The 115343-nt window shown below is 38.1% G+C and carries 109 protein-coding genes and 1 tRNA gene (2 of these 110 running past the window's edge); 50 read left to right on the top strand and 60 right to left on the bottom strand.

Annotation, left to right across the window (positions count from 1 at the left end; genetic code table 11):
• The 3 genes in view from CH364_RS07885 to CH364_RS07875 are tightly spaced (each overlapping or abutting the next) and all read left to right on the top strand, a layout consistent with a single transcriptional unit that may run on beyond the window.
• Positions 1–117: the final stretch of a KamA family radical SAM protein gene (locus tag CH364_RS07885; protein WP_100742988.1), read on the top strand. 1089 nt of this gene lie to the left of the window's left edge; 117 of the gene's 1206 nt are visible here — the last part of the coding sequence; its start codon lies beyond the left edge, outside the window; the stop codon is at positions 115–117.
• Positions 114–1109 (top strand): D-alanine--D-alanine ligase family protein, encoded by a 996-nt coding sequence (locus tag CH364_RS07880; protein ID WP_100742987.1) that lies wholly within the window; start codon positions 114–116, stop codon positions 1107–1109. Before CH364_RS07885 ends, CH364_RS07880 begins: the two co-directional genes overlap by 4 nt.
• Positions 1106–1783, top strand: a complete 678-nt coding sequence (locus CH364_RS07875; protein WP_100742986.1) for an iron-containing redox enzyme family protein — start codon at positions 1106–1108, stop codon at positions 1781–1783. Before CH364_RS07880 ends, CH364_RS07875 begins: the two co-directional genes overlap by 4 nt.
• Here CH364_RS07875 and CH364_RS07870 read toward each other — a convergent pair.
• The 4 genes from CH364_RS07870 to bfr are packed head-to-tail and all read right to left on the bottom strand — an operon-like array spanning position 1770 to position 4882.
• Complete coding sequence (locus tag CH364_RS07870; protein ID WP_100742985.1) at positions 1770–2123, bottom strand: DCC1-like thiol-disulfide oxidoreductase family protein; 354 nt, start codon at positions 2121–2123, stop codon at positions 1770–1772. The two genes, CH364_RS07875 and CH364_RS07870, sit on opposite strands and share 14 nt — an antisense overlap.
• 10 nt (positions 2124–2133) lie before the next feature.
• Positions 2134–3279: an acetylglutamate kinase gene (locus CH364_RS07865; RefSeq protein WP_100742984.1), complete on the bottom strand. Its 1146-nt coding sequence runs from the start codon at positions 3277–3279 to the stop codon at positions 2134–2136.
• Positions 3276–4379 carry a THUMP domain-containing class I SAM-dependent RNA methyltransferase gene (locus tag CH364_RS07860; RefSeq protein WP_423790171.1) on the bottom strand — a complete coding sequence of 368 codons (1104 nt, stop codon included), beginning with the start codon at positions 4377–4379 and terminating at the stop codon, positions 3276–3278. The genes CH364_RS07865 and CH364_RS07860 overlap by 4 nt, the downstream gene beginning before the upstream one ends.
• A 26-nt stretch (positions 4380–4405) precedes the next feature.
• Positions 4406–4882 (bottom strand): bacterioferritin, encoded by a 477-nt coding sequence (gene bfr, locus CH364_RS07855; RefSeq protein WP_004789070.1) that lies wholly within the window; start codon positions 4880–4882, stop codon positions 4406–4408.
• A 78-nt stretch (positions 4883–4960) separates the two neighbouring features.
• Here bfr and CH364_RS07850 point away from each other — a divergent pair, with 78 nt between their 5' ends.
• Genes CH364_RS07850 through CH364_RS07835 form a run of 4 tightly spaced genes read left to right on the top strand, consistent with a single transcriptional unit; the run spans position 4961 to position 8927 of the window.
• Positions 4961–6061 (top strand): thiolase family protein, encoded by a 1101-nt coding sequence (locus CH364_RS07850; protein WP_100742982.1) that lies wholly within the window; start codon positions 4961–4963, stop codon positions 6059–6061.
• Complete coding sequence (gene waaF, locus CH364_RS07845; RefSeq protein ID WP_100742981.1) at positions 6061–7122, top strand: lipopolysaccharide heptosyltransferase II; 1062 nt, start codon at positions 6061–6063, stop codon at positions 7120–7122. Before CH364_RS07850 ends, waaF begins: the two co-directional genes overlap by 1 nt.
• Positions 7119–8438, top strand: coding sequence for an aminopeptidase P N-terminal domain-containing protein (locus CH364_RS07840; RefSeq protein ID WP_100742980.1), 1320 nt, complete (start codon positions 7119–7121; stop codon positions 8436–8438). Before waaF ends, CH364_RS07840 begins: the two co-directional genes overlap by 4 nt.
• Before the next feature lie 30 nt (positions 8439–8468).
• Positions 8469–8927, top strand: coding sequence for a MarR family winged helix-turn-helix transcriptional regulator (locus CH364_RS07835; protein WP_100742979.1), 459 nt, complete (start codon positions 8469–8471; stop codon positions 8925–8927).
• 18 nt (positions 8928–8945) lie between these two features.
• Here the strand turns inward: CH364_RS07835 and CH364_RS07830 are convergent, their stop codons facing one another.
• The 3 genes from CH364_RS07830 to CH364_RS07820 all read right to left on the bottom strand — a co-directional run bounded on the left by CH364_RS07830 (position 8946) and on the right by CH364_RS07820 (position 12516).
• A complete protein-coding gene (locus CH364_RS07830; protein ID WP_100742978.1) occupies positions 8946–9704 on the bottom strand; it encodes an enoyl-CoA hydratase/isomerase family protein in 759 nt (252 codons plus the stop codon).
• 74 nt (positions 9705–9778) lie between these two features.
• Complete coding sequence (locus CH364_RS07825; RefSeq protein WP_100742977.1) at positions 9779–10960, bottom strand: M20 metallopeptidase family protein; 1182 nt, start codon at positions 10958–10960, stop codon at positions 9779–9781.
• Positions 10957–12516: a TolC family protein gene (locus tag CH364_RS07820; RefSeq protein ID WP_100742976.1), complete on the bottom strand. Its 1560-nt coding sequence runs from the start codon at positions 12514–12516 to the stop codon at positions 10957–10959. The genes CH364_RS07825 and CH364_RS07820 overlap by 4 nt, the downstream gene beginning before the upstream one ends.
• Before the next feature lie 241 nt (positions 12517–12757).
• Here CH364_RS07820 and CH364_RS07815 point away from each other — a divergent pair, with 241 nt between their 5' ends.
• Positions 12758–14827 carry a thioredoxin domain-containing protein gene (locus CH364_RS07815; protein ID WP_100742975.1) on the top strand — a complete coding sequence of 690 codons (2070 nt, stop codon included), beginning with the start codon at positions 12758–12760 and terminating at the stop codon, positions 14825–14827.
• Here the strand turns inward: CH364_RS07815 and rsfS are convergent.
• The 10 genes from rsfS to rplU all read right to left on the bottom strand — a co-directional run bounded on the left by rsfS (position 14814) and on the right by rplU (position 21684).
• On the bottom strand, positions 14814–15179 hold the full coding sequence (gene rsfS / locus CH364_RS07810; protein ID WP_100742974.1) for a ribosome silencing factor: 366 nt from the start codon (positions 15177–15179) through the stop codon (positions 14814–14816). The two genes, CH364_RS07815 and rsfS, sit on opposite strands and share 14 nt — an antisense overlap.
• Before the next feature lies 1 nt (position 15180).
• The gene (locus CH364_RS07805) at positions 15181–16338 is read right to left on the bottom strand and encodes a LytR C-terminal domain-containing protein (protein ID WP_100742973.1); all 1158 of its coding nucleotides are present in this window, start codon (positions 16336–16338) and stop codon (positions 15181–15183) included.
• Positions 16339–16950 (bottom strand): bis(5'-nucleosyl)-tetraphosphatase (symmetrical) YqeK, encoded by a 612-nt coding sequence (gene yqeK / locus CH364_RS07800; protein WP_100742972.1) that lies wholly within the window; start codon positions 16948–16950, stop codon positions 16339–16341.
• Complete coding sequence (gene nadD / locus CH364_RS07795) at positions 16947–17558, bottom strand: nicotinate (nicotinamide) nucleotide adenylyltransferase (RefSeq protein WP_100742971.1); 612 nt, start codon at positions 17556–17558, stop codon at positions 16947–16949. Before nadD ends, yqeK begins: the two co-directional genes overlap by 4 nt.
• Positions 17559–17560: 2 nt before the next feature.
• Positions 17561–18826: a glutamate-5-semialdehyde dehydrogenase gene (locus tag CH364_RS07790; RefSeq protein ID WP_100742970.1), complete on the bottom strand. Its 1266-nt coding sequence runs from the start codon at positions 18824–18826 to the stop codon at positions 17561–17563.
• A 3-nt stretch (positions 18827–18829) separates the two neighbouring features.
• The gene (gene proB / locus CH364_RS07785; protein WP_100742969.1) at positions 18830–19696 is read right to left on the bottom strand and encodes a glutamate 5-kinase; all 867 of its coding nucleotides are present in this window, start codon (positions 19694–19696) and stop codon (positions 18830–18832) included.
• Entirely contained in the window at positions 19683–20708 is a 1026-nt protein-coding gene (obgE, locus tag CH364_RS07780) for a GTPase ObgE (protein WP_100742968.1), read from the bottom strand. The genes proB and obgE overlap by 14 nt, the downstream gene beginning before the upstream one ends.
• A gap of 76 nt (positions 20709–20784) precedes the next feature.
• Positions 20785–21042 (bottom strand): 50S ribosomal protein L27, encoded by a 258-nt coding sequence (rpmA, locus tag CH364_RS07775; protein ID WP_100742967.1) that lies wholly within the window; start codon positions 21040–21042, stop codon positions 20785–20787.
• Positions 21043–21045: 3 nt separating this feature from the next.
• Entirely contained in the window at positions 21046–21375 is a 330-nt protein-coding gene (locus tag CH364_RS07770; protein ID WP_100742966.1) for a ribosomal-processing cysteine protease Prp, read from the bottom strand.
• Positions 21376–21684, bottom strand: coding sequence for a 50S ribosomal protein L21 (gene rplU, locus CH364_RS07765; protein ID WP_002974492.1), 309 nt, complete (start codon positions 21682–21684; stop codon positions 21376–21378). It lies immediately after the preceding gene.
• Between the two features lie 118 nt (positions 21685–21802).
• Between rplU and typA the strand changes: the two genes are divergently transcribed.
• Positions 21803–23611 (top strand): translational GTPase TypA, encoded by a 1809-nt coding sequence (gene typA / locus CH364_RS07760; RefSeq protein ID WP_100742965.1) that lies wholly within the window; start codon positions 21803–21805, stop codon positions 23609–23611.
• A gap of 106 nt (positions 23612–23717) precedes the next feature.
• Here typA and CH364_RS07755 read toward each other — a convergent pair whose 3' ends face one another.
• Together CH364_RS07755 and CH364_RS07750 are read right to left on the bottom strand one after the other, a co-directional pair.
• Entirely contained in the window at positions 23718–25166 is a 1449-nt protein-coding gene (locus tag CH364_RS07755) for an AsmA family protein (RefSeq protein ID WP_100742964.1), read from the bottom strand.
• 83 nt (positions 25167–25249) lie between these two features.
• A complete protein-coding gene (locus tag CH364_RS07750; RefSeq protein WP_100742963.1) occupies positions 25250–25678 on the bottom strand; it encodes a hypothetical protein in 429 nt (142 codons plus the stop codon).
• Positions 25679–25725: 47 nt separating this feature from the next.
• Between CH364_RS07750 and CH364_RS07745 the strand changes: the two genes are divergently transcribed.
• The 4 genes from CH364_RS07745 (at position 25726) to CH364_RS07730 (ending at position 30837) form a co-directional block, all read left to right on the top strand.
• The gene (locus CH364_RS07745; protein WP_100742962.1) at positions 25726–26733 is read left to right on the top strand and encodes a hypothetical protein; all 1008 of its coding nucleotides are present in this window, start codon (positions 25726–25728) and stop codon (positions 26731–26733) included.
• Positions 26734–26904: 171 nt separating this feature from the next.
• Positions 26905–28725 (top strand): GAF domain-containing SpoIIE family protein phosphatase, encoded by a 1821-nt coding sequence (locus CH364_RS07740; RefSeq protein ID WP_100742961.1) that lies wholly within the window; start codon positions 26905–26907, stop codon positions 28723–28725.
• Between the two features lie 10 nt (positions 28726–28735).
• Positions 28736–30160: an ammonium transporter gene (locus tag CH364_RS07735; protein WP_100742960.1), complete on the top strand. Its 1425-nt coding sequence runs from the start codon at positions 28736–28738 to the stop codon at positions 30158–30160.
• A gap of 38 nt (positions 30161–30198) precedes the next feature.
• Positions 30199–30837 carry an LIC11874 family lipoprotein gene (locus tag CH364_RS07730; protein ID WP_100742959.1) on the top strand — a complete coding sequence of 213 codons (639 nt, stop codon included), beginning with the start codon at positions 30199–30201 and terminating at the stop codon, positions 30835–30837.
• Here CH364_RS07730 and CH364_RS07725 read toward each other — a convergent pair.
• Entirely contained in the window at positions 30834–31580 is a 747-nt protein-coding gene (locus CH364_RS07725) for a menaquinone biosynthetic enzyme MqnA/MqnD family protein (protein ID WP_100742958.1), read from the bottom strand. The genes CH364_RS07730 and CH364_RS07725 overlap by 4 nt on opposite strands.
• A gap of 71 nt (positions 31581–31651) precedes the next feature.
• Here CH364_RS07725 and CH364_RS07720 point away from each other — a divergent pair, with 71 nt between their 5' ends.
• Complete coding sequence (locus tag CH364_RS07720; RefSeq protein WP_100742957.1) at positions 31652–32509, top strand: CheR family methyltransferase; 858 nt, start codon at positions 31652–31654, stop codon at positions 32507–32509.
• On the opposite strand, the gene CH364_RS07715 is transcribed toward CH364_RS07720, so the two are convergent.
• On the bottom strand, positions 32506–33027 hold the full coding sequence (locus tag CH364_RS07715; RefSeq protein WP_100742956.1) for an HIT family protein: 522 nt from the start codon (positions 33025–33027) through the stop codon (positions 32506–32508). The genes CH364_RS07720 and CH364_RS07715 overlap by 4 nt on opposite strands.
• 72 nt (positions 33028–33099) lie before the next feature.
• Between CH364_RS07715 and rsmH the strand changes: the two genes are divergently transcribed.
• From rsmH to murC, 7 genes are read left to right on the top strand one after another with little or no spacing between them, the layout of a single operon-like run.
• Entirely contained in the window at positions 33100–34044 is a 945-nt protein-coding gene (rsmH, locus tag CH364_RS07710) for a 16S rRNA (cytosine(1402)-N(4))-methyltransferase RsmH (protein WP_100742955.1), read from the top strand.
• The gene (locus CH364_RS07705; protein ID WP_100742954.1) at positions 34032–34385 is read left to right on the top strand and encodes a hypothetical protein; all 354 of its coding nucleotides are present in this window, start codon (positions 34032–34034) and stop codon (positions 34383–34385) included. The genes rsmH and CH364_RS07705 overlap by 13 nt, the downstream gene beginning before the upstream one ends.
• Positions 34385–35911 (top strand): UDP-N-acetylmuramoyl-L-alanyl-D-glutamate--2,6-diaminopimelate ligase, encoded by a 1527-nt coding sequence (locus CH364_RS07700; RefSeq protein WP_100742953.1) that lies wholly within the window; start codon positions 34385–34387, stop codon positions 35909–35911. Before CH364_RS07705 ends, CH364_RS07700 begins: the two co-directional genes overlap by 1 nt.
• A 10-nt stretch (positions 35912–35921) precedes the next feature.
• Positions 35922–37034, top strand: coding sequence for a phospho-N-acetylmuramoyl-pentapeptide-transferase (mraY, locus tag CH364_RS07695; protein ID WP_100742952.1), 1113 nt, complete (start codon positions 35922–35924; stop codon positions 37032–37034).
• A complete protein-coding gene (locus CH364_RS07690; RefSeq protein WP_100742951.1) occupies positions 37034–38182 on the top strand; it encodes an FtsW/RodA/SpoVE family cell cycle protein in 1149 nt (382 codons plus the stop codon). The genes mraY and CH364_RS07690 overlap by 1 nt, the downstream gene beginning before the upstream one ends.
• Positions 38179–39264: a UDP-N-acetylglucosamine--N-acetylmuramyl-(pentapeptide) pyrophosphoryl-undecaprenol N-acetylglucosamine transferase gene (locus tag CH364_RS07685; RefSeq protein ID WP_100742950.1), complete on the top strand. Its 1086-nt coding sequence runs from the start codon at positions 38179–38181 to the stop codon at positions 39262–39264. Before CH364_RS07690 ends, CH364_RS07685 begins: the two co-directional genes overlap by 4 nt.
• A 12-nt stretch (positions 39265–39276) precedes the next feature.
• On the top strand, positions 39277–40698 hold the full coding sequence (gene murC / locus CH364_RS07680) for a UDP-N-acetylmuramate--L-alanine ligase (RefSeq protein ID WP_100742949.1): 1422 nt from the start codon (positions 39277–39279) through the stop codon (positions 40696–40698).
• 1 nt (position 40699) lies between these two features.
• On the opposite strand, the gene CH364_RS07675 is transcribed toward murC, so the two are convergent.
• Genes CH364_RS07675 through CH364_RS07665 form a run of 3 tightly spaced genes read right to left on the bottom strand, consistent with a single transcriptional unit; the run spans position 40700 to position 43720 of the window.
• Positions 40700–41800 carry a 5-(carboxyamino)imidazole ribonucleotide synthase gene (locus CH364_RS07675; RefSeq protein ID WP_100742948.1) on the bottom strand — a complete coding sequence of 367 codons (1101 nt, stop codon included), beginning with the start codon at positions 41798–41800 and terminating at the stop codon, positions 40700–40702.
• 12 nt (positions 41801–41812) lie between these two features.
• Positions 41813–42310 (bottom strand): 5-(carboxyamino)imidazole ribonucleotide mutase, encoded by a 498-nt coding sequence (purE, locus tag CH364_RS07670; RefSeq protein WP_100742947.1) that lies wholly within the window; start codon positions 42308–42310, stop codon positions 41813–41815.
• A gap of 30 nt (positions 42311–42340) precedes the next feature.
• On the bottom strand, positions 42341–43720 hold the full coding sequence (locus CH364_RS07665) for a UDP-N-acetylmuramoyl-tripeptide--D-alanyl-D-alanine ligase (protein WP_100742946.1): 1380 nt from the start codon (positions 43718–43720) through the stop codon (positions 42341–42343).
• A gap of 51 nt (positions 43721–43771) precedes the next feature.
• Between CH364_RS07665 and CH364_RS07660 the strand changes: the two genes are divergently transcribed.
• From CH364_RS07660 to CH364_RS07650, 3 genes are read left to right on the top strand one after another with little or no spacing between them, the layout of a single operon-like run.
• Positions 43772–44812, top strand: a complete 1041-nt coding sequence (locus CH364_RS07660) for a Gfo/Idh/MocA family protein (protein WP_100742945.1) — start codon at positions 43772–43774, stop codon at positions 44810–44812.
• Positions 44809–46443 (top strand): ABC1 kinase family protein, encoded by a 1635-nt coding sequence (locus CH364_RS07655; RefSeq protein ID WP_100742944.1) that lies wholly within the window; start codon positions 44809–44811, stop codon positions 46441–46443. The genes CH364_RS07660 and CH364_RS07655 overlap by 4 nt, the downstream gene beginning before the upstream one ends.
• An 18-nt stretch (positions 46444–46461) precedes the next feature.
• Positions 46462–47022, top strand: coding sequence for a lipoprotein signal peptidase (locus CH364_RS07650; protein ID WP_100742943.1), 561 nt, complete (start codon positions 46462–46464; stop codon positions 47020–47022).
• 64 nt (positions 47023–47086) lie between these two features.
• Here the strand turns inward: CH364_RS07650 and CH364_RS07645 are convergent, their stop codons facing one another.
• Both CH364_RS07645 and CH364_RS07640 read right to left on the bottom strand, forming a co-directional pair.
• On the bottom strand, positions 47087–47797 hold the full coding sequence (locus tag CH364_RS07645; protein WP_100742942.1) for a carbon-nitrogen hydrolase family protein: 711 nt from the start codon (positions 47795–47797) through the stop codon (positions 47087–47089).
• Positions 47797–49707 carry a hypothetical protein gene (locus tag CH364_RS07640; protein ID WP_100742941.1) on the bottom strand — a complete coding sequence of 637 codons (1911 nt, stop codon included), beginning with the start codon at positions 49705–49707 and terminating at the stop codon, positions 47797–47799. The genes CH364_RS07645 and CH364_RS07640 overlap by 1 nt, the downstream gene beginning before the upstream one ends.
• Positions 49708–49817: 110 nt before the next feature.
• Here CH364_RS07640 and CH364_RS07635 point away from each other — a divergent pair, with 110 nt between their 5' ends.
• The 3 genes from CH364_RS07635 (at position 49818) to CH364_RS07625 (ending at position 53218) form a co-directional block, all read left to right on the top strand.
• On the top strand, positions 49818–50606 hold the full coding sequence (locus CH364_RS07635) for an AAA family ATPase (protein ID WP_100743470.1): 789 nt from the start codon (positions 49818–49820) through the stop codon (positions 50604–50606).
• Position 50607: 1 nt separating this feature from the next.
• Entirely contained in the window at positions 50608–51810 is a 1203-nt protein-coding gene (locus tag CH364_RS07630; RefSeq protein WP_100742940.1) for a VWA domain-containing protein, read from the top strand.
• A gap of 61 nt (positions 51811–51871) precedes the next feature.
• Positions 51872–53218 (top strand): PrsW family glutamic-type intramembrane protease, encoded by a 1347-nt coding sequence (locus CH364_RS07625; RefSeq protein WP_100742939.1) that lies wholly within the window; start codon positions 51872–51874, stop codon positions 53216–53218.
• A gap of 10 nt (positions 53219–53228) precedes the next feature.
• Here CH364_RS07625 and CH364_RS07620 read toward each other — a convergent pair whose 3' ends face one another.
• On the bottom strand, positions 53229–54329 hold the full coding sequence (locus CH364_RS07620; protein ID WP_243401287.1) for an LB_137 family protein: 1101 nt from the start codon (positions 54327–54329) through the stop codon (positions 53229–53231).
• Positions 54330–54357: 28 nt separating this feature from the next.
• On the opposite strand from CH364_RS07620, the gene CH364_RS07615 reads away from it, so the two are divergent.
• Positions 54358–55875 (top strand): SpoIIE family protein phosphatase, encoded by a 1518-nt coding sequence (locus tag CH364_RS07615; RefSeq protein ID WP_100742937.1) that lies wholly within the window; start codon positions 54358–54360, stop codon positions 55873–55875.
• Positions 55872–57428: a tetratricopeptide repeat protein gene (locus tag CH364_RS07610; RefSeq protein ID WP_100742936.1), complete on the top strand. Its 1557-nt coding sequence runs from the start codon at positions 55872–55874 to the stop codon at positions 57426–57428. The genes CH364_RS07615 and CH364_RS07610 overlap by 4 nt, the downstream gene beginning before the upstream one ends.
• 24 nt (positions 57429–57452) lie before the next feature.
• On the opposite strand, the gene CH364_RS07605 is transcribed toward CH364_RS07610, so the two are convergent.
• Positions 57453–57776: an STAS domain-containing protein gene (locus CH364_RS07605; RefSeq protein ID WP_020777405.1), complete on the bottom strand. Its 324-nt coding sequence runs from the start codon at positions 57774–57776 to the stop codon at positions 57453–57455.
• Positions 57777–58173: 397 nt separating this feature from the next.
• Here CH364_RS07605 and CH364_RS07595 point away from each other — a divergent pair, with 397 nt between their 5' ends.
• Together CH364_RS07595 and CH364_RS07590 are read left to right on the top strand one after the other, a co-directional pair.
• Positions 58174–60285: an EAL domain-containing protein gene (locus CH364_RS07595; protein WP_100742934.1), complete on the top strand. Its 2112-nt coding sequence runs from the start codon at positions 58174–58176 to the stop codon at positions 60283–60285.
• Positions 60282–61058 (top strand): M48 family metallopeptidase, encoded by a 777-nt coding sequence (locus CH364_RS07590; protein ID WP_100742933.1) that lies wholly within the window; start codon positions 60282–60284, stop codon positions 61056–61058. The genes CH364_RS07595 and CH364_RS07590 overlap by 4 nt, the downstream gene beginning before the upstream one ends.
• Positions 61059–61070: 12 nt before the next feature.
• On the opposite strand, the gene CH364_RS07585 is transcribed toward CH364_RS07590, so the two are convergent.
• The gene (locus CH364_RS07585; RefSeq protein WP_100743469.1) at positions 61071–61610 is read right to left on the bottom strand and encodes an MORN repeat-containing protein; all 540 of its coding nucleotides are present in this window, start codon (positions 61608–61610) and stop codon (positions 61071–61073) included.
• A gap of 47 nt (positions 61611–61657) precedes the next feature.
• Entirely contained in the window at positions 61658–63646 is a 1989-nt protein-coding gene (locus tag CH364_RS07580; RefSeq protein WP_100787841.1) for an ATP-dependent helicase, read from the bottom strand.
• A 79-nt stretch (positions 63647–63725) separates the two neighbouring features.
• On the opposite strand from CH364_RS07580, the gene CH364_RS07575 reads away from it, so the two are divergent.
• Positions 63726–64817 carry a response regulator gene (locus CH364_RS07575; RefSeq protein ID WP_100743468.1) on the top strand — a complete coding sequence of 364 codons (1092 nt, stop codon included), beginning with the start codon at positions 63726–63728 and terminating at the stop codon, positions 64815–64817.
• Between the two features lie 7 nt (positions 64818–64824).
• On the opposite strand, the gene CH364_RS07570 is transcribed toward CH364_RS07575, so the two are convergent.
• Complete coding sequence (locus tag CH364_RS07570; RefSeq protein WP_100742931.1) at positions 64825–65175, bottom strand: hypothetical protein; 351 nt, start codon at positions 65173–65175, stop codon at positions 64825–64827.
• A gap of 224 nt (positions 65176–65399) precedes the next feature.
• Between CH364_RS07570 and CH364_RS07565 the strand changes: the two genes are divergently transcribed.
• Genes CH364_RS07565 through CH364_RS07540 form a run of 6 tightly spaced genes read left to right on the top strand, consistent with a single transcriptional unit; the run spans position 65400 to position 73976 of the window.
• Positions 65400–68306, top strand: a complete 2907-nt coding sequence (locus CH364_RS07565) for an LPS-assembly protein LptD (protein WP_100743467.1) — start codon at positions 65400–65402, stop codon at positions 68304–68306.
• 16 nt (positions 68307–68322) lie between these two features.
• Positions 68323–69723 carry an undecaprenyl-phosphate glucose phosphotransferase gene (locus tag CH364_RS07560; RefSeq protein ID WP_100742930.1) on the top strand — a complete coding sequence of 467 codons (1401 nt, stop codon included), beginning with the start codon at positions 68323–68325 and terminating at the stop codon, positions 69721–69723.
• A gap of 9 nt (positions 69724–69732) precedes the next feature.
• Positions 69733–70017: an Asp-tRNA(Asn)/Glu-tRNA(Gln) amidotransferase subunit GatC gene (gene gatC / locus CH364_RS07555; RefSeq protein WP_100742929.1), complete on the top strand. Its 285-nt coding sequence runs from the start codon at positions 69733–69735 to the stop codon at positions 70015–70017.
• Positions 70014–71480 (top strand): Asp-tRNA(Asn)/Glu-tRNA(Gln) amidotransferase subunit GatA, encoded by a 1467-nt coding sequence (gene gatA / locus CH364_RS07550; RefSeq protein WP_100742928.1) that lies wholly within the window; start codon positions 70014–70016, stop codon positions 71478–71480. Before gatC ends, gatA begins: the two co-directional genes overlap by 4 nt.
• A gap of 1 nt (position 71481) precedes the next feature.
• Positions 71482–72249, top strand: a complete 768-nt coding sequence (gene hisF, locus CH364_RS07545; RefSeq protein ID WP_100742927.1) for an imidazole glycerol phosphate synthase subunit HisF — start codon at positions 71482–71484, stop codon at positions 72247–72249.
• Entirely contained in the window at positions 72246–73976 is a 1731-nt protein-coding gene (locus CH364_RS07540) for a sodium:solute symporter family protein (RefSeq protein WP_100742926.1), read from the top strand. Before hisF ends, CH364_RS07540 begins: the two co-directional genes overlap by 4 nt.
• Positions 73977–73993: 17 nt before the next feature.
• On the opposite strand, the gene CH364_RS07535 is transcribed toward CH364_RS07540, so the two are convergent.
• Genes CH364_RS07535 through folD form a run of 5 tightly spaced genes read right to left on the bottom strand, consistent with a single transcriptional unit; the run spans position 73994 to position 79123 of the window.
• Positions 73994–75097, bottom strand: coding sequence for an esterase/lipase family protein (locus CH364_RS07535; RefSeq protein WP_100742925.1), 1104 nt, complete (start codon positions 75095–75097; stop codon positions 73994–73996).
• Complete coding sequence (gene rlmB, locus CH364_RS07530; RefSeq protein WP_100742924.1) at positions 75084–75857, bottom strand: 23S rRNA (guanosine(2251)-2'-O)-methyltransferase RlmB; 774 nt, start codon at positions 75855–75857, stop codon at positions 75084–75086. The genes CH364_RS07535 and rlmB overlap by 14 nt, the downstream gene beginning before the upstream one ends.
• Positions 75839–77293 (bottom strand): cysteine--tRNA ligase, encoded by a 1455-nt coding sequence (gene cysS / locus CH364_RS07525; RefSeq protein ID WP_207762246.1) that lies wholly within the window; start codon positions 77291–77293, stop codon positions 75839–75841. The genes rlmB and cysS overlap by 19 nt, the downstream gene beginning before the upstream one ends.
• A 2-nt stretch (positions 77294–77295) precedes the next feature.
• A complete protein-coding gene (locus CH364_RS07520; protein ID WP_100742922.1) occupies positions 77296–78264 on the bottom strand; it encodes an acetylxylan esterase in 969 nt (322 codons plus the stop codon).
• Positions 78248–79123 carry a bifunctional methylenetetrahydrofolate dehydrogenase/methenyltetrahydrofolate cyclohydrolase FolD gene (folD, locus tag CH364_RS07515; protein ID WP_100742921.1) on the bottom strand — a complete coding sequence of 292 codons (876 nt, stop codon included), beginning with the start codon at positions 79121–79123 and terminating at the stop codon, positions 78248–78250. Before folD ends, CH364_RS07520 begins: the two co-directional genes overlap by 17 nt.
• Positions 79124–79178: 55 nt before the next feature.
• Between folD and asnS the strand changes: the two genes are divergently transcribed.
• Complete coding sequence (gene asnS, locus CH364_RS07510) at positions 79179–80477, top strand: asparagine--tRNA ligase (protein WP_100742920.1); 1299 nt, start codon at positions 79179–79181, stop codon at positions 80475–80477.
• Between the two features lie 59 nt (positions 80478–80536).
• Entirely contained in the window at positions 80537–81340 is an 804-nt protein-coding gene (locus tag CH364_RS07505) for a hypothetical protein (protein WP_100742919.1), read from the top strand.
• Here the strand turns inward: CH364_RS07505 and CH364_RS07500 are convergent.
• From CH364_RS07500 to CH364_RS07475, 6 genes are all read right to left on the bottom strand, one after another.
• On the bottom strand, positions 81303–82160 hold the full coding sequence (locus CH364_RS07500; protein WP_100742918.1) for a hypothetical protein: 858 nt from the start codon (positions 82158–82160) through the stop codon (positions 81303–81305). The two genes, CH364_RS07505 and CH364_RS07500, sit on opposite strands and share 38 nt — an antisense overlap.
• 2 nt (positions 82161–82162) lie before the next feature.
• Positions 82163–84151, bottom strand: a complete 1989-nt coding sequence (locus CH364_RS07495; RefSeq protein ID WP_100742917.1) for an ATP-dependent DNA helicase — start codon at positions 84149–84151, stop codon at positions 82163–82165.
• Positions 84152–84267: 116 nt separating this feature from the next.
• On the bottom strand, positions 84268–85854 hold the full coding sequence (locus tag CH364_RS07490; RefSeq protein WP_100742916.1) for a sodium:neurotransmitter symporter family protein: 1587 nt from the start codon (positions 85852–85854) through the stop codon (positions 84268–84270).
• A 99-nt stretch (positions 85855–85953) separates the two neighbouring features.
• Positions 85954–86349, bottom strand: a complete 396-nt coding sequence (locus tag CH364_RS07485; protein ID WP_015678327.1) for a helix-turn-helix domain-containing protein — start codon at positions 86347–86349, stop codon at positions 85954–85956.
• A gap of 100 nt (positions 86350–86449) precedes the next feature.
• The gene (locus CH364_RS07480) at positions 86450–87967 is read right to left on the bottom strand and encodes an LIC12015 family putative lipoprotein (RefSeq protein WP_100742915.1); all 1518 of its coding nucleotides are present in this window, start codon (positions 87965–87967) and stop codon (positions 86450–86452) included.
• Between the two features lie 29 nt (positions 87968–87996).
• Complete coding sequence (locus CH364_RS07475) at positions 87997–88296, bottom strand: hypothetical protein (protein ID WP_100742914.1); 300 nt, start codon at positions 88294–88296, stop codon at positions 87997–87999.
• Between the two features lie 73 nt (positions 88297–88369).
• On the opposite strand from CH364_RS07475, the gene CH364_RS07470 reads away from it, so the two are divergent.
• Both CH364_RS07470 and CH364_RS07465 read left to right on the top strand, forming a co-directional pair.
• Positions 88370–88726: an STAS domain-containing protein gene (locus CH364_RS07470; RefSeq protein ID WP_100742913.1), complete on the top strand. Its 357-nt coding sequence runs from the start codon at positions 88370–88372 to the stop codon at positions 88724–88726.
• 3 nt (positions 88727–88729) lie between these two features.
• A complete protein-coding gene (locus tag CH364_RS07465; RefSeq protein ID WP_100742912.1) occupies positions 88730–89479 on the top strand; it encodes a diacylglycerol/polyprenol kinase family protein in 750 nt (249 codons plus the stop codon).
• Between the two features lie 8 nt (positions 89480–89487).
• Here the strand turns inward: CH364_RS07465 and CH364_RS07460 are convergent, their stop codons facing one another.
• The 8 genes from CH364_RS07460 to eno are packed head-to-tail and all read right to left on the bottom strand — an operon-like array spanning position 89488 to position 96861.
• Positions 89488–90171, bottom strand: a complete 684-nt coding sequence (locus tag CH364_RS07460) for a hypothetical protein (protein ID WP_243401285.1) — start codon at positions 90169–90171, stop codon at positions 89488–89490.
• On the bottom strand, positions 90146–90679 hold the full coding sequence (locus tag CH364_RS07455; protein ID WP_100742911.1) for a DUF4416 family protein: 534 nt from the start codon (positions 90677–90679) through the stop codon (positions 90146–90148). Before CH364_RS07455 ends, CH364_RS07460 begins: the two co-directional genes overlap by 26 nt.
• A gap of 2 nt (positions 90680–90681) precedes the next feature.
• Positions 90682–92061: a TldD/PmbA family protein gene (locus tag CH364_RS07450; protein WP_100742910.1), complete on the bottom strand. Its 1380-nt coding sequence runs from the start codon at positions 92059–92061 to the stop codon at positions 90682–90684.
• Positions 92061–93446 (bottom strand): TldD/PmbA family protein, encoded by a 1386-nt coding sequence (locus CH364_RS07445; RefSeq protein ID WP_100742909.1) that lies wholly within the window; start codon positions 93444–93446, stop codon positions 92061–92063. The genes CH364_RS07450 and CH364_RS07445 overlap by 1 nt, the downstream gene beginning before the upstream one ends.
• 34 nt (positions 93447–93480) lie before the next feature.
• Positions 93481–94494 (bottom strand): YheT family hydrolase, encoded by a 1014-nt coding sequence (locus CH364_RS07440; RefSeq protein ID WP_100742908.1) that lies wholly within the window; start codon positions 94492–94494, stop codon positions 93481–93483.
• Positions 94481–95089, bottom strand: a complete 609-nt coding sequence (locus tag CH364_RS07435; protein WP_100742907.1) for a ClpP family protease — start codon at positions 95087–95089, stop codon at positions 94481–94483. Before CH364_RS07435 ends, CH364_RS07440 begins: the two co-directional genes overlap by 14 nt.
• Before the next feature lies 1 nt (position 95090).
• A complete protein-coding gene (locus CH364_RS07430) occupies positions 95091–95558 on the bottom strand; it encodes an FtsB family cell division protein (protein ID WP_100742906.1) in 468 nt (155 codons plus the stop codon).
• A 1-nt stretch (position 95559) separates the two neighbouring features.
• Entirely contained in the window at positions 95560–96861 is a 1302-nt protein-coding gene (eno, locus tag CH364_RS07425; RefSeq protein WP_100742905.1) for a phosphopyruvate hydratase, read from the bottom strand.
• Between the two features lie 122 nt (positions 96862–96983).
• Here eno and lepA point away from each other — a divergent pair, with 122 nt between their 5' ends.
• The 3 genes from lepA (at position 96984) to CH364_RS07410 (ending at position 101024) form a co-directional block, all read left to right on the top strand.
• Entirely contained in the window at positions 96984–98789 is a 1806-nt protein-coding gene (gene lepA, locus CH364_RS07420; RefSeq protein ID WP_100742904.1) for a translation elongation factor 4, read from the top strand.
• Positions 98790–98886: 97 nt separating this feature from the next.
• A complete protein-coding gene (locus CH364_RS07415; protein ID WP_100742903.1) occupies positions 98887–100059 on the top strand; it encodes a hypothetical protein in 1173 nt (390 codons plus the stop codon).
• The gene (locus CH364_RS07410) at positions 100056–101024 is read left to right on the top strand and encodes a glycosyltransferase family 2 protein (RefSeq protein ID WP_100742902.1); all 969 of its coding nucleotides are present in this window, start codon (positions 100056–100058) and stop codon (positions 101022–101024) included. Before CH364_RS07415 ends, CH364_RS07410 begins: the two co-directional genes overlap by 4 nt.
• Positions 101025–101241: 217 nt before the next feature.
• Here CH364_RS07410 and CH364_RS07405 read toward each other — a convergent pair whose 3' ends face one another.
• From CH364_RS07405 to CH364_RS07395, 3 genes are read right to left on the bottom strand one after another with little or no spacing between them, the layout of a single operon-like run.
• On the bottom strand, positions 101242–101973 hold the full coding sequence (locus tag CH364_RS07405) for a succinate dehydrogenase/fumarate reductase iron-sulfur subunit (RefSeq protein WP_100743465.1): 732 nt from the start codon (positions 101971–101973) through the stop codon (positions 101242–101244).
• 8 nt (positions 101974–101981) lie between these two features.
• Positions 101982–103907, bottom strand: a complete 1926-nt coding sequence (locus tag CH364_RS07400; protein WP_100742901.1) for a fumarate reductase/succinate dehydrogenase flavoprotein subunit — start codon at positions 103905–103907, stop codon at positions 101982–101984.
• 18 nt (positions 103908–103925) lie between these two features.
• Positions 103926–104615 carry a succinate dehydrogenase cytochrome b subunit gene (locus CH364_RS07395; protein ID WP_100742900.1) on the bottom strand — a complete coding sequence of 230 codons (690 nt, stop codon included), beginning with the start codon at positions 104613–104615 and terminating at the stop codon, positions 103926–103928.
• A 257-nt stretch (positions 104616–104872) separates the two neighbouring features.
• On the opposite strand from CH364_RS07395, the gene CH364_RS07390 reads away from it, so the two are divergent.
• Both CH364_RS07390 and CH364_RS07385 read left to right on the top strand, forming a co-directional pair.
• Positions 104873–105322, top strand: coding sequence for a hypothetical protein (locus tag CH364_RS07390; protein WP_207762245.1), 450 nt, complete (start codon positions 104873–104875; stop codon positions 105320–105322).
• 106 nt (positions 105323–105428) lie between these two features.
• The gene (locus CH364_RS07385) at positions 105429–107597 is read left to right on the top strand and encodes a SulP family inorganic anion transporter (RefSeq protein WP_100742899.1); all 2169 of its coding nucleotides are present in this window, start codon (positions 105429–105431) and stop codon (positions 107595–107597) included.
• A 100-nt stretch (positions 107598–107697) separates the two neighbouring features.
• Here the strand turns inward: CH364_RS07385 and CH364_RS07380 are convergent, their stop codons facing one another.
• Entirely contained in the window at positions 107698–108081 is a 384-nt protein-coding gene (locus CH364_RS07380) for a DoxX family membrane protein (protein ID WP_100742898.1), read from the bottom strand.
• Positions 108082–108293: 212 nt separating this feature from the next.
• Here CH364_RS07380 and CH364_RS07375 point away from each other — a divergent pair, with 212 nt between their 5' ends.
• On the top strand, positions 108294–108881 hold the full coding sequence (locus tag CH364_RS07375; protein ID WP_100743463.1) for a hypothetical protein: 588 nt from the start codon (positions 108294–108296) through the stop codon (positions 108879–108881).
• Between the two features lie 556 nt (positions 108882–109437).
• Here the strand turns inward: CH364_RS07375 and CH364_RS07365 are convergent.
• From CH364_RS07365 to CH364_RS07355, 3 genes are read right to left on the bottom strand one after another with little or no spacing between them, the layout of a single operon-like run.
• On the bottom strand, positions 109438–110043 hold the full coding sequence (locus CH364_RS07365; protein WP_100742897.1) for an SRPBCC family protein: 606 nt from the start codon (positions 110041–110043) through the stop codon (positions 109438–109440).
• An 11-nt stretch (positions 110044–110054) separates the two neighbouring features.
• Positions 110055–110537, bottom strand: a complete 483-nt coding sequence (locus CH364_RS07360; protein ID WP_100742896.1) for an SRPBCC domain-containing protein — start codon at positions 110535–110537, stop codon at positions 110055–110057.
• Positions 110524–110853 (bottom strand): ArsR/SmtB family transcription factor, encoded by a 330-nt coding sequence (locus CH364_RS07355; protein WP_100742895.1) that lies wholly within the window; start codon positions 110851–110853, stop codon positions 110524–110526. Before CH364_RS07355 ends, CH364_RS07360 begins: the two co-directional genes overlap by 14 nt.
• A 371-nt stretch (positions 110854–111224) precedes the next feature.
• Here CH364_RS07355 and CH364_RS07350 point away from each other — a divergent pair, with 371 nt between their 5' ends.
• A complete protein-coding gene (locus CH364_RS07350; protein ID WP_100742894.1) occupies positions 111225–112697 on the top strand; it encodes a flavin-containing monooxygenase in 1473 nt (490 codons plus the stop codon).
• A 65-nt stretch (positions 112698–112762) separates the two neighbouring features.
• Here the strand turns inward: CH364_RS07350 and CH364_RS07345 are convergent, their stop codons facing one another.
• The 3 genes from CH364_RS07345 to CH364_RS07335 form a co-directional block, all read right to left on the bottom strand.
• Positions 112763–113359, bottom strand: coding sequence for an LBF_2127 family putative lipoprotein (locus CH364_RS07345; protein WP_100742893.1), 597 nt, complete (start codon positions 113357–113359; stop codon positions 112763–112765).
• 35 nt (positions 113360–113394) lie between these two features.
• The gene (locus tag CH364_RS07340) at positions 113395–114132 is read right to left on the bottom strand and encodes a L,D-transpeptidase family protein (protein WP_165779489.1); all 738 of its coding nucleotides are present in this window, start codon (positions 114130–114132) and stop codon (positions 113395–113397) included.
• 20 nt (positions 114133–114152) lie between these two features.
• Positions 114153–114225 (bottom strand) — tRNA-Asn (locus CH364_RS07335).
• Between the two features lie 220 nt (positions 114226–114445).
• Between CH364_RS07335 and CH364_RS07330 the strand changes: the two genes are divergently transcribed.
• A protein-coding gene (locus CH364_RS07330) for a vitamin B12-dependent ribonucleotide reductase (protein ID WP_100742891.1) crosses the window boundary here: on the top strand, positions 114446–115343 show its 5' end (the start). Its footprint extends 2723 nt past the window's final position; 898 of the gene's 3621 nt are visible here — the first part of the coding sequence; it begins with the start codon at positions 114446–114448; the stop codon falls past the right edge of the window.

The raw sequence follows: 115343 nt of genomic DNA, 5'->3' as shown, positions 1-115343 counted from the left end.
GTTTTCCGTTCAGCAGTCACAAAAAAAATCCATTTATCTTTTGAACCTGTAGATTCCAATAAAGAATCCTATTATCCTGTTTTGAGTGATGCGGACTTGGAGAAACTGGGATTATGAAACGCACTGTCATCCTTGCTTGTGATGTGTATGATCCAAACACTCCCGAACTTTCGAAGGAATGGGAATCCGAAGAGACAATCCAAAAAATGGAAACTACCATCCAAGGTTTGGGTTATGACGTAGCTGTTTTATCAAATCCGACTGAGATAACTTCAGTTCTTTGTAACATTCCCGTTGGAGAGAGAAGTCGTTGGATGGTTTGGAATCTTGTGGAAGGATACCAGTCTCCTAACAGAGAGGCTTATATACCAGCGTTATGCGAATATTTGGCAATTCCACATACTGGGAGTTCCGCTGCCGTACAAACTCTCACCTTAGATAAATACAAAACCAAATTGTTTTTAAAATCCTTCGGAATTCCCACCGCAAATTTTTGGCTTGTGGATGACTGGAAACAAAAACCACCAGGACCTTTTCCCATATTTGTCAAACCGAACGGAGAAGGTTCGAGTCTTGGGATTGGAGAAAAAAATTTGATCCAAACAACGTCAGATTGGGAAGAGTTAATACCGAATCTGCTTAATAAATACAATCCACTCCTTGTGGAATCTTATCTTTCAGGAAGGGAACTTACGATCGGTGTAATCGGAAACAAAGGGAGTTACATGGCCACAGTCCCTGCCTTTGTTGATTATCCTGGATTCGTTTATAGTGATTTAGTCAAATCCAAAGAAAGTTTTGTGGAATCCTTAGATTTTTTAGTACCAGTAGAATTATCAAACTCACTCCAAACTTATGCATTACAAATTGCAAACATCCTAGAAAGTTCAGGTTACATTCGCATCGATTTTAAAATGGAAAATGATTTTCCTTTTTTATTAGAAGTCAATGCAACACCTGGTTTTTCATCAATCTATTCCACATTGCCTTTGTTATGGGAAAAAAGTGGAAGGTCTTACTCTGAACTCCTAAACCATTGTTTGGAATTGGGTTTTTTAGAATTCCAACATCATCATCGTTACAAATACGCAAAGGATAGAAACCTATGAATATTGTTGAAACTTTAAAAAAGGATGTAGAAACTCATCCTGTCCTCCGGTCGCAGTGGTTGTTAGAACGAAATGTTTCCATGAGTTTTAATGACTTAATTTTATGGCTAAGCCAAGAATACTTTGTATCCATTGGATTTGTGGATTGGTTTTTGTTAGTGGCAGCAAAAACGAGAGACCAAAATGCAAAGATAGTTCTTGTAGAAAATATTTGGGGAGAACTCGGTGAAGGTAAAATTGCCGACACCCATGTATCCATCTTAATTGAATTTTTAACAAAACTAAATTTTGATTTTGTGAACCATCAGTTATTGCCTGAAACAAAAACTTATTTAGATAAAATGGAATCCATTATTGGAAAAGGATTTTTTTATGGTCTTGGAGCCCTGGGACCTGCAAATGAATATCTATTAAAACTAGAATATTCACAAATTTCCGAGGCATACAAAAAACTAAAAACCGAAATGACATTGCCGGAAGGAAAATTTTTCCAAGTCAATTTGGATGCGGATGAAGGACATAGCCAACGTATGTTTGAACTCATTGAAGAAACAGCAAAGTCCGAAGAATCTAAAAAACAAGTAATAGAGGGCAATTTACTTGCCTTAACGGCTCGTGAAGATTTTTACACGGGACTTTCCCGTTTGGACAAAGAACGCCTTACGAAAGTTTAGTTCTATATCGTTTCAATAAAAACAGAATTCCCATTCCGAAAAACGGGATGAGGGGCAAATACAAAAGGAAACTAAAGTATTTGTATTTGTCCATTTTCCAAATGAGCTGCCTTACCGCAAAAAATCCTGGATAACGAACTCCTGATTCAATGAGTTGGACTTCGCCCGCACACAATTCTTTACTTAGTTGTTTGTGAATTGAGTGAAGCTCACTGTCGGTAAGCTTATGAAAAGATACGATGGCAACCTTGTCTTTTGTTTTTTCGCGAATGGATTTAGCAAGGCGGGTGCAAAACCCACAATTCCCATCGTAAACTAATACTGCATTTTGTGATTGCATCTGACTGGTTTTATTTTGGAAAAAAATCTTCGGGTTGTGATTTTAGGGTTTGGATGGTATCAGGAATGAGGAATTGGGAGAGACCCAGCCAATAATAATACCAACTTTCATCCTTCTCGATTCCTTGTGCCACAGACATATACCATTTGTTGATATTATTATCCGGTTTACTGCGCCAAAAAAGAGGCCTACAATGTTCTAAAATTTGGTCCCAGATATCGCGACCAACACCGGCTCCTCTTGCCACTCCGTTGACAGCAAACTTAGAAAGTAAAAACCCGTGTTCTGTTTTCTGCATCCAAGCGCAGGCCCGATAAGACTCTTCCAAAAACAGAACGTCAAATTTAGTTTTGTAAAATTCCGGTTTTAAAGGTTTTCCAAAAGATTCTTCAATGAGCTGGAAAACTCTCGGCATATCTACTTCTTCTGGGGTGTGACATACTCTAATCTTATTTTTTCGTTTAACAAGAGTTCCACTCCCTTTCACTGTGAAAAGTTCCGTGAGTAGGGTGAATGGGGAAGTAATCACAATACTAAATTTCGGGTCTTCAATTTTTGACAATAGATCTTCAGAAAGTTGGATGAATTCATCCTGTGATCTTGATAAAGCCGTTCCCTCTGGTAAGGTTAACCTAGAATCACTTTGTAAAATAGATTTTACCTTGTTTGTATTTGGATCTTTGAGTGGCCCATCAATAGATACATAAATGACTTTTGAAGAATGTAGGATAGAACGACATCTATCAATCAGAGCTGAAAGTTTTTCCGATTCATCCTCCCAAAGTAAAATGGGAATTTTTTTTTGACGAATGATATTTGTGACTTCTTCTTTGAGTGGAAGATTACGATCTACGACTTGGTAAGAAAAACCAAGACTTCTTTCTCCTTCGATATTCGTTTGTTCGAGTGGGAAAAAAACTTTTAAATATTGAAAACTGTCTACTTCTAAAATAACAAAAGGAAAAAGATCCAGTTGGTAGAGAAGTTTTAAGTCTGAAAACAAGGCTTCCGAACTATTAAAAATAGTTTCTGAGTCTGCGTAAAGGATCGCAAACGACTCAGGAGAAAGCGATTGGAATTCCTTTAAGAAAAGAAGCCCATCTCTTGGATCTCTAGTGATTTCAAAGACTCGGCTGAGTACGTCTTTGGAATTCATTTCCCCCCACGGATTTCGTAATCCACAATCTTTGCCTTGAGGTTTGCATGTTTCAAACTTAAATGTGCATTTTCTTTCAGACCAAATTTTCCAAGAAGGGAAAAATCACCGCTAAGGACTGTAAACTTCCAACCACCAAATTCATTTTTGATGACCTTTCCAAATTGAAAGTACATTTCTTTTAGATCTTCCATTGGTTTTCCAATCCGATCCCCATACGGTGGATTTGTGACCAAATGGCCTTGGGTTCCGAAATTGTTTTTTAGTTCTAAACAGTTTCCCACTGCAAACGTTACAAAGTCTTCGACACCTGCTTCATAAGCATTTTCTTTTGCGATCCGAACTGCTTCAGGATCCACATCAAATCCAAAAAGGTGAGGGGCGTTTGGTTTTTCCATCTTCCTTTCAGAAAATACATAGGTAGGAAATAAAATTTGGAAGACGGGAGATTCTGCAAATAGAAATCGATTGATTTCTCCATACAATCGTTCCCGGAGTGCCGCTTCAATGAGGATGGTACCTGAGCCACACATAGGATCTACTAAAGTATTTCCTTCTTTCCAACCAGATATTTCTAACATGGCTTGTGCAATGGGTTCTCTAACTGGAGCGTTTCCTGCAAAAAGTCTATACCCACGTCTTCCCACCGGATCTCCTGAGAGAGAAAGTTCAATGCTAAACTTATCGGTATGGGAGCGAACCACTATGGTGATGTCCGCCATCCGTTTTTCAATTTCAGGAAGAGGTATTTTTTTACTTCGTAAACGATCGAGGACTGCATCTTTCATTCGATGCATTGTGAATTCTGAGTTTTTTAATTTGTCTTTTGTTTCTGCATCAATTCGAAAACTAACATCTGGGCCAATGTATTTTTCCCAAGGAAGTTCGTTTGCTTTGGTGTAGAACTCATCGTACGTTTCCGCATTTTCATGTAATAACTGTAAGTTGATTCGAGAAGCAAATTTAGTATGAATGGCAAACTGAATCACATCTTCTTTTTTTCCAGAGAAAAAAACTCCACCTCGATTCGAACTGTTTATTTTGAGATGGTGTGACTTTAATTCAGATTCCAAAAGCGAAGAAAGACCTTCTCCGCAAATGGCATGGTAAGTGGGGTGAGTAGGTTTTATTCCGAGTCTCCTAATTTTTGTGCCAAGTAGTTAGGAAGGCTGATGGAATCAATGATGGATTTTTGTGTTTCAATCCAATCGATATGTTCTTCTTCGGAAACTAAGATTTTTTCAAAGAGTTCGCGAGTTCCGTTGTCTTTTGCGGCCACACAAATATCGATTCCGCGGTTGAGACGTTCGACAGCGTTGTATTCTAGTTGTAAATCATGGTCCAACATCTCAGGTACTGTTTGGCCTACATTGATTTTTAGATATTTTTGCAAGTCTGGAGTTCCATCAAAAAAGAGAATTCTTTCAATGATTTCATCTGCATGTTTCATTTCTTCAATGGACTCTTTTCTGAGGTATTCCGCAAGTTCCAAATACCCCCAGTTTTTACAGACTTTTGCATGAATAAAATACTGATTGATGGCTGTGAGTTCAGCCGCTAGAACTTCCGCTAAAATGTCGATTACTTCTTTTTTTCCCTTCATATGGGTAGCCTCATTTTCTCTCTTCAATTGGAAAGATAATTGGTTTTCATAGAATAGGCAAGCCTAAACTATATTCTAATGAAGAAAGTTTACATTCACAATCCATCATTGAGTGTATTCGGCAAACACAAAGGATCACAACTTGAATTATCCTTTGCGACCGCAAAACAATCTGTACATGAGTTTCAATCTCACAAAATTCAGTTCATCATTTACGCTAGTTTTTCGCCTGATTCTTATAATAAAGAATACCACCTCTCCGCTAAACTTCCAAGTTTACTTGGAATTAGAGATGTGTATTCCGTAAGGATGGAAACGGCATCTTCTTCTGGTGCCTCTGCTTTCCAATTGGGAGTAAATTTAATTCAAAGTGGAAGATTTGATCACGGACTTGTTGTTGCAACCGAACTAATGAGTCAACTCAACAGGGAAGAAAGTAATCTTTTGTTAGGTTCTGTACTTTCTAATACACAAAAGGCACTCGGAATGTCGATGGCCCAAGGTGGTGCCATGATAACAAGGAAGTACTTAAATGATTATGGATACAAAGAAGAAGATCTTTTTGCCATTTCAAAAAAATTACATGATAACGGACTTAAAAATCCAAAAGCTCATATTCAAAAAAACTTAACCTTTGAAGAATATCAAAACCAAACGAAGATCGCAAGTCCATTAGGTTTGTATGATATTTCACCTTTGTCGGATGGATCGGCAGCCCTCATTCTTTCCAAAAACCCAAGTGCCATTGCAGTGAAAGGAATGGGTTTTGGAACTGCCCCATTTCTCTCATCCGCGGATCCCAGCTTTTTTGCCAATCGGATCGCCTTTGAAAAAGCGTATGCCGAAGCAGGTGTTGGTCCAGGTGATATCGATTTTGCAGAATTACATGATGCGTTCACACCTTTTGAACTGGTAGGAGCAGAAGATGCTGGCTTTTTCAAACGGGGAGAAGCACTATTTCAAGTAAAGGCTGGTCTGACCCATCCAAAAGGAAAAATCCCGATTAATTCATCAGGGGGACTCAAATCAAGAGGGCATCCTGTGGGAGCATCGGGCCTTGCACAAATTGTCGAACTATGCCGGTTCTTTGAGGAATGGCCGGAAAAGCGGTTGGCAGTAGCGCAAAGTATAGGTGGACTTGCTACAAACAACTTTGTGTCGATACTAGAAAGAGACTGATGCCCGAAAAAATATTAATCATCCAAACTGCCTTTTTAGGTGACCTGATCCTATCCACTTCGTTTTTCCATGCAGTAAAAACGGAACACCCAGGAGCAGAAATCCATGTGCTTGTGAATGCAGGTACAGAGTCTGTTTTAGAGAATAATCCTGATATAACTAAAGTTTGGTCACTAAACAAAAAGAGGATCAAAAAAAATCCATTCGCATTTTGGCATTTTTCTGGTTTGTTAAAAAAAGAATCGTTTCACAAAGTTTATTCGGCTCATTTTTCCTTTCGCTCAAGTTTGCTTTCTTATCTCACACGGGCACCTATACGTATTGGTTATAAAGAATCTGGTTTTTCATTTTTACATACAAAAGTTGTGCAAAGGCCCAAACAGGGTCCGCATGAAGTTGAAAAACTTTTTTCCCTTTTATTTGATGAATATGATTTTCCTAAAGGAAGAGAAAGACGACCATATTTATTTCCGGGACAACCAGAAGAAGATTCTTTTTTTACCAAAAAGAAAGAGATTCTTTCTAATGACGAAGGTTATATTTTAATTGCCCCTTCATCCCTTTGGGAAACAAAGCGGATGCCTGAAGAAAAATTTGTCAGTGTCATCACTCAGATCCTCCGCAAAAGAAAAGAAACAGTAATTTTAATTGGAAGTAAGGCTGATTTAGAAATTGAAAATACAATAGTAAGGTTAATGAAAACAGAACCACTTGAACTGCGAGAAAGGGATCGATTGCTTTCTCTAGTAGGGAAAACTAATTTAAAAGAATTAATGGTTTGGATCCAAAATGCCAGTGCCATTATCTCCAACGATTCCAGTCCCATTCATTTTGCTTCTGCATTCAATACTCCCACTGTGATGCTTTATGGAGCAACCATCCCCGCTTTTGGTTATGGAAGTCTTTCGGATCGACATAAAATTATGGAAGTTCAGGGTCTAAATTGTAGGCCTTGCGGAATCCATGGCGGAAGGATTTGCCCAGAAGGACATTTCCGTTGTATGATGGACCAAAATCCTGTCCGCATCTTTGAGGCACTTGAGGAAATCATTAAAGTATGAAATTACCAAATCAAAAAACAAGAGAATACAATTCTAAGTTATACCGAAGTCGGATCACGAACATTCAGAAAAAATTAAAGTTAGGTGAAATCTTTTTACTTTTTGCAGCAAACCATAAAATTAGAAACCGCGATGTAGAATATAAGTTTCGTCAAAACTCTGACTTCTATTATCTCACAGGAATTACGGAAGAAGATTCTATCTTAGTGATTACGAAAGAGGCAACAGGAATGTTTTGTTTGCCCAAAGATAAAGAAAAAGAAATTTGGACCGGAATCCGACTCGGAAAAGAAAAAATTAAATCTATGTTAGGTTTGGATTTTTCTTATGACCTAGGTGACTGGGAAAAAGAAAGGCCAGCCATTCTCATTGGAAATCATACCTTGTATTATTTTTTCGGAGAAAATCCTGACCGAGATCGAGAGCTCATCACTGAATGTAGAAATCTTTCTGAGAGAGCACGAGAAGGAAAATTTGGACCTCATCGCATTGAACATCCCAATTTTTTACATGAGGAAAGACTCATAAAATCAAAAGAAGAAATATCAATTTTAAAAAATGCAGCGGAAGTTACAAAACTAGGCCATATGCGAATTATGCGAGAAAGTCGTCCAGGTATGTATGAATACGAATTGGAAGCTTTACTCGATCATGAGTATTTAAAGTACGGATCCATTGGCGGAGGTTATGGTCATATTGTTGCTTCCGGAAAAAATGCCTGTATCCTTCACTATGTCAGTAATGATGATGTATTAAAAGATGGTGATTTGGTTCTTGTGGATTCAGGCGCAGAGTGGAACTATTATACTGCAGATGTCACACGTGTGTTCCCTGTTGGCAAAAAATTCACAGAAGCTCAAAAAACTATTTATGAAATTGTTTTGTATGCACAAAAAAATGCCATCCGAAATTCTATTTCAGGAACTCCTTTCAATGAAGTACATGAAAAAACAGTAAAATTCCTAAGCGATTGTCTACGAGAAATGGGATTTTTAAAGGGAAGTTTAGAAGAGATCATAGAGAAGGGAACATACCGCAAATTTTACATGCACCGAACAGGCCATTATCTTGGGATGGATGTTCATGATGTAGGAAGGTATTTTTTGGATGGAAAGTCACGACCACTTAAAGATGGTCAGGTGGTGACAGTTGAACCTGGACTCTATTTTGATCCAACGGATGAATCCATTCCGAAGGAATTTCGGGGGATTGGAATTCGTATCGAGGATGATATTCTTATTAAAGGAAAAAATCCAATCAATTTAACCGAATCCATTCCCAAAGAAATTTCTGAAATTGAGGCTTTAAAGGCCTAATGAGTTTCACTTTAAGTTTATCGACATTTCATGAGTAGAGAACTTCCTAAACGATTTCGTTCCGTAAGATATTTCGATCGAATCAGTTCAGAAATTGCAGAAATTGTCAGGTTGGAAATGGAAAAGTTAGGTTATCCGGGTCTTACCACTTCTCATTTTGAAATACTAACCTTTCTTTTGCGAAGTACCGTCCCAATCAATATGACACAAATTGCCAAAACTATCGAAAAAACGAAACCCACTTGTACGGTTCTTGTAAACAGATTGGTCAAAGAAGGACTTGTGGAACGAAATCCTTCCCCGAGTGATGGAAGGGAGTGGGCTCTCCTCTTATCAAAGGATGGAAAAAAAATACGAAAGAAAATTGTGACTATCTCTGCTAAACTTCTTTCGTTACAAACATGGGGAATTTCAAAAGAAAACGAGGATATTTTGTATCCTATCCTCGAGGTGATTTACAAACACATTCGGAAAAAAAGAGAAACTTAAAACAATTTTCGTTTCCGATTAAGAAGTAAAAACAGGTCTTCTCACTTGAACGGAAGCTGAAATTCCTTCTTGTGCATCTTTAGATTGGATGCTTTGGATGGTAGCTTCGATGTCGCTTTCAATCAGTGCTAAAATGTTTCTTTGTACATTCAAAATTCCTAATTTCGTATCCTTCATTGCCGACAAAGAATTTTTCTTTAATTTTGTTTGGAGAGATTTGGATTTTTTCTTTAAATCTTCTTCTGTTCCAGCAATTTCTTCAAATAAATTTGGCATTTCTTTTGCTTTAAAAGCATCTCCAAGAAGGACATGGCGTTTTGCAGCATCATACCCCACAGCTTCCCCAAGTAGGGCATAAATAAAGGAAGGAACTTGGATTCCAATTTTAACTTCAGGCAATCCAAATCGAATGTCTTCCGTAGCATAACGGTAATCACAAACAAGTGCTAACATTGCACCGTAACCCAAAGCATGTCCTGAAATTTCCGCAATGGTAGGAACAGGAAGTGTAAATAGATTCTTTAAGTTGTCATAGAACAAATTTAAGAAGGGTGCCAAATCTTTAGTAAGATCCATTGTACTGACAGTAGTCAGGTCTAAACCCAGTGAAAAACTTCCTGCTGATTCACTCTTTAATACAATGGCTTTGGAATTGGATTCCTTTGCGGTTTGGATCACTTTTTTTAATTCCAAAAACGATTCACTAGAAAAACTGTTCTTGTCGTTGATACTTAATCGGATAAAACCGATTCCGTCTATTTGTTCAAATGAAATCATATAATTCCTCTAGAAAAATGGTTAGATGTCTAACTAATGGAATGGGCGTAAAAACAGGCAAGATTTATTTTAATTTAATCAGAATTTAAAAGGTAGGTTTTGATGACTTCTTTCATTACGGAAAGACCTATAGGTAGGGCATCTTCGTCGAAATCAAAAAATGAACTGTGGTGGGAATGAACAAAACCTTTTGCTTCGTTACGGGATCCAATAAAAAAGTAACAACCTGGTCGTTCCATAAGGAAAGCCGAAAAATCTTCCCCTCCCATGGTTCTTGTGTTTTCTTCTGTGAGACAGTCTTCTCCGAGAACTTTTTTTGCTGCCACTCTCACTATGTCTGCCATCGCAGGATCATTGATAGTCGGTTTGTCAATACGGTTGTATTCAAATTCAATTGTGGCACCAAAACCAGATGCCACTTGGTTCACGAGAGATTCCATACGTTTCGGAATCATTTCATAAACTGATTTGGAATAAGTTCTTACGGTTCCGTGTAGGGTTGCAGTTTCAGGGATGACATTAAATGCATTTCCCGAATGGAAGGACCCTACCGTCACTACACAAGGTTCCAAAGGATCCACGTTTCTAGACACTAAGGTCTGCAATGCAGTGACCAGATGAGAACCCACAACAATCGGATCCACAGTGTGTTGAGGAATTGCACCGTGTCCGGAAGTTCCTTTGACAGTGATTTTAAATTCATCTACAGATGCCATCATGGTTCCATTGACAACACCCACGGATCCAAGATCAATATGGTTCCAAACATGAAGGGCAAAAACAGAATCTACTTTATACCGGTCTAAAATTCCTGACGCAATCATTCGGTCTGCACCAGAACCACCTTCTTCTGCTGGTTGGAAACAAAGAAGAACCCGACCTTTGGGAACAAATGCAGAGAAATTAGATTTTAGCTCAGAGGAAAGAGCCATAAGAATGCTTGTATGCCCATCATGACCACAAGCATGCATCTTACCGGGATTTTTACTTTTGTATTCGTGGTGATTTTCTTCGTAGATAGGAAGGGCATCCATATCGGCTCTGACAAGAATGGTTTTTCCAGGAATCCCTGAATCAAATAATGCCACAAGCCCTGTTTCTGCAATTTCTGATTCGACTTGGAACCCTAGGGATTCCAAATGTGCCTTCACAAAAGAAGCAGTTTCTTTTTCTTCATATTTAAGCTCTGGGAATTGGTGAAAGGTTCGCCTATAACGAACCATTTCTTCTTTTCTCTCTGAAGGGAAAACTTTCATAATTTGTCAGTTTCTAGTTTGGCTCTTTTTTCGACTTCCTCTAAGATAGAGTAGAGATCGAGTCCATATTTCTCAAATAAAGAATTTTTGGCCAACTCGTAACGTACCAAATTGATATTAAAATTAATCTTTGCCTGTGTCACAGCTAGTTCCACATTTGCTAAACTATCCAAGGCATTTTTGACGTTCACTGCGGTATAACGTCCTTGGCGAAATCGTTCAATCAATCCATTATAAAAGATTTCTGTTTCCTTTCTGGATTTTATTAAATCTTTTAGAAGTGCATGGCTCGATACTACTGCTTCGTAACGATTGTCAATTTCTTGTGAAATTTCCTGTTCCAGATTTTGGATCTTCATTTCGTTGACTTTCAGATTTGTCTCTGCATCTCGAATCCCTGCTTTGATACCTAAATCCCAAAGTGGATAAGACATTTTTAATTCAGCAAGGATCTGTGGGTGATTGAACGAAGTGATTCCTCTTTGGCGTGCAATGAAATTTTCCTGAGGAGAAATGAAATTCTGTCCAATCGAACTATAAGAAAAAGTAGCAAGTAAAGACGGGTCATCTTCTGCAAGTGCTGTATTTAATGCAAGTTTTGCTATTTCTCTTTCTCGCTTTAAAATAAGATAATCTGTCCTTCTAGAAAGAGCATATTCTTTATCAGCTTTCAGATTGATCCCTGTTGGTAATGTTTCACTTAAATCAGTTACCCCTTCGATCGATGATCCAGTGTCTACGTTTAGAATTCGAACTAAGTTTCTTTCCGCTTCAATTCGGTCTACTTTTGCTTTTTCTAAAAGGGATTGTGTTCTTAAAAAAGCTTGGTTCCACTGGTTGACTTCGAAACCTTCTGAAAGACCAAGTCCAGTTTTTCGTAAAGTAAGGCGTCTGATTTCTTCTGTGTTCTTGGAAACTTTTTCGTACGTGGCGATTCGAGAATCCACGATGCTCAGTGACCAATAATCCACTAGAATCTTTACTACTAGTTGGGTTAAAATATTGATATAGTTTTCGCGAACAAGTAAGGTTTGATTTTTTAGAAGTTTTGTTTTATCTTCTTCATTTTTACCAAATCCGTATTTGAGTAACTCTTGAGACAAAGTTACAGAAAGAGCACCTGTATACATTGGTGGTGCAGCTAATAAACTTCCAAATCCACTTTGTGAGTTTGGATCTTCAAAAGCGTTTACGTCATAACGAATGGTGCTGATTTCCGTTTTGAAATAGGTCCCTGTTTTGAATTGTTTTTCAATTCCTGCAGAGATTTTATCCTGAGAACGTATTGTTCCCGCGAAGATGTTGTTTCTGTTACTCGGGAAGAGTTGTTTGGAAGACTGGATACTCGCCAGTGCTTTCCACGAGTATTTGGAATCATTTTTCCATTCGGGACTGTCTGCTTTGACAATTTCCAACTTGGCATTTTGAACAATCGTATTGTTCTCAATAACCTGTTCGATGGCTTGGGAAATACTGAGTCGTAGTTTTTTGGGACCATTTCCTGATTGGAGTGATTCAGGAATGGTATTGCCGTTTTCCCACTGGGAAAGCTGCATACGTTTTACGTCCTCTTCAAAGTCTGATTCCGCAAAAATGGGGAAACTCAGAAGACTAAAAGATATTAACCAGCTGGTCAACTTTCGAGGACTTACAAAAAAATACGGGGTAGAAATATTGTGACTTTTCAATGGAAACTTCTTAAACCCCTTACAGAAACAAGATGAAAAAATCAATCTTGTCAAGCAACCTAAAATGTAAAAAGCTACGTGAAGAAACCTTAGTTTCTGGGAGAACATTGTGGCAAATCTGTCGAAAAAACCGAATCGTTTGGTTCATGAAAAAAGTCCTTATCTGTTACAACATGCACACAATCCCGTAGATTGGTTTCCCTGGGGAACAGAAGCCTTCGAAAAGGCTAAAAAAGAAGATAAAATCATTCTTTTGTCCATTGGGTATTCGACTTGTCACTGGTGCCATGTAATGGAACGGGAATCCTTTGAAGATGATTCCACAGCGGAAGTTTTAAACCGTGATTTTGTATGCATCAAGTTAGACAGGGAAGAACGTCCAGACATTGATAAAATTTATATGGATGCTTTGCACGCCATGGGAACCCAAGGTGGCTGGCCCTTAAATATGTTTCTTACCCCTACAAAGGAACCGATCCTTGGAGGAACATACTTTCCTCCCGAAAATCGCTACGGAAAACGCAGTTTCAAAGAAGTTCTCCGTTTGGTATCCGAGGCATGGAAGAACCAAAGAGAGGAACTCGTCACAGCTGCTTCGGATTTGACACAGTATTTACGTGATAACGAAACAAGACCTAATGAAGGAACAGTTCCAGCAAAAGACATCATCGATAAAAACTTTGAACGTTACCTCCAAGTGTACGATAAAGTATTTTTTGGATTCAAAACAAATTCAGTTAATAAATTTCCTCCGAGTATGGCACTTAGTTTCCTTACGGAATTTTATTTACTCAAAAAAGACCCTCGGGCCTTAGAAATGGCCTTTAACACCGCCTTTGCTATGAAGTTCGGTGGGATTTATGACCAAGTCGGTGGTGGGATTTGCCGTTATGCGACAGACCACGAATGGCTTGTTCCTCATTTTGAAAAAATGTTGTATGATAATTCTCTTTATGTCGAAGCGCTTTCTTTATTGTATAAAGCCACTGGGGAACCATTCTTTTTGGAAGTAATCAGGGAAATTGTCAATTATATCAGGCGTGATATGACCTTAGAATCTGGTGGAATTGCTAGTGCCGAAGATGCGGATTCCGAAGGAGAAGAGGGAAAATTTTACATATGGAACCAAACCGAATTTTTATCTCTGGTGGCGTCAGAAGAAATCCAAGGATTTTGGAATGTTACCGAAGAGGGAAATTTTGAACATCAGAACATCTTAAATGTGTATTGGAAGGGAAAAAATCCTTATGCAGAAGGAATCCAATTCAAACCTGATTTTTTGAAACAACTCTCTGAAGCAAAAGACAAATTACTCATCCAAAGAAACAAAAGAATTCGTCCACTTCGGGATGACAAGGTACTTACTTCATGGAATTGTCTATGGATCCGAGCTCTATTGTCAGCATATGAAGTGTCAGGCGAACCTGAGTTTTTAACTGATGCTAAAAGAATCTATCAGTTTATCATAGAAAGATTAGTGAGTGAAGATGGATCCGTCCGTAGAAGGTTTCGGGATACCGAAGCCAAATACTTTGGAACCTTACCCGATTACACAGAATTCATTTGGGTTTCTTTCAAACTCTTTCAATTGGATGAAGATATGTTTGCTTACGAAAAAGGAAAAAAATCTTTGGAATATGTTTTTTCCAATTTTGAATCCAAAGTAGGTCCTTTTTACGAATCCTATCACGGGAACGAAGATTTGATCGTCAGAACCATTGAAGGTTATGATGGAGTAGAACCTTCAGGTAATTCTACCATCTTACATTTGTTTTATCTTTTGCATTCTTTTGGATATAGAGGAAATCATTTAGAAACGAAGGCAAATGCTATTTTTTCTTATTTTCTTCCTGAACTCTCACAAAATTCACTTAGTTATCCATCAATGATTTCTGCCTTTCAAAAATTCCAATATCCGTCAAAGGAAGTCCTTGTGGTTTATAAAGATAAGGAGCCTACAGAAGTGGAGACAATTCGCAAAAAATTAGCATCCTTAAAAATTCCTAATTTAGTTTGGCTTGTCATTGAAGAATCGAAGGCAAAGTCTCTTGCTCCAGAATTGGAACTCCTGAAAGGAAGAGGGGCTGGGTCTGGAATTTTATTCTATGTCTGTCGGAATTTTTCTTGTGAATTGCCTAAGGACAATCTGGAAGAAGCTCTGATTCTTATACAACAATAGGAGTGGCATCACCCCAAAGACGATCTAACGAATAATAGGTTCTCATTTCGTCTGTCATGATATGAACACAGATTTCGCCGTAATCCAAAAGAATCCAACCCGTCGCATCTTTTGGAAGATCGGCGAGGTTTTGTCTTTTGACGGCGAGTTTTAATGGTTTCATGTATTTATCGATGTCTTTTGCACAAGACCGACCTTGGGTTTCGGTTTTGACGGTGGCGAGTACGAATAAGGATAAATAACTATGGACATCTTTAAGATCCAAAAATTGGATATTTTCACATTTTTTGTCAATTAACGTCTGTTTGATTTTTTTGAGATGTTCTAATGTCTCGGCGCTGATATTCGGCATTTTAGTCCTTGGAATTTTGAAAATCTTCTCCGAGGATCACAGTGGCATCAAGTCCCAAATCTTTTCTTAGTGCGAAGTAAACCCTTCGACCTTGGAAGGTATCGGAGATGAGATCAGTGTACTGTGTGTTTCCGGAGCGGTTTAAGATGATACTGGATTTAAAACTAGAATCCCAGGCATTGTCAACGGAGAGAACTTTCAGACCCTTATCATTCAGAAGCACCTTCCCGTATCTGGCAAGCCCATTTTTTGGGGTTCCATTTAAGACTTCGATCCTTGCTCTTTCTCCTTCGCTAAATGATAGGGATTTGAGTTCACCTGCAAATTTATGAAAGGCAACTTTAACCGTTTCTTCATTTGCTTTTAGGATTTCATCTTTCTGTTTCGGTCGAGCAATCGGTTCTCCCGGAACTTCAGAAACTCCAAAATGAATTTTTTCTTTTTTCAGAAAATCCATCAAAGTTTCCCATTCTTTGGCAGAAAGATTCGTTGTCATCTGGCTATGTAAGTAAGTGACTCTTTGTTTTCCTAATAAGTCCTTTTTTTCATGTATGGCTTCAAGGATTGTTAAAATGATTGTTTCTTGGATCTCCAGTCTACGGATATACGATATCATTGATTCATCGGCAAGAGAACTCATCCAATCAAAACAATCCTCCCCATCTAGAACATAAGTCTGTTTGTTTCTTGCATAGTTTTTGGTTATATGAAGTGATTTTGGTTCAAAAAATAAATTGAGGCCACCAAGTAAATTGATCCAATTTTGAAATTGTTGTTTTGTCCAAACGATTTTAAATGGAATGTTTGAATCTAAAGTATCTTCTAAAACAGATTCCACATAAGAAGGTGCAGAACTCCCTCTTTCTTTGAGTGATTTATCTCCATCATCAAAACTGGTTTTTGGATTTACAAAGAAAAGTGCAGCTTTTTTTTCACTTGGATAAAATTCCGCATAAAGTGAAAATAAATATTCATCTTTTTCCCCTAATACCGAAAAGAGGATGGGGAGCCGTTTGCTTTGGGAAAACTTTTGATCTAAAGAAAATCCACCTTTGGACCTGAAAACTAAAAATAGTAGGGCAATCAAAAAGAAAGAACCTGCAGCAATGAGAAGAGTTTTTGCTGGGATTGGTTGTTTTTTGGGAGCTTCACGTAACATCTATTTGGTTTCCTTAATCAAATTTGCCGATTGGTTGTAAGTCTGAAACGTAAAAGGATGGATGACTTCCTTTTTTTCCATAAGAAAGGAAATGGTTTGTGAGGCTTTCATAAAAACACCGTAATTCAGATTTTCCTCAGTTTTCTCCACCCAGAGCGGCAGTTCATCCCTGCGGAAAGCATAGTCAGATCCTAAAAAATCTGCCGCATACAGAATATTGTCCAATAGGGTTGGAGAAGAATTTCCTAAGGTATGGGAAGAAATTGCAGCGGAAATCTCAGGATCCGAAAATCCATATTCTTTTTTTAACCATAAAGGTGCTGAATAGGCGTGAAGAGCCTGGGTCGGAATTCCGCCCACCTCCAAAGAATATTCAGTAAAGAGTGCCAAATGGATATCCATTTTTTTCTGTTTGGTGATGTCATGACAAAGTCCAGCGATGTATGCTTTTTTTGGATTTGGATGTCCATGGATTTTTGCCAGTGATTCTGCATAGTTGGCTACACGTAAAATATGTTCAAACCGAGTTTCCGTTACATGATTCGGAACTTCTTCTCTAAAAAATAGAATCCAATCATCGAAAGAAACATTAACTTTTGGGTTTTGATTCATAGAGAACCACCCTTATTAGTTGTGGTTAGATACTTCAAAACTAATTCCTTTGTTTTTGGTAGAAGGTATTCTGTGTTGAAGTTCCCTTGAATGATCTGTCGAATTTCAGTACTGCTGATCGGCAAAACTGGATTTGATAAAACTTTTACTTTTGAAGGTGGAAAAACAATGGGGATGGGAACATCTTTTGGGTAGGGAGTATTACGCCTCACGACTATGATTTTTTCCGTGATGGATAAAATTTCTAAATAGGATTTCCATTTGTCAAAGGAACCTAAATTGTCTTCACCGATAACAAGAGAAATTTTCGAATGCGGATAAAGTGTCTGAAGCGTTTTTAAACTATCTATTGTGTAACTTGTGTTTTGTTTTTTGATTTCCTCATCCCAAAGAATCACATTCTTTGAAAGTAAACCTTCGAATTCCGTAATACAAAGTTTCCAAATAACTTCTGCACTAAATTCCTTTCCATCTTCTTTGAGTGGCGAAACAAAATTGGGACAAATATATAGGAGGGCCTTAGGATAGGATTTGGAAATCGTTTCAATGACATGACGATGTCCCAAATGCGGGGGATTGAAACTTCCTCCAAAAAACAAAACTTCCATGTTTAGCCGCGGACTTGTCCACTTCCTGTTACATACGTTGTCGTTGTTGTTAGGTGGATGAGACCCATAGGCCCACGCACATGGAGTTTTCCTGTGGATATTCCCACCTCGGCTCCAAGTCCATACTCACCACCATCATGAAACCGAGTGGAACAGTTGACAAAAATGGCAGCACTATCTAGTTCTTTTTGGAAGGTTTGGATTTCTGTAATATCTTCGGATAAAATACATTCCGTATGACCAGAACTGTATTTTCGAATGTTTTCCATTGCTTCCGATACGGAGGATACAACCCGAACGCTAAGCCTAGTATCTAAAAACTCTGTAAAAAAGTCTTCCTCTGACGCCAGTTTGGCGGAAGGGAAAAGATTGGTAATAGATTCATCTCCAAGAATTTGGACACCATTTGATTCCAAATTTTCCAATAAATCCTTTATATTCGGATAATCTTTGTGGATGAATAGGTTTTCCAAAGCATTACAAACCCCAGGACGTTGTACTTTTGAATTGATCAGAATCGGTAGCACTATCTCCGTATTTGCTTGGTCTGATAGGTATAAATTTGTTACACCTTTGTCATGTTTGATGACAGGAATTTTACTATTTTCCGAAACAAAACGAATGAGGGCCTCTCCACCGCGAGGGACAACCACATCAATGAGATCATCCAATTGGAAAAAAGGAAGCATCGCCTCTCTATTTGTATTCTCTACAAAAGTCACAGCGTCTTTTGTCACACCTGGTAGTTTTTTTTCTTCAATTGCTTGGTGGAATAATGAGGAGAGAATTAAATTGGAGTGAAAGGCTTCTGAACCACCACGAAGGATACATGCATTCCCTGATTTGAAAGATAACGAAGCAATATCAATGATCACATTGGGCCTTGATTCAAAAATTGTCATCACCACGCCAATCGGAACACGTTTTGTGAGAAGCTCCAATCCATTAGGCAGAATGGTGCCACGAACCACTTCACCCACTGGATCTGGTAAATTTCGAATTTCCTCAATACTTTTTGCCATGTTTCGAATTCGTTTGGAATCAAGGAGAAGGCGGTCCATCATCGCAGAGGACAGATCTTTCTCTTTTCCATTCTGCATATCTAGTTTATTTTTCTCGATGATAGCGGATTCATTTTCTAAAAGTAGTTCTTCCACCCGCCGCAATACCGAGTTTTTCTCTATAGTGGTAAGACCTTTCAAAGCTCTACTTGCTAACTTTGCTTTGGTGGCCAAGGTTTTTGCATAAATTACATTTTCATCTGCCATAGTTCACTCCGAAGGTAAGGAAAAAAAATGAGTTTGGATTTCGGACGCATTGGGAACTCGGTGTGATAAGGAGGAGTCAGCAATCAAAGTACCAAAGTTTTCTAATTCAAAAAACTTAGCGATCGCATGTTTTTTTTCACCGTTCACAATTCCTGTTTTGATACCATATGGTAACAAAAGTTTGGCGGCGTTAATTTTAGTAAACATTCCGCCTGTTCCAGGTCCAGAAGGACCCGTTGCCAATTTTTCTGTTTCCTTTGTGATTTCAGTGAATAAATCAATCTTAGATTGGTCTTTTAAGAATCCATCCACACCAGTGAGAATAAGAAGTAGGTCAGCCCCTACAATGGAGGCAACAATCGCTGACAGAATATCGTTATCACCTAAATTGATTTCTTCTGTGGAGACAGAATCGTTTTCATTTACGATGGGTAAAATTCCCCAATCGAGTAGTTGGCGAAAGGTTTGTTTTAAATTGGTAAAACTTTTTTCTTCATTCAAATCCTTTCTTCCAAAAAGAATTTGGGCAATTGGGATATTGACTCGACTAAAAAAACTTTCGTAAAGATTGAGAAGTTTGTTTTGGCCCATAGCAGCAAACGCCTGTTTTTCTGCCAATGTGGTTTTTCCGTTAGGCAAAGAGATAGGCCCACTTTGGTCAACCAGCAGTTTTTTCCCTTGGGCTATGGCACCAGAGGAAACAAGAATCACTTCCTTTCCTTGGTCACGGAGTGTTCGGATGTCACCGACTAAATCGTACAAAAAATCATTAATTTTAGATTCTTCACCGGAAACACGAGCACTTCCGATTTTGATCACAATCAGTTTGGCTTTTTTTATGGAATCTAAAAAATCCTTACGTGTTTTCATAAACTAACTTTGCTTTGTCTTCAAAAAATACTTTGTCGATTCGTTCCAGTAAGTAATCTAAATTGGATTCTTTATCAGCAGAAATACAAATGATTTCCCCTAAGCTCGAATAATTCTTTTTGATCTCTTCGGTAAAGGTAGGATCGTTATCCCAAATATCCATTTTGTTAATGACAATTAAGAATTTTTTATTCAGAAGAGACTGGTTGTAGTTCCCAAGTTCACTTCTTAACATTTCTAATTCTTCCTCGAGTTGTAAATTTCCACCATCGAATAAAAATAGAATCCCCTGCACTCGTTCGATGTGTTTTAAAAAACTAATCCCAAGGCCTACACCTTTGGACGCACCTTCAATGATTCCGGGAATATCCGCTACAGTGTAACGAAATAAATCTTCGTGTCTATGCACCACACCAAGATTAGGTGACAGAGTGGTAAAAGCATATCCTGCAATTTTTGGATGGGCATGTGTGATTTTGGCGAGTAGGGTCGACTTACCAGCATTAGGTAAACCAACAATTCCTATATCTGCGAGTAACTTTAATTCTAAAATTAGAGAAAATTCACCACCTTCTTCCCCTGGTTGGCTGTATCTAGGTGCTTGTTGGACTGACGTTTTAAAAAATGTATTTCCTTTTCCACCACGTCCGCCGGTCGCTATGGTAAAACTTTCCCCGTCGTAGTTGAAATCGTAAATGAGTTCCATGGTCACAGAATCAATGATTTGCGTTCCTACTGGAACTTTAAGAATCAAATCTTCGCCATTTTTTCCATTTCGGTTTTGACCAAGTCCAGGTTCTCCGTTTTGGGCTGCATACATACGGTCGGGGAGGTAGTTTTCTAAAGTCATCATCCTACCTTCGGCAAGGAAAATGACATCCCCACCTTTGCCTCCGTCACCACCATCCGGTCCTCCAAACTCGACAAATTTCTCTTTATGGAAATGGACAGAACCTGCCCCTCCGTGTCCGGCTCGAATTTGAATGGGTACTTCGTCGATAAATCCGCTCATAATTTCCTTTGGTCAAAAAAAAACCCGTTTAAGGGAGATCCTAAAACGGGTTTTGCCTCTCAAATGTATGAGAGGATTACACTTTCGGGTAAACGGAGATTTGTTGTCTTTCTCTAGTTACATGTTCGAAAGTCACAACACCGTCAACAAGTGCGTAAAGAGTATGGTCACGACCAATTCCTACGTTTTTCCCCGGTTTGTATTCAGTTCCTCTTTGGCGCACAATGATATTACCAGCAATGGCAAATTGTCCACCGTAAACTTTAACACCAAGTCTTTTCGATACCGAATCACGACCGTTCTTTGTGGATCCACCACCTTTCTTTGTAGCCATTGTTTACCCCTTTATTATTTCGTCTTGGATGGAAATCGCTTGGGAATGAGAGTGTTCTAAAGATTTTAATCCAAACTCGACCATGGAAAGTAAGCTTTGGTAGCCATCTCTATGGATCGGTTTTACTAAAAACCTTAAGTATCCGTCTCGTTTTTCTTCCGATTCCAAACTGTCTTGTGATGCCAAATACGAGTGAGCACTCTGAACCAGAGTGGAGACTCCTGCACACAAAAGGTTTTCGCCTTTCGAACCTAAGTCCTTGGGAGAATGTCCTTCCAGTTGGATTCCTGCGATTTTCCCTCCTAAATCTTTAAAAATCTTACTATAAATCAATTATCCGTTGATGGAAACTACTTGGAGTTTTTGGAGTTGTTGTCTATGACCCCAAGACTTCTTATAGTTTTTTCTTTTTTTGTATTTAAAACCGTGGATTTTTTCACCCTTACAGTCTTCTAATACTTTCAAAGTGACTTTAGCTCCAGACAATGCTGGGGAACCAATGTTCACTTTGTTGTTATCGGAAAGGAGTAGGACTTTCGTTTCTACTGTGCTTCCAACCGAGTTTCCTGTTTTTTCTGCGACGAATACCTGGTCAGGAGACACTTTAAATTGTTTGGCTCCAAGTTCAATGATGGCGAACATATAACTATCCTAATCTCTTTCTCGAATGTAGTTCTTACCAGGATTTCTGATAGGCACCTCTTGTCAAACTGAAATCCCCATTTACAGCCTAACTGGATTAGAATTTCTGGTAAAAACAATGGAAATTCGCAACATCGCCATCATCGCACACGTCGACCACGGTAAGACGACACTAACAGATTGTATCCTTCGCCATACGGGCGCCGTAACCGCAAAAGAAGACCGAGAAAGAATCATGGATTCCAACACTTTGGAACAGGAAAAAGGGATTACGATCCTTGCCAAGAACACTTCGGTAAAATACAAAGGCACTCGCATTAATATCGTAGACACTCCAGGTCACGCTGACTTCGGAGGAGAGGTGGAACGAGTTCTGTCCATGACAGACTGTACGCTTTTACTTGTGGATGCATTTGACGGTCCCATGCCACAAACTCGGTTTGTTCTTGGGAAATCACTCCAACTTGGTCACAAACCAATTGTTGTTGTGAACAAAGTGGATCGTGAAGGGGCAAGACCAGGATTTTCAGTAGACAAAGTATTTGATTTGTTTAGTGACCTCGGTGCCACCGAAGAACAGTTAGACTTTCCTATCATCTATGCGTCTGCAAAACAAGGTTGGGCAGTAAACCAACTGTCAGAAGTTCCTGGATCAAACATTGAACCACTTCTGGATAAAGTTTTGGAACATGTGGCTGCTGTAAAAAACGAAAGTGATAAAGCTCTCCAATTCCAAGTCACTGCACTTGATTACAATGAATACGTTGGTCGTATTGCCATTGGTAAAATCTACCAAGGAACCATGAGAAAAGGTGCGGATGTAACACTCGCAAAAACTAATGGAACCACTGCAAATTATAAAATCACAAAGCTTTATGGCTATGAAGGTCTTACTCGTTACGAAATCGATGAAGCGGGATCCGGTGATATCGTAGCTATGGCTGGAATTCCAGATGTGTTCATCGGGGATACAGTTTGTGATTTTGGAAATCCACTTCCTCTTCCTGCGATCCAAGTAGAAGAGCCAACAGTTTCCATGTTCTTTATGGTCAACAACTCGCCGTTTGCTGGAAAAGAAGGTAAATTTGTTACTACTCGTAACTTAAGAGAACGTCTAGACCGCGAACTAGAAACAAACGTAGCACTTCGTTTGGAAGAAACAGAAGACAAAGACCGTTTTAAAATTCTAGGACGTGGAGAACTCCACTTATCCATCCTCATTGAAAACATGAGACGAGAAGGATACGAACTCCAAGTATCACGCCCAGAAGTAATCATCAAACAAAACGAACTTGGGGAAAAAATTGAACCTTACGAAACACTCGTAATGGACTTACCTGACCAATACTCGGGAGCTTGTATCCAAGAACTAAACCGCCGTAAAGGGGAGCTCACTGGAATGGATGCTCATACTTCAGGAATCACTCGTGTGGAATACACCATTCCGACAAGAGGTCTCATTGGATTTAGAGGACATTTTATTTCTGAAACTCGTGGTGAAGGGGTGATGTCTAGCCGTTTCCTACGTTTTGATAAATACAAAGGTGAAATTCCTGGCCGTAAAAACGGAGCCCTTATTTCTATGGACTCAGGGGAATCAACGGCTTATGCTCTATGGAAAGTGCAAGAACGTGGGGATCTTTTCATTGAACCACAAGTAGCAGTTTACCCAGGTATGATCCTTGGAATGAATAGCAGGGATTCTGACTTAGAAGTGAACCCAGTGCGTGAGAAAAAACTCACAAACGTTCGTGCTTCTGGATCGGATGAAGCGATTCGCCTCGTTCCACCAAAGAAACTCACTTTGGAACAATCCATTGAATTTTTAGATGATGATGAACTTTTGGAAGTGACTCCACAAAGTTTACGTCTTCGTAAAAAAGTTTTGGATGCAAGTATGAGAAAAAGATCTGGTAGTGGAAGATAAGTAGAATTTAAACATTCACTTAATTGCCAAAATCAATTAAAAAGGGACTAAATGTTTAGTCCCTTTTTTTTATGTTCGAATCAAAAATGTGGTAAAAGAATTTTTCCTAAAAACCTAAACCCTTGAGTGCATTTCCTGCACCTGGAATTTTTTTCAATGCTTCACTCGCTTTCCCTTTGATTACTTCTTTGACTGCTCCTCCAATGAGATCAGTAAGGGTTCCTAAACCCACTCCTAGTTCTACATTTGGATTTCGGATGTCTCCATAGGTTCGAAACGGAATAAAAAGTCTTTCGTCTTTGATCAGGTTTCCAACAATTTTATTTCGCAAAACTTTTGGATCTCCTTGGCCTTTGGTTGCTTGTTTGATTTTTTCATCTACCGATGCCAAGGATTTTTTGGATTCATCTTCATCGTAAAGCATTCCCATTTTCATTTCATGGTAATTTGTTGTGGTGACGATGTAGGATCCTTTGGTGATTTGTAAGTCATAGTTTTTTGTTGGAAAAGTGGGTTCGTCGAGAAATGTTACTTTTCCATTGCTGTATTCAACATGAAAGGAAACATCTTTCTTTAGTTCTGCTTTCTCTTTAAGTTTGTCTAATTTTAACCCTGCTTGGTTTAGTGCTGGTAATTCCCCTGCAATGGCATCAAAAGCAGCAAATCCAGAAATAAATGAGTCTTCTTTCATTGTGACTTCATAATTAACTTTCGGATTCACAAGGCCAGATTTAACAACAAAAGGTATCACTTTTCCACCTGTTTCTAACAGGAACTTCGCTGCTTCTTTTTTATTTCTACCAATGATCGTAACATCAGCATCAAAGTTCACATCAATACTGTTATGTGAATTTAAATCTCCGCCATCAATATCAATATCCATTAATTCCAAATCCAATTTTTGTATGAGAATTTGTTGTCCGGTTTTTCGCATATTGACTTGGATATTCCCTTCTTGGATCCCTACAAGGCCCATCTTGATTGCAACCGGAATGTCTTTTATAGAAAAAGGTCCTGAGGCTGGGGCACTGGCTTTTTCTTTTGCTTCTTCCTCTGCTTCCTTTTTCTTTTCAGCAATGGCTTCTGAAGAGAGTGCTGGATTTTTTTCACCATTTACTATCTTAGGTGTTTTAAAAAGAGAGGTGAGATTGTTTCCTCCATCTTCATTCATCGTAAGAGAAATTTTAGGTTGTTTGAGGAGGATTTTGTTTACTTTTAAAGTTTTTGTCAGAAGTGCTAAAAAGGAAATTTTAACATCTGCTTTACCAAGTTGGATGAGGCCTTTTGGTTTGGATTTTCTTTCGTCAAGCGGTGTGCCTTTGTTTGCCACTTCATCTCTTGGAGCAAGGATGATTCCTTCTATTTCAATTCCAGACAAAACATTAAATAGACTGATGTTGACTGATTCGACATGAGCCCTTACATTGATGGATGATTCGATCTGTTTGACTAAAAAACTGGGAGTAATCAAACTCCCTGCAAAAACTAACGCGATGATTACGATGAGGAGAATCGATACAATGACAGCTCCGATTCCGTACCCTATTTTTTTCATATGGTCTCCTAATTCCGACACTAACAAGTGGGATAGAGACTAGGCTAAATTTAGTTTCTGTAAAGTAAAAAAGGGGAAAGAAATTAATTCAGAAACCGAACCGAGCTAATAATGTTAGTTAACATTTGAAAAAGTTCTTCACCCACTTCTTCGTCACTGTTATAAGTAATAAGAAGCATTCTAGATTGATTGGCAATCATATACACCATCCAAACTCTTTCTTCTTTTAAAAATTCGCAGGCACGAATAGAGGAACCTTCGTTGTTTTCAAAAACAGCCACGTTTTCTGCGTCATAATCAATTTCGTGAATTTTTAAGTAGTTCTCCAACTCTTGGTCCACATTAAAATCTTCCAATTTGGATTCGAAGGCATACACTTGCAAGGCACCACCGCCGTCAGGATGGAAAAATGCAGGAATTTCTTCGACTACCATATGTTCCCAAGCAGCAGGGAATAAAAAAGAATACCAACCTTGAGGGGATCGAAATTGTTTGTAGAGTGGTTTTGTCATCAGAAATCCCTTTTCTTTCCAATAAATCTTTGGAGTAATGGCAGTAAATGATTTTCAAAAGAAAATGGTATTTCCCTGTCATTGGTCTTTATCTCTCTACTAGTTTTTTGGGAACACTATCGGCTCAGGTATCTGGTTATGAATCTGCTTATCCTTCTGCCTATTTGTTAGGATTGTCATCTTCCGGGGTAGTTAGCCCAAATTCCATGGGAACCGTTTATGGAAATTCGGCCTTTCTAACTTTTCAAAACAAACATCTTGTGGACGGAGGCGTAAACGTAAGTTATGCGAATCCGAAAACTTCCCCTTTATACCTTTCAGGAGCCACATATTTCTCTTTTTCAGAATCAATAGGCTTTGGGGTTCGTGCCAAACCTGTTTTTTTAAGATCGTTTCCTGTAGACGAAAGATATTCGAATTATGCTTTCCAAGGGTTTGTTACTTGGAAGTGGAATGATTACTTGTCTTTTGCACTCCATTTAGGTCCTGGTGTTTCCGGAAGAATAGGAGGGTATAGTTCTTATTCATGGAATGTATCTGCATCTAGTGCGTTCCAATATGGAAACTTTCGTTTGGGATTAATTTTAGAATCTCCAGGAACATATAGATTTGATAAATATTTAGAGACAGAAAAACTAAAGGAACGTCTCCCTGAACGTTTGTTAGCGGGAATCGGTTACCGATGGAACGATTGGATTGATATCCAACTGGAAGTAAATCGAACTTTTTTCGAAAAAGGATCTTCTTCACTCAATGGTGGGAAAAATTCTCTCCAGTTTCCCGTTCATACTATGTATGCTGGTAACGTTAGTTTGGCGGTTGGAAAAATAGATACTCTTCAATTGATTTCAGGACTTGGTAGAGAGTTTCGTGTTGAATCAAGTTTGCGAGGATTTTATACAGCCTCATTAGGAATTGCTGGTTCCATCTTTCCGCAGGAACTGGGACCAGGGTATCTATATGCCATATCATTCCAAAGATCTGGTCTTGGTGTACCGGAACGAGACGGAGCCGAGACCCGTGCCTCAGCACAAATCCAAATCCAGTTCCAATGAAGAACACCATTTGCTTAATTTTCGAGCATATTGGATGGTTTCCATAAACAGCGAACCTTCTATTTGCTGTGATTGCATACAAATTGTAGAGAATTATAGGATAATCTGACTTCTTTAGGCGAGATGCACTGTCGGTACGATACTTGCATCTAAATGAGAAAGGTATCCTATATGGTTGATTTCAAAGTTTCCAAACGAATGCTCGTCAACTTCCGCGGACAAAACAAGGTCGTGGGGGGTTTAACAGATAAAGATAAAATTGCAATCCTTCTCTACATTTCCAAAGAATTTGCTAATTTAGATAGAGAAGACCAACTCTTTTCCAAGGTCATCCTGATTTGCCAGGAAATCTTCGAATCGGACAACACGACGCTCCGGCTCTGGGATGGAGAGTTTCTCGTTCCTGTCAAATTTGTCAAAGAAACAGAACCTCCTCGCAGAAATCTTGTGATGGGAGAAGGTTATTCCGGTGCAGTATTTGAAACCAAAGAACCCGTTCTTGTAAACGACCTCACTCGTTCTGCGCATTTTTTTGATGAAGGTGAAACTACAAAATCAGTGATGTGTGTTCCGATCATGCAAAAAGAAGAAATTCTCGGAACACTCGCAGTAGAAAGTGAACGTGAAAATTTTTATATCACCGATGATTTAGAAATTTTAGAAGCGTTAACTTCGCAGTTGGCTCTTGCTCTATATGGAGTAAGACTGATCGAAGGACTTGTGACGGCAAGGGCTAGAGAAGCTGCCGTTCTAAATCAGTTAGAGTGGGATTTAAAAATGGGACGAAATGTCCAAAGCCAAATCCTTCCGCAAGACTTAAGTGCTTGGAATGGAATCTATTTTGCAAGTCATTACGAACCAATGGCAGAGGTGAGTGGAGACCTAGTTGATATCGTAAGGCAAGGACATTCACTTACGGCGATTAACATTGATGTGTCGGGCCATGGAATTCCTGCAGCTCTTGTGACCATGGCCATCCACCACCAGTTCCGAAGATCGGTGATGGCGGGACTTGGACTCACCGAAATTATGGAAGAACTTGGTGAAAAACTAAGAGAACAACTTCCGGAATCCACATATTTTACTGCCTTTATGGTTCGGATTTTTAGTGACTATACATTTGGTTATGTGAATGCAGGCCACCAACGGATGTTACATTACAAAGCGGCTGATGATACGTTTATTCAGTATGATACAAAAGGGGTTCCACTGGGGATTCTTCCTGTAAGAAAGATAGATTACGAAGAAAAACAAGGCCGTTTGGAGCCGGGAGATTTTTTACTTCTGATTTCAGATGGATTCAGTGAACAAAGAAATCATTTAAAAGATGAGGTGGGTGTCGAAAGAATCCAATCCTGGTTACATGATGAAAGAGAAAAACTCGTAATGGAAGGACGAGGTAAAGTTGATCTTAAAAAATTATCAGCAGCTTTTGTTGAACGGTTTAGAGCCTACCAAGGTGACGTTCCCAATGGTGATGATTTAAGCTTTTTATTTCTCTATTGTGGCGATTCTATCCCTGAAGCTTCGCATTACATACAATTGGCGAAACAATCCAATTCTAAAATGAAAATGGAAGAAGCATATGCACAGGCACTAAAGGCGTTTAGTATTGATTCTTCACTAAAAGAAATCTTGGTGTTTTTAGGGAAAATGTATTATCGGGATGGGAAATACAAAGAAGCCATTCGGTATTTGGAAGAATATTTGCGTACTTCCGGAGACAATACAGCAGCCTCCCATTTTATGATGGGACGTGCCTATTACAAGGCAGGAATGATTTCAGAAGCAAAACGAGCGTTAAAGATGGCACTTTCTAGTGATCATAGTTTTGCGAAAGCAAGTATCTTACTTGCGCAATGTTATTTGAAAGAAAATGCGAAACCAAAAGCAATCAAAGTATTGCAACAAGGCGTAAAGAACACACCACAAAGTTTGGAATTAAAAACCTCACTTTTAAGGTTAGAATCACACTCGCAAAAAGTCGGTTAAGGAAAGTTTTATGAAACAAGTTAGCGTAATTTTATTTTTAACGGTAATTCTATTTGGCTCAAATCTTGGAGCTGAAGAGATTACAACCAACACAGAGAGTCTAGAAACATTGGCAAAAGAAATGGCAAGTATTAAGTCTTCCCTAGCGGAAACAAAACTTGCCTTAGAAACGACAAAACAAGAAGCGAATTGGGTTTGGACCTGTATTGCAGCCTTCCTTGTATTTTTTATGCAGGCAGGTTTTGCTTATGTGGAAGCAGGATTCACAAGGGCAAAAAACGCAGTGAACATTCTTATGAAAAACTTCTCTGATTTAACAGTGGGAGCGATCGCTTATTGGATTGTTGGTTTTTCGATCATGTTTGGCCCTCAAGTCCTTACGGGATTTGGAGTGGGAGTTCCTTCTTTTGCAGAAAGTTTAATCAATGCGGAAGATGGAAGTATGGATCCCGCCAAATATACTTTTTTTATCTTTCAAATTGTGTTTGCGGCAACTGCTGCCACCATCGTTTCGGGAGCCATGGCAGAGCGGACAAAATTCTCAGCATACTTGGTTTTTTCCATCATCATCACAGCTTTCATTTATCCGATCTTTGGGTCTTTTGCTTGGGGGAGTCTTCTCGGAATCTCTACAGGATTTTTAGAATCCCTTGGATTAGGTGGAGGCGAAGGAGTGGGTTTTCATGACTTTGCCGGATCTACAGTGGTCCATAGTGTCGGTGCCTGGGCGGGACTTGCTGGTGCAATTGTAGTCGGTCCTCGGATGGGAAAATTCCAAACAGATGGAAGAATCTATCCCATCTTAGGTCATAATATGTCCATGGCAGCCCTTGGAGTATTTATTCTTTGGTTTGGTTGGTTTGGATTTAACCCAGGTTCAACTACCTCTATCGAAGGCGGTAGTTTTGCAAGGATTGCGGTTGTCACCCATATGGCTGCTTGTGCTGGTGCGATTGCAGCTATGGTTCTCACTTGGATTCTTTTCAAAAAACCAGAAATTGGTCTAACCTTAAATGGAGGACTAGCTGGTCTTGTGGCCATCACAGCCCCTTGTGATGTAGTGAGTATCTCTGGTGCCATTTGTATTGGTGCCGTGGCAGGAGTTCTTGTGATTGTCTCAGTTCTTTTCTTGGATAAAATCAAAATAGATGATCCAGTGGGTGCGGTTTCTGTTCATGGAGTTTGTGGCGCTTGGGGGACACTGGCAGTTGGATTATTTAGCTTGGACACCGGATTGTTTTCCGGCGCAGGATTTGCACAGTTTGCAGCACAGGCAATTGGCGTGGCGACAGCCTTTCTCTGGGCCTTCCCAACAAGTTTTCTCATGTTTTATATAATCAAAAAAACCATTGGACTCCGGGTTTCAGAAGAAGAGGAGTTATTGGGATTGGATATTTTAGAACACGGAAACGAGGCTTACCCCGTTTCTAAATAGTCCTTGACCCTAGGCTTTCTAAATGGGAAGCCTAGGGTGTGTTTCGTTTTCCTCTTCTCCTCATTTTATTCTTTGTCGGTTGTTTCGAATATGAAGAGACCATTCTCTTTCGAAAACTCAGTTCTGGTACAGTAGAAATCGCTTATACCGTTCCTCTAAAAAGGGATTCCAACGATTCCCTGATTAAATTTTTACCAACCTCCAAAGAAGAAATCATCAATTCTGTCAAAAAAAAATCGAATAACAACCTTCAGGTGAGAGATTTTACCTTCCGAGAACTAGAAAAATCAGAAACAAGTGATATGTATTTCAAACGGAAGGGAAAGGTTTCCTACAAACTTGATTTTGAAGACCCTTTACATTTAGAAGGTGTTTTAATTGGAACATTTTCCATTAAATCAAAACCAAAATCAATTACTGTGAAACGAGACTTTCCTAACCTAACAGACAACGCAATTCTTGAGACGAGTGCCGGCGAAAAAAAGATTATTTCCGAAACTTCCAGACTCTTGAAAGAAGGAAAAATTCAATTCAAAGTTTTATTTCCAAAAGATTCTGAATGTAGTTCGAACAGAGGTTTTATTGGTCTAGGAAATTTAACTTATCAAATCCCTTTACAAGAAACTTTGGAAAATCCTGAATCAAAAACTTGGGAATATAAAATTCGATTTTTTTAGACTAACTTTAGTTCTTTTGCAGTTTTGATAAATAAATCAAAACCATCCAAATTTTTTTGTTCAGGTATATAGTGTAACTCTTGTTTGAGATAACGATCGGTCACCGCAATTGGCAATCGTTTCTCTTCTTTAATGATGGAATCTAATTCTTTAAGGCCATATTCCAATGCCGTTAAAAAAAGTCGGTCATCCCAAACTTTTCCCTTAGGAAAGGCCCAAAAGGCAAAACAAAAATATAGTCCAGTAGATTGATTCCACCATTCTGCGAGGTCCACAACTTGGTAACCGGGCACTGGTGTCTGTAACAAAGCATGGTCACCAAATAATAGATGAGACCCTTTCCCGTCTAACATCATTTGAGAAATTTCAGCAGCAGGTGTGGGAATCACTTCTACTAGTTTACCGAATTCACGAAAAAGTAAACATTGTAACAGAGCGACACTCGACCGAGAACCCTTATCCGTATAAACAACCTTGGGCATTCCGGCGTCTTTTTCGTGTCGAAAGAATAAAACGGAACGAACTACATCCCTTGCACAGACACCCACCACTTTTGTGTAATCTAGAGTTTCGTGGTTTCTTTCGCATTCGATCGAAGAGACAAGAGCACAGTCTAATTCCCCTTGTTTTAAGAGTTCAATGAGGACACTGGGGTTTTCATAAACTGGTAGATATCCGGAAGTTCTCTCGAAATAGAGGGTTAGGGGGCGGGCATTCAGGTGTTTTACGATGCCAATTTTCATTATCTAATTTCCCTTCTAAAAAACAACTTGTCAGAACGAGAAAAACGTGTCGAATCACTTACGAGGGCAAATTGGACTTTCGAACATCTTTAAACACAATCGGTGATACAGAATTTGAATTCATTAAAAATTTAGTGTACAAACAGGCTGGGATTTTTTTAGCACCACATAAAAAAATCATGGTCCAGTCCAGACTCAACGCAAGACTCCGAACCCTAGGAATCACAAGTTTTGAGAACTACGTTGCCAAATTAAAACTTGATCCAAAGTTTGCGATGGAGGAAATGCAGGAACTCATCAATCGCATTACAACTAACAAAACTGATTTTTTCCGCGAAAACCATCATTTTGAATTTTTAAAAAACCAATACTTTCCTGCTTTGGAACAAGCGGTCGCCACTGGGGGATCAAAATCTCTTCGTATTTGGTGCTCTGCATCTTCTACAGGTGAGGAACCATATTCCATTGCTATCACTGTTTATGACTACTTTCATACAAAACCTGGTTGGAATTGCAAAATTTACGCATCAGATATTGATACTCAAGTTATTGCTACAGCCAAAAAAGGTTTGTATAGAGATGATCGTTTAGAGCCGGTTTCAGATGCAGTCAAAGCAAAACATTTTAACAAAACGATTGAAAAAGATCATGTTTATTATGAAGCAAAACCACATTTAAAAGCTTTGATCGACTTTAAACAAATCAATCTTTTGCATTTTCCATTTCCTATCACTGAAAAACTGGATTTAATCTTTTGTAGAAACGTAGTCATTTATTTTGACAAACCAACTCAAAAAACATTGTTTCAAAACTTTGAGGCCAGTTTGAAACCGAAAGGTTATTTGATTTTAGGTCACTCAGAAACTATGTTTGGGATTTCTGATAGTTTTAAGTTTTTGGGACATACCATCTACCAAAAGAAAGATTAGATTGTTTCTGATTCATTAGCCCAGATTTTTTTTAGATCATCCCACATTTGGTAAGGCTCATAGATGACTATCCTAGTATTGGAAAGTACATCTAAAAAACCCGCCTCGTTGGGAAATCTGGGAACTATGTGTTCATGAATATGGGGGATGGATCCACCACTATTTTTTCCCAAATTATAACCAATATTAAACCCTTGCACCTTCCATTGTTTTTCCAGAATTCTCATTGTTTTTTGAGTCAACTTGTGGATGTCCAAGGCTTCTTCTTCAGTAAGTTCCAAGTAATGGATGATATGACGTTTGGGAAAAATAATGATATGCCCCGGATTGTAGGGAAAAAGATTCACTGAAACGATTGAAAGTTCAGTTTCGGCAATGGTCAAATTAGGAACAATTTCGTCTTTATCTCGAACCCCACAAAGGATGCAGTCGACATTGGGTCTGTCCCCTTTGGCATAACCCAGTTTTCCTATGCTGAACAGGTTTTTTCTGAGAGAATGTTCTTCATAGGAACTCATTTGTACTTTCAATCTCCCCGAAGGATTAAAGGATTGCAAGGATTTTGACAAGTATACAGTAAGAAAGTAACAGTGTCAGAATCGCCTCATATTCCCGTACTTCCTAGAGAAGTCATTGATTTGCTACAAAAATCAGAAGTCACCGAACCCCAATGGTTCCTAGATGGGACGGCTGGTGAAGGTGGTCATTCCAAACTCATTTTACAAACATTCCCCAAGGCAAAGCTCATTCTCATCGATCGTGATGCCGTGATGCTTGAGCGAGCAAAAAAGGAAATCCAATCGGTAATTGGTTCCCTCGATCGAGTATTTGCCTTTCAAATGAATTTCTCTGAAGTAGATAAAGATTTCTTGGATTCTTTAGATTGCCCTGGCCTTGACGGAGCCTTGGTTGATTTAGGAGTCTCTCTCTTTCATTTTCTCCATTCAGGTCGTGGATTTACCTTTAAAAACGAAGAACCTTTGGATATGCGTCTCGAACCACAAGTCGGACAAAAAACGGCAGCGGATGTTGTGAATTATAGTACTGTTTTACATTTAAAAAAAGTGTTTTGGGAATATGGAGAAGAACGTTGGGCTTTGAAAGTAGCCAATAACATCGTACAGTCGAGGCATAAAAAAAAATTCGAAACCAATACAGACTTAGTGAAACTTGTAGAAGCATCCATCCCAAGAAAATTTTGGCCTAAGGAATCACATCCTGCAACAAAGATATTTCAAGCCTTGAGGATTGAGGTAAATGAAGAACTGTTACACGCTGAAAAGGGCATTCGTTCCCTTTCTGAATGTTTAAAAGTTGGCGGTGTCCTTGCCTGTATATCATTTCACTCTTTAGAAGACAGAATTGTCAAATGGACTTTCCGCGATCTCAAAACAACCGATCATTTTGAAATTTTAACAAAAAAACCAATTCTACCTACTGATTCTGAAATCAAAGAAAATAGAGCATCGAGGTCAGCAAAATTAAGAGGTCTTCAAAAGATAAATCCGATATTAAATAAGAGATGGGAACGATGACAGGAAAATTTAAAAATATTTCAGAACTGTTTGTCGATTTTGTTTCGCCTCTGAAAGCCTTGGTGGTTCTTTTGCCGTTTCTTTTATTTTTTTATTCAAATGTTTGGCAAGGATTGGAAAAAGCAAGACTCACCAGGCAAATCCATGATCGAACATCCACGAAAGAAGAATTAAAACGTAAAAACGATGAATTGAAAATTGGAATTGTTTCCTATACCTCTGCAGAACGTATTGAAACACTTTACCGAAGGACTTACCAGTTTCTTCCTATCAGTTTAGGCAATCGTACAGTGACCATAGAACTTCCGCCTATTCCTGACAAAGCAACCACCCAAAAATAATGAAAGTATCAGAAATTATCAAACGAATCCCTGAATTAAAACTCATCAAAGGGGATAATTCTACGGAAGTAGATTATATTTGGGCAGATAGTCGCAAGCTAAAATCCCGCGATATTTTTGTCTTACCCGAAGATAATGCCGAAAAACAAGAATCCTTCTTAAAGATGGCTCGCGAACTTGGATCTGAAGTTGTCGTTGTTTCCAAACGCCATTTAAAGTTAAAAACATTAGATTCTTTTCCCGTCATCCTTGAGACCGAAGAGCCAGTTGGGGAAGCTCATGGGAAAACTGCATGTTTACTTGCCGGGAACCCAGCAAAAAAAATGAAACTTGTGGCAATTACAGGAACGAACGGGAAAACTTCCTTAACCTTTATTCTTTTTCACCTTGCGAGAAAGATAGGAAAAAATGCCGCCCTCATTGGTACAGTCCAAATCCAAATTATGGATCGTATTTTAGAATCGGGATACACAACGCCAGATGCATCATCCTTGAATCTTCTTCTCAAACAGATGTTAGAAGAAGGTATTGAATATGTCTTTATGGAAATGAGTAGCCATGGATTAAAGCTAGGACGTGTGGCGGGCCTTGAGATCACTTGCGCTGGCTTTACAAATTTAACACAAGACCATTTAGATTTTCATACATCAATGGAAGATTATTTTGAGAGTAAATTTAAAATCTTTCAACTTTTGGAGCAGTCCTCAGTAAAAAACAAATTTGGACTTGTGGCTTCAGATGTTTCTTTTGGTCAGGCAATGGTAAAAAGAATTTCCGAAGCAAAATTAAAATCTCCAATTTATTTACTCGGAAAAGCTGGTGAGTTTAATTACTCAAACACAAAACTTTCGTTACTTGGTAGCGAGTACCGCTTTCATAAAAAAGCGAAAAACCTTCCATTCATTGAAGTTCGTAAAATAAGAACAAACCTACTTGGTAATTTTAACGTTTTTAACACTTCTTTTGCATTGGCCATTGCTTATGAGTTGGGTTTTCCTTGGGATGAGGTGATCTCTTGTTTGGAAAAAATTCCAACAGTTCCTGGGCGATTCCATGTTGTTCCTTTTCCAGATCGTTCCCGAATTGCAGTTGTGGATTATGCTCATACTCCGGATGCCCTAGAAAATATTCTGAAAAGCTGCGTAGAAATTGCTCCAAAACAAATTATTTGTTTGTTTGGATGTGGTGGAGACAGAGACCGGACCAAACGTCCGCAAATGGCAAAAATTGCAGAGAACCTTGCGGACCTAGTCATTCTTACTTCTGATAACCCAAGAACAGAATCGCCAGAAGTCATTTTAGATGAAATTGAATCTGGTTTTTCTAGGGGTTTTCAAAGGTATGAAAAAATAACTGATCGAAGAATGGCAATCAAACGCGCAGTGAGTTTACTCGAACGGGATGGAATTTTGGTTGTGGCTGGAAAAGGTCATGAAACTTACCAAATCATCGGAAAAGAAAAAACGAAATTTATCGATTTTGAAGAGATAGAGAATGCTTTTCAAAACTTAGAATTAGGTCGATAGGGGAAATAGAATGTTCCAGTGGATTTATGAATCGTTTGGAAACGATTATGGTTTCCTTAGAGTTTTTAGTTATGTAACCCTTCGCGCGATGATGGCAGGTCTTACATCCATGTTTATTACCTTTCTGTTTGGGAAAGCACTGATTTCTTTCCTTCTTTCTTTGAAATTTCGAGAATCAGTTCGAAACGATGGGCCACAATCACATGCAGCGAAATCGGGAACTCCTACAATGGGAGGTCTTATTATGATTTTATCTCTGACCATCTCTACTCTGTTATGGGGGAATCTTTCCAATCATAACGTTTTGTTACTTCTTGTGTCTGCCATTTTATTTGCCGGACTTGGATTTACTGATGATTATATGAAGTCTGTAAAAAAAATCAAAGGGGGAATGCGAGCAAGAACCAAATTTTTAGTTACCATCTTCTTTGCTGTATCCATCACAACTCTCTATTTTTATTTTACAGGCAAATCCAACACAGTACCTACCAAAGGAATTGTATTTACGATTACTGATTTATTTTTGCCTTTTGTGAAAGGACCTGTCTGGAATTTAGGATTTTTAGCAGTGCCATTTGCGATCATCGTACTCATTGGAAGTTCTCATGCTGTAAATTTAACAGATGGTTTAGATGGCCTTGCCTCAGGAACGGTTGTCATTGCTACTGCAACTTTCGCCTTGATTTCCTATGTATCGGGAACACCTTCCGCTGCCAATTACCTTCACATACCTTATTTGCCTGGATCACATGAATACTCTGTGTTTCTTGCTGGACTATCGGGTGCTCTTCTTGGTTTTTTATGGTTCAATTGTCATCCGGCCCAAGTGTTTATGGGTGACACCGGATCTTTATTTTTAGGTTCCACACTTGGTCTTGTTGCCATTATGCTTAAAAAAGAAATCCTACTTGTGATCCTCGGAGGAATTTTTGTTGCGGAAGCAGTGAGTGTGATTTTGCAAGTAGCTTCCTTTAAACTCACGGGAAAAAGAATCTTTAAGATGGCACCCTTACACCATCATTTTGAATTGTCTGGATGGTCAGAAGAAAAAGTGGTGATTCGGTTTTGGATCATAGGGATCATACTTGCGATCATCACTTTGTCCACACTTAAAATCCAATAATGCAAATCTTCCGGTCATTACAAAACCTCTTTCGCTTTGGAACTTCGAGGTTTGATGGTCCGGTATTGTATGGAATTTTCATTCTATTTGGTACAGGAATTGTCATTATGTACAGCGCTTCGGTCATACCTGCTGAACGTGAATTTTCTGATCCAAATTATTACCTGAACAAACAATTACTTTGGGGAACCCTTGGGATTTTTTCATTTTTAGTTTTTAGTCAGATACCATATCAATTTCTCGTTAGGTGGTCTTTTTTATTTTCAGTTTTAAGTTTGTTACTTCTGATTTCTGTTTTTATTCCTGGAATCGGGAAATCTGTTGGAACAAGTTATGGACGAAGTTTCAATCGTTGGATTCAATTTGGAGGAATCCAAATCCAACCTTCTGAGTTTTCAAAAATCAGTATTTTACTTTTTTCTTCTTATTTCTTTTATAATTTTGATTTTAAAAAAGTAAAATGGGACCGTAAAAAAATTACATCGGTCTTTTTGATTTTTGTTACATTGGTTCTCATTGTCATTGAACCAGCATTTGGAACCACAGTTGAATTACTTCTTGTATTGTTTTTTTTCGTTTTGCTCGCTGGTTTTCCAATGAAACGACTTTTTATTTTAGGTGCTTCCATTTTACCGCTATTAGTTGTTCTCGTAACTCAAGTTGGTTACCGAAAAAAACGTTTAGAAATTTGGCTCGATCCTTATAAATTTCGGTTTGATGAAGGCCACCAACTTGTCACTAGTTTTCGTGCATTTTTTGATGGTGGAAGTTTGGGTAGGCCTGTTGGTTCGGGTTACGCACATCGCTATTTGGCTTATAGCCATACGGACTTTGTGATGGCATCCTTTGTGGAAGATTTTGGATTTCTAGGATTTATACTTTTTCTTTCGACTGTAATTTTTCTACTTGTACGGATCTATTTTTTACTCCAAAGGACAAAAGACAAACTCGGATTCTTTCTGGGATCAGGAATTTTGATCCTATTCGGATTCCAAACCATTTTGAATCTTTTTGTTGTGACAGGGATTGTTCCTGTCACGGGAATCTCTCTTCCTTTTTTAAGTTATGGAGGATCATCGCTCATTACAATATTTATCTTATTCGGAATTCTTGCCAACATCACGAGTAAAGAGAATTTGGTATTATGAGTGGATCTGTTCTAATTGCAGCCGGCGGAACCGGTGGTCATATATCTCCAGGTGTGGCATTGGCTGAAGTTTTGTCTGAAAAACTTTCCATTTTTGGTTTTGATGCAGTGTATTTGCACTCCCTTGTCCGCAACAAAGACAATCCTGATTTACTCAATCCTCCTTGTGAAGTTCTTTGGCACAATGTTCCGCAGTTAGGCGGTTTAAGGACGATTGTTTATCCTCTTTTATTTATAATTCCTTTTATAAAAACAATTTTTTTATTCAATCGTTTACAAGTCAGTGCGGTGATTGGAATGGGTGGTTATTCAAGTCTTCCTTCGATCCTTTATGCCATCCTCTTCCGTAAACAATTGTATTTATGTGAACAAAATTGTGTGCCAGGTAAAATCACTCGGATTTTTGCAAAGTTTTCCAGAAAAATAGCTTTTAGTTTTCCACTAGCAGCAGGTTATGCAATTCAAGGAAAAACAATTGGCAATCCAGTCAGACGAAGAGTTATTCCCGAACATCTTAATATCAGACAAAATGAAAACCTTCATGAAGGAAAAAAGAATACGGTGAATGTTCTCGTTCTTGGTGGATCACAAGGGGCAAGACAACTCAACCAAATGATTTTGAAAACGATGGAGAATCAGGAAATTTCTTCTAAATATAAATTCAGATTACTTACCGGAACTTCTCTTTATGAAGAAACAAAATCGAAATCAGTGGGTGATGCCGAAATCATTTCTTATGCCAATGATATGAAACCAAATTATGAATGGGCAAACATTGTTGTAGCAAGATCCGGTGCTGGAGTTCTTGCAGAATGTTTGGTTTTCGGATTGCCTATGATTCTCATTCCTTATCCCTTTGCAGCAGACAACCACCAAAAAGAAAATGCAAATTATATAGAATCCCAAGGGGCTGGTGTGACCATTCATTCTACTTCAGATGACCCAACTAGACTTGTTCAAATTTTACTAGAGTGGAAAAACCATTCGGAAACCCTTCGAGAGATGGGCCATGTATCTTTAGCACTTTCCAACGTGAATGCAGCCTACCAAACCGTTTCTTATTTTTTTACAGATCATAACTAAAGTATCTCACATATGAAAGGTCCGATTTTATTTTTAGGAATTGGTGGGAGTGGGATGTCGAGTCTTGCTCATATGGCTCTCGATTTAAATCTTCCTGTCTTCGGATATGATCAGAAAAAAACAGACACCACTGCTTATTTAGAAGAGCGAGGTGCATCCATTCAAAATGATATTTCTAATATTCCGCTAGATGGAATAGAAATGGTGGTTTATAGTTCAGCAATCAACGAAAAACATAAACAAGTGTTTGATGAAATAAAACAAAAAAAAATCGCCCTCAAACATAGATCTGAATTTATGCACTTACTCGTTTCTGGTCAGAAATCTATATCGGTAGCTGGCAGTCACGGTAAAACTTCAACCACGACAATGGTCTCACAAATCCTCTCTGAACAAGGAATGGATCCTACTATTATGATTGGAGGAGATACGAGCCTTCTCGAAAGAAGAGGGGGAAAAATCGGGAAAGGTGTTTTTGCAGTTTATGAATCAGATGAATCGGATGGTAGTTTCTTAAAACACAAAGCATCCATTCGCCTTTTAACAAATATTGACAATGACCACTTAGATTATTACAAAACTAGAAATCGGTTAGAAGAAGCATTTTTTGAATATATGGCATTTAATACAGCAGGCGACCTTGTGTTATTTGCGGATGATCCAGGGATACGCGAAGTTCTGTTACATAAAACAAAGGAAAATTCGTTTCATCCTAATTTTTCGCTCTATCTTTGTTTGGGTTCTAATGAAATTCAATCTGAATGGTACCGGGCGCTCGAATCAAAACTTGGAAACCAATTAGTGCCTGTGACTTATGAAATCAGAGATAATGTTTTAGAATTTCAATTTCCAAATTTAGAAACATGCTTTTTAGAACTTCCATTTCCTGGGGTTCACTATCTTACAAATGGTCTTGTAGCCTTAACTGCTGCCTTTGTAGCAGGGGTTTCACCAAAGACTTCCGCAGAAATACTTTCGAGATACATTGGAGTCAAACGAAGGCAAGAAACATTGGGAACTTGGAACGATGTTACAATTATGGATGACTATGGCCACCATCCAACAGAAATTGAAATGGTAATTCGTTCTTTAAAAAATCAATTAAAATCAAATGGTCGGCTTGTGGTTCTTTTTCAACCGCATCGTTATACTAGAACCCAGTTGCTGCTAGAAGATTTAGCCAAATCACTGTCAGGCTCAGAAATTCTTTTTATACTTCCTATTTATCCAGCTGGTGAATTGGCGATTCCTGGAATAACTCACCAATCATTTTTACCACTTTTAGAACCTGAAAAAACAAAATTCCTAAGTGGAGAAATCGAACCCGATTTAGTATGGATCAAACAAAAATTACATAAAGGAGATATTTTACTTTGTTTAGGTGCAGGAAACGTTCGAGATTGGGGACTTACCTTACTAAAACAAAAACTCTAATTTATAAATCATGAAATAGTGGGTTTACTTCCTCTAAATTTCCTTTGAAATTCAAATGACCCATTTTTCTTCCAATTTTGGCATCCTTTTTTCCATAAAGGTGCAATTGGTATCTATCATCTTTTAAAAGTGTACGAACAATTCTAAGACTTTCCTCATATTCATTTCCTAAAATATTTTTCATTAGTGTAGGTTTTGGTCTAACGTCCGTTGGAGGAAGGTTTCCTGTAATTGCCGATACATGTAAATGGAATTGAGAAAAACTTTGGCAATCTTGTGTAAAGTGACCTGTGTTATGCGGTCTAGGTGCAAATTCATTTAAATATAATTGGTTGTCTTTCAAAAAGAATTCCACACCCAAGGTACCAATGTAACCAAGGGATTCAGCCAATTTAGATGCCATTTGAATCGCTTCTAAATTCAATCCAGTAGGAATTCTTGCAGGATATATCGACAGGTCTAAAATATGATTTTTGTGTTCATTTTCAACAGCACCATAACAAACAATTTCACCATTTTGAAATCGAGTCAGAATGATACTTATTTCCTTTTGGAAGGGAATCACTTCTTCAATTAAATATTCTTCATTCCCGCTTGGAAATGCGGTCTCTAAAAACTTTTTGTATTGGATTAGATCCTGAACTTTAACCTGTCCTTTTCCATCATATCCAAAACGTAGGGTTTTGATAATCCAAGGAAAACTTATTTTAATTTCTAAATTGGAACTTTCTCTGGTTAAATGAAAAAACTCGGCAGTTCGGAATCCTAGTTTTCTAAAATGAGATTTTTCTAAGTACCGATCTTGGGCGATCATAAGAGCTTTTGGAGGTGGAAAAATTAACGTTCGTTTTGCTTCCGATTCCAGAAATTCCAAAGTCGATTTCGGTATGTTTTCAAATTCAAAACTAAGAACATTTATATGAGATAAAAATTCTTTTAAGTCAGTAAGCGATTCATAAGAAGCAACGGTAGACAGGGCTCCCACACGTTCACAAGGAGATTCTTTGTCAGGAGAATAACAAAAAAAATCATAACCAAGAGGAAGTGCTTCTAAACACATCATTTGGCCCAATTGTCCTGATCCCAAAACACCAATTTTCATATTTGATTCTCTTTAGATAAGTTGGTCATTTTTCGAAAGCGCAGTTTTGCGATTCGTTTCCGCATAGGATTCTAACTTTGAATTTAAGGTTTGATCGATAAGAGAAAGGATCCTTACTGCAAGTATACCTGCATTCGCAGCTCCACTGGTACCGATGGCAAGAGTACCAACAGGAACACCTTTGGGCATCTGCACAATTGACAAAAGACTATCCATTCCGTTCAAAGCTTTTGATTGAATTGGAACACCTAATACTGGTAAAGTGGTTAAAGAGGCTGTCATTCCTGGCAAATGCGCAGCTCCTCCCGCACCAGCGATAATCACACCGAACCCATTTTGTTTAGCTGATTTAGCAAATTCTACCATCCGTTCTGGAGAACGGTGAGCGGAAACAATTTCCTTTTCATAAGGAATTCCAAACTCAGACAAAATATCGCAAGCTTCTTTCATGGTTTCCCAATCGGAATGAGACCCCATAATCACAGCTACTTTAGGTAGATTTGTAGGCATACGTGTAATCTAGGAAAAGCCAATTCTGTATCAACCCTTAAATGTTTCTAAGGCCATGACAATTCGTTCCATTTTCATCGATCTGGAACCTTTCACTAGTAAAACAGATTTTTTAGGGACATTCGATTTTACAAACTGAATGAGCTCCTCAATATCAACAAAACACAGAGATCCAGGAACTTTTTTAACCATTGGTTTTGTTTCCTCACCAAACCCAAGTAAGATTCCCTTGCCAATTCTATGAATTTCTTTTCCTACTTCCTCATGGTAGTATTTTGAAAACTTTCCAAGTTCTTTCATTGATCCGAGGATCCAAACAATGTTTTTATTCTCTGCAAACTGGTTGGCTGCACCAATGCTAGATAACATTGATTCCGGATTTGCATTATAACAATCATCGATGATCGTATAATAACCTCGATTGATATTCAACCGTTTGTCTGGACTTTTGTAGTTTCGGATCGTTTTTATGATTTGGTCTGGGTCAATTTGAAAATGTGTTCCGACTTCCACCATTCCGCGAACATTACTTAGTAGTTTTTCACCAGGCAGTTTCCATTCTGCTTGTTTTCCTTTCCATTCCAAGGTAAATCCATTTGGTTTTACTTGTATGATTTTTAAGTTTGGATTGGATTGGTGCTTCCAAATAATAAGTTTGGTTTTCCCATTCTTCGTCCTTTGTTTAGCACGATTTAAAAAATTCAAATCATCCGGGACAAATAATATCGAATTGGGACGCATCCCCTGAATGATATCAATCTTTTCTTCTGCTATAGTTTCCCTCAATTTTAGATTTTGAATATGAGCGGATCCTATATTGGTTATAAGTGCATGTGTTGGTTCTGCAATTTTGGAAAGTCTGGCAATTTCTCCTCTATGGTTCATTCCAAGCTCACAAATGACCATTCGCGTTTTTTCTGTAATACGAAATAAAGTAAATGGTAACCCAATTTCGTTATTATAATTTTTTTCCGTAACTACCAGAGTTTTTAGTTTTAAAAAACCAAATAGACCACCTAACAAATCCTTTGTAGTCGTTTTTCCTGAGGAACCCGTGACTGCAAGAACAATAGTTTGGAATCGATTTCTATGATAATTGGCCAGTTTCCCCAGAGCCGCTAAACAATCTGGAACGAGAATGGCTCTTGATTTGTCTGCCAAAGAAAGGGTATTTAGAATGGGATGATTTTTTTCACAGAGGAAAGCCGATGCTCCCTTGGCTAAGGCATCAGGGATGAAATCATGCCCATCTCTTGTGCCTCGCAAAGGAACAAATAAAGTTCTTTTTTTTGATTCAGCAGAAGAGGTGGTGATCCATTGAAAAGTAGGATTTTCTGTTCGGTCCCAATGTAAGTCTTTGGAAAACAAACTTAGAATAGTTGACAGGGAATATTCAAATGGTGCGATCATAGCTTCTACGCCAGTTTCTTTCAGAAAGAAAGATTTGGAAGAAAAAGATAAATGAAACGATCCAAAATCAAAACCATCCTGATCGGTCTAGGACGGATTTGTTCCGGTTTGGAAAGGGATCCTTTTCGTAAAAAACCTTGCACCCATATGGGTGTCCTACAATCGGATTGGGGAAGAGACCGATTTGAATTTCTCCAAGGATACGATTCTGATCCAAAAAGATGCCAAATTTTCCAATCCCAATGGAATGCGGATGCAATGTTAGTTGCAAGGGACCCACAAAAAACTTCCCTCCCTAGCCCTATCGAATTGGCTGTAATCTCTACGCCGAGTGCCTATCACGAAGAATGGGCCATCCACTGCATCCAATCGGGAATTCCTAATTTACTCATTGAAAAACCCGTGGCACTTTCCGAAGAAGGCGCAAAGAGGATTCAAAAATACGCAAAAAAACACAAAACGAGAATTTGGATCAATCACGAAAGGCGTTACCATCCTAGTTACCAGTTTGTGAAAAACCAACTAACAAAAGGAGTTTTTGGAAACCTAAAATCCATTCGAGCATCGGTTTTTACTTCTGCAAAAAACCCTGGGCTTGCCTTTTCGAAGTTAGGTGGCGGCCCGTTACTTCACGACGGAACACATGCAGTTGATCTTATCCATTGGTTGGTTGAGAATCCAAAATTAATCCATTCCAAGTTAGAAAAACCAAAAAAAAATACAGTGGAATCTCGAGCCCTTGCATGGTTTCAAAACCAGTCCGGAGTGGAAGTGTTTTTAGATGTTTCTGGCGAACGAGATTACTTCCAGTTTGAGTTAGACATTCATACAGATACAAATCGAATCATTTGTTCAAACGATGGATTTTCTTTTTACCAATCGGAACCTTCCAAGTTATACCAAGACTTTCGTAGTTTGGTTCCATTTGTTCCCAAACATTTCCCCAAACCAGAAACATCGAATGCGTTTATTGGAATTTATGATGAAATTTTCCGAGTGATTCAAGGCAGAAAACAAACAATGGAAGGTACACTTTCGGATAATATCGAGATTTTACACTTGATAGAATCAATTTATAGGCGAAAACCATGAACACAAAAAAAAATCGGTCTGCTTCTATTTATCTATTTGTGATCAAAACTTGGTTACAGTATCTCATTTTAGCCAAAATCAAAAAAAAATTTACATCACAAAGTAAATACGAATCCATTCGAATTCAGTTTCTTAGAAGAAAGGGAAAGGAAACAAAAAATTTATTTTTCCAAATGGGAGGAGTTTACATTAAAATTGGGCAATTTATCAGTAATTTATTTCATGTTTTACCGGAAGAATTTTTATGGGAACTCCAAGATTTGCAGGACAAAATTCCGCCCCGAGAATTTCAAGAGATCAATAAGCGCTGGTTAAGCGATTATGGAAAATCCATGGAGGAAATTTTTACCGATTTGGATAAAACTTCTTATGCAAGTGCCTCCACAGCCCAAGTTCATATAGGTTATTATAACGATAAAAAAGTTGCCATCAAAACTCTTTACCCTAAAATCGAAGAAGATGCCATTCGTGACTTAAAAACGATTTCTCGGATCATTTGGCTCATTGATCGGTTTGTATTTAAAGTTTCAGCAAAAGAAGTAAACGAACAATTAAACACAATGATTCGTTCTGAACTTGACCTTCGGAGTGAACTTAAAAACCTAAAATATACAAAACAATTGTTTGCGTTGGAAAAAGATTTTTATTTTCCAAATCCAATTGATGAACTATGTAATAAACATACACTAGTAACCGAGTTTGTAGAGGGGAAAAAAATCTATGAACTAAATCCATTCGAACCTCATACAAAAAAGAATCCGAATTTAGAAAAACTAGTTCGTGCGTATATCTTAATGATATTTGAATATCGTTTTTTTCACGCCGATCCACATCCAGGGAATTTAATTTTTATGGAATCAGGTGAACTTTGTTTTATCGACTTCGGCGCAGTACAATCCATTTCCGAAGAGGAAACACGAATTTTAGAAAGAATTTTAATTGGGGCTATGCGAAAAGACTATCACTTAATCACCGAATCCTTATTCGAATTAGGTGCTGTTACAGAATCATTATCAAAAGAAGAATTAATTCAGATTGTTAAATATTCCCTAGAGAAACTCAATCGCATTTTAGAATCCACAGATCATTTTAGAAATATTGGGCTGGATACACTAAGGCCAGCCGAAGACCTTCGTTTTTTAAAAGAAATTCAGGTGAGTTTAAAACGTCTACTTTCCAGTCTCAAATTACCACCAAATTTCCTTAGCCTGCACCGGGTCCTTGCTCTGTTGCTTGGAAATTCATCCTACCTTGACCCAACTCGCTCAATGATTGACTATGCTGAAAAACCATTTTCTCAAATTGTTCTCAAGGGAAGTTCCTTAAAAAAACTTTGGAAAGACGAAGGAGAAGAATTCATCACAAGCCTATTTTCTTTACCCAAAGAATTAAATGATTTTTTATACAAATGGAATCGGGGAGAATTTCAAACCCCTGATTCTACAAGAAAAGAGGAGCTTAGACTAAAAGAAATATTCACCTTTGGTGCTTTGGGTTCGATATTTTTCTTTTTCGGAATGTATTATTCGGAAAAATTCTGGAAAGAACCAAGCATATTATTTTATATACTATCAGGACTGAGTTTTTGGTCTTTAGCCAAATCAAGTCTAAGTTATTGGAAACAAAAATAAACGGACCTTCTCTAATTTATGAATCTACCTAAAACCCCATTTTTTTCCGTATTTAAACCTGGATACTTGGCCTTTGTTCTAGTTGGCCTTTTTTTAGATCTACTATCTAAATATATCATTATAACAAAAATGGTAGCACATGAAAGTATTCCCGTGTTAGGTGATTTTTTCAGATTGTCTTTAACATTCAATACGGGTTTTGTATTTGGCCTTTTTCAGGACAATGCACTTCCATCTTTATTTGCGACAGGCTTTGCGATTGTATTTCTTATCTTTTACCGTTGGCAAAATGCTGATTTGGGAAATGCCTGGGGATGGAATTTTGTGATGGCGGGTGCCTTTGGAAACTTTTTGGATAAATTCTTCGTAAAAATTCCAGGTGTTGGATTTCGATTTGGATTCACTCCTGAAAAACCAGGTATTGAATTCATTGGTGTAGTAGACTTTTTAGACTTTGAGTGGCCAAATTTTCTACTCTTCGATCGTTGGCCTGCATTTAATGTGGCAGACTCTTGTGTCTCTATTGGAATTGTGATCCTTCTTTTTACGATGGACTGGAAAGAATTAGATAAAAAATAAAGAATCATTTAGATAACAAAAGAAATTGGGACAGAGTGTTTTTCCATTTGTCCCAATAGATAATTTATAACAAATAACTCCTCATTACGTTTACAGATAAAGTTTTTAATACATCTTTATCTTCTTCGATTTTTCCAACTTTCCAATTGATTCCAGACGGTGATGCATATAAACTTCTTGCAGGTTTTCCTTCTGATGGACCACAAACACGAATGATATGAACTGATTTTTCTTTTGCAAGAGATTCAAAAAAAGTTAAATCTTCTTCGTAAGATCGTTTTTGATCTGCAGACGAAAGATAAAATATAATTTCAATATCTTCTTTTTTAAATTCATCCCAAATGGATTTATTTTCTAAATCTTCACCGACAAGAAGTCCAAAACGAAGGCCACCCATTATAAAAATTGATTCCGTTTTTCCCGGAGTCACACCGGGTTCGTTCAACGAAGAGGGAGATTTTTTTTCATAAAAGTCAACTAGAACTAAGGATTGGACAATAGGTAATACGGAAACCAATTGTCCTTGTTCATTTTTACGATAATGGCTTCCGCCAAGGATCACACCAGGAAAACTTTCAGAAATTTCCAACAGATGGTCTTGGTATTCCTTTTCGTGTTTGGTGGCACTCTCAGGTGATTCACTTTGAAAAAAATGAGGAAAACCTTCGGGTAAAATTAAAAAGTGAGCCTTTGATTGTTGGATTTTGGAAATTTCCTCTGGGCTAATACGTTTGTGTAAGTTCTTTTGATAAATTGCGATTTTGATGACTGCCATTAAAATGGATTCCCCGATGGTAATATGTCATCATCTAAAGGATCGTCAGAACTGTCATTTTCTTCATCTGAAGAAGTTTCGTCAGCATCCGTACTTTCCGTCTCAGTTCCAGTTTTACTCGAAGTAACAATTTCATTTGTTTCCTTTTCCAAATCAGCAAGTTCTGTTCCACTGGATTCAACATTGCCTGTTCCCATGTCCACACCAAAAGATGCTTTCATTTGTTCTGGAGTGAGTTCGACAAGTCCACCAAACAAGTCTCCAGTTTCTAATCTGTCATACAAGGCCATCAGATAACAATAGGATTCCATGATACATTGTTTGACCGGTTTTTTATTAAGTCGTTTGCGAGACTCCATTGAATCTAAAGTCAAAACGTCATTCATATTCGCCACAATTTCCTTTTTGCCTTTCATATCTTTAATGAGCACAAGTAGGGAATCTCTGGATTTTAAACTAAATTCTTTAATGGCCAAACGTACCGTTCTTGATTGTCCAGTACGTTTTTGTTCAATTCCTGTTAATTTCTTTGATGCTTCAATATAATTGGCGCCAGGGTTTGCTTTGTGTTTTTCTAATTCTCTTAGAATGTCATTATAAATTCGAAATTGATCAATGATGGTTCTTGTACCTTCATAAATGTCCAACATTTTCTGTCGATAATCCACCTTCACTCCGTTAATCGAGCCAGGTTTAATATCGATCTTTTTTGTGGTCATCACAAAGGAATATTCATCATCGAATTCATAAAAGTAAAATAAAGCAAGCAGTGCTTTGTCAGAATCAGGTATGTTGGAATATTCATTTTTAGGATCAAATTTTTTCCGAAGTTTAGGAATAGAATACATTTGCATTAAACGTAGTCCATACGCCTGTTCTTTGGAAAGAGGGACTTCATCCTCTTTTTTATCCTCATCCTTGGAGTCTTCGTCTTTTTTGTCTTCTTTAGTTTCTAATTCTTTACCACCAGGTACATTTTCTCCTGATTTTCTTTGTCCAGGTCGATCTTCTGGATTAATACCTAGAAGATTTTCCATATAACGGGAAATAAGTGGTATATTTTTGTTTTCAGCTCGTAAGATTACAAGATAAAGTCTGTCAAAAAATCCTTCGAAGAGATTATCAATTTCTTGCGTAACTTTTCGTTTTTTGTTCGCATAAATTAGGGAAGGTTTTCCTTCCAATTTTTGCAACTCATCAAATGCTTGCACAAAAGATTTTTTCAAAGTCTCTTGGTATGGATAAAGTATGTACATTCTTTTAAAAAGTGCATAAATTGGATTTTTGACACGTTCGATGGCAACAGGTGATTCTGGCGCAACCATGATCGGATCTGTAATGTCTGTTAACTCTGGGCCATTATATAACTTTTGACCCATTGCAAGCAATTCTACAAGTAGGGGATTAATTTTATCGAGTGCCTTACTCAGTTGTGGAGAGTATTGTTGATTGGCTAAAAGTTCGTTCCCGCTATACTGAAGTTCAATTAATGCTTGTTTAGCGCGTATGCTAAAATCATGCATAAACTTGGGAGTTAGATCACTCGATCCAAAAGAAGTGACCCGTGCAAGCCAGCACTTCAGTTTGATTCCAAACCGAGCGGAGAAACTACTGATTTCTCTTTCGTATTGTGCTTTGGAATCTGCTTGGGAGCGAGAATTTCCAGAATCAGATTTGTTTTGGTTGTTTCCACGACTTCCCGAACGGCTATCATCTCCTCCGCGAGAAACTGTACTTTGGCGCACCTTTGGTTCGGGACGATTTTTTTTTGTTTCGTCTTCTTTCGGCGGTTGTTTTTCTTTTATGATCTCCCCGCCGGCACTGACAAACTTATTGAACATATCCTTTCTTGCAGAATCATCCAGTTTCCCTACGCCAATTGCCCTTTTCGTATTATCAAAATCGCCCATAATTAACTATCGTTCCAATTCCTCAATATGGGAATTCAATTTCTTACAAAAAGCAATTTTTAGTGGATTCCCCTGTTTTTCGAAAAAGATTGGAGTCCAAAAGGTATACCATGGCTGATTACATCCTGTCTGAAGATCTGAAAGAAGCGGTCCAAGTTGCGGAAATTACAAAACGACCACTCCTCCTAAAAGGAGAACCAGGGACTGGAAAGACACTGCTTGCAAGTTTCCTTGCCGAGACCAAAAAAGTTCCATTCTACCGATGGCATATCAAATCCACAAGTCTTGCGAAAGAGGGTCTTTATTTTTACGATGCTGTTTCAAGACTAAATGATTCCCGGTTTCCTGAAGAGGAAGCCATGCTGCGTGTGCGCGATGTGAAAAACTATATCCGACTTGGCGCCTTGGGTGAAGCTTTTTCTCAAACCCACAAAGCTGTGGTTCTCATTGATGAAATTGATAAAGCGGACATCGAATTTCCAAATGATTTACTATTAGAATTGGATAAAATGGAATTTTTTATTCCGGAAACCAAAGAACATATCATCGCCAAAGAAAGGCCAATTGTCATCATCACTTCGAATAATGAAAAAGAACTGCCTGATGCGTTTTTAAGGCGTTGTATTTTTCATTATATAGAATTTCCCAAACGCGAAGCAATGAAGGAAATCATCAAAGCTCATTACCCTTCCATTGAAACAGAGTTTATGGAAAAAGCATTGGCGATGTTTTATTCGATTAGAAAAATTGAAAGCCTTCGAAAAAAACCGTCAACAAGCGAACTTTTAGATTGGATTCAGGTTCTACTTGTTTCCGGAGAAACCTTAGATTCGAGTAAAATTCCTTTTGCTGGGACTTTATTTAAGTCGGAAGAGGATTACCGAGTCTATTTGAACTAAAATGTTTTTAGATTTTTTTTACAATCTACGCAGAGAATCTGTTCCTTGTTCAACGGGAGAACTTATAGCTTTCCTCGCCACCCTAAGGAAATTAACAGATCCGTCTGGTTATATGAATTTGGACCAGCTCTACAGAGTGGGCCGGCTCAATTTTGTAAAAGATCTAAAATACTATGATAGTTATGACTTAGCTTTTTCCAAAACATTTGGTTCATGGAAAGAAGAAAGAATTCAATTCCGAGATACCTTATTTGAATGGTTAGAAAATAATATTCCCAAACACTTAACAGATGCTGAGAAGTTGAATGCTCCTCATATGAGTATGGAAGAAGTCATTGAAGAGCTTAAAAAGCGATTGGCTGAACAAAAAGAACGTCATGACGGCGGAAATAAATGGGTAGGAACTTCCGGCACTTCTCCTTTTGGAAACTCAGGATTCAATCCCAATGGAATATCAATAGGAGGAAATACGGAAGGGGAGGGAAATCGTTCGGGGGTGAGTTCGTGGAATGAAAGAAAATACAAAGCTTACCGGGAAGATGAAATTTTAGATACAAGATCCATCCAACTTGCTTTAAAAGAGTTACGCTTTCTAAAAAAAGAAGGAAGGAGAGAACTCCATGTAGAGAAGACCATCGATAAAACCTGCGAAAATGGCGGTGAGATTGAACTGGTCGAAGAAAGAGAACGCAAAAACTCACTCCGACTTGTGCTCATTATGGACATAGGCGGGAGTATGACCCCTCATTCAGAACGAGTGAGTAAACTTTTTAGTGCTAGCCTGGGACTATATCATTTCAAAGAAGTTCATAATTATTTTTTCCATAATATTTTCCACGAATACTTGTATGAGAACCATGAGTTCCAGTCCAGAATCTCTCTCAAACATTTTGAAGAAAAATTTCGAAAAAATACAAAATTGATTTTTGTAGGCGATGCATACATGGCTCCATACGAATTAACTGGAACACCTTACAATCCTTATGCGTATCATTCGGCAAGTTCTGATGAAAAACAAAGAAAGGCAAAAAGTGGACTTGAATCTTTGAAAGAATTAGTTGGTTTTTTCCCTGAATCTGTTTGGCTCAACCCCGAACCAAAACGTTTTTGGGGAGCTCCCACCATCGAAGCCATCGAAGATGTTGTTCCTATGTTTCCCCTAACCATTGAAGGTTTACGAAAGGCAGTAAAAAGATTAGTTTAGTGCTAATTTCTTTAGCATTTCTCATTGATTTTCAGGGTTTTTCTGCCGTTAATCATACCAAATGATCAGTCAAATTTCGATACCTAGTTTGATCATTTGTCTTATCAATCTTCTGACCCTAGGGTTTTATTATTCATTTTATCGATTTCATTTTTATAGGTATACAGAATCCTTTTTACAATACACTGCTTTTGCATTTTCAATTTTTAGTGCAGGGGTAGCCATTGCTATACAAGCGGCACTTTCAAATTGGTTACCTGATGGTGGACCATACTGGAATGCATTTATCCTTTCTTCCTTTGTAGAAGAATTTGCAAAACTTCTTGGGATCTACTTATTTTTTAGAAAAAATCAGGATGAATTCACAGTTACTGACGGAATCTTCTATGGCCTTGTGTTAGGTGGTGGATTTGGGTTGGTTGAAAATATTTTGTATTTTATCAACACCGGTCTATGGTCACAAGTACTTCGTTCAATTACCGCACTCCCGATCCATATGATGAATGGGGGACTTGTTGGTGCATACCTTATGATGTTTTTATTTCATAAAAATCCAATTTTTAAATGGGGCAAACTTGGGTTTGGATTTTTTATATGTGTTGGAATTCATGGACTGTATAATCTTTCCATATTTCAAGAAATTGATTTACTTTTTGTTCTTCCTTTTTGTATTCTTTCTCTATTTTTTTTCCTGGAATTAACAATCGCAAAATCAAGAATTCTCGTCCCTGGACATATTCTAAAATTAATGAATATGAGTATGGAAGAATATGAAATACTAAGTCGACACAATCGACATGAAGGATGGATACAAAATGTCCAAAAACATATTTCCACCTCAGGGATAAAACTGTTACAATTCCCGAGTTTACGTCACTCGATCCTGACTGCATTTTTTATCATTCCAGGAATTTTATCAGTTTATTTATTAACTGAATCGCCAGAATGGATTTCATTTAAATTTCCTGATCTTGCGTTACAAGATTACTTCGCATTATTTGTGATGTATCCGGTTATACTATCGCTAATGTTTTTCTTTGCTGGAATTCTAAATCCATATTTTTTTCGGGATAGGATGCTTGCTGTTCCTCTTTTTAGTTCCGTTGATTTACACTTAAATAACATTGAAGAAAACTCAGCAATCTTCCATATTCAGGCAAATATGTTTTATCTCCCCACCTCACAGATGTTTACAGAAAACACGAAAGTCAAATTTGATCTTTGGATTGGTTTGGATTGTTTTGTGGGACTTTCAGGAACCATCCTTTGGTGCAGAGAAAACGAAGAGGGGAATTGTGGGGCGATGTGCCAGTTAGATAAAATTCCTTTTCCATTTCTGATTAAATGGCATTTTCTTCGGTTGAAACAAAATTTCAAAAATTTGTTTTTAAGAAAATCATTCGTTTAGTCAAAGTATACTAAAACTTAGATTCAAAACTAAATCCATAAAACAAACTGTCATTTGGTTTCCATTGATTCCCAGCTCCTAATAAATTTGAACTGACATTCGGTTTCATATCTAACAATGGTTTTAAATAAACACCATTGGCATTTTCATTTTTGGATTCCATTCGACCCAAATAAAAACTATCTATTAAACTATAAGATATAATAGAAGTAAATACAACTGAGTAGATTAAAAAACGTTGCCTGTGGAAATCATAATTGTTTGTGCTAAGAGTATTTGCAAATATCAAAACTCTTCCATCACTTGTAGGAAAATATTCAATATCTTTATTGATAGCATTGACTGAAGCATTGTATTCATATAACATTCCTAAGCCGGAGAGGAATGCCCCTCCGAAAATAATCGCAGCTTTACCATACCTTTTTTCTGCGATCGGAGAATAACCAGGAATCACTTTGGGTGTTTCTTCTTTAATGACTTTTACAATCACTGATTTATTTTGAATTTCAAAGGACTGGAAATCAAGAATATCTACCGATTCCAAAGTTTTGGATTCGGTTTCAATGATGATTCTACCTCTTTCTAAGGTTTTGAAATTTCCGATGATTTCTTTTTCGCCAAATACCCATTTACCTTTTGCCCCAGGTTCAATGTAACGTTCCATGGGAAGTCCCGATTCAAAACTCACTTTCAAAGAAGAGATTTTTTTTAACGGAACGACCTCTAATTCCAAAGGGCTACTTTTTTTGGAAAAACTAGCATTGGATTTGGTCAATTTGGTGAGGATCAAATCACAATCTTCCACTCCAAATGTTTTATAATCAGCACAAGCGGGGAGCCCGTCATAACCCACATCGATCCCCAAAACTTCTGAATTTAGAAACTTATAACGTTTTCCTTGGTCTTGCCATTCCACGTGGGAAGTCGTGACATTCACAACCTTTCCATTCAGTATTTCTCCTGATTTCAATCGAATCTTATCGGCGAAGAGACTAGAGATACCAAAAAACAGTAGAATGGTTAGGATGATTGCCCGAAAGGAGCGTAAGAAGAATATGTGGATGCCTAAAACCAATGGGAAAATCTCAATTTTGTGATAGATTTCTATCACTTAATTATCGACAATACAAGTAATTGCCGTGAACAAAAGCAAAATCAAAACGACGAATTCCTTACGCTTTAAGATTGGACTCTTTTATTCCCTTCTTGCCTTACTCAATATCATCTTTTTTACGGTGATGATTTTTGAAAATCAATCGGATTTACTCCTTAAGAACTTCCAATTTCAGTCAGAAAACCTTGCCAACACCATTCTTGCTGACATCCAAGCCATTGGTCTTTCCGGTGAAAAAGACGAAAGTTTTGAAGTTTTTCGCAAAACCTTAAAATTGTATGAAATCACAAAATTTTCCATCTTTGATGCGGAAGGAAAAATCATCCTTTCCGAACCCGATTCTGGACCTGGAATCAAAGAAATCACAGATGCAGTTTTGAAAAAAACCAAAGAGGTCTCCTCAGATAAAGAAGGGAATCTCTTCAAGGCAAGGTATAGTTTAGATCTGAATGAATCAGATTTTACAGTGGATTTTTTATTACCGATCCGACTCTCCGATGCAAAAGAAGTTTTTCTTTTCACACATTTTAATATTTCCTCCATCCAAGACCGATTAAAACAACTCTACATCCAAGTGGGTTATGCAGTTCTTTGGGGAATTGTATTTCATATCATTTTTGCCATACTTGTTTACAGAGCTATTTTCAAACGAGTTGGCTCCTTAGAAGTTGCATCTAAACAAATGGCTACTGGAAATTTAGAATCCAGGGTCACATGGAATTTTAAAAGTAATGATGAATTGGATAGTTTAGGAAAATCGTTTAACTTAATGGCAGAAGAAATTCAAAATAAAGTAACTACCATTACACGATTAAATGAAGAAATCAATCAAGAACTTCAAATTGGTAAAGAAGTACAAGAACTATTTTTGCCTTCTGTGAAAAAATTCAAAAAATTCAACATTGGTAAATTATACCGACCCATGCGAGAAGTTTCTGGAGATTTATACCAATACTTTCAATTTCCTGAAAATAATTATTATGGCTTTTTTTTAGCAGACGCATCTGGGCATGGTGTCTCGGCAGCTTTAGTAACAGTTGTTATGGCGATGTCTCTCCAAGCCATTATGAAAGAAAACCATTCTGCAATCCAAGCAATCAATCAATTAGGTGAAGTGATCGCCAATCGACTTCAGGCATCTTTTTTTGCAACCGGTGTATTTGTAGTATTTGAAGAACCGGGAGTCGTGAAATTTGTGAATGCTGGCCACAATGCCCCTTTCATCATTCGACCTTCCACAAAAGAAATCACTTATGTTGATAGTTCTGGTCCACCACTTGGCATGGGAGATGACATCCAATACTCATTAGAATCCTTTCCTGTTCTTCCGGGTGATAAAATCATTCTGTATACCGATGGAGTCGTAGAAACTCCGATCAAAGAAGGTGGACTTTTTGGTTTAGAGAGATTCACCGAGGTAGTATTAGAAAACATTCATTTGCCTAATGCAGAAATTGTAGAAAAGGCGATGGCACTTCTAGAAGAAAAACACGAGGAATATAAGGATGATGTCACTATGATTGTCCTTGATGTACCGGAATGAAAAAGTTTTTCTTTTTCTCTCTTTTTTTTGTTTTGTTTTTCTTTTTTGCTTTGGCTTCACAGTCCATTGTCAGTGTCAAATTACAAGAATTACGATTTGGAATTCTTCGTGACCAATTAATGAATTACGAACTCTCTTCACAAACCTTACGTGAAAGATTAAAACAAATGTTTCTCTCTAAAGATGATTATATGACTGAAGTCAAAGTTAATATCTTAGAATCAGGAATTATGAATTCGGAGACAGAAGGATTAGATTTAAAAATGAGTTGGCAAGATCGATTTGGTCTTTATGTCATTAACTCTGTACGTTTTTTAAATTTTAAACCAGCATTAGAGTTAGAGGAACAACAAAAAACAATCATTCGTTTGCAGTTTGCTTTCTATATGGAAAGGACAAGAAAGTATCCAATTGCTTCTAAAAAATACCAAGAATTGGAAGATTCAGTAACATCTTCTTTGTCGGATGAAATGGCATTCACTCTCCTTCACCATGGTTACTGTTTGGTGATGATGGGTGAAAGAGAAAAAGCCTTTGTGAAACTCACCAAAACTATTGATTTATTTGCTGGAACCCACTATGCAGAAAATGCGAGTCTTCTCATAAGTTTTTTAGAAGAGGGTGAAAAGAAAAAGTTAGAACTCAAAAACAAAAAAAAATCACCTGAAGAGCTGGCTTACTCGCTTTTCCAAAGTGGCGATTATGAAGAAACTTTAAAAACATTAGAAACTTTGCCTGTTTTAACAAAAGACCAATCCTATGTCAAAGCTCGGGCAATGGAAGAATTAGGAAAAACCTCGAATGCGGTCAAAGAATACATCCAACTCGTAAAACAAAAAGAAAACAAGGAAGTGGCCATTCGGGCAAACAGACGTTTGTTGCTGATTGGAAATTTTTATCAAGAAAATAAATCTCTCGTGGCTTTTTCGAAAGAAGAAGCTACAAAACTTGGAGATACAAAAGCTGCAGAAAATATTGAAGAAGGGAAAAGTTTAGTCCTAAAACCCGTAATCATTGAAAAAGTTCTAAAAGCAGAAACTGCATCCAATCTCTCAGAAGAAGAATCAAAAGAACTCAATCAAATTAAAGAGAACATTCGTGAATCTCTAGAAGTATCTAAAAGCGAAACAACCAAACTAGCTGCGGTTGTTTCAGAAGAAAAGATTCCTCTTGTTCCAGAAATAGATGAAACTAAACTGAAGGTGCCAGAAGTCACACAAAACCTGACACAGGTGAAAAAAAACAGTCCACAGACCCCATTAAAACTCAAAGTAAAGTTACGAGATGGGCGTGAAGTCATTTGTGAAGAAGTAAAAATCGAAGGGAATCTTGCTACCCTCCAACTAGGATCGTTTGGATTAAACCTCCCTTACGAACTGGTTGTGTCAGTACAAGTATCTGCTGAACGAGGCATTCCGATAAAGGTAGTGACTGATTCCGGAGTCAAAGGAGAATCCAACCGATGGATCCAGAATGATTCGGGAGATTGGACAAAACCAAAATCGAAGGAAGAGCCAGTGGTTAGAGGAGAGGTGAAGTTTTTCCGGCTCTAAAAAATGACAGAGGAGCGAAAGCGGTTATGGAAGTTCCGCTTCGCCACCTAAAATTGTAAAAAACTTATCTAAACTCGAAAGTTTCAAAATTACCATTACATCTTGGCTGACATTCAGTAGGAAAAATTGTCCTTCTTCCGACTTTAGCTTCTTTTGGAGGTTGGCAAGAAGAGCAATCCCAGAGGAATCCAAAAGTTTGATGTTGACCATGTCAATTGCTACAGACTCGGCCCCGTCATCGATGATTTTATGGAGTTCTTTTTTTAATGCGGGTGCAGAATAAATGTCGAGGGAACCCTCTAGAGTAACAACTGTATGATTTTTAACTTGTTTTGTTGTGAAATTCATTGAACTTCCTACTGGCACGTATACTATCTGTTTACTTGCCAATTTTGTAAAGAATTTTTGTGGAAACTTGTTTCACTTGTATCTTTCGTCATTTTGATTAGAAAAAACCCTAGGTTTGTAGCCTTTTTAAAACTAAGGTAATTGCTTGGTTAAAACCATCGTAACCACCCTTGTCATAATCGGTCAGTCCTTTATAATCCAAATCACTCATATCCAAGAGCAATTTCCTTAGTTCATGCTCTAAATATTCTTTTTTAATATAATTAGTTTCAAAAGTTTTCGGATGCACTTACGGTATACGACGAAAAAACCTTGTTTTTCTGAATCTTTTTTAGGTTGAGATTTTAGGAAAAATACGAATTCTTAGTGGGAGAGATAAGCCATACCGGCAACAACAATGGGCAGTCCAATCAGCGTTCTAATACTCGAAAACGATTCTAATAGTGTATTTGATCTTGTGCGAGAGATGAAAGCCAATGGCCTCAGTCCTCTCTATCGCGTGGTCGAAACATTCCAGGCATGGGAGGCTACAGTCCACGAAGAAGATTGGGATGCAATTATTTGTAGCACAAGAGAACCATTCCATTCCGAAATTCCTGTTTATTTGCAGTATTTAAATGATAAAAAAATCGATATCCCAGTCATTCTCCTCAGTGATTCGGAAGAATTCTCGAAAAACCTTAGTTATATGAAATCTGGGGTCAACGATTTGATTGACCGGAAAAACTTACTTCGCTTAACAGAAGTTTTGGAACGAGAAAGAAGAGAACTTGTTTATAGAAAGGAAAAAAACACAACCGAAACGTTTTTATACCAATCACTGCAGGAAATCCAACTTCAAAAATTTGCCCTTGACCAAGCCAATATCGTATCCATTACCGATGCCAACGGTATCATCACTTATGTAAACGAAGCCTTTTCGAAAGTCACAGGATATGGAAAAGCGGAGCTCATTGGCCAAAATCATAGGATCATGAAATCCACAGATAAAACAAAAGAAGATTGGGCAAAAATTTGGGAAAACATTCAAAAAGGAAATGTATGGCGAGGAGAAATTCGTAATATCAGAAAAGATGGAAGTGATTATTGGGCAGACACAACCATAGTACCATTTACAAGACAAGATGGATCGATATTTCAATACATTGCCATCCACCACGATATCTCTGATAGAAAACTCGCAGAACAACAATTAACCCACGATGCTTTTTATGATAGCTTAACGGGACTTCCAAACAGAGCATTATTTCTCGCAAGGATTGAACAAAAAATCTTTGCTTATAATACAAAAAATACAGGTTATCCGATTTTATTTTGTATCAATATAGATAATTTTAAACGAATCAATCACTCCCTTGGAAATGAAGCAGGGGACCAAATTCTAAAAATTTTTTCTGAAAGACTAAGACAGTTTTCTGATACGGAAGCCATTATCACAAGACTTGGTGCTGATAATTTTTCTATTTTAATCACACATCTTCTCGCAATTGATGAAGGTATCAATTATGCTGTAAGATTGCTCGAACGATTGGGTGATCCGATACCCCTTGGCGGATACGAAATTTATCTGACCGCATCTTGTGGAATTTCTGCTTTTGGGTTAGGTGGAAAAGATGCTGATGTACTTTTACGAAATGCAGAAATTGCTATGTTTCATGCTAAATCACAGAAGGTAGGAACTGTATCGGTTTTTAACCAAGCGATGCAGGAAAAAATCCATTTCCAGTTGGAAATCCAAAATGATTTAAAAAAGGCTCTGACTCATAATGAAATTTTTGTATTTTACCAACCAATCTTAGATATCAAGGAAAATAGAATCGGTCATTGGGAAGCCCTTGTTCGTTGGCGGCATCCGCAAAGGGGAATGGTTTCCCCGGCAGAATTTATTCCATTGGCAGAAGATTCAGGCCTCATTGTTCCCATTACAAAATTTGTGTTGGAACAGGCTGCCAATGTCATTGAAGAAGTACAACTCAAACAAGGTCTTCCTATTTCTATTGCTGTAAATCTAAGCCCACAGGTATTTTTTGATCAAAATATTTTTCATTGGATTGTAGATTTACACAATCGACGAGGAATTCCTTATACTTCTTTGCAGGTAGAAATTACAGAAAGTTTGGCGATGAAAAACCTTTCGGAAACTGTACCGATTCTATCAAATCTCATTGATATTGGAGTTAAAGTTGCCTTGGATGATTTTGGAACTGGTTTTTCTTCCTTATCCTATTTAGAAAAACTTCCGCTTTCCATTGTCAAAATTGATAAATCCTTTTTGAGTAATGTGGAAGAAGGATCCAAAGAAAGTTTTTTACTAATTTCTATCATCAATATGGCACATGACCTTGGTTATTCGGTAGTTGCGGAAGGTGTTGAGGAGATTGAACAACTTGAGTTATTAAAATCTTACGAATGCGATAAGATCCAAGGATATTGGCTTTCCAAACCAATTGGAAACGAAGAGGTAGTCCCTTTTATTCATCAATTCTATTCAAAACAGGAAAATAAATGATTCGAATTATAAATTTAATTTTAACTCTGACAATCCTCATTCACTGCAGCACATCTCCCACAGGAAGAAGACAAATTTTGTTAGTAAAAGATGCTGAAATGAATGAAATGGGCGCAACTTCATTTGGAGAAATGAAAACAAAAACTCCAATCGATACGACTCTTAAGGCTAATGTTTATGTCAATTGTATTGTATCAGCAGAATTAGCAGTGACTATGGATACAACCGGAGTAGATTCGTGGGAAGTAATTGTATTCAAAGACAATACACCCAATGCCTTTGCATTGCCAGGAGGAAAAATAGGTGTACATACTGGGATGTTTTCTGTTGCAAAAAACAAAGACCAGTTAGCAGCCGTAATAGGGCATGAAATTGGTCATGTGATTGCTCGCCATGGAAATGAACGTGTATCACAAAACCAATTAGCAGGTGGGTCTGTAAAAATTTTAGAAAGTCTTGGGAAACCTACAGTGGCTGGTGCACTTGGGCTTGGAGCAAAATATGGAATTATATTGCCTTTTTCAAGAGAACATGAATCGGAAGCAGATTTACTTGGATTGGAATTGATGGCAAAATCAGGATTTGACCCGAGACAAAGTGTCGAACTTTGGAAAAACATGAGTGCACTTGGTGGGAGTAAACCCAATGAATTGTTGTCAACACATCCATCAGATGCAACACGTATGAAACATTTAAATGCAGCAATGCCAAATGCTTTGGTTTTATGGGAAAAAGCGAAAGCAGAAGGGAAAGGTCCCAACTGCCAGATATAAGTTAACTAACAATTATTCGCAGAGAAGTTTTCTTCCTGCGATTTTACAATTCCTCGCCTTACCTTCGTCAGTAAGAACTCCAATCCCTTCTTGACCGTCAGAAGTAAAGTCACCAGATACGGATTTACCATCTTTGAAACTATAGGTGCCCTTGCCATTGATTTGCCCGTTTTGGAATTCGCCGACGTATTTATCACCATTTTTGAAATTATATTCGCCTGGGCCTTGTTTTTTATCTTCTATGTACGTTCCGCTAAACTTTTCACCATCAGTGTATAGAAAACTTCCAGCACCTTCCCGTAAGTCGTTTTTAAATGAGCCAGTATAAACATCGCCGTTATCATATACATATTTACCTATGCCGTTGACACAATTCCCTTCGATACAGCCAACTTTCTTTCCACCCTTTTCTGGATCTTCAATATTTGCATTCCTTGCAGTCGATTTCGGTTCTTGGTTTGTACCGTCATCCTTTGAGTCAGGAGAAGCACAGGCCAATAAAATTGGCAAAAGGAATAAACAACAAACATAACGACGAAAGGATAAATTCATACGTCCCCCAAATATCAAACCCATGGTAGAGGAGGATTTTATAGAAATCAATTCAAAAAGTATTTTTGAATGTCCTGAAAGCGGTCCTTTTCCAAATTGAGTTCCGTCGCTTCCTTTGTAATTTCAAGAGCGATTGGATTCATTTCTTCTACTAATTCGGACAAATTGGGTAAATCTACCAAAAATCGACTGATGGTTGTTAACCTATTTTTATCGGTAAACACTGGTGATGTTAATGACAAGCCATGTTTTGCTCGGGTGATTGCCACATAAAATAAACGCCTTTCTTCTTCCAATTCTTGTGTAGTTTTGATTCGAGAACTAGGTAAACTTCCTTCTACCACTTGCATAACAAAGACATACTTCCACTCTAATCCTTTTGCCGAATGAATGGTAGATAAGGTTAAAAAATCATCCTCATTGGAATCAAGAGGACTGGTATCCATTCTTTCTGTTGGATCCAAAGTCAAATTTGCCAAATAGTCAGAAAGATTAGGGGAAGATTTACTTAAAACTTTAAAAGACTCTAAATCTAATTTCCGTTTATCAAAATCATCATATTCATCTTCCAAAATTGGAAAATAATGCGTTAAAACAGCCTCGACTAGAGCCATACTATTTCCTAAATTCATCATTTGAGAGCGAAACATATTGATTAAATTTTGAAAGGAGCGTTTCGCCTGGTCTGGAATCCCCAAAAAAAACGTAGGTGAATCGAAAACGAGATCCCAACTAAAGTCATTTGATTCTAAATTTTTATAAAGAACTTGTGCATACTTTTTACCGATCTGTTTTTCTAATAGTAAAACCCGATTCCAAGAAAGTATATCCTTGGGATTGTCAATGATACGTAAGTAAGCAAGTAAATCCTTAACATGCGCTAAATCCAAAAATCTTTTTCCACCGTATTTACGAAATGGAATTTGTTTTGATGTGAGTTTTACTTCTAAAAGGTTGGAGATATAACCTGCACGAAACAAAACTGCAATCTCTGAAAGTGGAATATTTTTTTCGTACAACTCTAAGATTTGGTCAACAATCCAATTTGATTCTTCTTCGGATGACTCCAATTTCGAAAGGATTGGTTTAGACGAGGGAGTCTGTTTGTGTGAAATTAGATGTTTTTTATAATTTTCTTTGCTTTGGTCTAATACCGAATTTGCTAGATCTAAAATTGGTTGGTTACTTCGATAATTTTCAGTTAGGTGAATTGTTTTTGTATTTGGAAAAATTTTTGGAAAATCCAACATGTTATTTACATTGGCACCACGAAATCCATAAATACACTGTGCGTCATCACCAACAACAAGTATGTTTTGGTGTTTGCTTGCTAATAAACAGGCAATATGTGCTTGGATTCGATTGGTATCTTGGTATTCATCTACTAAAATATATTTATACTGTAGTCCCACTCGTTCGCGAATGGACTCTTCTTCCATCAATATCTTTCGTGTAAAGTCTAGTAAATCATCAAAATCTAGTGAATTGTGTTTTAGTTTGAGATCCGCATACTTTGATTTTACCTCTTGGATTTCTTTGGTTAAACCAAGAAACATAGGATATTCTTTTTGAAGTAATTTTTCCAAAGAAATTTGTAAGTTGAAGCAACTAGAAAAAATCTCAGCAAGTGTTTCTTTTTTGGGAAAACGAACTTGTTTGGTGACAACCTGGTCCCTTGCCATACCCACAAGACTTGTGGCATCATCTTCATCTAAAATAGTAAAGTTAGAATTGAGGGAAACAACTAAGGAATACTTCCTAAGAAAATGGTGGCAAAAAGAATGAAAAGTACCACCTTGTACAGACATCATTCTTGAATCGAGTTTACTCGTCGCACGATGTAACATCTCTTTGGCTGCCCGTCTTGTGAAAGTTAACAGCAATAGGGAACTTGGGTCAAATCCATTCTGAACAAGAGAAGCCAATTTATTGACAAGAGTGTTAGTTTTTCCTGTACCGGCTCCTGCCACGACTAGGATGGGACCTGGGGGGGATAAAATGACTGAATTTTGAGCCTCGTTTAAATCCTCATTCACAATACAGAGATTGGTTGTATGGATTCTGTTGACAAACTCTAATTATTGTATTTGATAGATGAATCCGGTTTTAGATAATATGACAGCAGTTGTGGGAACAGAAAAAGAAACAGACGTTAAGAGAATCCTCGTTGTAGAGGATGAAAGAATCATTGCCATTAATATTTGTTCTACTTTAAAACAATATGGATACCATGCAACATACGTTTCTGATGCCAATGATGCAATTGAACATATTGAAAACGAACATTTTGATTTAGTGTTAATGGATATCATGTTAAACGGTCCCATGGATGGGATCGAAATTGCAACGATCATCAAAAAAACGAAAGAAATCCCAGTGATTTATTTAACTGCATATTCTGACGAGGCAACCATCAACCGAGCAAAAGCAACGGAACCATTCGGCTATTTAATCAAACCATTTAACAGTCGTGATTTGTATATTTCTGTAGAGATGGCCATTTACAAATCTCAAGTCCAAAAACACATTCGAAATGTTGAAAGTCGGCTTGCGGAAAATCAAAAATGGGAAACCATTGCTCTTGTTGCTTCTGGAATTTCCCATGAAGTCAACAATCCACTCACTTCTATTTTGAATTTGGCTGATTTGATTTCTTTGGAAGCAAAAAAAATAGGAAATGTTTCCTTAGAAGAAAAAGCTTCAAAAATTGCAGATGAATCGGATCGAATTGCAAAAATCATCAAAAACTTAGTTTCTTACTCTCAATCCACATCTTCGCAGTGGACTTATTCTAATTTGGGAAGTATTCTGAATGACACTCGTTCTTTCCTACACCAGTATTTTTTAAAAGAAGGAATCCAATGTGAGATTGAATTGGGGGATGTGCCACTTGCATATTGCCAACCACAAAAAATCAAACAGGTTCTTCTCAATTTGATGCAGGATGCACGTGTTCGTGTCAATACAAGGGAAGATTCAATTGGTAGAAAGATCTTGGTGATACTCAAACAAATGGAAGAAGATGGAACAAGCCATATCCTCATTCAAATCAAAGACAATGGTGCTGAAGATTTAATGAAAGGAATCGCACAATTCAATTCCTTAGAAGTATCCAAAAATATCGTAACCGAACACAAAGGAAAAATGTATAGAGACGAAGAAGAATCTTCTTGGTATTTCACTCTACCAATCGTAAAACCACTATAACAGTCGTTTATCGCTTTTGCAAAACTAGTGACTTGGAAATTTGAGGAGTTTCTTCTAATAATTTAAAAAATAGTTGGATCCGGCTGGAATGTAACATCCAATTGTCCTCTAAAAACAAACCCGCTAAGAAAAAATTAAAGTCTTTATAATACAAAAATGAAGTCTGTGGATTTTTTGTGAAATCGAGCAGGATGGCGAGCGCCAATCGATTGGCACTTTCATCTGGACCAAAACCCTCCATAGGGATTTGGATGGTAGGCTCAGGAACCATAAAACAATGTTCCGTACTTCCTTCTCTGACTTTGAGATTGTACCGCAAAGTACCAGGAATACGCTCTCCAGAGTAGGTTTTTGCCATTCAAAACTCCCGGATGCCCAAGGATTGAGCCTTTTGATTATGTCCATTACATGAATTGTTCTGCAACCTCTTTTTCCGATAAAATACGGGAGCGGAGTCCGAAATTCTGCCTGGTTTTCCATTGATTTTTTCGACCGGTGTAAAACTCTCGTTCTATACTTTCAAAGCCCGCTGTGCAAAAATCCATTCGTTTCCTCATATTATTTAATGTTTTTCTCTTCGGAATGGAAATTCTGGCTCAGGATATCAACGGGTTAAAACTTCTATTTCCTGACCAAGCAGCGCCTACTAAAAGTGCACAAGAAGAAGAAAGAAAACAAACCACAGCTCAAGTCCAACGAGGTCTTGTTAGAAAATCTGTTGATTCCATGTCCGATCGTGAAGTGGAAGACAACCTTCGCAACTTAGGACTGAATCCATCTGGAACCATTTATACAAAAAGAGAGAGACTACGCGAAGCACTGGTTCCAGAAGAAGAACAAAATTTAACTCCCGAATCCCTTCTTAGTTCTCAAACAAAAAAAGGCCCTCCAATCCAAATTCAAAACGCGGCGGAAGGACAACTTTTGAATATTGATAAAACAAAAGGTGGGGTATTTGTCCTTCGTGGAAAAGTTCGATTAAAAATTAAATCTGGTGAACTTGTTGCCGACTCTGTTTCGATTGATGCCAATCGGCAAGAAATTTACGCAGAAGGCGGAGTGGAATACAAAGATGGTAGTGCCAAAGTCAATGGCGACCGAATGATCTACGACTTAAAAATCAACCAAGGCGTAGTTTATAATTCCAAGTTGAGTATGTTTCCCTCACACTTCATTGGCCAAAAAATAAAACGTTTAGATGAAAAACGTTACCTTTTAGAAATGGGTTACTTTACCGCTTGTAATGCGGAACTCCCACATGAATCTTTCCAAGCAAAGAAAATCTTTATCCATGATGATAGATCCGTTGTAGCTTATAGTGTTTCCTATAAAGTAGGAGGAACATCCCTATTTTGGCTTCCTGTATTGTATAACTCCGAATCTGGAAATGGAGTCACTACACAAATTGGTAAAAACAATACCCAAGGTTGGTTTTGGCAGAACTCATACCAATGGTCTGATTCTTATCCAAACAGTATTTTCCTCGCTAATGGTTATAAATTCAGATTTGATATGTATGAAAAGACGGGACAAGCTGCCCAGCTAGAGATGTGGAAACTATCTCCCTTTTTAAATTACAATATCAATCTTGGTTATGCCAATTATAAAAATACGGCTATCACACCTGTATATGAGGATCGATTTAAAAACGGAGGCGTGGGTAACGTAGCGGTAACAAATAACGTAGATCGAGGGGAAATGTTTCCTAACACTGGTTTACCATACCGCAATACAGGCGTTAACTATGATCCTTGGTGGAAAACTGACATTCGATTGAACGCAAAGTTCAACGACTTTTCCCGCGACTACACAAGAAACGTTCAATTACAATACGAAAATTATAGCAATCGTCAGTTCGACTATGAATTTGGAAATAGATACCAACCTTCGAATTCTTTACAGTCTTTATATACGTATAGAGATGTTCGATTGGGACTCATTCGCAACTTACTCAATTGGAACTTAAATTATACTGAGAACCGCGGTGATTTAAGCGTTGGTATTTCCATGAGTCGAACTCTTGTGTATCAAATCCAAGCAAATCAGTATTTTGCTGCACAAGATACTTTGCCAGCGGTGACCATTCGAAATTCAAGTAACATTGGCTTGGTGCCAGGAACAACAAGTCCCATTTATTGGGATATGTTATTCCAAACCAATATCAATCGTATATATGGAGTCCCGCAACAAAAAACAAATCCGACGACTGGTGTAGTTGATCCGCGTAGCCAATACCAAGATTTTGTTTTGCGATCACAAACAAATGTTATAGGAGAGACAGGATTTCGTTCTCCCATAGCGATGGGCGCTTATATGTCATTCACTCCTTCAGTTTATATGGGAGCCACAAAACAAACAGTCGAATTCCCTGGTTCTGGTAACGATTTGAATAGTCCTGACCGTGACGTGAACAAGGCATATGCTACTCTTTTAAAACAACAATCCTATCAATATGTACGCCAATCGCATACAGTCAGAATGGGAATTCCAGAAATCTTCTTATCAACCACTTACCGTCGTTTGGATGCAGATAAAGCAGAAGCAAAAGATCCTATCCTAGGAAATTTGAGACAACATGAAGCCGAGTTTTCCTTAGAAAGTTATGCCCTCAACGATTGGGATATTTCTGTAAGAACCATCCGAGACTTACGTCAATTTTCCTCAGCTTACAATCCTGGACTTACAAATATGCAACGCTGGTATTACACTGTTGTAAGAATTGGTGGTTTTTTTGATTTTGTGGATGGATTTACAACACGTAGACCAAGCCTTTTGGAAAGAAAACGTAATTTTTATTCTGGAGTGTTTATTAACAATGATTACGTGCATCATACTCCCCAAAATAGATCTTTATCAAATAACTTAACTGTATCGTATAAAATGGGTGGGTTTTCTTGGCCCATCATTCGTGCCTTTAGAAGTTTAGAAATTGGATCTACTTGGTATCATGTTTATAAAGATAGTTATTTAGACAGTTATCGATTTTTCTTCAAAACTGATGTCAAAGTTACAAGGTATTCTGGAATCGAATTAGAACTTGATTCACGAGTAACAGAACCTTGGCGTTTAACTGCCCTTGCACAAGGACAGTTTTATGCTATGAACACCAGTCCTGAATTGTATACCTCACAAACTGGGACCAACTATGACCAAACAACCATTTGGGAAGATTTAGCTGCAGGAACAGGTGCCCAAGGCCAAACACAAAGACAAAAAACTGTTTTTAATATCAACCGGTTCATGATGACTTTAAAGTTAGATTTACACAACTGGGAATACCGTTTAGGTTACAGCATGAACTTAAGAGCACTACCGGGAGGTCTTGCAATGAACAACCAATTGACTTTTTATGACCAATCTGTATACTTTTCTGTTAACCTAACCAACTTCAGTTTTGGAGATTCATCATCGGCACAAGCGACTCGTGTTCGTTTGTATAGATTCCGCAAACGTCCACTTGATGGAACGACAACAGATTTAACGGAATAAATTTTTCGAGTTTCAAATGTTAAAAGAAAGAAGCCAATCCTTCAAACTACTATTTATCGTAACAGATTTTTTTATTGCACTCACTAGTTTTATCTGTGCTTATGTGATACGATATTATCTTTCTCCTGACTCAAGTTTTCAAATTCAAACCATTGATCCTTTTAATTATTTAATTTTAGGAGTCGTACTTGGTTTTTCTCAAGTTTTATCTTTCCTTTCGATAGATTTGTATCACCCAAGAAGAGGATTATCATTTTCTGATGAACTTTTTGCCATCATTGCAGGCGTGATCTTAAACTTACTTGTTGTTCTTTCCCTTTTGTTTTTCTTTCGAGGAGAAAGTTTCTCTAGATTGGTTATTGGTTATTTCGCCATTTGTACAACCATACTCACTTCTTTTTCACATTTTGTATTGCGGACCTTTATGCAATACCTACGAAGCAAAGGTTTCAATTTAAAATCTGTTCTGATTATTGGAACAGGAAGATCTGCAATTAATTTTTCAGAAACCATTAAAAAACATTCCATTTATGGATATATGGTGAAGGGATTTGTAGCAGGAAAAAAAAACTTAGCTCCTAAAAAACTACATACAGTAACTACAACACAGAAAATAGAATCATATGTAGAAGAAAACAATGTTGATTTGATTGTTTACGCTTTGTCACACGAAGAAGGGGATTCTCTTAAGGAAATCATAGACATTGCTGATTTTCACGGTATTGATCTAAAAGTCATTCCCAGTTATGAAGAAATTGTAACTGCAAAAGGAAGAGTTGAAGTTCTCGACGGAATTCCCATTATATCAATTCGAAATATACCCTTGCGTTTAGGTTACAATTTAGTTTTAAAACGTATTTTTGATATTCTCTTCTCATTATTTTTTATTTTGTTATTTAGCCCATTTTATTTAGCCATTGCCTTACTTATCAAACTAACAAGTAAGGGACCGGTGTTTTACAAACAAGAACGAGTTGGTCTTGATAATAAAGTTTTTGGAATGATCAAATTTCGATCTATGGTAGTGCAAGCCAAAGAAAAATCTGATACCTTATGGACAGTCAAGGATGATCCGCGGGTCACACCGGTGGGTGCAGTTCTTCGGAAATTGTCTTTAGATGAAACTCCTCAATTCTTTAATGTTTTACTCGGTGATATGTCGGTTGTCGGACCAAGACCAGAACGCCCTTTCTATGTTGAAAAATTCAGAAATGAACATTTACAGTATATGAGGCGTCATGCGGCAAAAGCTGGGATTACAGGTTGGGCACAAGTACAAGGATTTCGTGGTGATACTTCCATTGAAAAACGGATTGAAGCGGATATTTTTTACATTGAAAACTGGTCTTTATTACTAGATATCAAAATCATTTTACTCACACCACTTAAAGCAATTATTGATAGGAATGCATACTGAGGAAAATTTATGGATGAAAAAGAATTAAAAAACATTGCCAACTTGGCAAAACTTAACATTGATGATTCGGAAGTAGCTTCCATGTTAGGTGACTTTTCTCGGATTGTACAATACGTCGACGAAATCAAAAACCTAGACACATCAAGTGTTGGTGATGATGAAATCTACGAGCAAATCTTTTATGAATTAAGAAAGGATTTAGCTGAAAATGGTTTAAAAAGAGACGATTTGGCAAAAATTGCTCCAGCTTATGAAAATGGATATGTTGTTGTTCCTAAGGTAATTGAAACATGAAAGATTTAATTTTTCTTACTTATTCAGAAATCAAAACTAAACTAAATGATGGAAGTTTAAAATCCAAAGAATTAGTATCTGCTTATATCAAACGAATTGAAGATACTGATACAAAGGTCAAAGCCTTTTTGGAATTCAACAAAACCTCTATTTTAAACCAAGCGGAAGAAAGTGACAATCGACGGAAAGCCGGCAAGTTACTTTCGGAATTTGATGGAATTCCAATTGGTATCAAAGATAATATCTGTATCACTGGTGAAATCACCTCTTGCTCTTCACATATTTTAGAAAACTTTCGTTCTCCATATGATGCGTCTGTCATTCAAAAATTAAAAGACAAAGGGTTTGTTTTATTCCCTAGGCTCAATATGGACGAATTTGCCATGGGTTCCTCAACGGAAAATAGTGCTTTCCAAACCACAAGAAATCCATTTGATATAAATCGAATTCCTGGAGGATCTAGCGGTGGTTCGGCGGCGGCAGTGGCAGCATCGATGTTACCGGTTTCTCTCGGCTCAGATACAGGTGGTTCCATTCGCCAACCAGCAGCCCTCTGTGGAATCTGGGGACTAAAACCAACGTATGGTCGTGTTTCACGATATGGACTTGTTGCTTATGCATCAAGTCTTGATCAAATTGGCCCTTTTTCCAATGATTTACAAGGGATCTCTGACCTATTAGAAATTATTTCAGGATTGGACCACAAAGACCAAACCACTGCTAAAGTAAATACCTTTGAAGCTAATTCAGTTTCTTCGATCGATTGGAAAGGGAAACGAATCGGAGTGATGAAAACAGAAGACTTCAACTTTTCTCCTGATGTGAACAAACGTTACACGGATATCTTAAAAGAATTGGAATCGAAAGGAGCAACTCTGGTTCCTCTGGATTTTTCCCTATTAAAGTATGCTATCCCAGTTTATTATTTAATCGCTACTGCTGAATGTTCATCCAACTTAAGTCGTTTTGATGGGATACGTTATGGATTAAGGAAAGAGGGTGCCGGTAAGTTGGATGACTTGTATTCTGAATCTAGAACCCAAGGTTTTGGTTCAGAAGTAAAACGCCGAATTTTACTTGGTACATTTTCTTTAAGTTCTGGTTATTACGATGCTTATTATGGGAAAGCCCAAAAGGCAAGGGTTCTCATTCGCAAACAATACGCAGAATTCTTTAAGTCGGTTGATATTATTTTTCAGCCAACTTCACCTACAACTGCTTTTAAAGTTGGAGAAAAAACAAAAGATCCAATTCAAATGTACCAAGCGGATATCCTTACTACATCTGTCAATTTAGCCGGAGTCCCTGCTATCAGCTGCCCAGCTGGATTGGATTCAGGAAAACTTCCCATCGGTTTACAAATTACATCTCCACATTTTGAAGAAACAAAACTTTTAAGTTATGCAAAATCTGTTTCTGAGTTAGAAATTTGCAAACTTCCACTACCAATCGAGATCAGCTAACATGGACGAACTTACCAAAAGAGTCATTCCTTGTTTGGATATCAAAGGAGGAAGAGTAGTCAAAGGTGTCCAATTTGTAAACTTAATTGATGCAGGTGATCCTGTCTCTTGTGCTGTAGCTTACGAAGAAAACAAAGCTGATGAACTTTGTTTTTTGGATATCACTGCCTCCTCTGACAAACGAGATATTCTTCTCCATTTAGTGGAGCAGGTGGCCAATCGACTCTTTATTCCTTTCACCGTTGGTGGAGGAATCCGCACCATCGAAGATGTAAAAGCTGTGTTAAACAAAGGAGCTGACAAAGTTTCTATCAACACAAGTGCCTTTCAAAATCCCAAACTGCTCAAAGACTCTAGTGAAATTTACGGATCACAGTGTATTGTTTGTGCCATTGATGTAAAATTTCATCCGGAACGAAAACGATACGAAGTGTACCTCAATGGAGGACGTTTAGAAACTGGTAGAGAAGCGTTGGATTGGGGAAAGGAAGCCTATGAAATGGGAGCAGGCGAAATTTTACTTACGTCTATGGACAAAGATGGTACTAAGGATGGTTTTGATATCACTCTAATGAAATCATTTACATCGAATCTTTCCATACCGATCATTGCTTCTGGTGGAGCAGGCAATCCAGAACATATGGCAGAAGTCATTTTACGTGGCGGTGCTGATGCTGTTCTTGCTGCATCAATTTTTCATTTTGGGGAATTCTCGATTCAAGAAACAAAACAAACAATGAAAGAGATGGGAATCAAAGTGAGATTATGATTTCCTTCCATACACTTGATTTTCTTTTTTTTCTTTTTCCCTTCTTCATCATAATCTTACTTCTTTTTCGTTTTCGATCCAAACAAAATTCCACTAAAGAATATTTTCAAGCAGAAGGAAGTTTATCTTGGTTTGTTGCAGGAACTGCAATGGTTGCCACAACTTTTGCAGCAGACACTCCTCTTGCTGTAACAGAGATCATCCGGGCACAGGGAATTTCAGGAAATTGGATTTGGTGGTATATGGCTGTTGGTGGATTTATCACAGTATTCTTTTTTTCTAAACTTTGGAAACGATCTGGGGCCTCTACAGATTTGGAACTTATAGGGCTTCGTTATAGTGGGAAAGAAGCTGAATTTTTAAGAGGTTTTAAAGCATTTGTGATTGGTTTTTTACTCAACTTAGTCATACTCGGTTGGGTTAATTTAGCGATGCTAAAAATCATTCCTGTTTTTTTTCCCAATTTGACTTCATCCTATATACTTATATATCTTCTGTTATTTGGAGTATTTTATACTTCAATTGCAGGTCTTAGAGGAATTTCCTACATCGATGTTTTTCAGTTTTTTTTAGCTTGGTTTGGTTGTATTCTTTTTGCCTATTATGCAGTAAATTTACCAATGATTGGTGGACTGGAAGGATTAAAATCGAAACTAAGTGGAAACAAAATTCATTTTTTCCCTAACGGATCGGAGGGCGGACTGCCCTGGGATCATTTTTTAATCCTTCTAACGGTTCTTTGGTGGTCAAGTTGGTATCCAGGTTCGGAACCAGGTGGGGGAGGTTACATTGCTCAGAGAATTTTAGCCACAAAAAATGAGAACGCTGCCTTAAAAGGTTCCCTTTGGTTTGTCGTTGCCCATTATTTTGTCCGTCCTTGGCCTTGGATTCTCGTAGCTTTAGTCTCGATTGTTTTATATCCAAATCTATCGGAAGTCGAAAGTGGGAAAGGGTTTCTGATGGTCTTACAAGAAGGAATGCCGAATGGAATGATGGGACTGATGCTGAGTGCCTTCCTTGCAGCCTACTTATCCACACTTGCTACTCATTTGAATTGGGGAGCTTCTTATCTTGTCAATGACCTTTGGAAACCAATTTTACAGAAGGGAAAATCTGATTCGTATTATCTTAAAATATCATATACAATTCAAATTTTAACAGCTGTTTGTTCTTATATTCTAGCAGTTTACGGAATGGAAACCATCAAAGGAGCTTGGGTATTTTTGTTGGAGGCTTCTTCGGGAATTGGGTTTATATTAATTGCGCGCTGGTTTTTTTGGCGTATATCCGCTTGGACAGAAATTTTAGCATTTATTCTTTCTCCCATATTTTATTTGGTTTTTTCTGTGTATTTGGAAATTGGTTTCCCTTACTCAATTCTTTTTACGGCAATATCTTCAGCAATTTTACTCATCCTATCTACCTTTGTTTTACCACAGACAGATCGAAATATTTTATTTCAGTTTTATAATAGAACCAAACCTCCTTATTTTTTTTGGAAGGGGCTTTATAAAAATGAAACCAACCAAAAACAAACCATTTATCATAATAAATTATTAGTTTCATTTTTCGGAACTTTCTCAGGTCTCTTTTTTGTTTTTGGAGGTCTTTACACAGTTCAGTGTTTATTATGGAGCGAGGGATTGTTGTTCTTAGGAATGCCGATTTTTCTTTTCGGACTAGCTGGTTTGTATTTTTCAATCCAATCCCTAGAAGAGAAGGACTAACAATAAAACTTGAACCCTCAGTAAGGTGAATTTCGGATCTCTGTAATTACTTGTGTAAAAAGATTACGACTCTTTGTATCATCAGGGTTAATGGTTTGAAAAGCCATCATTGAATGATCACAATCTGCTACATCAATTTGTTTGTAGGTTAAATTTCCTAACCTTGCACTATTGCGGGGAACAATTCCATCAGATTGTGTAAAACCAGCATTATTTAATATCGTACAACCTGTGTTATAATAGAATGTTTCACCAACAGTACAATTACTCATAACACCTGCGAAACTTACAAACCTTCCATTCAAACTAGAATTTAAATACGATTGGTTGATAACATCAAGAACCAAATTTTCAGCTCCATTCAAATTGGGTTGACCAGTTCCTTTGTTAGTATAGCCCAATTCAGATCCACCTTGGGTTCCAACAAGATAATTTCCAAGATCATTTAAAAACGGATTGTTGCCTAGAAAACTAGGAGTGGCAAAAGGGGAACCAAACTGTGGGCTAGCCAAAGTGACAACCAATCGAACAAAAGGAAGGTATCCTGTTTCCGTTGCCAAAGCAACTCGAGTCACAAGTCCTCCCATCGAATGGGCTACAATATAAACTTGGTCAGAATCTAAAAAGTTAGAACGTAATGTTCCGTAAAATTGTTTTCCATTGATCAGAATGCTATTGGAAGTGCGGTAGGTATACAAATAAAGATCAAATTCACTATTTGCGGAAGCTCTCCCTTCTTGAAAATGAACAAGACCGTTCGAAAAAGTATTCTTAATATTTTGTATTTTTTTCTGATCGTTGGTAACGGGATCGGAATCTCTCTCAGCTGGATTCCAACCGTGAACAAAAACTATCTTCTTTTTACCAGATTTTGGAAAAAACTCAGAAGATAAAAATTGGGAGTCTGATAGATTCCTTGAAAAACCTGGTAAAAAGCCGTATAACTTTTGATTTGGATTTGGTAATAGCCCTAATAAAGCAAGTAACAGAGCTTCGTCATTTTTTTTCTCTTCCGATACAAATTCCTTTCGATAAAAGTCATAAATACAAGAAGGAAATACAGAAATGCCAACCAAAAAATAGAATAGAAAAAATATACACTTCCGCCTAACGCGAAACATTTTGTATACGATCCAAGGTAATTCCACAAGCCACCACAACATTTAAAGAAGTTACTGAACCAAATAGGGGAATTCTCGCCACATAATCCGCCTCTTCCAGTAACAGTCGTTTTACACCTTCCCCTTCATTCCCCATAATCACCGCCATTTGAGATGCATCTGGTAAAGTTTCCCAAATGGATTCTTCACCTTCTTCATCAGTAGCAAGAATCCAATATTCATTTTTTTTGAGAAATTCCATTCCATGCATCAAGTTGGCAACTCGATAGATTTGTAAATGATGAACTGCACCCGCTGATACTTTTTCCACGACAGGAGTGATCGGGGATGTATCTCTATCAGACATTAACACGTGTTTTACGCCCATACATTCAGCAGTTCGCAGAATATTTCCCAAATTTCCAGGATCTTGGATTCGATCCAAAATGAGTATTGGACCTGCACCTGCTTCTACATTTTGTTTGAACTGTTCAAATCCCAATGATGAAAATGATTTTTGTTTGGTACGAATGATTACATAACCTTGGTGGTTTTTATCAGAAGCAATGCGGTCTAGTTCTCTTGTGGAAACAGTTGTAAATTTTACAGAATTTGGAATATAACCTCTAATTCTTTGTTTTTCTTCGTTTCCCATCGAATCTTTTATTATGACTTCTCGAATGGTTTTGACTCCACGTTCCGGAGCCATTTGTTCCAAGGATTCCAAAAATTCATAAAAATTCCGTTTTCCGAAAAGTATTTCTACTGGGCTTTTTTCCATGTGGTATTTCCTTCTTTTGTGTCTGCGAGAAGGATTCCTTTTTCTTCCAACTCTTTACGAATTTTGTCAGCAGTAGAGAAATCTTTGTTTTGCTTTGCGATTTTTCTCGCTTCAATCTGCGCCAAGATCCACTCTTCAGAAATCCCATCCAACGATAGAATTTGTTTTTCAAAGGAAAAAACAGCAAAGAGTTTATTCATTTTATAAAACAATTGTAGAGATTCTTTTAAAAAATCTGAATCGGCGGAATCTTTTGCGCTCGAATCCAAAAATTGGTTCACAATACGAACGAGTTCAAAAACGGAAGCAAGTGCTTTCGGAACATTCAAATCATCTGCCAAAGCATTTATAAATTCCAAGTTTATTTTTTGTAAGTCAGGAATTGAATCATCAAAACTTTCTTCTATTTTGGAAACTTTGTCCCAAAGATTACCAACCTCTAACACCCGATAAATGGTGTTCTGAACTCTTTCCATTGCAGTTTTTGATTCTTCAAGTTTGCTCAGAGAAAAATTCAACTTACTTCTATAATGCGCTGAAATCAGATGATAGCGAATAACGTTAGGGTCGTATCCTTTCTCTAGAATGTCTCTTAAGGTAAAAAAGTTTCCTTTACTTTTAGACATCTTTTCACCATCCACAAGAAGGTGTTCACAATGAAGCCAGGTTCCAACAAATTCTTCATTCGGATAGGCACCAATACTTTGTGCTGCCTCATTTTCATGGTGAGGGAAGAGAAGGTCAATCCCACCGGTATGGATATCCACGCCGGAACCATACACCTTTCGAATCATCGCAGAACATTCTAAATGCCAGCCAGGGCGTCCGGTTCCAATTTTAGTATGCCAACATTTTTCTTCTTCTGTCTTTTGGTTTTTCCAAAGAACAAAATCTCGGACATCGTCCTTTTCATATTCATCAGCATCATACCGAACTCCCGACTTCATCCCAGAAACATCAATTTTGGAAAGTTCACCATACCGACTAAACTTTTGAATGGAAAAATATAAATTCCCATCTTTTTCATAAACTAGGCCATTGGATTTTAATGTTTCCACAAGATGAACCATATCATCAATGGATTCAGTTGCTTTAGGGTAATGTTCCAGTTTTTGAACATGAAGAGTTTCTAAATCTTTAAAAAAGGCCTCTGTCCAAGGTTTTGTAAACTCTTCTACACTTATTTTTCTTTTGATGGATTCGTTGATAATTTTGTCATCAATGTCAGTAATATTCATTGATTGGTTGAGTTTATATCCACCGAGCAGTAGAGAGCGACGAAGTACATCAACAAATAAAAAAGAACGAATATTTCCAATATGTGCAAAATTATAAACTGTTGGCCCACAAGAATATATACTTACATTCAACGGATCCTTTGGTACAAAAGTTTCTTTTTTTCCCGATTTAGAATTTTGAAATACAAAGGGAACTATTGTCATAATGCAAAAATTTCTTTTACAAATTCCAAGTTGGCTTGTGGCTGTTTGTCTTTGCCAGCTTCATTTCCTTCAGTGGGATACAACTGCATACGTTTATCACAATTCATATGATTAAAGAGTGCAAAAGTTGATTTTGGATGAGAGATGACATCTTCCATTCCACAAGAGAATAAGGCGGGAATTTTAATTTTTTTAGCAAAATTCAACGCATCAAAATAAGAAAGTTCCTTTTTATAATCAATTTTTTTAGTAGCTCTTTTCTCCAAAAATGGAGTGAGTTCTCGTATCCAGGGATTTCCTTTTAATGAAATCTGATCTTTGTCAATATAACAGAAGGAAGGTGTTTCTAGAATTAAACCTTTGATTCGGTCAGAATAGGCAGCACCAAAGACTGAAAGTGCGGAACCAATTGATTTTCCATGTAAAATAATTTGGTCACCATCAATCCCATCAGTCAGACGTAAAAACTCAATTGTACGAATTACATCTAAATAAAGTTTGCGCATATAAAACTCTTCTTTTTGGTCGAGTCCATGTGCAAAGTAATTGGGAGTCCAACCAATTGGCGCCTTTCCTGTGGTTGGATCAATAGGCGCATGAACCATTTCTTCACCATGTCCGCGTAAGGTGATATGGAGCTGTGCAACACCCAAATCAGAATACCCTTTTTGGATTTCTTCCGGAACTGCCAAATAATCATGGAAATAAACAACAACAGGGCGGTTTCCTCTTTTCCGGGGTATCGCAAGTTTTCCATATAACACATGATTGTCGATACTTTGAAAACTAATGTCGTTAAGTGATTCCCAAATAAATGATCCTTTTAAGACAGTTTTATAAGTCGCCTTGATTGGAACTTTTTTTAAGTCAGCAATTCCTGCTTTCCAAAAACTATCCAAGTCCGAAGGGGGATCTAGTTTTGGAACCGTCTGAAAACATTCATCAAAACTAACGGTTTGAGGCATGGGAATCCAACTTAGGAGAAAATTGATTTAAAAAACTATACATAGTTTGTAATAAAAGTACAGAAATGGTCATAGGACCAACTCCGCCAGGAACTGGTGTATAATAGGAGGCTTTGTCTTTTACTTTTGAGATTTCAATGTCACCGACGTTACCAACATTATAACCAGCATCCAATACTACGGCGCCTTCTTTGATCCAATCTGCTTTAATGAATTCTGGTTTTCCAACAGCCCCTACCACAATGTCCGCTTGTTTCACAAGCTCTGGTAGGTTTTTAGTTTTAGAATGACATAAGGTAACAGTGGCATTTAAATTTGTAAGCATGATGGCCATTGGTTTGCCAAGAATGGGGGACCTTCCCACAACGACTGCATGTTTCCCTGAAACCTCGATTCCATATTCTTGAAGTAGCAGAACCATTCCGTACGGTGTGCATGGGAAATATGCTTCGCTGTTCATTGAAAGTTTTCCAAAGGAAATAGTAGTAACTCCATCCACGTCTTTTTCGAGAGCGATTTCATCAAAACACAAACGTTCATCAATTTGGTGTGGAACCGGATGTTGCAAAAGAATTCCATTTACTGATGCATCCGCATTAAGTTTTCTAATTTCCGCTAACAACTCTTCGGTGGTTGTTTCCTCTTTCATACGAACGTATCGAGAACCCATTCCCACTTTTTCGCAGGCCTTCACTTTCATGTTGACATAGGTTTCCGATGCAGGGTTATCCCCAACAAGGATGGTGGCAAGAGTCGGAACTCCTTTGCCTTCTGATTTAGCTTTTGCTAGTGTTTCTGCGATTCGATTTCGAATTTTTTCGGAAATCGCTTTACCGTCTAATAGGATGCTAGATTTCATTCTGTAAGTTCAAAATTTCAGAGAAAATTGAACTGGCAAACAGAAAAAACCATCCATGATTCCAAGTTTAGATCCATCACAATCCAATTCTTCCGCTTCCAATGTTCGTTTCCAAGGTTGGGTCCAAGGACTCCGAGGAAACAACCATGTCCAATTCCTCCAACTTCGTATGGATGGTAGGATTTTCCAGGTTGTGGCCGAAAAAGAATTTCTTGGTGAGGAAATTTTTAAAGAAATCAAAACTCTACCCCAAGAAACATCCCTCATTGTCAGTGGGGTTTTACAAGAAAATGCCAAGGCTCCAGGTGGCAATGAACTGTTTCTACATTCCTTCTCCATTGTAGGAGAATCTCACCAATACCCAATCACACCCAAAGAACATGGTCCGGATTTTTTACACAACCATCGACACTTATGGTTACGCTCCAAAAGGCAACTCGCCATTCAAAGAGTTCGCTCCGAATTGTCCTTCGCCATTCGTGAATTCTTTCGTAACGATGGCTACACCCTCATTGATACTCCTATCCTTACTGGTTCGATTGGAGAATCAGCAGGTACTTTATTTTCGACAGAATACTTTGACCTAGGGCAGGCATACCTTGCCCAAACTGGACAACTCTATTTAGAAACCGCTGCATTTGCCCATTCCAAAGTGTATTGTTTTGGACCCACCTTCCGAGCCGAAAAAAGCAAAACCAGAAGGCACTTAACCGAGTTCTGGATGCTTGAAGCAGAAACTGCCTTCCTTGGTCAGGATGGGAATTTGGATCTACAAGAACGGTTTGTCAAATCAGTGTTACAAACCACAATCGAACGAACTTTAGAAGACCTAAAAGCTTTGGACCGAGATCCGGCTCCTCTGTTAGAACAACTTAGCAAACCTTTTCCCCGAGTGGATTATGGGGAAGCGATCCAAGTTTTACAAACTGCCGGGGAAGACATTACCTGGGGTGAAGACATCAACTCAGAAAGAGAACAAATCCTAACAAACCATTTCGGAACAGCAATCTTCATCCAAAATTTTCCACGGGCCATCAAAGCCTTTTACATGAAACAAAATCCGGCAGACCCAAAGACGGTCCTATCTGCCGACCTAATTGCACCTGATGGAATTGGAGAGATCATTGGTGGTTCTGAAAGGGAAGAGTCCTACGAAAAAATCGTAGAACGCTTACAAGAGGAAGGTCTCCCTCCTGAGGATTATTCTTGGTATTTGGACCTGCGAAAATATGGCTCAGTTCCCCATGCTGGGTTTGGGATGGGATTGGAACGTGTGATTGCCTGGATTTGTGGTTTGTCCCATATTCGAGAATGTATCCCTTTCCCAAGGATGATTTACAGACTAAGTCCATAATTTTTCTTAAAGGAAATTTTGTGCACAAACCGATCTTTTTATAGAAAGAGAGGAACCTTATGGCACAACAAGCAACCCAAGTTTTAAACACATCGATAGAGAAGGAAGCTTGGGATCTATATGAGGTAGGATCAAACGAAGATGTCGTTGTTCTTGCAAAACGTCATCCAGAGAACTTTTATATCCAACATCTTGGTTATTTGGCTTTGTATGAACTGACAGGAAGAGTGACCATCGCAGCACCAAAAGGAATATCAAACCTTGCTCCTCTTGTTGATGCAATCCAAAACCATGAACTTGGTAAAACTACTGAAGCATGTAATAATCTAAACCTATATTTTGCAACACAGACCAACGCACTTTGTTTTTCAATCATTCAAACTGCAATTAAAATCTACTTCAGAGCAGAAGCTTATGAAGACGCAAAATCCATCATAGGAAGATATAAAAAACAATGGAACGACAACTCATTTGTCAAAGAAGAACTAATCTCAACATATTATTTGAAAAGATATGATGAAGTGATCAAAGTTTTTCGCGACAATATGAAATTGTTAAATGATTCTGATATCCATAAACTTGTGGGTATGGCACTTCTCTTTTTGGATCGTCACAAAGAAGCAAATCTGATTTTTGATAACATTCCAGGAAAATTGAATCTACCAAGTTTTGAAGAAAAACGTAAAATGTATGATTCAGTATATAAAAAAATTGGAGAGTTAGAAGCCAAAACTAGTTCTTTGCCACATAAAGATTTAGAAGATATGGGTTTTGCTTATCTCTTCCATGGTGATTATGTAAAAGCAGAAAAAATGTTTTTATCACTTACTGAGAAACTAAAATCAAAACTCTGCAACGTGTAAGATTTTTCCTAGCTTCGGGGTGGCTTAGTAACTTGGCCGCCTCATCCGTTGGGATCACTAAATCAGTTTGGTTTTTTCCTGCGGTGGCAAGCGCCAAAACAAAATAAGGATTTTTCCCTACCTTAGCTTCGATTCCTTTCCCTGATTGTTCTTCTTTATACACAATGTAACCAGTTTCTATTGCATACGCCTCTTTTACATAGAGAGGAGAATAAATGTCTAGACCTCGGTCTGTCTGAATTTTTGGGAATAGGGCACGTTTTAAATTGAGATGGCGTGCATCGACCACAAGACCAGAGAATTCAACTGGTACAACTTCTTCACTAAATTCTGGAACAGATTCTGTTCCATATTCAAAAGGTATATGGGCAAGGATCCCATCCTTACCTTTCAGTGGTAAACTGGCCTTTGCTTCTAAAACATTTTTTACAAATTGAAAATCGTATTCTTCTTTTTCTGAACCGATATAGGAATTGAGTCGAAGTCTTGCTTGTTGGTTCACTTGGGTATATTCATACACAGTATAATCTGCGTTAAATAACATTGACTCTAATCGTTGGCTGAGACGAACTCGAAGTTTTTCCCTGGCTTTTTTCCGTGCCATGGAGTGGGCTTTGCCTTGGCTTGTGGCTGTATTTTTTCCCGAAAACTCAGGATCTTCTTCTTCAAATACAATTTTGGGAATGGTCTCCTTAACTGAAGAACTAACAACAAGGTCTGACCAATTGACAACAGATGAATAAATATCCTTATCTTCAATGGGTTTTGATCCAAGTGAAAAACAGACTAAAAAGATCAAAAAAAGGTAGATTCGTTTCATAATTAAGACTTCGGCAAAAGTTGGAATTTTCTTTCCAATTCGTTAAATTCCGTTATGAGAGGAACTCCCTTTGGAAGACTTTGCAAGACGTTTTTTCCATACGATTTTGTATGAACACGAGGGTCGAGAATACTCACCATTCCCGTATCCGACTGGGAGCGGATGAGTCTTCCAAATCCTTGTCGTAGTAACAAACAAGTTTTTGGAACCTGCATTTCCCAAAATGGACTTTTTCCTTTGCGTTCCATATCTTCCATCTTTGCTTGTAAGACCGGCTCTGTAGGTACTTGGAAAGGAAGTTTTGTCACTATCACATTTCTAAGTTTATCACCTTTAATATCCACACCTTGCCAAAAACTAGACACTCCAAAAAGAACACTCTTTTCATTAGCAAGAAACTCTCGTTTGGCGGCAATCGGGCCAATTTCTGTTTGGGAGAAAATAGGATAGGGAACCTGATGCCTTAACTCTTCATAAAGTTCTGACAAAAGTTTGTTGGAAGTAAAGAGGACAAATGCGTCTCCTTCGGAAAGTTTGAGAAGCCTTGTGATCCAATAAGAAAGATCAGATTTATTTCGTCTGGGATCCTGAACCGGATCTGCCACTTGTTTTGGTACAAAGAGTAGGGAATGTGTGTTGTATGCAAATGGGGAAGCCAATGTTTTGGTTTTGACCTCCGTTGTTCCCACTTCTTTTAAAAAGTACTGAAAATTCCCTGCTGTTGGAGAGAGTGTGGCTGAGGTCATCACCACTGAATCCATATTAGGAAAAAGTGTAGTTGCTAGAATTTCGTCGGTATTTTTCGGTTGGGAGAATAAATAATAAAAAGGATCCTTTGCCGACTGTGGCGGTGGTTCAATCCAAAACACTAAATTGGGATTGGTTTTCAATCGAAAGTCATTTAAGAAAGAAGAGGCCTTTTTTAGGTTTCCGGAAACCATCTCTAAGCCAAGGGCAATTTCCTTCTCCTCCAAATCCTCGCTGTCTTTTTTGTATTTAGATAACAATCCTTCCAGTTGTGAAGCTAAATCAGATAGGGTGTCTTCCAATGCCCCATTATCGAGTTTAATTCGTTCGGTATGACGTGTAGAAAACTGATTGAATTGGAGAGGAATGGCTGAAAGTAAGATACGAAAAAAATCATTCGCATAACCAATGGAAGCCTCGACCGACTTCATGATTTTTTCCCCGTTTTTCAGTTTTAAAACTAACCCCGTCCTTTTTTCAGGAAAATAAAGATAATGGAGAAGATTCATCAGTAAATCATAACGAATCTCTGATCCAAATGCCTTTCCTACAATTTCAGGAAAAGCATGGGCTTCATCAATGACGAGCTGAGAAAACGGGGGAAGGAGTTTGAAATCTCCTGCCAAATGACTTGCCAGTAAGTGATGGTTGACAATTAGGATATTTGCTTTCTTCCATTTTTCCTTTTCCAAAAAATAATAAGAAGAACTAAAGTTTGGACAATTTCTCCCCAAACAGTTGTCAGACTCACGGGACACAGAATTCCAAAATGCATTTGATAAATAACCGTCATATTCTGCTCGGATTCCTGTAGCGGTTTGTTTTTCCCAATTCACAAAGTAAGGAAGGGAGGTTTCCATTTCTGGGCCAAAATCTCCCCTTTCCATCACTCGACCGTATTTCCGTTTACAAAGATAGTTACTTGCCCCAAGGGCAACCATAGCATTCACAGGAACACCCAGTGCCTCCGAAACTAGAGGGATGTCTTTATACAGTAATTGGTCTTGTAAAGCTTTTGTCTCCGTTGAAACCACAACCGTACATTCATTTTCTAAAGAGAATAGGGCACTGGGAATTAAATAAGCTAGGGACTTTCCAACTCCCGTTCCAGCTTCAATCACCCAATTGGATCCGGTGTTAAATGCAGATTCAATGGACGTGGACATATCCATTTGTTCTTTTCTAACTTCATAATCCTTCCAAAGTTTTGGAAGTTTGGTTGTAAAAACAGATTGTACGTCCAAACGTTAATGCCTATTGCGAAAAAGAAGAATAATACAAAGAACAGTCAAACTGATTACAGAAACAAGAGAGACGGTCATTATCAGGATTCCTTGCCAATTAAGTTCTCCAGATGGACTCATGTGATCACCTTTTCCTTTTTGTGATCTAATGCTTTTGATACTAAAAAATAAATAAAACCATAAATCAAAATAAGTCCAATTACTACTGACCGAGCCACAATGGCTTTTGTTTTTGCATCTTCTACACTTTCCCCTTTAATTTCAGCAAGTGAACCCATCACCTCCGGATTCATTTTGTCTAAATATTCAGGTAAGTTCATATAACAAAAAGAAACAAAGATAAAAAGCAAAAACCACGGGGTGATGTATTTCAATACAAACTGAATTGATTTAGGGAAGGGAATAAGACTACCTTCACTCGCATCTTTAACACCGTTTTCCACTCCAATTTTAAAAACAAAAATAAAAATTTGAATGGATGCCAGAATATATATCATGATGGTTCCGATATAAAAATCGGCGATATCAAGAGCCGCAAAATCTTTATTAAAGTATATGATAGGAAGGCAAAGACAAAAAGTAAAAAGAAATAAAATTAAAGAAGATTTTCTACGACTAACATGAAAACCTTCCTCTAAAAATAAAATACCCGGTTGTAACATGGTAACAGATGAAGTAATCGCAGCAAGGAATAAGACCAAAAACCACAAGCCACCAAAAAATGCTCCTCCTGGCATCATTCCAAATACAGAAGGTAAAGCGATAAACCCCATCCCAAAGGTACCAAAAGAAGTGGCCTGCATTCCCAAAAATAAAAACGCAACGGGAATGGTAATCATCCCACCAAACACTACTTCTGCGAATTCATTTAAGGATGCAGAAGAAAGGCTAGATAAAACCACATCGTCTTTTTTCTTTAAAAAACTAGAAAACACTAGGGCAATTCCAAAACCAGTGGATAAGGAAAAGAAAATCTGTCCTGCGGCACTGATCCATACTTTAGGTTGGGTCAGTTTAGACCAATCAGGGTTCCACATAACAGCAAGACCCGATTCAATTCCGGGAATTGTTAATACACGAACAAGAATGATCGTAGCACAAATTCCCATTAGTGGCATGGCAATTTTAGCAAAAGCTTCAAGGCCTTTGGAAAGGCCACGATAGACTAGTAAAAAGTTAAACAAAACACAGAGTAAAAAAAATACAATGATCGGAGATTGGAAACTGGCCCCATTGCCCTCGGCACCAGTTAGATGCAAAAAGAAAGTAGAGGCTTGTTTTGTCATTTCATCCTGAGTGGAACCTGTGAGCGACATTTGGCCTGTAAGAAAGTAATAAGCATACGCTAAACACCAGGATTCAATAAAAACATAATACACATAAATCATGACAGGAATCATCACGCCAATGGTTCCTGAAAGTTTCAGTGGGAATCCTTTTAAATATTCTCGAAAGATAAATGGTGTGCTATGTCCATGTTTGCCACCCATCCGACCCATGGTCCATTCCGCCAAACAAACAGGAATTCCAAGAATCAGGAAACTTGTGATATAAGGAACCATAAAGGCACCGCCACCATTTTGTACAGCTTGCCCAGGAAATCGCAAAAAATTTCCAAGACCAATGGCACCACTTGCCACAGCCAAAATCAAACCGATACGACTGGCCCAGCCATCTTGATGTTCCACTTGTCTCTCTTTCATCAGAGACTATTGAATGTATAAGGAATTATGTGACAAAATCTTTTTGTAGAAGATTGAGAAAAAGCAAGGCTTTGACACCTTGCTTTGGTGATTTTCAAATTAGCCGAGAAATAGCTCGTTTTTTTCCATTTTTAGAACTTTGGAGACCAGATTCTTAAAATCTTCAGGTGGTTCCAAAAGTCCCAGTTCTACTTTTGACAAAAACGGAGTGGAAACTTTCAATTTCTTTGCGAAATCGTATTGTTTGATTCCTAACTCACGTCTGACTGCCCAAAGTTTGTTTTTCAATCCATTGGAAAACTCAGGGTAGATGTCTTCCACAGCGCTTTCGTTGAAAAGCTTATCAACAGAGGTTTTGAGATATTTTGCACAAGATGACTTAAATTTTTCAGTCGGATCTTGGGCTCCAGTCTCAATTTTGGATAGGTAACTTGGAGAAACTCCCAGCGCCCTTGCCATATCGTACTGTTTGATACCTCTCTTCTTTCGAAGCATGTAAATGTGATTGTTCATTTATCCCCCCTAACAGTCAAAATATGTCAAATATGGCAAAATTCAATAAAAAAATTTTGCCATATTCCAAATCTTACAAGGACTATAATGTAACTTCTTTTAAACGATCAGCAGCAATGACTAGGTTGTAGGTAGTCTTTAACCCAGAAACTTTCTGTTCAATAAATGCATTCCTTTGTGCACCTTCCATTTCTGATTTGATTCGTTCACGAACCGCAGGATAAGGCTTAGGAATGCGATTCTGAGGATTTTTAGGATCTGGATCTGCATAAGCGTACATTTTTCCTGCTTCATAAGCATCTCTCATTTGCGCTTCGGTCACAGTAACAGGAATGGCTTTGATTTCATCTTGTAGCGATTTTAATGCCAACGAAACTTTCATTTTATCCATTTGCATGATGTATCCAATTTCGGAACCCACATCTTGCACTTGGTCAGAAGTCTCAGCTATTTTTCCTTGGAGGATCGTCGATTGAAATAAATTCAACATATCCCAAGTTTTAGATTTTTCATCTTTGTATTCTTGTTTCAAAACATTAGGAATGGCTTCAAAGTCAGCAGTCAAATCTTTCCAAGTGTAGTTTTTTCCATCACGTGCGGAATACAATGAATAATCAGGAGTAAACATTTTAGGATCAATGTCATTTGGACCAGAAAAACGAGGGAGGTTCGCAACAGTAATGCCACTTTCTTCCGTAATGCGTTTTAGTTCTTTTTGATACAATCCTTGTTCATATTCCTTCATTGTATGTGAGGCAAACTGGTTTGCTTTATCGGCAGATTCACCTTCTGTAAAATAAGCAACTGAAGTTTTTGTTTCTGCATCTTCGTGAGTTTTTCCGTATTCAGTGGCTTCGGTTTTAAAATCATCAAAAATCGATGTAAAATATTTTTTTAGTCTTTCAGGATGAACTTTTTCTGTTCCGGTAGAACGAACTACATAAGCAATCCTTCCTTCACCAGCTTTTGCATAAGAAATAAAAGTTCCCTTTTTTGCTTTTTTTACTTCAGCGAGAATGTCTTCTAAAGGAGTTTCTGCACAGTTTGTGCAGAAAGGTTCTAACTTTCCAGCAATTGGTTTTCTTGTAATATCTTCTGTGACTTTAGAAATTTCTTCTGCAATTTCTTTATTTGAAAGTGAGTTGAGTTTTGCGGCCAAAGCTTCTGCATTTTTTAAATTAGTAGCTTCATCTTCTCCACGAACCAGTGCTAGTTGTAAATTTACAAATTCTAATGGTTTTTCTTTTAAACCGTTTTTAACGTATTCACGCATATATACGTTTAGTTTCAAAAATTGGTTCACAAGTGATTCAATTTTTTGAACATCTGCTTCCGCTACTTTTTTGGAAGCAATCGCATCTTTGAGTAAAATTTTCTCTAAAGCGATACTCTCTAAAATTTTTGCTTGGATATCGGCACTTATTGGTTGCGGTTCAGTATTGCCTCGTTTCGAAGCCTCAATCACAAAGTTCATTTCTTTGCGAGTTACTGTGCCACCATCGAACGTCGCCAGGATTTCAGAATCCTTCGAGCAATTCAAAATTGGTATGAGTATCAAACCGAGTGTAACACCCAGAGTGAGATATTTTTTTAGATTCATTGGATTTCCTTGTCTATTTTCAGTATTGTTTAGTATTTGCGAACGGGTTTTTCCGGTTTTTTAAGTTCCGGAGTGGGGATAGGAGTGGGAGTTTTGCTTTCAGAAGTGACTGTTGTTTTTTTGGCAACGGGCTGGCTACTCGAAATATTCAATTTGAGGATTTCCGATTTTTGGTCCTCTAATTTATTCATCTCCGATAAAAACGTTTCTTTGAGGATGGGAGAATATTCCCTGTCCGAGGCAAGTCGATCGGTTAATTTTTTAAGTTCCACGACATCCCGGTCCAGTTCTTCTAGTTTTTTGTATAAATGGGCAACAGTTACCTTCAAACACCACTCCTTCCAAAAGTTTTATTTACTTGCAATAGAGTGCAAGAATGAAATAAGAAAAATAGCAATTTTTATGAGCCTAGACGACTTAGTAGTTTCCACGGAAAAAATAGACACAGTGTATGTGACCAAATTGCAGGGAAACCTAAACAACTTCACTTCTGAGAAATGTATCAAATCAGTACTCAATTCCTTAAAACATGGATCCGTCATTTTAGATCTAGAGGAGTTGAATATGGTGACCACACAAGGGATCATTGCTTTCAAAACTCTCAGTGAAGAAGCATTTCTCCACAAACACAAAATCATCTTAATCAATCTTCCGTTAAGTGTTAGACAAGCATTTTTAATGGCGGGTGTCCGTAATTTATTTCCCATAGCAAACAATGAAGAGGCAGCATTTAAAATGGCCTCGAGACCCAGTAGGTAAACAGTGAATTCAGGATTTAATTTTTTTCGTAAAATTTGGCATGTGCTCGGACTCATCATCCCCGTGACTCTATTTTTTGATCCCTTCAAAGATGCCTTCGGACTTGTGTACGCCACCCGGGCAATCCTTGTAACCTTACTTGCTCTTTTCCTTTTCGGATTGTTTATTTTAGAGTTAGTGCGTTTAAACCATAGTGGCTTTGAAAACTTCTTTTATAAATACTTTGGGTTCTTAATGAAAGAATCGGAAAGAAAAAGATTCAATGGAACGGTTCCATACTTTTTTGCCAACTTCCTTGTAGTTTTGTTTTTTCCTGCCGAAGTTGCCATCCTTGCGATTTTGTTTTTGGTAATAGGGGACCCGTTTGCCGCCTTTGTTGGAAGTAAGTATGGGAAACACAGATTTTATAATGGGAAGTCGCTCGAAGGAATTATTGGATTTTTAGTTCCCGCTTTTTTATTTTCCATCCTTGCTCTCTTTCTTATCACAAAATCTGAACCAGGAAGTTTTCTTGCCATCTTTGATAACCAAGGAACATTTCTTTCCACACCGATTTATCTTGTGTTCTTTTCAGTCATTGCTGCTTGTGTGACTGAATTTTTTGCAAACACAACAGCCAAAGGACTTGTGGATGATAACCTTCTCATCCCGATTGTGGGTGCGGTTGTTTTATCGGTTTTGTCTTTACTCTATTTGGATTATACACCTATGGATTTTTTCTTCGATCCTAAGGCCTTATACATTCAAAAATAAAAAACTCGTTATTTCCAACGAAGTTCTACGATTCTATGTTTGGTGATTGGTTCCATTCCAGGAACTATCACCCGATATTCCAAACGAACCAGTCCCAAATCTTCAATGCGAAAAGGGGACTTCTCGATTCCTTTATGGCGAAACTCCTCTTTCAATAGGGCACCTAAGTAGTGAAAGGAAACTACCACGCTATTTTGGAATAAATTACCCTCCATTCGTTCCGAAGAATTCCCATACTGAAGGTAAGCCGCATAACCAGAACGAAAGGCCTCTTTTCCTAACCCATTATAAGGTTGGGAAAGCACCAATCGAAACCCTGGAGTTTCTCTTGCCGTAAAATATAAAAAATTTCCAAAATCTTCGTAAGTAGGATTTTCTTTTTTTAATAATTTTTGATCCAGATACACTACATCATTTTCAGTTTTAGGTTCTGTACAATCTAAAGGTTCATTGAAATTATCGCAGAATTGAAACTTATTAGTGGCTACACGGTCACAACTTAAAACAAGGAAAGAGAAGATTAGAATGAAAAGATTAGAAAGAAAAGACAGAATCATCTGTTTTCGATTTAATAAAACTCCCAAAATACAAGTAACAGATTTGGTCTGACCGATTTGAATCATTCTTTTTTTGGTACTGGTAAAAATTTGAGAATCTGGTTTTGTATCAAGATTTGAATTTATTGAACTCATAGGATTCCCTTAAGGTGTTAAAAAAATAACTCACTTCTCTTTCTCTGAAGTAGTTTTGTGCCGATTCAGCCACCACGAGTTGGCTTCTGGAAAAAAAATAAACCGTTTCTCCGTAAACCCCTTGGAACAAATAAGTGCGGTGAAAATCATCCTTAGATTTCGCAATCACAATGTTATGCGAAGTTACGTATCCTGGGATAAGAAGAACACTCTGGTCTTTTTTTTGTAGAAGTGATTGAAATTCCAAACACTCTTTCTTTTTTTCTACCAGTTCTTCTCTATGAATTCTTTGTTTGAAAGAAAGAACTTTTGTAAACCGTCCCGGATAAGCAAATTCCTTTTCTGTTTCATCAGGTATCCATTTAGGAAGTAAAACAGATTCATAGAGAATTTTAGAAAAACGTTTTTCCGCTATTGCCTTCAGCTCAAAAAGAATTCCTTCCTCTTGGTAGGAAAGAATGACAAAAAACGAAGCTCCCGGTGGTCTTTCTAAAATCTCTTGAGGCATAGTTATTCTTCTGTTACCCCTGTGATGGTAAATCCATCTAGTAACATATACGGAACAAAAGACGATTCTCCCAAAAGTTCTCCTTCTTTGGAAATTGCTTCAATTTGGCCTAGTGCCTCGAAGGCGTTCCCGACAATCTGGACTTCCCGGACTGGGATCTTTTCTCCATTTTCTAAAAGGTATCCACCTTTGATCACTCCCGAAAAATCACCAGAAGCTCCATCTTTAGTTCCCGAAATTCGGTTCACAAATAGAGTTTTTCCTGGAAGTTTAAAAAATTCATCTTTTGCGGATGTACCTGGGGCAATTTGTAATTGTTTGGGGCCACATCCCGGAAGGCTTTGGGCACCGCCTGTGGCAGATCCATTGGATTTTTTAAGACCCGCTTTTTTTGCCTCATAGGTATTATAAAAATAGGTTTCTAAAACTCCCGCTGTCAGCACTGATTTTTTAGAGGTAGGAAGACCTTCGCGGTCAAACCCAGTGGAACCCATGAAACTACTGTTTGTTGGATCATCCCAAATGGATAAAAGAGGGGAGGCCACTTTTTCGCCTAACTTACCCGCCATTTTGGATTTACCTTTTCTTAGGCTTGTCCCATTTAAAGATCCAATGAAGAGACCAAGAAAAAAGGAATACACGGCTTCGGGAGGAAGTAAAACTTTTCCTTGAAATCCAGAGATCGGTTTTGCATACAACGCCCCCATACATTTGTCTCCAAAATTCATAAAAGCTTTTTTCCATAGAGTTTGGAACTGGTTTTTATCAAACCCACTGGCAGAATCATAATCAAAACTTCCGACGAGGTCCCCGTCCACACCCATTCCCATCACAGAGGCAGAAAGTTCTGCACCGAGTTCATGGGCCATCACACCCTTGGAAGAAACAATGAGTTTATAACCTTTGCTAAGCGAAAAATCGCCTGAGTCAATATTGACCTTGGGATAGAGATCATTTCTCCAGCCGAGAGCTTCTTTGGCAGAATTCACCAAATCTTCAATTCCCATAGTATCTAAGGAAACATCATATTGGTTGAAATGATTTTGGATGGATTCTGGTTCAGGTAGGTCCAAATCAAAATCAGGAGTGGATTGGCTTTTAGCCAAACTATAGGCTTCCTCAATGGACTCGTAAAGGCTAGGAATATGGTTGGAGATGATAAAACCTTGGTTTCCCTCATGAATCACACGGATTCCAAACATATTTTCTTCAGTGGCCGTGCAGTTATTTAAGTCATTTTTTTCTAAACTAACATCTTCTGAGTAACCGTAACTGGAATAAATCTCCACCTGGTCGATCCCATTGGTTTTGGCTTTTTTGACTAAATTAGAAAGTAAATCCTTTTGGTCGTTCAAACGTTTTTCAATCGAAATACGATCCATTATTTACCACCTAATAATACTTTTGTGCGAACATAGGGTCCACCGGCATCTACTTTAGCTGGTTGTCCTTTGCCACAGTGCCCCGAACCCAAATCCCATTTGAATTCTTTGGAAACCATATCTACATTTTGTAATACATCAAAGGCAAGTCCAGATACTGTCACACCTTTCAAAAGTTCTGTGATTTTTCCATTTTGGATGCGGTAGGCTTTTTGAACGGCAAACATAAATTCACCCGTCGCATCCGCTTGGCCATTTTTGGCACCATCCAAATAGTATCCGTCTTTTGTGTTTGCGATCATTTCTTCCAAACTGGATTCCCCTGGCACAAGAAATGTATTTCGCATACGAATGAGCGGAACATCACCATATTCCCAAGCCCTGGCAGAACCCGTAGGTGCCACACCAAATCGTTCTGCAGTTTCTCGGTTATGGAGGTAAGAGGATAAAATTCCATTTTTAATGATCACAGTATTTGTAGGAATCACTCCTTCATCATCCACGGGAATTGATCCGCCGGCTCCTTCGTAATATTCTGAATATCCTGAGTCGCATAACGTAACTAAGTCGGAACCAACCCTATGTCCAATTTTTCCTTGGGCCACAGAACCAGAGAGAACGAAGTCTGCCTCTACGGTATGACCAATGGCTTCGTGAACCAGTAATCCCACAATCGATGGGGATAAAATCACAGTGGAAAGCCCCCCGTCAGGGAGAGAACTGGAAAGTAAATCCACAGCTGTTTTACAGGCTTCGTCAGAAATCTCTGTGGGAGACTGGGAACGAAAAAGACAGTCCCAACCACCGGTCACTCCAATCGAATGGGAACCGGATTCCATTTTTCCATCTTCTTTGGCTACAGCAGAGACTCGAAATTCGGGCCTTACCATACTAAAAAAACTATCAGCTCCATCTGTAGTCACAATGGCTTTTTCTTCATAAATTTCAGAATACCCACAACCTACGGATTGGAGTTTTGTGGATTGTTTGGCTGCCGCATTTTGGATGTCGAGGACAAGTTTTAATTTTTCTTCAACTGTGCGGTTACGGAAGTCCTCAATTCCTTTTCCAATAAAATCACCAATAGCAAAATTGGCCTTTGGCAAATGGGGAATTTTATCTTTTCGCAAAGCAGAGGATAGGCGAGCAGCTTTTTTTGCTACTTGGATGGCATTTTGAATGGATGATTTGGAAATTTCGCTTGTGGAAGCAAAACCCCAAGTTCCCGCTTCTAAAACACGAACACCCACACCGGTTCTTTTTCGTAAGGCAGTGGATTCCACTCTGCCTCTTTCTGCATGAAAGGAACGACTTTCTTTATGATGGTATCTTAGTTCGACAAATCCGGACTCTTCGGCCAAACATTCTTTTAATAGGTTCCGCATACGTACCTGCCTTATATTTCAATTACTATGATGATTACGATTTAATTTGAGAATCAAAAAAATCGAGGAGGATTCGGGGAAGCCATCTTCCTTCTGGATTGTCTGGAGAGGGATCACTGATAAAACCTACATGTCCCCCTTTTTCCGTAAGAACGGTTTGTAAAAGTGGGTAAGTCTTCCAGCGAATTTCATGCCACACTTCGGAAGGAACCACAGGATCATCCTCCGCATGTACAATCAGGCCAGGAACTTTGATACCACCTAAGTATTTTACACTCGAACAAATATTATAGTATTCCAATACATTCGCATAACCAGAAATTGGTGCAGTAAAGAAATCATCAAAATCAAAAAAAGATTTACTGCGTAAAACTCTCTCTTTCATTTTATCTGAGATTTCATAAACCCCTGAGGTTACCTTTTCTTTCATGGTATCCAAAAAATGATCCCGGTAAAAATTTCCAGCGCGGGAATCAATAAAGTCACAACTTCGTTTTAAATCCAAAGGAGGGGATGTTGCCGAAAAGGCTTTTGAATAATGTTCCCTTTTTTCTCCAAAAAATTTAATCACCATATTGGCGGACAATGAAAATCCAGAAACAAATATAGATCTTGTAAAATGTTTATATATGTACTTTAAGACAGCATCCAAGTCTTCCGATTGGCCGGCATTGTAAGGTTTTTTAGCGATCCCAAGGCCACGGCCACAGTTACGTAAATTCATTCGAATTACCCCATAACCACGGTTTAGTGCTTCTTGACCAACACTTACCATATAATGTGATTCCGAACTGCCTTCCATTCCGTGAATGAGGAGTAAATAATGTCCGTTCCACTTAGAGGCATTTTTTCGAACTTGGGAGAGAGGGGGATTGTGTTCTAACCAAAGGAGATCCCCAGACCCATCGTTTGTGGGAATGAGGATACTCTCTGAATAATACTCATCCTCTAGAGTATTGTCTGGAGGAAAAAGTACGTTGTAGACAGTTTGTAAATGCCTACCTTCTAAAAATCTTCTAGGTTTGAATTCTCTGTTAGACGACGTCAATTGTGTTTACGATCTTATCTACAATCCCGTAAGCCAAAGCTTGGTCGGCATCCATATAATAATCGCGATCAGTGTCTTCCACCAATTGTTCGTAGGTTTTGCCACAAGCCTCAGCTAACATTTGATTGAGTTTTTCTTTAGTTTTGACAATGTCTTGCGCATGGATGAGTAAATCTGTAGCAGGAGCTTGGATTTGTCCTCCAATCGAAGGTTGGTGGATCATCACACGACCGTTAGGCCAGATGTAACGATTCCCTTTTTTTCCTCCAATGAGAAGGATGGAACCCATAGAAGCTGCCATCCCCATACACACTGTATGAACAGGTGAGGAAATCATCTGCATGGTGTCATAAACGACTAGTCCAGAGGTGACAACACCACCGGGGCTATTGATATAAAACGTAATTGGTTTTCCAGGATCTACCATTTCCAAATACATAAGTTTGGCTGTGAGTTCCTTAGAGGATTCGTCAGTGACAGGACCCCAGAGAAAGATTTTCCGTTTTTCCAGGAATTTCTTACCCATGTTTTTGTCGCTAATGAGATCTTGGATGGTTTCGGTGATTTCTTTTTCTGGTGTTTCTTCTTCTGGCATATTAATTCAGTCTTTTGTGATTAGACATAGGTTGCAAGCGTTTCAGCTTGAAGTAAACGCCTAGAATCAGGAAAACACTGAAAGAAATAAAAAAGAAACGTAATAAAAAGAGGGGTGGTTCTTTCCATTCCCCACTGAGTCCCGCAGTACGTAATGTCGCAGCAGGAATCACCTTTGGTTTTTCTGGTGATTGCGAGATTGATTCTTCAAATTTCAATACATGTGCCGTTTCAGAAAGTAGGTAATACTTCCTTGCTTCCTGTTCCAAGGCATAAGCATCATTTTTTAGGCGGCGTTCTTTCTCTTCCAACCCTTGGTTTTCGACCACAAGCCTCTCTACTTCCGCATTGAGATTTTGTAACTCTTTCTCGAGGCGCATACGTTCGGCAATCCCTGAATCGGACAAAAGTCCAAGGTAGAGACCAGCGCAAATATACATTACGAGTAGGGAGGCTTTGGTTGGTGTCATATTACCTTAGGTTGTAAAAAGTATTTACTCCGCTATAAGTGGCATTTTTACCGAGTTCTTCTTCGATACGAAGGAGTTCGTTGTATTTTGCAATTCGGTCAGTTCTGCTGAGTGATCCTGTTTTGATCTGGCCGGAGTTGGTTGCTACAGCGATATGGGAAATAGTAGAATCTTCTGTTTCCCCAGACCTGTGAGACACAACTGCAGTGTACTGAGCTTTTTTTGCCATTTCAATGGCACTGAGGGTTTCTGTGAGAGTTCCAATTTGGTTCACTTTGATGAGAATGGAGTTACCAATCCCTTTTTCGATCCCTTGTGCGAGTTTTTTGATATTGGTTACGAACAAATCATCCCCCACAAGTTGGATCTTTTTCCCCAGTTTTTCGGAAAGTTTTTTCCAGCCTGTCCAATCGTTTTCATCCAGACCGTCTTCCATGGTAATGATCGGATACTTCGACACTAAATTTGAGTAGTATTCTACGAGTTCTTCGGCAGTCTTTTCTGGTTTTTTCTCGGCTTTTAGAACATACTTCTTTTTTTTCTCATCGTAGAACTCAGAGGCTGCGCAGTCCAAACCGATTTTGATGTCCAGGTCTGGTTTGTATCCAGCCTTTTCAATGGCAGTGAGGATCACCTCAATGGCTTCGCTATTGCTAGTTAGGTTAGGAGCAAATCCACCTTCATCACCCACAGCAGTATTTAGACCTTTTCCTTTCAGAACGGACTTCAAACTATGGAACACTTCGGCACCCATACGAAGGGCTTCGCGAAAGTTGGGAGCAGAGACTGGTAGAATCATAAATTCTTGAAAGTCGATGTTATTGTCAGCGTGAGCTCCACCATTGATGATATTCATCATAGGCACAGGAAGTTCACGAGCAAAAGTTCCACCGATATAACGGTATAGTGGAAGGCCAGTATGTACCGCAGCGGCTTTTGCCACAGCCATTGAAACTCCAAGAAGCGCATTGGCACCTAACTTAGATTTATTGGCAGTTCCATCCAGAGAGATCATAGTTCCATCAATGAGTAATTGGTTTGTTGCCGAAAGGCCTAAGATGAATTTAGAGATTTTAGAATTTACATTTTCTACAGCTTTTAGTACACCTTTTCCGGAATATCTTTTTTTATCACCGTCACGAAGTTCGACTGCTTCGTGTTCACCAGTTGACGCACCAGAGGGAACCGCTGCACGACCAAAGGAACCGTCTTCTAGAGTGACATCCACTTCAACAGTTGGATTTCCTCTGGAATCCATGATTTCTCGGGCTTTGACGGAACGAATGCTATCTTTTTGGGACATCGGGAATTGTTTCTCCTAAGGGATAATTTCCTCCCAGTCTTAGGAATTTTAAGCCTCTGACAATAAACTTTTTCGACAAAGAGCCTAGTTCCAGGAAAATGACTTAAAAAGAAGAGGGAACCGTGAACGAACGCCAAAAATTCACCCGCAATTTTTCCATCATCGCCCATGTCGACCATGGAAAATCCACTCTGGCGGATCGTTTGCTTGAGATTGGTCTTGTCACTGACCAAAGGACAAAAAAAGACCAAATCCTCGATTCCATGGACATCGAAAGGGAACGTGGGATTACCATCAAAGCGAACAATGCGTCCTTTGATTACCATGCCAAAGATGGAAACGTATACCACCTCAATTTAATTGATACCCCAGGCCACGTAGATTTTACGTACGAAGTGTCCCGTTCCCTTGCTGCCTGCGAAGGGGTTTTACTCATCGTAGATGCAAGCCAAGGAGTGGAAGCTCAAACTTTGGCCAATTTATATTTAGCGATGGATTTAAATCTTCGCATAATTCCTGTTATTAACAAAATCGATCTTCCTTCTGCTGATATTGACAAATGTAAACTCATGATTGAAGAATCTTTGGGCTTAAATCCCGACGAAGCCATTCCAATTTCTGCAAAAACGGGACTGAATGTACTAGAAGTGCTCGAATCCATTTGTTATTTATTACCTCCTCCTGTTGGGGAAGTAGATGCTCCTCTCAAAGCATTAATTTATGATTCCTTCTTTGACACCTATATGGGTGTGGTTGCCAAAGTGCGTTTGTATGATGGAAAACTTCGCAAAGGCGAAATGATCCATATGATGAACATTGGACGCCAATTTACAGTTACAGAAGTTGGGATCAACAGGCTTTCTATGGTAGCATGCGAAGAACTCCAAGCAGGTGACGTAGGTTATGTGGTCGCTGGGATGAAAAAGATGGGGGATGCCAAAACTGGGGATACCATTACCATTGCCAATAGACAAACGTCAGAAATTGTCAAAGGGTTTAAGGATGCAAAACCTATGGTATTTGCTGGACTTTTTCCTATCAACGGGGAAGACTTTGACGCTCTCGTAGATGCCATCGAAAAACTAAAGTTAAACGATTCAGCTCTTACCTTTGAAAGGGAAAATTCAGCAGCCCTAGGATTTGGTTTTCGGGTAGGGTATTTAGGCCTTCTCCATATGGAAATTGTTCAGGAAAGGTTAGAGCGTGAATTTAATTTAGCCCTAATCACCACAGCGCCGTCTGTAAAATTTCGAATCACAACAACCAAAGACGAAGTGATCGAAGTGGATAACCCAAGTAAGTGGCCTGATCCCATATTAATCGGAAAGTCAGAAGAACCTTTTGTCAAAGCTACCATCATTGCTCCAGAATCGTACGTCGGAAATATCATGTCTCTTGTGATCGAAAAACGAGGGATCCACATGGATACAGTTTATCTTTCGAAAGACAAACTCCAACTTACATACGAACTTCCGTTAGCTGAGCTTATTTTCGAGTTTTATGACAAACTCAAATCTTATACCAAAGGGTATGCTTCCTTGGATTATGAAGAAGTCGGGTATAGAGATTCCAAACTGGTTCGTATGGATATCCTTGTGAATGGGGAGCCGGTGGATGCACTCTCTTCCATTGTTCACAAATCAAAAGCAGAAGAAAGGGGAAGGGTCATCATTGAAAAATTAAAAGACCTCATCCCTCGCCATCAGTTTATGATTCCACTCCAAGCAGCCATTGGATCCAAAGTGGTAGCTCGGGAAAGTATTTCTGCCCTTCGTAAGAACGTAACAGCTAAGTGTTACGGTGGAGACATATCTCGTAAGAAAAAACTCCTAGAGAAACAAAAAGAAGGGAAAAAACGGATGAAGCAAATTGGAAATGTGGAAATTCCACAGGAAGCCTTCCTATCCATTTTGAAAACTGGGGACTAGATTTTAAAATTGTGCCAAACAATTCTTTTGGCACAAAATGGGTTCGTGTCAACCAAGCACCAAGTCCATCTATCCAACCAAACAAGGTTAATACAAAATGAACCTTGTTCCTGCTGATATTTCCTATCGTTCCCATTTTTTTCCTGAACTTCCAATCCGAATTTCAGAAATCCCTTTTGTGGCATTTGATTTTATACAAAAAGAAACTAAGTTAACCAAAGACCCTCACAATTTGCCCTCCCTTCCGGCAGTCCATTTTATCCGTGATGACTTACTTCCTCTTGGTTTTGGAACCAAGTGGAGAAAAACGCAAGGGATCCTCCAGTATTTGCAAAAGAACCAAATCCAAAGGGTGCTCCTTTGGGGTTCCATCCATGGAAACTATTTAGCAAGTTTTACGACCATTCTCCGTAAGAATGGATTCACTGTGGAAACCATTGCTTACACAAGGGATCCGCATTTCCGGTCATATAACGAAAAATTGGTGCGAGGCCATTCCCATAATTTGGTCTGTTATGCGAACAGAAAGTCTGCCTTTGATGATTGGTTGGCAAAAGAAAAAGAGTATCAGGGGTTATCTTTACCCGAATTTGGAATCCATCCTGGACAGAACCTTTGCCTCCGTTCCTTTTGGCAGGAGCTAGAGAAAAAAATCTTTCAGTCTCTAGATACCTCTCCAGATAAGAAGGATCCAAAATCACCTATCAATCAAAAAATCAATGCCATCCTACGAATGGAAATTGGATCGGGGGCCACATTCATTTCTGCCTTTGATTATTTTTATGAAACTTCCATTTCTATACAAGGAGTGATGGTAGGTGAAAAAAAAGACACTTGGCTCACAAAGACTGAAGATATACAAAAACGGTTGGGACTAAAAACAATCCCCATCCCGACAGAACAAATAGTGGAAATCCCAAAAGAAACAAATCTATCTCAAATCCAAATGCATTTAGGAAACACTACGAGTAAAAAACAAACCTCCGTTTCCTTCGGAAAACAGAACCAATCACAAAAAGAATGGATTCGAAAGTTTTATCGAAATACAAATATCCTCTTAGAACCGATTTATAGTGGAATGACGGTTTTGCCCTTACTCAGGGAAATATACGAAATGCAAATAGCGACAAAGCAATTGCCAAATACTGCTTCGTCTTTATCTTCCGGAAAGAATCCAACCTTTTCAAACCATTCACCTCCGATTTTTTACCTCCACCAAGGGGGCCAAATCCAACATCTAGATTTGTTTCTGGAGAAAGAATCGAAATGAGCTCCCTTGAAACACCACTTGTTTCCATCATCCTTCCCACGTTTAACCGAAAGAGAATTGTGGACCGAGCGATACAATCGGTAATCAGCCAAACCTATCCACATTGGGAACTGCATATTGTGGATGATGGATCCACTGATGATACTTGGAAAGATCTTCTTTCTAAACTACCTCGGTGGAAAGGGGAACTATCTTCCTTTGGTAGGAATAAAAAATCCATCCAAGTCCACCAAACAGAACACAGGGGAGTGAGTGCTACCAGAAACTTTGGAGTCGAAAAAGCCAGTGGCGAGTGGATTGCATTTTTAGATTCAGATGATGCGTGGTATCCCGAGAAACTTTCCAAACAAATCGAATTTCATAAATCCCATCCTGAATTGTTCTTTTCCCAAACGAGGGAGGTTTGGAACAAAAAAGGAAATTTAATGGAACCCAAAGGAAAATACCAGAAACGTTCCGGTATGTTTTTAAAAGAATCCTTGGAACTCTGTATGGTGACCTCTTCCAGTTTTTTGGCTCACAAACAAACCTTAGGTGAAATCGGACTTTTTCGCACCGAACTACCTGTTTGTGAAGATTATGATTTATGGAACCGAATTCTTTTGGCGGGACATTCCATTGGGCTAATCGAGGAAAACTTAATGGTTCGTTATGGTGGCCATGAGGACCAACTTTCAAATAAGTATCTAGCTCTCGAAAGATTTCGTTTGTATTCGCTACTACTTACAAAAGAGGAATTTAGAGAAAATGGAAAATGGGATTTATTAGAACCGCAGGCAAAGTTACTTTTCCGAAATGCGATCAAGTCTAGGATAGACACCATCCTCCAAGGTCGATCCAAACGAGGAAAAGATACAGAATGGATAGAGAACTTACTTACCGATTTTTTATCGGAAACACCAATTTCGAAAAAGAATTTAGAATCATTGTTAGTTGATGGTTTGTTTGAATCAGAAAGAACTTGATCAAATCATCATTTAAGGATTCTCAAATAAGCAAAATTTCGGTATCTATCTGATTCTAAAAAAAATAGAATCGAAACAAGTTTTCCAGAGTAAAAAAACAAAGCCCTATAAAAAAACCCGACTGTTTCCAATCGGGTTTTCGCTAAGAAGCCCACAAAATTAAACACTTTGTGGCAAGTCTTATAACAGAGATAAATCTCTCTAAAACCGATTGGCCTTAAGAGGAAATATACTCTCTGTTAAGTCTAGTGATGAAGTTTACCGAAATTTCTTTCGGGCATGCTGCTTCACATTCGTATTGGTTTGTACAATTTCCAAATCCTTCTTTGTCCATTGCACTTACCATTTTGCGAACACGTTCTTTCTTTTCGACTGCACCTTGAGGTAGAAGTGCTAAGTGAGATACTTTTGCAGAGACAAAAAGCATCGCTGAGGCATTTTTACATGCAGCCACACAAGCGCCGCATCCAATACAAGTTGCAGCATCCATCGCCAGGTCAGCATCTACCTTTGGAATGGGTAGGGCATTTCCATCGGGAGCTCCACCTGTATTGATAGAAACATACCCACCAGCTTGGATGATTCGATCAAAAGCGGAACGATCCACAATTAAATCTTTTGCCACAGGAAAAGCTTTGGCTCTCCATGGTTCAATGTAAACTGTGTCGCCATCTTTAAACTTACGCATATGCAACTGGCAAGTGGTGGTTCCTTTTTCTGGACCATGCGGAACCCCGTTGATCACCATAGAACATGCCCCACAAATCCCTTCACGGCAGTCATGGTCAAAAGCGATAGGATCGTCGCCTTTTTTGATTAGGCCATCGTTTACAACATCCAACATCTCAAGAAAAGACATATGTTCGCTGATGTTGTTTGCTTCATAACTCACCATACGACCTTTATCGTTTTTATCTTTTTGTCGCCAAACTTTAAGGTGTAACTTCATAGTATCCATTATTTGTAGCTCCTTACGGCTAGGTGGATGTTTTCATACTCGAGTTTTTCACGGTGTTCTTCTGGAGCTTTTCCTTCACCTTTATATTCCCAAGCAGTTACGTGACAGAATTTATCGTCATTACGTTTTGCCTCGCCATCTTCTGTTTGGTGTTCCTCACGGAAGTGACCACCGCAAGATTCTTCTCGTTTGAGAGCATCTAAACAGAGTAGTTCACCAAACTCTAAGTAGTCGGCTACGCGACCGGCTTTTTCTAACTCTTGGTTGAGTTCAGAACCAGAACCTGCAACTTTTACGTTTTTCCAGAATTCTTCACGAAGTTCCGGAATTCTTTGGAGTGCATCCTTTAGGCCTTTTTCGTTACGAGCCATACCACACTGATCCCACATGATTTTACCAAGAGCTCTATGGAAATCGTCTGGAGTTTTTTTACCGTTGATGGCTAACAATTTGTTTGTCATCTCGCGAACACGTGCTTCTGCTTCTTTGAATTCTGGTCTATCAGTAGAAATATTTTTATGACCTTCACGGGCAAAATAATCACCAATAGTATAAGGAATCACAAAGTATCCATCCGCCAAACCTTGCATGAGAGCAGATGCTCCGAGTCGGTTCGCACCGTGGTCAGAGAAGTTTGCTTCTCCGAGAACGTGAAGACCAGGAATGTTAGACATTAAATTGTAATCCACCCAAAGCCCGCCCATAGTGTAGTGAACCGCAGGGTAAATACGCATTGGCACTTTGTATGGGTTTTCTCCCGTAATGCGTTCATACATTTGGAAGAGGTTGTCGTAGCGGTCAGCTACTACTGGTTCACCCAAACGTTTGATGGAATCAGAAAAATCTAAGTAAACACCAAGTCGTTTGTCACCAACTTTTGGACCCACGCCGAGACCATTGTCACAAGCTTCTTTTGCAGAACGTGAGGAAATGTCACGAGGAGCTAAGTTTCCGTAAGATGGGTATTTTCTTTCGAGGTAATAATCTCTTTCCTCTTCTGGAATTTCATGAGGTGCACGAAGGTCATCTTTTTTCTTAGGTACCCAAACCCGTCCATCGTTACGGAGTGATTCAGACATAAGAGTAAGTTTAGATTGGTAATCACCTGCTTGTGGGATACAAGTAGGGTGAATTTGCGTATAACAAGGGTTTGCAAATCCTGCCCCTTTTTTGTAAGCACGGTAAGTGGCAGTTACGTTCGAACCTTTTGCGTTGGTAGAAAGGTAAAATACGTTTCCGTACCCGCCAGATGCTAAAATGACCGCATCACCAGAATGTGAAGAAATCTCTCCAGTCACTAGATCACGAACTACGATTCCTTTGGCATGACCATCCACTAAAACTAGTTCCAACATCTCTGTTCTAGGATGCATTTTGACAGCACCACGAGAGATTTGTTTTTCTAGAGCTGAGTAGGCACCAAGTAACAACTGTTGGCCGGTTTGACCTTTAGCATAAAAAGTTCTAGATACTTGCGCTCCACCGAATGAACGGTTGGAAAGCGTTCCACCATACTCTCGAGCAAAAGGAACCCCTTGTGCCACGCACTGGTCAATGATGTTTGTGGATTCATGAGCCAAACGGTATACGTTTGCTTCGCGAGCACGGAAATCACCACCTTTGACTGTGTCGTAAAACAATCTGTAAACGGAGTCACCGTCGTTTTGGTAGTTCTTTGCCGCATTGATCCCACCTTGAGCAGCAATGGAGTGGGCTCGTCTTGGACTGTCTTGGAAACAAAAAACAGAAACTTGGTATCCAAGTTCCGAAAGTGTTGCAGCAGCAGAAGCTCCCGCAAGTCCCGTTCCCACAATGATGACTTTGTATTTACGTTTGTTAGCTGGGTTTACAAGTTTGATATCTTGTTTGTGTTTGTCCCATTTTTGTTCCAATGGGCCCGATGGAATTTTTGCATCTAATTTCATAACTTCTCCTAAAAACCCTTAACGGACATACCCGAGTAAAATCGAGATCGGCATGGAACAATTTCCAAGGAAGACGATAAGGCCAAGTCCTGTGGAAAATTTCTGAATGGTTGGGTTGTGTTTTGGTGCAAGGAATCCCAAAGTCTGAAACATAGATCCCAAAGCATGAGAAAAATGTAGAGCTAGGAAAACCATAAAAACAATATAAGTTCCTGAAATGATAGGATCTTGAAATCCAAGAATCACCATCGCATAAACATCATGAACTACATCACCGTTTTTAAGTATGTATTCAAAGCTGTAATGTTCTGGGTTAGTGATTCCTAAAGTAAAATGTGCAAGGTGATACACAAGGAACGTAAGAAGGAGTAGTCCACTATATGCCATCGTACGAGAAGCTAACGAAGCTTGGATGGTAGAACCTTTTGCATAAGATACAGGCCTTGCTTTTGTATTTTCAATTTTTAAGAGGATCGCTGTACACACGTGACCAAAAAAAGCCACGATCAGCCCAATCCTTGCTACCCACAATAGGGGTCCTAAATCTTTGAGAAACTTTGCATAGGTGTTTAATTTTTCTGGTCCTTGGAAAACTTGAAGGTTTCCGACCATATGAACGATCACGAATCCAAACCAGATAAATCCGGTAATGGCCATTATGATCTTCTTTCCAATTGAGGATCGAAAGAAGTCTAGACTCAACGTCATTGAAGAGCTCCTGATAGATTATAGGTGTAAATTTTTCTATTACGTCCAGTTTCAGACTGATTCCACTTCCCGTAAATTCATAAATCTTTAGCAAAGGAAACTTGGGAATTTGAGTTTCTTTCTCAATAAGAAAGAGGTAGAATTCGAACTGTGGAAAAGGGGTTGAGTTTGGGCGTCGACCCGGTGATAGTTGCAAAATCTTGCATAGAGAACAAAAAAGGAACAGCCTAATTTACCATTCCTGGACCAAGTTTCTAATTCTTTTGATTCTTCTGAATCTCACCACAGTTTGTTCCAAACCCGGTCAAAATTTTCCAGAAAACAGGAAAGAATATCTTCGAGAAGTAGGATTACCGATCCTTGTGACCATTCGTCCACGGCATAAAATCAATTCGAAAGAATTACAACTGTTTGTCAAAACAGAAAACCTAACGAACATTAGCATTTCAAAGTTTCAGATTTTATTTTTTGCCCTCGATGCACAAAAACAGATTTTAATTCCTGACGACAAGAAAACCCCTGAATTAATTTGTTCGATTGAAAAAAAAATCCAACCTAATGTAATTCTCAAATGCCATGTAGGGCCTCATGTTTATACAAACCTATGGTATACAATTCAAATTCAATCTATATCATTTACCACGGATGACCAGATACGTCATGTCATAAGCGAAGAAGACTTGGATGATGTTGCTGTTTGGTTATAAAATTTAGTCATTTAATTTCAAAATAAAGGCATCAGAAATTAAAAATAGAAAGGAATCCAATGGTGTTGACACCTAATTCATGGAATTTTAATATTCCCAGACCATTATGTTTTCTAAAATCAAAAATGATCTCCCTTCAGGTTTAGTTGTATTCTTAGTTGCGCTTCCTCTTTGTTTGGGAGTGGCATTGGCAAGTGGAGCACCTATACTTTCAGGAGTCATATCAGGGGTCATTGGTGGAGTGATTGTAGGAATCTTAAGTCATTCCAGTACAAGTGTCAGTGGTCCTGCTGCCGGACTAGTAACTTTAGTGTTAGCTGCAATCGCAGGTCTTGGAGATTATCAAACTTTCCTTCTTTCTGTATTTTTGGCCGGGTTTATCCAAATCGCGATTGGTTTTTTACGGGGTGGGTTTATCGCAAATTATATTCCATCGAATGTAATCCAAGGTCTACTAGCTTCTATTGGGATCATCCTCATTCTCAAACAAATTCCTCATGCTGTTGGATTTGACGTAGATCCAGAAGAAGACTTTATTTTTTTCCAGAAAGATGGAGAAAACACTTTCTCGGAACTTTTTAATGTTATTAATTTTTTTTCATGGGGAGCAGTTGCAATTGCAGTTTCTTCTTTAGCTCTTATCTTTACTTATGAAAAAATAAAATGGAAACCTCTACAATTTTTACCTTCACCTGTCCTTGTTATACTTTCAGGAATTCTTCTGAACGGAATATTTCAAATTTATTTTCCAGGATTTTATCTCTCAGAAAAACACTTAGTATCTATTCCTAACATTAAAAATTGGGAATCCGTATTTTTCTTCCCTAATTTCTCCGCCATTACTGATACCAAGGTTTGGTATTTTGCATTTACGATTTCTGCCTTTGCAACTCTAGAAACCTTACTGAATTTAGATGCTGTTGAAAGAATTGATCCGCACAAACGGTTAGCCTCACCAAACAGAGAACTGGTTGCCCAAGGAATCGGGAATTCTCTTTCAGGTTTGATTGGTGGATTACCAATTACTTCGGTGATTGTTAGAAGTTCTGTCAATATTTATGCGGGAGCGGAGTCAAAACTCTCAACGATTTTTCACGGAATTCTTTTGTCTATTAGTGTTGTTTTTTTTGGATCTTTCCTAAACTTAATTCCATTATCTTCATTGGCAGTCATATTAATTGTAACTGGCTTTAAACTGACAAATTTAAGTTTGTACAAAACCATTTACAAAAAAGGAATTTATCAATTCCTCCCATTTATTGCCACAATATTTGCAATCATTTTCACTGACCTACTAACAGGTGTATTAATAGGACTCTCTATCAGTTTTATCTTTATCCTCAAAAATAACTACAAAAATCCATTTTCGGTAGAAACGGAAACCCTGAATATTGGAGAAACCATCAGAATAGAACTTCCAAATCAAGTTTCATTTTTGAACAAGGCATCAATTAAAGATACACTTTGGGCATTACCTGAAAATTCTAAATTAATTGTAGATGCTTCAAATTGTAATTTCATTGACCATGATATATTGGAAGTTTTGGAAGAATTTAAAACTGTTGTTTCTATAGAAAAAAAGATACAACTCAATTTGATTGGCTTAAAGGATTCTTACGAGCTCAGTGATCAGGTTCAGTTTGTAAACATTCTGGACAAAGAAGCACAACAAAAACTAACTCCTGATGAAATTTTAGATTTTCTAAAAAGAGGCAACGAAAGGTTTGTCAAAGGGAAATGGTCTGAAAAATATTTTAAACACCAGGTAAATGCTACCGCCTTTGGACAAAATCCGATAGCGGTGGTTCTATCCTGCATTGATTCCAGAACAAGTCCCGAAATCATTTTTGATGCTGGTCTAGGTGATATCATTTCAATTCGTATTGCAGGAAATATTGTTAACGAAGAAATTTTGGGAAGTCTTGAGTTATCCTGCGATAAAATCGGGACTAAATTAATCGTTGTTCTCGGTCATTCTAATTGCGGAGCAGTTTCTAGTGCTTTATATGCACTTCGAGAAGGAAATATAGCGAGCATAACGAACAAAATTCAAAAAGCAATCGATGAATCAGAAAAAATAATCCATCCCATTCAAAAGGAAAATGAACATATTTTCAATCATGTAGTAAAAGCAAATGTAAAAAATTCCATTCAAGAGATCTTAATTAAAAGTCCATTTTTAATGGGAAAAGTGAACTCAAAAGAAATTAAAATAGTCTCAGGATTTTACGATACTTCATCTGGTGAAGTTCAGTTTTTTGAATCGATAGAGTAACTTTGTAAAAACAAAAAATAATAACCAGGATTTTAGGAAACCCAGACAACAGAATGTTCATTATCCTGTTTATCTGGGAAAAAGTCATAGAAATATAAATTTACTTGTATACAGCAACAAACAATGGTTTGTATGCATTTCGATTTACGTAAGCGATAAAAGCATTGGCAACGACAACAAAAATCCCAACTGGAATTCCATCTGGAGCAATCATCAAGTGAACAAGCAAAATGTTCACAACAATGGGCGCAATGACAATGGATGCCAATGGAACAAACCTGCCAGACAAAAAGGCAATCGCACAGACTAACTCTGTCACTTTAATGAGAGTCATTAAATAACCAGATGCTTTGATCCCGTCATTAAACACCTTTAAATCTCCCGTAGTTTCTGGTTGCTGAACCAAATTAAAAAGAATTACGACGGAAGAAAAAAGGAATAATGCACCAAGCAAAACCCTAACAATTATATAAGCAATTTTCATACCATTTTCCTTTAAATGTTATTATTTCCAAACTAGGACTTTTCAAAATCCAGCCCAGTTTTCCGAATTCTTTAGGAAACAAAAAGAAAGTCATTATGTTTTTAAAGCATTCTAAATCATAAAATTAGAAATTTTACGAAAGTTTTGGGACTTTTACCACTCGATCTGCAATAAACTCGTTGTTTGGTGGCATTAATTTTCAGGTAAAACTTATGAAATACCGATTCCGACTGGCTTCAGCTTTAGTCTGTTTGTTGGTACATTGTGTAGCAACTTCACGTACAGATTTTTCGCAATCAGAAAGATCTGAAAAAGCGCTAAGACTCCAATACGCACAGGAACTGGAAACGAAAGTATTAAAAGTAGGTCCATCGCATGAAATTTCAATTGGACAGTTTGCACTCCAATCACTCTCAAACACTAGCCCTCGTTATTTTACCGTGAGTTCTTTGTCTCCCATAAAGTCAGACGAACCTCTGGAACCAGGGGTGATTGTACTAAGTAAGGTACAGGTGGATCGGTCATTAGAATTTGAAGAAGGAACCACAAAATTTCATCATGCAACCTTTGCTTCAATTGTGGAATTTTTGGTAATAAACCCGTTGGGAGAACAACAAAGAATTTTGGGGCACTCTGGACAAATCACCTCCAGGACAATTCCTTTCAGTGCAGAAGATACAGAATCAAAAGAAAAAATTGCTACAAGCATTCAATCCGCCATCGAAGAAGGTTTAAAAAAAATTGTCTCAATGAAAGAATTTCCAACCTTATTTTATAGTCAAAATATGTTTCAAAGGTGAAATCCAATGCCTTCCTCATTACCGTCTGAACCAGGATTTTAATGCATCTCTATATAAAGTATGTATTGAGACACAACTGTAAAGGATGTACGAGTAAACTCATTCGGGTGTCGCCTATTATGCGACATAATACTAATTATGGGAAGCTGTATATTGCTTCATAATAGATAGTATTTGAAATCAAAGTAAGGCTTCAAAAGTGAAAGTATTCGAATGAAAGGATTTTGAAGCCTGTATTTATTTTCCCTTAAAAATGAGTATGCGGTGATTATCAAAATCACCTACCGATCGTAAAGACGCCATATGGATTATAGAACGTTCTGGCAGTTGAGGTAATTCCAACAACACCGGTCTGCCCATCGTCATTTGATGCATTGTTTGTAAAATCACTTTGACCCAAAACTAAATCTGCTGGTTGACCGTTAGTCGTGGGGATTGTATTCCAAATCAAAACACGATGGTGACCTTCATCAAACAACGATTAGTTTTCCGTTGGCTGTGGATACTCACTCGCTTGAAGACAAATCAGTGTTGGAACAGGCTCAAGCAAACCTATTTATTTCCCTTCTAATAAAATAGAATCTAGTTTGTCAAAGGAATCGGACCAACCAATCTGCATTACTTGTTTCAAACTTTGAAACGTTTGCCTTTCTGCATCGGAAGCAATTCCAAAAACTTCCCAACGAACCACAACTTTCGTTCTATTGGATCCATCAGGATAAAACCTAACGGTAGTTAATAGTTTATCAGGATAGGACTGCGAAAAGGGTGCTTTGATTAAATTTCCTGATTTGTCCGAAAAATTTTGAATGTATACAATTAGATCACTGGAATTGATGATTTTGTAATGTAGAGTGCCAAACTTTGTTTTCCCATCGGCAGTAGTCATCGACCATAAAGAAGTTCCTCCTTCTTTTACGTCTGCCTTAATAAAATTCATGGAAGCACCTTTAGGCCCCAACCATCTCATAAATCGATTGGGATTTACCCAAGCTTCAAAAACCAATTTCGGCTTTGCTTTAAAGGTTCGATTGATAACAAAAACGTTAGGATCTACCGAATCTTTAGAAATCGAATCATCGGTGACCTTTAGGGAGTGGCATCCACTTAAAATTAATGTGCAGAGATTAAGAATCAACTTAATTGAAAGATTGGTTTTCATGGAAATGTCCCCTACTTTATTTTCTCCAAATATTTCGCTAGATTTCCTATATGTTGTTTTCCACCTTCAATGGCTCCATATTTCTCATTGACTCTTTCTAACTCTTGTTTGCTGGAAAAAATCTGTTCCATAATGAGATTTGTTCCTTCACCAGCTGCTTCAAAAATAATTCTGGATTGGAAATTGACATCTTCATCTCCTTCGCCATCTCCAATATGTTTATACAAAATGGATTTAGGTTTATGAATGTTGATAAATTGAATTTTGTTTTGATAATCATGTCCATCTGGCCCATGCATAATAAATTCCCAAATCCCACCATTAGAAAAATCCAAACTTTTGATTGTTAATGTAAATCCATCAGGACCCCACCATTCCATTAAATGTTCAGGCTTCGACCAAACTTCAAAAAGAAGATCCACTGAAACATCGAAATATTTTTTATACGTAACCTTGTTTTCTTCAACGACTGTTTCTAAATTATTTTTTATCATTTAATCTCTCCATTTTTAATTTCATTACATAACGATCCAATTTATCCAAACGTTTCACCCAGAGGTTCTTGATTTCCAAAATCCAATCTTCCATTTCCTTCATTCCTTCCTGGTTTAGGCTATAAATACGTTTCTGTGCCTCTTTTTTCATATGGAGGATGTTCGTTTCTTTTAGTAGTTTCAGATGTTGGGAAATTGCAGGTGGGCTCATTTGAAAATTATCGCTAATTTCGGTAGCGGTGAGTTCCCCATTTTTGGCAACAAGCCTCACGATATCCCTTCTTGTCTCATCTGCCAACACGGCAAAAGCATTCATAACAACAATAATTAAGTTATTACTTAATTAAGTCAATACTTAATTAAAAACAAACGGCTCTATTTCTTTTTTGAAATTAAATCCTTCCAGGTAGTTTTGTGTTTTTGCCGTTTGATCCAAAAATCCATCTGATCAATAAGTTTAACAAATGTTTGCCGAAAGATTTCTGAACAAACCTCCTCTTTGTTCATTCGGAATTTTCTAGAATCAGTCTGATTCTAATTTTAAATTCTCATTTACCTTTTTTATCATATTTATGTTTTTTTTATTGCAAACGTTCTATAATCCTATGTCATTTCTTTTCAGTTGTGAATTACAGAACCTTGTTCTCATAACATAATCAAGAACGTAAAATACCAACGAGGAACCATATGACAACATCAGATCTTAGAAATCCATCTGTTGTGGTGATCGGTGCAGGAATGACCGGCATCCTACTTGCAATCGAGTTAGAAAAAGCAGGGATCACTGACGTTACCATTTTAGAGAAAAAAAATGACCTAGGCGGAACTTGGAGAGAAAATACTTATCCTGGTGTTGCTTGTGACATTCCTGCTCATATGTATACTTACAGTTTTGAGCCAAATCCAGAGTGGAGCCATCGTTTTGCCCATGGGGATGAAATCCAAACCTACTTCAAACGAGTTAGTGATAAGTACAAAGTTACCCCAAAAATTCATTTTAATGAAGCTGTTTCAGAAGCATCCTATCGCAATGGGAAATGGACAACAAAAACAAATCAGGGGAAAACTTACGTTTCCGATTTTCTGATTTCTGCCACAGGAATTTTACACCATCCGGCTCGCCCAAACATACCAGGACTCGATTCCTTCCAAGGAAAATGTTTTCACACTGCGGAATGGAACCATTCGGTTGACTTAAAAGGAAAAAGAATTGGGATCATTGGTACTGGTTCCACTGCAGCCCAAGTGATTCCAGAAATGATCAAAGTGGGTCAAAAAGTTTCAGTATTCCAAAGGACACCGCAGTGGATTGTTCGTGTTCCCGATACCGATTACACAGAAAAGGATAAAGAACGTTGGAGAAAAGACAGAAACATTCTTAAACGATTTCACAAATGGTATACCTTTGCTGTGGAACAAACATTTTCAAAAGCAGTCATTGGTAAAAAAATTCCTCACTTGCTAATGAGTTTTCTTTGTAAAAGAAATTTAAAAAATTCTATTAAAGATCCAGTTTTGCGTGCCAAACTAACACCGAATTATCGGGTAGGTTGCAAACGTGTCATCGTGAACTCCACTTTCTATGATGCCATCCAAAAACCTAATGCAGACTTGGTGACAGATGGGATTGAAAAAATCACAGAAAAGGGAGTTGTGACCAAAGACGGAAAACTCCATGAACTTGATGTTTTGATTCTAGCAACAGGTTTTCATCCATTTAATTTCATGAGGCCAATGAACCTAACAGGAAAAGATGGTATTTCCATTGAAACAGTTTGGAAAAAGAAAGTCCAAGCCTACAGGTCTTTGTTCATTCCTCATTTTCCCAATTTTGTCCTGATGCTCGGACCGAATACACCTATTGGAAACTTCTCGGTAATTGCGATGAGTGAAGTCCAAACAAAATATGTGATGAAGATCATCCAAGATTGGAGAAAAAAGAAATTTGATGAAATTGAAACCACCGAAGATGCTTTGAAACAATTTGCCGCTTACCTCAAAAAAGGGATGGGTAATACCGTTTGGCTCGGTGGATGCCAAAGTTGGTATTTAGATCCAGATGGTGATCCAGCAATGTGGCCTTACACTTGGAGTCGCTGGGAAAAGGAAATGAAAACTCCTGATTACAAAGACTTTGTTACGAAATCCTTTTCACTTTAATTTAAAATCCTAAACAACATTTTTGTGGTCTCTCTAAATAAGAGAGACCATTTTTTTTTCAAACATTATCGATTCGAACTTTGTAATTTTGATTCGATATCTTTAAAACATTTTTCAACAACCAATAAATTACTAGTTTCTATCATCTTTTCAATATTTGCAGTTCGATAAAAACCATAAATTTCAACAGTGAGTTCTGCTTCTTCCACCAAAGTATTGGAAGCATAAATTTGCGTACCTTTATATAAATTATAATCTATTTGGACTTTATAATTTGTTTCACGAATCTGGATAGGCCAATAACCGACCAGGGGATAAATTGCAGGCCAAGTCCACCAATAATTGTAAGTATCCGAATATTTCGGATGAATCGTTACATCCAAAATAAAATCATCAGAAGTAATTTTAGTAGTATCATTCGGAGCCGATACCTTGCTAAAAAGTCTAGTAGATTTGAGGTGATCAATAAAAACAGATTTCCATCTATTCACAAATAATATTCTGTCATAAGTGATGATATCGAACTTACCTATAAAAAGTTGATTTGGATATTTTGAGATTAGAAGTTCCGAATCCTGTTTTATAGGAGGAATTTGTCTTATATCTACCTGACAAGATAGGAAACTAAATGACAAAAACAAAAATAACACTTTTGAACGCATTTAATCACAAAATTACAAACCTAACCGCTGTCAAGTTAATCTAACAATCGTAGGATAATGTATGGGTTTTTACGGCCATCCAATGTAGACACCAAAACGTCTAAGATATCTTTAGGAACTCCGACACATCCAGAGGTTGGTTTGTCTTCATTCCATGGATGTAAAAAGATCATACTTCCATAACCAGGTATAGGTGGGCTTGTATTGTGTTCTATGACTATAAACAATTCATAAATTCCTGAATCCCAAAGAGAAACTGCACCTTTTTCTTTATGTTTGATGAGTTGGTTGTAATGTTTGGACGTAGAAACATCAGTCCAATGAGAATTTTTCGAAATTTCAATATATTCTAAACTTTGAATTTTCCTTTTTTCTTTGCCTAGAATTCTTTGCACTGGAAAAATACCTGAAGGTGTGTGTCCGTCCCCTTCTCGTTTCACTTCTCCCTGGATGATTCCATTTTTACCCAGTCGCACAGGAATATTTTCCAAAACAGGCTTCCATTCCCCGTCCTCTAGGCTGTAAAAATACAAATTTCCTTTCGTTTCTTTTGCATATGCTGTGATGAATATGATTTGTTCTGACTCGTGAAAAGCCTCTTTTGTATCTGACTTGTCACCTTCTATTGTTTGTGACCCGAAAAGAGATAAGGGAAAACCCGAACTAAGTAGAAAAAAACAGATTGCTAAGGAGAAAATTCGTGAAATTTTAAGGGAAATATCTAAAAGATTGGTGATTTTTGGAAGAAGGTTTTGTGGATTGAAGGAAATCAAAACGCAAAAAAGCAGACCTGCTCCCCCTGCTGGGCTCGAACCAGCGACCCAATGATTAACAGTCATTTGCTCTACCGACTGAGCTAAAGGGGAATCTCGAATCTGTGACCATGATACGGAGAAAGGTCGCTAGGTCAACGAAAAAAAACTTTCAGAGCCTACAGAAATTTTGAAAAAATTCTAAGAATCGAGGGAAGCTTCAGATAAAAAATGGATGTTTCCAACTAAAGATACCTTCATTGTGACATAATCCTCTCCGCTCCTGGTAGAGGAAAAAATAGAAATTGTATATGTTGTTGTAGATGGGGTCTGCATGAAAATTGAGAGGCATTTTACCAAAGGGAATACGGGTCTTTACCCGAATTTAACTTGGGTCCGTAAGGATTCTAAAATTACGAATACTGACGGGTCAGTTGTATTTGAGGCCAACGGAGTGGAAGTTCCGGATTTTTGGTCGCAGGTGGCAACAGATATCCTCGCGCAGAAATACTTTCGAAGAAAAGGTGTTCCCAAATATTTAAAGAAGGTAGCGGAAAAAGGAATTCCTGAATGGTTACAACGTTCTGTTCCTGATGATGAAAAACTTTCCGCTCTCAATCCTGAAGACAGATTTGTGGGAGAATCAGACTCCAAACAAGTTTTCCATCGCCTTGCCGGCTGTTGGACGTATTGGGGTTATAAACACGGTTATTTTACAGATGAAGACAGTGCTCGTGTTTTCTATGAAGAAGTTATTTTTATGCTCGCAAGCCAAATGGCTGCTCCCAATTCCCCGCAGTGGTTTAACACAGGACTCCACTGGGCGTATGGAATTGATGGGAAATCACAAGGGCATTACTATGTGGATCCAAAATCGGGAAAACTTGTAAGATCAGCCTCTTCTTACGAACACCCACAACCCCATGCCTGTTTCATCCAATCTGTGGATGACGATTTAGTGAATGAAGGTGGAATTATGGACCTTTGGGTTCGTGAAGCTCGTCTTTTCAAATACGGATCTGGTACAGGAACCAACTTTTCTAACTTACGTGCTGCTAATGAATCTCTCTCTGGTGGGGGAAAAAGTTCCGGGCTTATGTCTTTCCTTAAAATTGGGGACAGAGCTGCGGGAGCCATCAAATCAGGAGGAACCACTCGTCGTGCAGCGAAGATGGTTTGTCTTGATATGGACCATCCGGACATCGAAGAGTTCATCGATTGGAAAGTGCAAG

Origin of the sequence: Leptospira harrisiae (genome assembly GCF_002811945.1) — a bacterium.
In the GTDB taxonomy this organism is placed as follows: domain Bacteria; phylum Spirochaetota; class Leptospiria; order Leptospirales; family Leptospiraceae; genus Leptospira_A; species Leptospira_A harrisiae.
Note: the sequence above shows the minus strand (reverse complement) of the source record. Positions and strands in the feature narration are given on the sequence as shown.

Excerpts from the sequence above, each read along its gene's own strand:
- CH364_RS07880 (WP_100742987.1), top strand. The coding sequence starts at position 114 with ATGAAACGCACTGTCATCCTTGCTTGTGATGTGTATGATCCAAACACT.
- CH364_RS07875 (WP_100742986.1), top strand. The coding sequence starts at position 1,106 with ATGAATATTGTTGAAACTTTAAAAAAGGATGTAGAAACTCATCCTGTC.
- CH364_RS07870 (WP_100742985.1), bottom strand. The coding sequence starts at position 2,123 with ATGCAATCACAAAATGCAGTATTAGTTTACGATGGGAATTGTGGGTTT.
- CH364_RS07865 (WP_100742984.1), bottom strand. The coding sequence starts at position 3,279 with ATGAATTCCAAAGACGTACTCAGCCGAGTCTTTGAAATCACTAGAGAT.
- bfr (WP_004789070.1), bottom strand. The coding sequence starts at position 4,882 with ATGAAGGGAAAAAAAGAAGTAATCGACATTTTAGCGGAAGTTCTAGCG.
- CH364_RS07850 (WP_100742982.1), top strand. The coding sequence starts at position 4,961 with ATGAAGAAAGTTTACATTCACAATCCATCATTGAGTGTATTCGGCAAA.
- waaF (WP_100742981.1), top strand. The coding sequence starts at position 6,061 with ATGCCCGAAAAAATATTAATCATCCAAACTGCCTTTTTAGGTGACCTG.
- CH364_RS07840 (WP_100742980.1), top strand. The coding sequence starts at position 7,119 with ATGAAATTACCAAATCAAAAAACAAGAGAATACAATTCTAAGTTATAC.
- CH364_RS07835 (WP_100742979.1), top strand. The coding sequence starts at position 8,469 with ATGAGTAGAGAACTTCCTAAACGATTTCGTTCCGTAAGATATTTCGAT.
- CH364_RS07830 (WP_100742978.1), bottom strand. The coding sequence starts at position 9,704 with ATGATTTCATTTGAACAAATAGACGGAATCGGTTTTATCCGATTAAGT.
- CH364_RS07825 (WP_100742977.1), bottom strand. The coding sequence starts at position 10,960 with ATGAAAGTTTTCCCTTCAGAGAGAAAAGAAGAAATGGTTCGTTATAGG.
- CH364_RS07820 (WP_100742976.1), bottom strand. The coding sequence starts at position 12,516 with ATGCAGCTTTCCCAGTGGGAAAACGGCAATACCATTCCTGAATCACTC.
- rsfS (WP_100742974.1), bottom strand. The coding sequence starts at position 15,179 with ATGCCGAATATCAGCGCCGAGACATTAGAACATCTCAAAAAAATCAAA.
- CH364_RS07805 (WP_100742973.1), bottom strand. The coding sequence starts at position 16,338 with ATGTTACGTGAAGCTCCCAAAAAACAACCAATCCCAGCAAAAACTCTT.
- yqeK (WP_100742972.1), bottom strand. The coding sequence starts at position 16,950 with ATGAATCAAAACCCAAAAGTTAATGTTTCTTTCGATGATTGGATTCTA.
- nadD (WP_100742971.1), bottom strand. The coding sequence starts at position 17,558 with ATGGAAGTTTTGTTTTTTGGAGGAAGTTTCAATCCCCCGCATTTGGGA.
- CH364_RS07790 (WP_100742970.1), bottom strand. The coding sequence starts at position 18,826 with ATGGCAGATGAAAATGTAATTTATGCAAAAACCTTGGCCACCAAAGCA.
- proB (WP_100742969.1), bottom strand. The coding sequence starts at position 19,696 with ATGAAAACACGTAAGGATTTTTTAGATTCCATAAAAAAAGCCAAACTG.
- obgE (WP_100742968.1), bottom strand. The coding sequence starts at position 20,708 with ATGAGCGGATTTATCGACGAAGTACCCATTCAAATTCGAGCCGGACAC.
- rpmA (WP_100742967.1), bottom strand. The coding sequence starts at position 21,042 with ATGGCTACAAAGAAAGGTGGTGGATCCACAAAGAACGGTCGTGATTCG.
- rplU (WP_002974492.1), bottom strand. The coding sequence starts at position 21,684 with ATGTTCGCCATCATTGAACTTGGAGCCAAACAATTTAAAGTGTCTCCT.
- typA (WP_100742965.1), top strand. The coding sequence starts at position 21,803 with ATGGAAATTCGCAACATCGCCATCATCGCACACGTCGACCACGGTAAG.
- CH364_RS07755 (WP_100742964.1), bottom strand. The coding sequence starts at position 25,166 with ATGAAAAAAATAGGGTACGGAATCGGAGCTGTCATTGTATCGATTCTC.
- CH364_RS07750 (WP_100742963.1), bottom strand. The coding sequence starts at position 25,678 with ATGACAAAACCACTCTACAAACAATTTCGATCCCCTCAAGGTTGGTAT.
- CH364_RS07745 (WP_100742962.1), top strand. The coding sequence starts at position 25,726 with ATGATTTTCAAAAGAAAATGGTATTTCCCTGTCATTGGTCTTTATCTC.
- CH364_RS07740 (WP_100742961.1), top strand. The coding sequence starts at position 26,905 with ATGGTTGATTTCAAAGTTTCCAAACGAATGCTCGTCAACTTCCGCGGA.
- CH364_RS07735 (WP_100742960.1), top strand. The coding sequence starts at position 28,736 with ATGAAACAAGTTAGCGTAATTTTATTTTTAACGGTAATTCTATTTGGC.
- CH364_RS07725 (WP_100742958.1), bottom strand. The coding sequence starts at position 31,580 with ATGAAAATTGGCATCGTAAAACACCTGAATGCCCGCCCCCTAACCCTC.
- CH364_RS07715 (WP_100742956.1), bottom strand. The coding sequence starts at position 33,027 with ATGAGTTCCTATGAAGAACATTCTCTCAGAAAAAACCTGTTCAGCATA.
- CH364_RS07705 (WP_100742954.1), top strand. The coding sequence starts at position 34,032 with ATGGGAACGATGACAGGAAAATTTAAAAATATTTCAGAACTGTTTGTC.
- CH364_RS07700 (WP_100742953.1), top strand. The coding sequence starts at position 34,385 with ATGAAAGTATCAGAAATTATCAAACGAATCCCTGAATTAAAACTCATC.
- mraY (WP_100742952.1), top strand. The coding sequence starts at position 35,922 with ATGTTCCAGTGGATTTATGAATCGTTTGGAAACGATTATGGTTTCCTT.
- CH364_RS07690 (WP_100742951.1), top strand. The coding sequence starts at position 37,034 with ATGCAAATCTTCCGGTCATTACAAAACCTCTTTCGCTTTGGAACTTCG.
- CH364_RS07685 (WP_100742950.1), top strand. The coding sequence starts at position 38,179 with ATGAGTGGATCTGTTCTAATTGCAGCCGGCGGAACCGGTGGTCATATA.
- murC (WP_100742949.1), top strand. The coding sequence starts at position 39,277 with ATGAAAGGTCCGATTTTATTTTTAGGAATTGGTGGGAGTGGGATGTCG.
- CH364_RS07675 (WP_100742948.1), bottom strand. The coding sequence starts at position 41,800 with ATGAAAATTGGTGTTTTGGGATCAGGACAATTGGGCCAAATGATGTGT.
- purE (WP_100742947.1), bottom strand. The coding sequence starts at position 42,310 with ATGCCTACAAATCTACCTAAAGTAGCTGTGATTATGGGGTCTCATTCC.
- CH364_RS07665 (WP_100742946.1), bottom strand. The coding sequence starts at position 43,720 with ATGATCGCACCATTTGAATATTCCCTGTCAACTATTCTAAGTTTGTTT.
- CH364_RS07660 (WP_100742945.1), top strand. The coding sequence starts at position 43,772 with ATGAAACGATCCAAAATCAAAACCATCCTGATCGGTCTAGGACGGATT.
- CH364_RS07655 (WP_100742944.1), top strand. The coding sequence starts at position 44,809 with ATGAACACAAAAAAAAATCGGTCTGCTTCTATTTATCTATTTGTGATC.
- CH364_RS07650 (WP_100742943.1), top strand. The coding sequence starts at position 46,462 with ATGAATCTACCTAAAACCCCATTTTTTTCCGTATTTAAACCTGGATAC.
- CH364_RS07645 (WP_100742942.1), bottom strand. The coding sequence starts at position 47,797 with ATGGCAGTCATCAAAATCGCAATTTATCAAAAGAACTTACACAAACGT.
- CH364_RS07640 (WP_100742941.1), bottom strand. The coding sequence starts at position 49,707 with ATGGGCGATTTTGATAATACGAAAAGGGCAATTGGCGTAGGGAAACTG.
- CH364_RS07635 (WP_100743470.1), top strand. The coding sequence starts at position 49,818 with ATGGCTGATTACATCCTGTCTGAAGATCTGAAAGAAGCGGTCCAAGTT.
- CH364_RS07630 (WP_100742940.1), top strand. The coding sequence starts at position 50,608 with ATGTTTTTAGATTTTTTTTACAATCTACGCAGAGAATCTGTTCCTTGT.
- CH364_RS07625 (WP_100742939.1), top strand. The coding sequence starts at position 51,872 with ATGATCAGTCAAATTTCGATACCTAGTTTGATCATTTGTCTTATCAAT.
- CH364_RS07610 (WP_100742936.1), top strand. The coding sequence starts at position 55,872 with ATGAAAAAGTTTTTCTTTTTCTCTCTTTTTTTTGTTTTGTTTTTCTTT.
- CH364_RS07605 (WP_020777405.1), bottom strand. The coding sequence starts at position 57,776 with ATGAATTTCACAACAAAACAAGTTAAAAATCATACAGTTGTTACTCTA.
- CH364_RS07595 (WP_100742934.1), top strand. The coding sequence starts at position 58,174 with ATGGGCAGTCCAATCAGCGTTCTAATACTCGAAAACGATTCTAATAGT.
- CH364_RS07590 (WP_100742933.1), top strand. The coding sequence starts at position 60,282 with ATGATTCGAATTATAAATTTAATTTTAACTCTGACAATCCTCATTCAC.
- CH364_RS07585 (WP_100743469.1), bottom strand. The coding sequence starts at position 61,610 with ATGAATTTATCCTTTCGTCGTTATGTTTGTTGTTTATTCCTTTTGCCA.
- CH364_RS07575 (WP_100743468.1), top strand. The coding sequence starts at position 63,726 with ATGACAGCAGTTGTGGGAACAGAAAAAGAAACAGACGTTAAGAGAATC.
- CH364_RS07570 (WP_100742931.1), bottom strand. The coding sequence starts at position 65,175 with ATGGCAAAAACCTACTCTGGAGAGCGTATTCCTGGTACTTTGCGGTAC.
- CH364_RS07565 (WP_100743467.1), top strand. The coding sequence starts at position 65,400 with ATGGAAATTCTGGCTCAGGATATCAACGGGTTAAAACTTCTATTTCCT.
- CH364_RS07560 (WP_100742930.1), top strand. The coding sequence starts at position 68,323 with ATGTTAAAAGAAAGAAGCCAATCCTTCAAACTACTATTTATCGTAACA.
- gatC (WP_100742929.1), top strand. The coding sequence starts at position 69,733 with ATGGATGAAAAAGAATTAAAAAACATTGCCAACTTGGCAAAACTTAAC.
- gatA (WP_100742928.1), top strand. The coding sequence starts at position 70,014 with ATGAAAGATTTAATTTTTCTTACTTATTCAGAAATCAAAACTAAACTA.
- hisF (WP_100742927.1), top strand. The coding sequence starts at position 71,482 with ATGGACGAACTTACCAAAAGAGTCATTCCTTGTTTGGATATCAAAGGA.
- CH364_RS07540 (WP_100742926.1), top strand. The coding sequence starts at position 72,246 with ATGATTTCCTTCCATACACTTGATTTTCTTTTTTTTCTTTTTCCCTTC.
- CH364_RS07535 (WP_100742925.1), bottom strand. The coding sequence starts at position 75,097 with ATGTTTCGCGTTAGGCGGAAGTGTATATTTTTTCTATTCTATTTTTTG.
- rlmB (WP_100742924.1), bottom strand. The coding sequence starts at position 75,857 with ATGGAAAAAAGCCCAGTAGAAATACTTTTCGGAAAACGGAATTTTTAT.
- CH364_RS07520 (WP_100742922.1), bottom strand. The coding sequence starts at position 78,264 with ATGCCTCAAACCGTTAGTTTTGATGAATGTTTTCAGACGGTTCCAAAA.
- folD (WP_100742921.1), bottom strand. The coding sequence starts at position 79,123 with ATGAAATCTAGCATCCTATTAGACGGTAAAGCGATTTCCGAAAAAATT.
- asnS (WP_100742920.1), top strand. The coding sequence starts at position 79,179 with ATGATTCCAAGTTTAGATCCATCACAATCCAATTCTTCCGCTTCCAAT.
- CH364_RS07505 (WP_100742919.1), top strand. The coding sequence starts at position 80,537 with ATGGCACAACAAGCAACCCAAGTTTTAAACACATCGATAGAGAAGGAA.
- CH364_RS07500 (WP_100742918.1), bottom strand. The coding sequence starts at position 82,160 with ATGAAACGAATCTACCTTTTTTTGATCTTTTTAGTCTGTTTTTCACTT.
- CH364_RS07490 (WP_100742916.1), bottom strand. The coding sequence starts at position 85,854 with ATGAAAGAGAGACAAGTGGAACATCAAGATGGCTGGGCCAGTCGTATC.
- CH364_RS07485 (WP_015678327.1), bottom strand. The coding sequence starts at position 86,349 with ATGCTTCGAAAGAAGAGAGGTATCAAACAGTACGATATGGCAAGGGCG.
- CH364_RS07480 (WP_100742915.1), bottom strand. The coding sequence starts at position 87,967 with ATGAATCTAAAAAAATATCTCACTCTGGGTGTTACACTCGGTTTGATA.
- CH364_RS07470 (WP_100742913.1), top strand. The coding sequence starts at position 88,370 with ATGAGCCTAGACGACTTAGTAGTTTCCACGGAAAAAATAGACACAGTG.
- CH364_RS07460 (WP_243401285.1), bottom strand. The coding sequence starts at position 90,171 with ATGAGTTCAATAAATTCAAATCTTGATACAAAACCAGATTCTCAAATT.
- CH364_RS07455 (WP_100742911.1), bottom strand. The coding sequence starts at position 90,679 with ATGCCTCAAGAGATTTTAGAAAGACCACCGGGAGCTTCGTTTTTTGTC.
- CH364_RS07450 (WP_100742910.1), bottom strand. The coding sequence starts at position 92,061 with ATGGATCGTATTTCGATTGAAAAACGTTTGAACGACCAAAAGGATTTA.
- CH364_RS07445 (WP_100742909.1), bottom strand. The coding sequence starts at position 93,446 with ATGCGGAACCTATTAAAAGAATGTTTGGCCGAAGAGTCCGGATTTGTC.
- CH364_RS07435 (WP_100742907.1), bottom strand. The coding sequence starts at position 95,089 with ATGCCAGAAGAAGAAACACCAGAAAAAGAAATCACCGAAACCATCCAA.
- CH364_RS07430 (WP_100742906.1), bottom strand. The coding sequence starts at position 95,558 with ATGACACCAACCAAAGCCTCCCTACTCGTAATGTATATTTGCGCTGGT.
- eno (WP_100742905.1), bottom strand. The coding sequence starts at position 96,861 with ATGTCCCAAAAAGATAGCATTCGTTCCGTCAAAGCCCGAGAAATCATG.
- CH364_RS07415 (WP_100742903.1), top strand. The coding sequence starts at position 98,887 with ATGAACCTTGTTCCTGCTGATATTTCCTATCGTTCCCATTTTTTTCCT.
- CH364_RS07410 (WP_100742902.1), top strand. The coding sequence starts at position 100,056 with ATGAGCTCCCTTGAAACACCACTTGTTTCCATCATCCTTCCCACGTTT.
- CH364_RS07405 (WP_100743465.1), bottom strand. The coding sequence starts at position 101,973 with ATGAAGTTACACCTTAAAGTTTGGCGACAAAAAGATAAAAACGATAAA.
- CH364_RS07400 (WP_100742901.1), bottom strand. The coding sequence starts at position 103,907 with ATGAAATTAGATGCAAAAATTCCATCGGGCCCATTGGAACAAAAATGG.
- CH364_RS07395 (WP_100742900.1), bottom strand. The coding sequence starts at position 104,615 with ATGACGTTGAGTCTAGACTTCTTTCGATCCTCAATTGGAAAGAAGATC.
- CH364_RS07385 (WP_100742899.1), top strand. The coding sequence starts at position 105,429 with ATGTTTTCTAAAATCAAAAATGATCTCCCTTCAGGTTTAGTTGTATTC.
- CH364_RS07380 (WP_100742898.1), bottom strand. The coding sequence starts at position 108,081 with ATGAAAATTGCTTATATAATTGTTAGGGTTTTGCTTGGTGCATTATTC.
- CH364_RS07375 (WP_100743463.1), top strand. The coding sequence starts at position 108,294 with ATGAAATACCGATTCCGACTGGCTTCAGCTTTAGTCTGTTTGTTGGTA.
- CH364_RS07365 (WP_100742897.1), bottom strand. The coding sequence starts at position 110,043 with ATGAAAACCAATCTTTCAATTAAGTTGATTCTTAATCTCTGCACATTA.
- CH364_RS07360 (WP_100742896.1), bottom strand. The coding sequence starts at position 110,537 with ATGATAAAAAATAATTTAGAAACAGTCGTTGAAGAAAACAAGGTTACG.
- CH364_RS07355 (WP_100742895.1), bottom strand. The coding sequence starts at position 110,853 with ATGAATGCTTTTGCCGTGTTGGCAGATGAGACAAGAAGGGATATCGTG.
- CH364_RS07350 (WP_100742894.1), top strand. The coding sequence starts at position 111,225 with ATGACAACATCAGATCTTAGAAATCCATCTGTTGTGGTGATCGGTGCA.
- CH364_RS07345 (WP_100742893.1), bottom strand. The coding sequence starts at position 113,359 with ATGCGTTCAAAAGTGTTATTTTTGTTTTTGTCATTTAGTTTCCTATCT.